General features: G+C 44.9%; 69 protein-coding genes and 2 tRNA genes. 42 read left to right on the top strand and 29 right to left on the bottom strand.

Annotated features, from left to right (window positions below; all coding sequences use genetic code 11):
* Positions 1-340: 340 nt before the first annotated feature.
* The 8 genes from MD536_RS20665 to MD536_RS20630 all read right to left on the bottom strand — a co-directional run bounded on the left by MD536_RS20665 (position 341) and on the right by MD536_RS20630 (position 7585).
* Positions 341-868: a hypothetical protein gene (locus MD536_RS20665; RefSeq protein ID WP_239603689.1), complete on the bottom strand. Its 528-nt coding sequence runs from the start codon at positions 866-868 to the stop codon at positions 341-343.
* Between the two features lie 194 nt (positions 869-1062).
* On the bottom strand, positions 1063-1782 hold the full coding sequence (locus MD536_RS20660; RefSeq protein WP_239603687.1) for a hypothetical protein: 720 nt from the start codon (positions 1780-1782) through the stop codon (positions 1063-1065).
* A 155-nt stretch (positions 1783-1937) separates the two neighbouring features.
* The gene (locus tag MD536_RS20655; protein ID WP_239603685.1) at positions 1938-2585 is read right to left on the bottom strand and encodes a hypothetical protein; all 648 of its coding nucleotides are present in this window, start codon (positions 2583-2585) and stop codon (positions 1938-1940) included.
* Positions 2586-2817: 232 nt separating this feature from the next.
* The gene (locus tag MD536_RS20650; protein ID WP_239603683.1) at positions 2818-3312 is read right to left on the bottom strand and encodes a DUF7000 family protein; all 495 of its coding nucleotides are present in this window, start codon (positions 3310-3312) and stop codon (positions 2818-2820) included.
* Between the two features lie 256 nt (positions 3313-3568).
* Positions 3569-4084, bottom strand: a complete 516-nt coding sequence (locus MD536_RS20645) for a hypothetical protein (protein ID WP_239603681.1) — start codon at positions 4082-4084, stop codon at positions 3569-3571.
* Between the two features lie 222 nt (positions 4085-4306).
* The gene (locus tag MD536_RS20640) at positions 4307-5350 is read right to left on the bottom strand and encodes a ligand-binding sensor domain-containing protein (RefSeq protein WP_239603679.1); all 1044 of its coding nucleotides are present in this window, start codon (positions 5348-5350) and stop codon (positions 4307-4309) included.
* Positions 5351-5681: 331 nt separating this feature from the next.
* Positions 5682-6962 carry a tyrosine-type recombinase/integrase gene (locus MD536_RS20635; protein WP_239603677.1) on the bottom strand — a complete coding sequence of 427 codons (1281 nt, stop codon included), beginning with the start codon at positions 6960-6962 and terminating at the stop codon, positions 5682-5684.
* A 549-nt stretch (positions 6963-7511) separates the two neighbouring features.
* Positions 7512-7585, bottom strand: a tRNA-Asn gene (locus tag MD536_RS20630).
* A gap of 137 nt (positions 7586-7722) precedes the next feature.
* Between MD536_RS20630 and MD536_RS20625 the strand changes: the two genes are divergently transcribed.
* Positions 7723-8772 carry a zinc-binding alcohol dehydrogenase family protein gene (locus MD536_RS20625; RefSeq protein WP_239603675.1) on the top strand — a complete coding sequence of 350 codons (1050 nt, stop codon included), beginning with the start codon at positions 7723-7725 and terminating at the stop codon, positions 8770-8772.
* Here MD536_RS20625 and MD536_RS20620 read toward each other — a convergent pair.
* From MD536_RS20620 to MD536_RS20595, 6 genes are all read right to left on the bottom strand, one after another.
* Entirely contained in the window at positions 8769-10457 is a 1689-nt protein-coding gene (locus MD536_RS20620; RefSeq protein ID WP_239603673.1) for an ArnT family glycosyltransferase, read from the bottom strand. The genes MD536_RS20625 and MD536_RS20620 overlap by 4 nt on opposite strands.
* A gap of 14 nt (positions 10458-10471) precedes the next feature.
* A complete protein-coding gene (locus MD536_RS20615) occupies positions 10472-11077 on the bottom strand; it encodes a phosphatase PAP2 family protein (protein WP_239603671.1) in 606 nt (201 codons plus the stop codon).
* Between the two features lie 102 nt (positions 11078-11179).
* Positions 11180-11503 (bottom strand): Rieske (2Fe-2S) protein, encoded by a 324-nt coding sequence (locus MD536_RS20610; protein ID WP_239603661.1) that lies wholly within the window; start codon positions 11501-11503, stop codon positions 11180-11182.
* Entirely contained in the window at positions 11490-12701 is a 1212-nt protein-coding gene (hflX, locus tag MD536_RS20605; RefSeq protein WP_239603659.1) for a GTPase HflX, read from the bottom strand. The genes MD536_RS20610 and hflX overlap by 14 nt, the downstream gene beginning before the upstream one ends.
* Before the next feature lie 89 nt (positions 12702-12790).
* Positions 12791-13570, bottom strand: a complete 780-nt coding sequence (locus MD536_RS20600; RefSeq protein WP_239603651.1) for an outer membrane beta-barrel protein — start codon at positions 13568-13570, stop codon at positions 12791-12793.
* A gap of 142 nt (positions 13571-13712) precedes the next feature.
* Entirely contained in the window at positions 13713-14756 is a 1044-nt protein-coding gene (locus MD536_RS20595; protein ID WP_239603648.1) for a Gfo/Idh/MocA family oxidoreductase, read from the bottom strand.
* Between the two features lie 79 nt (positions 14757-14835).
* Between MD536_RS20595 and MD536_RS20590 the strand changes: the two genes are divergently transcribed.
* A complete protein-coding gene (locus MD536_RS20590; protein ID WP_239603646.1) occupies positions 14836-16344 on the top strand; it encodes a sulfatase family protein in 1509 nt (502 codons plus the stop codon).
* On the opposite strand, the gene MD536_RS20585 is transcribed toward MD536_RS20590, so the two are convergent.
* Genes MD536_RS20585 through MD536_RS20575 form a run of 3 tightly spaced genes read right to left on the bottom strand, consistent with a single transcriptional unit; the run spans position 16301 to position 18217 of the window.
* Positions 16301-16828: a GNAT family N-acetyltransferase gene (locus MD536_RS20585; protein WP_239603644.1), complete on the bottom strand. Its 528-nt coding sequence runs from the start codon at positions 16826-16828 to the stop codon at positions 16301-16303. The two genes, MD536_RS20590 and MD536_RS20585, sit on opposite strands and share 44 nt — an antisense overlap.
* A gap of 5 nt (positions 16829-16833) precedes the next feature.
* Positions 16834-17460, bottom strand: a complete 627-nt coding sequence (locus MD536_RS20580; protein ID WP_239603642.1) for a class I SAM-dependent DNA methyltransferase — start codon at positions 17458-17460, stop codon at positions 16834-16836.
* Positions 17461-17479: 19 nt separating this feature from the next.
* On the bottom strand, positions 17480-18217 hold the full coding sequence (locus MD536_RS20575) for a YoaK family protein (RefSeq protein WP_239603641.1): 738 nt from the start codon (positions 18215-18217) through the stop codon (positions 17480-17482).
* A gap of 181 nt (positions 18218-18398) precedes the next feature.
* Between MD536_RS20575 and MD536_RS20570 the strand changes: the two genes are divergently transcribed.
* Positions 18399-20765 (top strand): family 10 glycosylhydrolase, encoded by a 2367-nt coding sequence (locus MD536_RS20570; protein ID WP_239603639.1) that lies wholly within the window; start codon positions 18399-18401, stop codon positions 20763-20765.
* A 42-nt stretch (positions 20766-20807) separates the two neighbouring features.
* Here MD536_RS20570 and MD536_RS20565 read toward each other — a convergent pair.
* A tRNA-Ile gene (locus MD536_RS20565) sits at positions 20808-20881 on the bottom strand.
* 156 nt (positions 20882-21037) lie between these two features.
* On the opposite strand from MD536_RS20565, the gene MD536_RS20560 reads away from it, so the two are divergent.
* From MD536_RS20560 to MD536_RS20485, 16 genes are all read left to right on the top strand, one after another.
* Positions 21038-21619 (top strand): RNA polymerase sigma-70 factor, encoded by a 582-nt coding sequence (locus tag MD536_RS20560; RefSeq protein WP_234868421.1) that lies wholly within the window; start codon positions 21038-21040, stop codon positions 21617-21619.
* A gap of 120 nt (positions 21620-21739) precedes the next feature.
* A complete protein-coding gene (locus tag MD536_RS20555; RefSeq protein WP_239603637.1) occupies positions 21740-22843 on the top strand; it encodes a FecR family protein in 1104 nt (367 codons plus the stop codon).
* 210 nt (positions 22844-23053) lie between these two features.
* Positions 23054-26332 carry a TonB-dependent receptor gene (locus MD536_RS20550; RefSeq protein WP_239603635.1) on the top strand — a complete coding sequence of 1093 codons (3279 nt, stop codon included), beginning with the start codon at positions 23054-23056 and terminating at the stop codon, positions 26330-26332.
* An 18-nt stretch (positions 26333-26350) separates the two neighbouring features.
* Complete coding sequence (locus tag MD536_RS20545) at positions 26351-27859, top strand: RagB/SusD family nutrient uptake outer membrane protein (RefSeq protein WP_239603633.1); 1509 nt, start codon at positions 26351-26353, stop codon at positions 27857-27859.
* A 29-nt stretch (positions 27860-27888) separates the two neighbouring features.
* Positions 27889-28758, top strand: a complete 870-nt coding sequence (locus MD536_RS20540; RefSeq protein ID WP_239603631.1) for a LamG domain-containing protein — start codon at positions 27889-27891, stop codon at positions 28756-28758.
* A gap of 80 nt (positions 28759-28838) precedes the next feature.
* Positions 28839-32129: a VCBS repeat-containing protein gene (locus tag MD536_RS20535; RefSeq protein WP_239603629.1), complete on the top strand. Its 3291-nt coding sequence runs from the start codon at positions 28839-28841 to the stop codon at positions 32127-32129.
* A gap of 5 nt (positions 32130-32134) precedes the next feature.
* On the top strand, positions 32135-33580 hold the full coding sequence (locus MD536_RS20530) for a glycoside hydrolase family 30 protein (protein ID WP_239603627.1): 1446 nt from the start codon (positions 32135-32137) through the stop codon (positions 33578-33580).
* A 12-nt stretch (positions 33581-33592) separates the two neighbouring features.
* Entirely contained in the window at positions 33593-35257 is a 1665-nt protein-coding gene (locus MD536_RS20525; RefSeq protein WP_239603625.1) for a glucoamylase family protein, read from the top strand.
* A 15-nt stretch (positions 35258-35272) separates the two neighbouring features.
* Positions 35273-36625, top strand: a complete 1353-nt coding sequence (locus MD536_RS20520) for a glucoamylase family protein (RefSeq protein WP_239603624.1) — start codon at positions 35273-35275, stop codon at positions 36623-36625.
* Between the two features lie 29 nt (positions 36626-36654).
* Positions 36655-37815, top strand: a complete 1161-nt coding sequence (locus MD536_RS20515) for a Gfo/Idh/MocA family protein (protein ID WP_239603622.1) — start codon at positions 36655-36657, stop codon at positions 37813-37815.
* Positions 37816-37860: 45 nt separating this feature from the next.
* Positions 37861-39552: a GMC oxidoreductase gene (locus tag MD536_RS20510; protein WP_239603620.1), complete on the top strand. Its 1692-nt coding sequence runs from the start codon at positions 37861-37863 to the stop codon at positions 39550-39552.
* An 11-nt stretch (positions 39553-39563) separates the two neighbouring features.
* Positions 39564-41726, top strand: a complete 2163-nt coding sequence (locus MD536_RS20505; RefSeq protein ID WP_239603618.1) for a discoidin domain-containing protein — start codon at positions 39564-39566, stop codon at positions 41724-41726.
* A gap of 11 nt (positions 41727-41737) precedes the next feature.
* Positions 41738-42478 (top strand): GDSL-type esterase/lipase family protein, encoded by a 741-nt coding sequence (locus tag MD536_RS20500; RefSeq protein ID WP_239603609.1) that lies wholly within the window; start codon positions 41738-41740, stop codon positions 42476-42478.
* 15 nt (positions 42479-42493) lie between these two features.
* On the top strand, positions 42494-44782 hold the full coding sequence (bglX, locus tag MD536_RS20495; RefSeq protein WP_239603607.1) for a beta-glucosidase BglX: 2289 nt from the start codon (positions 42494-42496) through the stop codon (positions 44780-44782).
* A 78-nt stretch (positions 44783-44860) separates the two neighbouring features.
* Entirely contained in the window at positions 44861-45655 is a 795-nt protein-coding gene (locus tag MD536_RS20490) for a 3-keto-disaccharide hydrolase (RefSeq protein WP_239603605.1), read from the top strand.
* Between the two features lie 33 nt (positions 45656-45688).
* Positions 45689-46303, top strand: coding sequence for an HAD family hydrolase (locus tag MD536_RS20485; protein ID WP_239603603.1), 615 nt, complete (start codon positions 45689-45691; stop codon positions 46301-46303).
* 206 nt (positions 46304-46509) lie between these two features.
* On the opposite strand, the gene MD536_RS20480 is transcribed toward MD536_RS20485, so the two are convergent.
* On the bottom strand, positions 46510-46776 hold the full coding sequence (locus tag MD536_RS20480) for a hypothetical protein (protein ID WP_239603602.1): 267 nt from the start codon (positions 46774-46776) through the stop codon (positions 46510-46512).
* A gap of 180 nt (positions 46777-46956) precedes the next feature.
* On the opposite strand from MD536_RS20480, the gene rimP reads away from it, so the two are divergent.
* From rimP to MD536_RS20425, 11 genes are all read left to right on the top strand, one after another.
* Complete coding sequence (rimP, locus tag MD536_RS20475) at positions 46957-47427, top strand: ribosome maturation factor RimP (protein ID WP_239603600.1); 471 nt, start codon at positions 46957-46959, stop codon at positions 47425-47427.
* Positions 47428-47438: 11 nt separating this feature from the next.
* Positions 47439-48686 carry a transcription termination factor NusA gene (gene nusA / locus MD536_RS20470; protein WP_234868456.1) on the top strand — a complete coding sequence of 416 codons (1248 nt, stop codon included), beginning with the start codon at positions 47439-47441 and terminating at the stop codon, positions 48684-48686.
* A gap of 50 nt (positions 48687-48736) precedes the next feature.
* Entirely contained in the window at positions 48737-51739 is a 3003-nt protein-coding gene (infB, locus tag MD536_RS20465; RefSeq protein WP_239603598.1) for a translation initiation factor IF-2, read from the top strand.
* 138 nt (positions 51740-51877) lie between these two features.
* Complete coding sequence (locus tag MD536_RS20460; protein ID WP_239603597.1) at positions 51878-53236, top strand: peptidylprolyl isomerase; 1359 nt, start codon at positions 51878-51880, stop codon at positions 53234-53236.
* 68 nt (positions 53237-53304) lie between these two features.
* A complete protein-coding gene (locus MD536_RS20455) occupies positions 53305-57078 on the top strand; it encodes a PAS domain S-box protein (protein ID WP_239603595.1) in 3774 nt (1257 codons plus the stop codon).
* Entirely contained in the window at positions 57075-57716 is a 642-nt protein-coding gene (locus tag MD536_RS20450) for a response regulator transcription factor (RefSeq protein ID WP_234868463.1), read from the top strand. Before MD536_RS20455 ends, MD536_RS20450 begins: the two co-directional genes overlap by 4 nt.
* A gap of 1 nt (position 57717) precedes the next feature.
* Positions 57718-58398: a uracil-DNA glycosylase family protein gene (locus MD536_RS20445; RefSeq protein WP_239603594.1), complete on the top strand. Its 681-nt coding sequence runs from the start codon at positions 57718-57720 to the stop codon at positions 58396-58398.
* Between the two features lie 154 nt (positions 58399-58552).
* On the top strand, positions 58553-59977 hold the full coding sequence (locus MD536_RS20440) for an MATE family efflux transporter (protein WP_239603592.1): 1425 nt from the start codon (positions 58553-58555) through the stop codon (positions 59975-59977).
* 14 nt (positions 59978-59991) lie between these two features.
* On the top strand, positions 59992-61035 hold the full coding sequence (locus MD536_RS20435) for an AI-2E family transporter (protein ID WP_239603591.1): 1044 nt from the start codon (positions 59992-59994) through the stop codon (positions 61033-61035).
* A gap of 101 nt (positions 61036-61136) precedes the next feature.
* Positions 61137-61919: a murein L,D-transpeptidase catalytic domain family protein gene (locus MD536_RS20430; RefSeq protein WP_239603589.1), complete on the top strand. Its 783-nt coding sequence runs from the start codon at positions 61137-61139 to the stop codon at positions 61917-61919.
* Positions 61920-62019: 100 nt separating this feature from the next.
* Positions 62020-62817: a DUF3667 domain-containing protein gene (locus MD536_RS20425; RefSeq protein ID WP_239603587.1), complete on the top strand. Its 798-nt coding sequence runs from the start codon at positions 62020-62022 to the stop codon at positions 62815-62817.
* A 13-nt stretch (positions 62818-62830) separates the two neighbouring features.
* On the opposite strand, the gene MD536_RS20420 is transcribed toward MD536_RS20425, so the two are convergent.
* From MD536_RS20420 to MD536_RS20400, 5 genes are all read right to left on the bottom strand, one after another.
* Entirely contained in the window at positions 62831-63493 is a 663-nt protein-coding gene (locus MD536_RS20420) for a hypothetical protein (protein WP_239603585.1), read from the bottom strand.
* Positions 63493-64977 carry an RNA polymerase factor sigma-54 gene (rpoN, locus tag MD536_RS20415; RefSeq protein ID WP_239603584.1) on the bottom strand — a complete coding sequence of 495 codons (1485 nt, stop codon included), beginning with the start codon at positions 64975-64977 and terminating at the stop codon, positions 63493-63495. The genes MD536_RS20420 and rpoN overlap by 1 nt, the downstream gene beginning before the upstream one ends.
* A 490-nt stretch (positions 64978-65467) precedes the next feature.
* Positions 65468-66736 (bottom strand): glycoside hydrolase family 10-like protein, encoded by a 1269-nt coding sequence (locus MD536_RS20410; protein WP_239603582.1) that lies wholly within the window; start codon positions 66734-66736, stop codon positions 65468-65470.
* Between the two features lie 14 nt (positions 66737-66750).
* Positions 66751-67206: a MarR family winged helix-turn-helix transcriptional regulator gene (locus MD536_RS20405; protein WP_239603580.1), complete on the bottom strand. Its 456-nt coding sequence runs from the start codon at positions 67204-67206 to the stop codon at positions 66751-66753.
* A 57-nt stretch (positions 67207-67263) separates the two neighbouring features.
* Positions 67264-68289, bottom strand: a complete 1026-nt coding sequence (locus MD536_RS20400; RefSeq protein ID WP_239603578.1) for an SPASM domain-containing protein — start codon at positions 68287-68289, stop codon at positions 67264-67266.
* A 76-nt stretch (positions 68290-68365) separates the two neighbouring features.
* Between MD536_RS20400 and MD536_RS20395 the strand changes: the two genes are divergently transcribed.
* Both MD536_RS20395 and MD536_RS20390 read left to right on the top strand, forming a co-directional pair.
* On the top strand, positions 68366-69133 hold the full coding sequence (locus tag MD536_RS20395) for a glycoside hydrolase family 25 protein (protein ID WP_239603575.1): 768 nt from the start codon (positions 68366-68368) through the stop codon (positions 69131-69133).
* Positions 69134-69154: 21 nt separating this feature from the next.
* Positions 69155-69394 (top strand): hypothetical protein, encoded by a 240-nt coding sequence (locus MD536_RS20390; protein ID WP_239603567.1) that lies wholly within the window; start codon positions 69155-69157, stop codon positions 69392-69394.
* 39 nt (positions 69395-69433) lie between these two features.
* On the opposite strand, the gene MD536_RS20385 is transcribed toward MD536_RS20390, so the two are convergent.
* A complete protein-coding gene (locus MD536_RS20385; protein WP_239603566.1) occupies positions 69434-70996 on the bottom strand; it encodes a hypothetical protein in 1563 nt (520 codons plus the stop codon).
* A gap of 513 nt (positions 70997-71509) precedes the next feature.
* Between MD536_RS20385 and MD536_RS20380 the strand changes: the two genes are divergently transcribed.
* Both MD536_RS20380 and MD536_RS20375 read left to right on the top strand, forming a co-directional pair.
* On the top strand, positions 71510-74149 hold the full coding sequence (locus MD536_RS20380; protein WP_239603564.1) for a zinc-dependent metalloprotease: 2640 nt from the start codon (positions 71510-71512) through the stop codon (positions 74147-74149).
* 154 nt (positions 74150-74303) lie between these two features.
* Positions 74304-74837: a hypothetical protein gene (locus MD536_RS20375; RefSeq protein WP_239603562.1), complete on the top strand. Its 534-nt coding sequence runs from the start codon at positions 74304-74306 to the stop codon at positions 74835-74837.
* Here the strand turns inward: MD536_RS20375 and MD536_RS20370 are convergent.
* The gene (locus tag MD536_RS20370; RefSeq protein ID WP_239603560.1) at positions 74832-75620 is read right to left on the bottom strand and encodes a TspO/MBR family protein; all 789 of its coding nucleotides are present in this window, start codon (positions 75618-75620) and stop codon (positions 74832-74834) included. The genes MD536_RS20375 and MD536_RS20370 overlap by 6 nt on opposite strands.
* A gap of 104 nt (positions 75621-75724) precedes the next feature.
* Here MD536_RS20370 and MD536_RS20365 point away from each other — a divergent pair, with 104 nt between their 5' ends.
* The 4 genes from MD536_RS20365 to MD536_RS20350 all read left to right on the top strand — a co-directional run bounded on the left by MD536_RS20365 (position 75725) and on the right by MD536_RS20350 (position 82322).
* The gene (locus tag MD536_RS20365; protein ID WP_239603558.1) at positions 75725-76378 is read left to right on the top strand and encodes a WYL domain-containing protein; all 654 of its coding nucleotides are present in this window, start codon (positions 75725-75727) and stop codon (positions 76376-76378) included.
* Positions 76379-76470: 92 nt separating this feature from the next.
* The gene (locus tag MD536_RS20360; protein WP_239603557.1) at positions 76471-78426 is read left to right on the top strand and encodes an alpha-L-fucosidase; all 1956 of its coding nucleotides are present in this window, start codon (positions 76471-76473) and stop codon (positions 78424-78426) included.
* A gap of 153 nt (positions 78427-78579) precedes the next feature.
* Positions 78580-79836 (top strand): vWA domain-containing protein, encoded by a 1257-nt coding sequence (locus MD536_RS20355; protein ID WP_239603555.1) that lies wholly within the window; start codon positions 78580-78582, stop codon positions 79834-79836.
* 137 nt (positions 79837-79973) lie between these two features.
* Positions 79974-82322 (top strand): ATP-dependent helicase, encoded by a 2349-nt coding sequence (locus tag MD536_RS20350; RefSeq protein ID WP_239603553.1) that lies wholly within the window; start codon positions 79974-79976, stop codon positions 82320-82322.
* On the opposite strand, the gene MD536_RS20345 is transcribed toward MD536_RS20350, so the two are convergent.
* On the bottom strand, positions 82323-82520 hold the full coding sequence (locus tag MD536_RS20345; RefSeq protein ID WP_239603552.1) for a hypothetical protein: 198 nt from the start codon (positions 82518-82520) through the stop codon (positions 82323-82325).
* 98 nt (positions 82521-82618) lie between these two features.
* On the bottom strand, positions 82619-83551 hold the full coding sequence (locus MD536_RS20340) for a hypothetical protein (RefSeq protein WP_239603550.1): 933 nt from the start codon (positions 83549-83551) through the stop codon (positions 82619-82621).
* Between the two features lie 198 nt (positions 83552-83749).
* Here MD536_RS20340 and MD536_RS20335 point away from each other — a divergent pair, with 198 nt between their 5' ends.
* The 3 genes from MD536_RS20335 (at position 83750) to MD536_RS20325 (ending at position 87237) form a co-directional block, all read left to right on the top strand.
* The gene (locus MD536_RS20335; RefSeq protein WP_239603549.1) at positions 83750-84058 is read left to right on the top strand and encodes a hypothetical protein; all 309 of its coding nucleotides are present in this window, start codon (positions 83750-83752) and stop codon (positions 84056-84058) included.
* Positions 84059-84125: 67 nt separating this feature from the next.
* Positions 84126-85031, top strand: a complete 906-nt coding sequence (locus tag MD536_RS20330; protein ID WP_239603547.1) for a phosphate/phosphite/phosphonate ABC transporter substrate-binding protein — start codon at positions 84126-84128, stop codon at positions 85029-85031.
* A 46-nt stretch (positions 85032-85077) separates the two neighbouring features.
* Complete coding sequence (locus MD536_RS20325) at positions 85078-87237, top strand: hypothetical protein (protein ID WP_239603545.1); 2160 nt, start codon at positions 85078-85080, stop codon at positions 87235-87237.
* Here MD536_RS20325 and MD536_RS20320 read toward each other — a convergent pair.
* On the bottom strand, positions 87232-87582 hold the full coding sequence (locus MD536_RS20320; protein ID WP_239603543.1) for an arsenate reductase family protein: 351 nt from the start codon (positions 87580-87582) through the stop codon (positions 87232-87234). The two genes, MD536_RS20325 and MD536_RS20320, sit on opposite strands and share 6 nt — an antisense overlap.
* 82 nt (positions 87583-87664) lie before the next feature.
* Between MD536_RS20320 and MD536_RS20315 the strand changes: the two genes are divergently transcribed.
* Entirely contained in the window at positions 87665-88087 is a 423-nt protein-coding gene (locus MD536_RS20315; protein ID WP_239603541.1) for a YybH family protein, read from the top strand.
* The last annotated feature ends 203 nt before the right edge of the window (positions 88088-88290 follow it).

The raw sequence follows: 88290 nt of genomic DNA, 5'->3' as shown, positions 1-88290 counted from the left end.
ATTTTGTCCGGCTTAGCAAGCTGAAGCAATTGTTCCGGGCCAACTTAAAAGGACCTTTTGATTTAAAAGTTAGGGCAACCACCGACACCATAACACGTGTACAGCCGGCGTTGAATTACCGCTAACGGCCAGGTATTTGCGAAGGCTGGGGAATAAACTTCCGTCGGCCCGGCTACCTTAAGCTAAATTTTTAAATGAAAGTTGATGGTTTGCACATAGCTAAATAGTTATTCGCCTGCCCGATATGAAGCCAAATTGAAAAACAAAAAGTTGAATCAAGGCTTCCGTCCGCCCAGCTTTTGCAAATACCAATGTTGTAGGCAGCCTTTTCACGCTAGAACTATTTTTCTTTACTGAAAAAAATACTTTCTCCGCTATCTGGGTCGCCAACAATAAATTCTATTCTATATCCTGAAAAATTTCTGTCAATATGAGCTGTTGTAAACCCTTTGTCACACTGAAAGGAAAGTTCATTAAACTTGAATTGCCAGTCAACAAAATATTTCCCAGTTTCACAGACATTTATATTTGGTGTTGGTGTTAAATAAAATGTCCCGTCATTTTTGAATTCAAGAGTATATGAATGATATTGGTTAGTTGAAATAAGACTATTTGCGTCAGTGATATGATAAACGCCAACAAGGTCTTTATCCGTAGGTTTTTTAGTGAACTTGTCATGCGAAAATTCGTAAAGAATAACAATAGCAACTATCCCTATTGGAATACTCATAAAAATGAGCCCTTTCGTTGTAGTTGAATTTCTTTTATCTTTTTTTAAAAGACCTACAAACAAAATGATTATCCCAACTATGAAGACAATTGCTAATAGTAAAATCAGGAAAATAAAGAGGATGCTTATTCCATTCATGGTCTGTATCTAAGGTTGCCTACAACGTTCAGGTATTGGCGAAGGCAGGGGCATTACTAACGGCCCGCTCGGCCAACCGATATTATATTTACAAATGTTCATTTATAATTCCAATAGCCTAATAGAAATCGTGACCAGCCTGGACATATGCTCATCAATGATCTACTGTTGAAGTTTCCTCGTCCCGCCCTGCTTTAGCCAATACTTTTGTTGGTAGCAGTGCTTTTTGTCCAACTGAATGTTGCGTCTCTCGTCAGGTAAGCCTTTTCAATTGCAAGGTCGTTACTAAACGTGTCAATGATGGTTTGTAAAAGTTCCTGCTTGTTGTATGTTCCTTTTGTTCGTCTAACGTCAACGTAATGTTCTCTTGCTAATTTCTCTGTCAACTCATGAACGGTTGAGATTACTAAAGTGTTGCCCAAATTTTCAGCAATCTTGATAGCCGTTATGAAAAGTACAATTCCACTCACCGCAATTTTCCATTCATAGAATAAAGCACCAAGTGACAATAAAAAAACAAGTGCAAATGTCAATGCAAGCCAGCTTGGATAGGTCAAGATTTTAATGTCTATGCCAACAGCCCTTTTGAATTTCTTTGCTTTTTGCGGACGGTCACGACTTGGAAACAGGTCTGAAAGTTTAGTGGCAAGCTGGATATTGTCACGGCTCATTTGTTGTGTCGAAGCAATAGCTTCACGAACTCGATAAAAAGCTTGCTGTTTAGTGCAGTCGTCACGATTTTCGTAGTTAGTGTGGTTTTCAAACACGTCGCACAGGTCGCCAAATGTCTTGATATGGATGAATGCGTCCCTGTTGAACTTCATGCCGAATGACTTTTCAAGTTTTACAACGACGTCAAAGATGTCTTCGTCTTCGTAGTCGTTCAGTTTTGCTATAGTATCGAGGTCTGTCATAGCATTGCTACCAACGGAACAGGCATTTCTGCAGTAGCGGAAATTAATGTTTCGTCAGCTTAAATTTATTGGTTAGTTAAATAGAATTACAATTGTTCAGCACTTATTCTTCAGCCGCTATTGCAGAAATGCCATGTTGCCTGCAGTTAAAGTCGTCATGTGGCAGCTACTTGTAAATAATCTTCAATCCTTCCGTCAACAACAGTCAACTTCTCTGGGTCTGGATAGTTAGAGTTGTTTAGTAAGTTCCATTTCTCTTGTCCTGCAATTACCCGTGTTGGCTTTATTTTCTTACCATAGCTGAATGTCTCCAATAGAAGAATTTCGTTATTCAGCCCACGCCCCTCCACAACTTCAAATTTGTCGGACGGAAATTTTCTATTTGGATAAAAGTCTTGACCGCCAAATGAGAAAACTTTGTTGTCTGGAAGCTGAAAAAGGTAATGAACGCCTTCGTCCTCATGCTCTTTCAGTTCATAATACAAGTCGGAGTTGACCTCAACGACTGTCACAAGGTTCTTGTTTTTTAAAAAGGCAATACTTTTTCTCTCTTTCTGCTGTTTCAGGTATTCCTTGCCGGTCACCCAAGCACCAATTCCAATGTAAATGACCACAGTTGCAACTAAAAGAAGCACCTTACTTGTCGAGTCCATTTTGAAGTATGCGAAAGTGCCAACAACAAAAACAAGCAGTGTCCAGAAAAACAAGAACCGCTTTTGACTTTTGAAGTTCCTGTCTAACTGGTTTAGTCGCTTGTCAAGGATTTTTAGCTCTTTGTCTTTTAATGGTCTTTGCAGTTTCAAGGTGTCTGAATTGATTGCAGGCAACGGCGGCAGCTTGGCGATGGTGGGGAACTTGAAACCCGCTCGCCCATAACTACCGCTAATTATTCATCTGTTGTTGAATTTAAATTACCTAAGGTTCATTTTATTCTTCCGCTAAAACTGATGCCTGGTTATATTCTACTGCCGGTTGCTTATCACGTCCGCCCCACTAGTGCCAAACTGCACTGTTAGGTGCAGGTTTTTATTTTATTTATGTCAATTTACTTTTTTTTATATCTTCAATTATTTCGTCTGTAATAGAAATTAATTTATTCTCTATTTGTTTTGATAGTTTATCCAAGTCGTTAAAGTTTGGCTTGTCAATTAGCACTGTTTCAAGAATTGAATATTGAGGTCTTGTTGTTCTTTCTTTATTCCACTTTGTCGATTTAAAGTATTCCCAATATTTTTCTTGAATTGGGATTGTCTGTCCTAACAGCCAAATTTCAAACTGCATTTTTCTATGGTTCAGTACAAGTCCCATTTTCAGCTTTCTCTTTTTTAAAAAGTCGTTTGTGTAATAAAAATATGTATAGTCCATATAACCTTGAAAAAGACTTCCGAATGAATATGCGTCTGCAAGGTTGTTTGATAAATTTGTTCCAAGTCTTGTTACATATTTAACAAGTCCAACATATGCTTCTTGAATGTCACCTTTTTCAAGTTGCTCTTTGTATTTGTCAACGAAATAATTTAAGTCTTTCATTTTAATTTTAAGTCATTACTTGTTTATGGTCGATTTTCGGGTGGTCGGGTTAACTTGCACCTAACGGCGGCAGCTTGGCGATGGTGGGGAATTTATGTTCGTCCGCCTGTACTACCGCTGATTATTGATTTACTATTGATTTTTACTTAAAAGAGCCTAATAGAGACTATCCGTTGAAATTGATGCCGATTTAATTTCTGCCGCTCATCCTTGACCCGTCCGCCCCACTAGCGCCAAACTGCTCTGTTAGTGGCAGTCATTCGTCCTCTTGGTGGTCACCCAACATTTCATTTTGATAGCCAACAATTTCCACATTTTCTAAGGTACTTAATACATCAATTAACTCACCTCCCTGTTCATAGTGCTTCAGCCTAAATGTGGTGTTTTTGTGAGTATTTTGCCGTATCACGACTTGCAATTTTTCTTTAGGCTCTCCAAAAGCATTTTTTAAATCATTGCAGTAAACCGTCTTGATATGTCGTTTTGGAATGTCAATGCTGATTTTCTTTCCAGTAATTAAAACGCTCTTTTCCTCAAATAGTAAAATGGCAGGTTTGTGCAGTCTTGACCGATAGTAAAGAGGCACAACAATAAGAAGTCCGATAAACGAAAAGGACGATAATACTTTAAATGAATTCGGAACTATTAAAATGTAATATGCGGTCTGCATCTCCGACGAAGACTTAGAGTTTGTCGCTGGATACATAACCACATAAAATATGAATAAAAAAACAAAAAGGAAAATCATAAGGCCGTAAAGAAAACTACTCACTATAGGTATTTTTTGACGTATGAGTATTTCAAATTCTTTGGGTGTTTCCATTGGAGGGTTTCTGATTGCCACTAACGGGCAAAGCATTGGCGAAGTAGGGGGATTCCTTGCACGTCTGCCTGGTTAAAGATACAATGATGACTAGAATTGCCAATGCTCATTTCCCCACGTCTGCCCCCTATTTTGCCAATGCTATGTTATCGGTAGCTCTTCTTTCGTCAGTCATAGTGCGAATCTATTAAATGTTTTCCCGTCAAACTTAAATGCTCCGTTTTCGTGTGTTCCAAGCCATAGGTGGCCTTTATTATCTTTGTAAATGCTGAATAAAGTTATGTTTTTGGAATTATCTTGAACAGGATAATGTATGACATTCGCTCCATCGTATTTCCAAACTCCATCAAGATAGGTTACAAACCACAAATTGTCATTGTCATCTCTCACTGTTGATAGATATTCGTCCAAATTGCTGTTCTTTATTCCATCCAAACTGCCTATGCTTTCGTGTCTTGTATAAAACTTATTGCTTTTTAATGTTATGTTGTCGTAAATACTATAACGGTTTTCGGTATTGAACCAAAAGTCACCATTTTTATCTTCCGTAATAGAACGCACACCGTTTGCTCCCTCGTTACGAAATTCGGTCACATCTTCTTCGGTTATCCAATCAAACGATTTTCCATCATATCGGCAAACACCAACAGGGTTTGTGCCAAACCAAATATTGCCTTTTATGTCTTTATAAATACTGTAGACTCCAAAAGGATTGGGCAGATTTGGTGGCTCAGGCAACTGCAATTTATGTAAAGTTTTGCCGTCATACCGATAAACGTAATTTTCTAAATCGTAGGTATGTTTAAACCATAAATCTATGGATGTAAGTTGCCAATCATTGCTGGGAATTGGAGCTAATGTTGTAAATGTGTTTCCGTCAAACTTAACAATGGTCGGCTTTGGATAAAAGCTGGCGAAGTATATATTGCCAGATTCATCTTGTTGTATTTCATCAACTCTATTGTTTGGCAAACCGTGCTTTGTTGTGTAATTAATCAATTTCGTTCCATCATATCTATAAACTCCTGTTTCCCAACTTCCAAACCAATAAATATTTTTCTTGTCTTGATAAACGACCATTATGTTACTGCCGAGTTCTTTTACCGTGTCACCTTTTAAAAATTGGTCACTGTTACCTTTTTGATAAGAGGACTGACCGTTGCACGATGTCAAAACTGTCAATATGCTTAAGAAGATTGTTATGTGAAATTTCATTGTATGTCTATATGTTAGATGTGTTGTCATAGAGTTACCGATAACGCGTTTATTTACGCAATTAGACGAAGTTCGTTAAAAATTAAATGCCTCATTATCAATCACCTTCTTCGCGTTGAGGCGGATTGTGGTTGCGCCAATACAATTTTGGGGTGGGGGCGCGTTGAGGTGAATTGTTTGCCTATTTAATTGTTTCCCGTTTGCGGTCTCCTTTTTTCCGTATCCTGTATCCCGCCTCCTGTATCCTGTTTCCCGTATCTTGTCTTTTGTTTTCCTTTCCTCCGTTTTCCTTTCCTCCTTTCCCCCTTTTCTCCATTCTTCCCTTCCCCTTTCACCATTCCACACCGCCGCGACGGATTAAATCATCAAACGGACTAATAATATTTACCAACTGCTTCTTGCTTACATGCAAGTACCGCTCCGTTGTTTTGATGTTGAAATGACCCAGCAAATCTTTGATGTAACGGATATCCACACCTTTGTCCAGCAAATGTGTCGCAAAGCTGTGGCGCAAACTGTGTACACCAACCTCCTTCATGATGCCCGCCCGCTGCTTCGCCTGGTGAAAGATCTCCTGAACCGTTCGGGTGGAGTAAGCGGTTCCCGTCTGCTCTGATTCAAATAAGTATTCTTTCGGGCGCTTGTCCAATAGCTGAATGTACTTCCGCAAAATGTCCAGCAAAACCGGACTCAAATTCACATACCGATCCTTCTTCCCTTTCGCCCGCTCCACAAATAATTGCATCCGGTTCGCATCAATATCTCCTAACTTCAATCGTACCAATTCACTTACCCGCAACCCCGCACTGTAAATCGTAAACAACATCGCCTTGTGCTTGCGATTTTCTAATGCATTGAACAAGCGGGCTAACTCATCCTCATTTAATAATTTGGGTAACTGAGAGGGTTTCTTGGGCCGCGAAATCTCAAAAAACATCCGCTCCCGCTTCAATACCTGCTCATAATAAAACTTCAATGCATTGATCCGGCTATGGATCGTATGCTCACTTAACTTCAACTCCGTAAAACAATAAGCCAGGTAATCTTTGATCCGGTCGGCAGTCATTTCATCTGCCCGATGCTTTCCTAATGTATGGTAGTAAACTCCTAGTTCATTTAAATAGGTCCGAATGGTACTGGGACTATACGCCTTTAATATCAATTCCCTTTTCGTTGCTTCCAGGGCCTGCTGATTCTCTAGCGATAACCGGCTTTTGGGTAAGTACGATCTGGTTTGTTGTGCCGGTGGCGGTAATTCGGCTATCCCTTCCGGTTTTTCATTGCTAGCCACACGAATCGCTTCCTGCAACTCCTCCGGTACTACCTTTTTTTGCAGAAATAGATCCAATGCCTGGCGGTCTAAACCCAGCCTATCGCCTACCAACTCCTCTAATCGCCGGAACCACACTGCACTCATCGGCCCATACCAACATCTGTGGGTCCTGGACCACTGAATTCCTAACGGTCGTAAGATTGTTAGTAGTACCCGATCATCCGGGAAATATAGGGCGATCCGATCAGCCCCCCGGTGATGCATACCCGAAAGGTAAATCTGACGAACCCATACCAATTCCCATTTCTCCTCATGGCCAAGCCCACTTGCATTTTTCATAACCCCACATTTTCTCTACTTGTTCAACAAGCTAGTAAATCAAGGTTATTCCTGTACGTACTTCAAAAAAATTCAGCTAAAACACGGTTTTCTTTTAGATGGGCTTTTGGGTTGTTGGCTGGCTGCCAATGCTTCGCCACCTGAGTCCCATTTCAGGGATCAAAGGATAAGTGCCTAAACATAAAATATTCCGGGCAACTTTGCAAGGGTTAAGAGATGTTTTATCAATAGTTTTTTATAAATTCAGTAACTAGAATTTTCCTCCACTGATTGTCCTGGATGAATTGATTGTATTCGCGTAAGGCCTGAATTGCTTTGCGGAAGTTTCAGAAGAAAAATAGTTGCTTGGATTGATTTCGAAACCTATCTCTGAACGATTACTGAACGATTCACTGACGGTTCACTGACGATTGCAGAACGATCAACTAACGATACCTGAACGGTACTTGTTGACTGAATGGACGGTCAACTTATGCCGAATGGACGTAGAATAGCACCCGAATGGTACTCTAATAAAAAAGCAACTACTTGTTGTAGCTGCTTTTTTCGCTCCCCCTGCTGGACTTGAACCAGCGACCCTCTGATTAACAGTCAGATGCTCTAACCAACTGAGCTAAGGAGGAAGTTGCCTTTTTAAACCAGGCCGGTTTCCCTTTTGGGGAGTGCAAAAATAGGGATTTTTGCATTGGTACAAAATTTTTAAATGAAAATTTCCTGCCCCCCACCCCCATATTCTTAGTAGTTTGCATATCAACTTTATATGATATACTCTTCCCTTATTTGCGACCAACCCGGATCCTTTCTTTACCGGCAGGATCAACTGGAGCCGACACCTCCTTCCACTAACACCCCAACCGCCCTGCTCAAGGTCAAACAGGTCGGTATCTGTGGTACCGATCTCCACGCTTTCGAGGGTACCCAACCCTTCTTCCAATACCCCCGTATCCTTGGCCACGAAATCTGCGCCGAAATTGTGGAGCTTCCCCAAATGGCAGTCAATCCCCATAATTTCCAACCCGGCGACCTGGTAACCCTGATCCCTTATTTCAGTTGCGGCTCCTGCATCGCCTGCAGATCCAATAAACCCAATTGCTGCTCCTCCATCCAGGTCTTCGGTGTCCATATCGATGGCGGCCTTCGCCAATTTATCCAGGTTCCCGTATCCGCCCTGGTCAAGGGCAATAATATGAGCCCCGATCAACTAGCCCTCGTTGAACCCCTGGCCATCGGCGCCCACGCAGTTAGAAGAGCCAGCCTCCAGGCCGGTGAATATATCCTGGTGATTGGTGCAGGTCCTATTGGGCTCGGACTTATGGAAATGGCGCGACTCACAGGTGCTTCTGTTATCGCGATGGATGTCAACGCAGCGCGACTCCAATTTTGTAAACAACAGCTCGGTATTCAGCATACCATCAACCCGAAAGAACAGGATGCTGTGGAAGCAATTAGAAATATCACAAAGGGAGATATGGCCACCGCGGTTTTTGATGCTACCGGTAATCTTAACGCTATTGAAGGCGGACTGCAATTTCTCGCCCACGGCGGACGGTTCGTACTGGTTGGTTTGCAGAAACAAGCTTTCTCTTTTTCACACCCCGAATTTCACAAACGCGAATCCACGTTGATGAGTAGCCGAAATGCAACAAGGGATGATTTCAACTGGGTGATCAGCTCGCTGCAGTCGAATCTCATTCAACCGGCTAATTATATTACGCACCGCATTGCGTTTACCGAACTGGCAGAGCAGTTTAAATCTCTCTCCAATCCTTCAAACGGAGTCATTAAAGCTATGGTTGATATGGAGGCCTAAGGCTTCGGACCTACTTCCATCAAATACCGATACTGCAAATACTTCGGTCTTTTATCCGGCATTAAAAACCCGATCTTCAATTTGGAGATATGATAATGCGGAAAGCTGTCCACCACCTGCACCGGTATGCCCATCGTTACCAATGTATCGCGCTGCTCTCTGGTACTATAATACAATACCGCACTGTCTTTTGCTGCACTGATTACCTCCGCACGATCGGTATAACGTACAGGCCCATCCGAATAAAAATCCAGTGAATAGGAGAGTGGATTGGTTTGATAAATGCGTTTGCCGGGTTGCTGCTGATTCACCTGTTTGGCTACCTGCTCGCCCGACTGATATTGCAACAAGGCCGGATAAAAATAAAGGTTCAAAAATCCATAGAGCGTAATCGCCGCCAGGCTGGTACTTAATACCATCCGCGCGGGTAAGCCAAAGCCATAAGTGGCTGTTTTTTTCCTTAACAGGTTCCAGATGATCGCCATGGATAATACATACACCAGGGGACTGAAATTCGTCAGGTACATTAATCCCCATAATCCAATACATCCTGCAAGTAACAATATAGAAATACCCACTTGTATGCCTCCCAACACCCGGATCTTTTTACTCTCCACATCCTGGCGCAGGAGCCAGTCCGCCGTCACTATCGCAAAGAAGGGAAACACGATATTCATATAATGCGGCAACTGAAACCGCGATGCCGAAAACAATAAAAAACAGATCAGCGATATCCCCGGCAACACCCATTCTCCTTTTTCTCTTCGCACCAGGCCCTTTATTTTCTCCCACATGGCGATATACAACAATATCGACCAGGGTAAAAAGGCCCATAACAAGGTATGCAGGAAAAAACTTGGGTCACCCTTGCCTTTGATCGGCCCGGTATTCATAAACCTTCCAAACTGGCTGTCCCAGAAGAAAAACCGCAAGCCCGATACCCCCGTCCTCCCAAATACTACTTTCTCCGGATGTTGATCAAACTGCCAATACAAGGTTAGCAATTCCGGCAAGATGAAAACCCCCACCAGCCCCAGCGCGATCCACCATTTCGGTTTACTCAGTTCCGCTTTCAACTGCCCGTTCAATGCCCAGTGCAAGAGAAAGGCACCCACCACCGGTATCAGGATAAAAATACCCTTGGTCATGATCGCCGCCGCCATAAACAAAGCTCCCAGCAACACTCTACCCGTCCGGTGCCACCCGTCCGGTGAACTAGGCAACCAATAATACACACAGCCCGCCAACAGTCCCGTCAGATAAGGCTCGGCCCGCACATCATTATTGGAGATCACCAAATGCAGGGCTGTCAAATAAATCAGTAACGCTACCTGCGCTACCTGCTCGGAATAAAGCTTGCGGCCGATCTGAAAAGTATACCATCCCCCCAGCGCCCAGAATACCAATGCCGGAATCTTATATGCGATCTCATTAATGCCAAAAATTGAATAACTGATGGCCGTCATCCAGAAAGGAAAATGGGGCTTGTCCAGCCAGTCGCGGTTATGGGCATACAAATTCACCCAATCCCCTTTTAATACCATCGTTTTGGCTATGCTTGCATACAAGGCGCCATCCGGCTCCAGGATGCTACTGTGTAATCCCAACAGGTTTACCAGGATACCTGCTACCACCAGGGCAATATACCAGGACCGCCAGCGGACCGGCGACAAAAAATCCGTCATGTAATAAAGATTAATCAGGGTAGGGGTACGGTATCCGGGTTGGCCATCCTTCTCTTCCGGTTATCCCAGTACTCAAAGAGTTTGGCCATCGCGGTTCCGATAAAGATACCCAATAATCCTCCTCCCAATATATCAATGGGATAATGTTTGCCTACATAAATCTGCGCATAGCCGATCAGGAAAGCCCACAGGAACAACCAATACCAGCGCTGCCCCTTAATCATATAAATGGCCCAGTACCAGAAGGTCGCCAATGCAAAATGATTGCTGGCATGGGAAGAAGGAAATCCATATTTGCCGCCACAACCTACCAGGGAGCGCACTACCCCCTCGAGATCGTCCTCATAACAGGGACGCTCACGCGCGAAAAAAGGTTTGAACAGGGACGCACTGCTGAAATCAGCCAATCCAAAACTCGCTACTGTTAACAGGATGAATACCAGCATTTTTGACTTTGCATTCTTCCAGATCCAGTACAACATGAAGGCATAAAAAGGGATCCAGAGTTTGGCTTCCCGCATGCCCAGCATGAAATGATCCATGAAATTAGATACCCCGGTGCTTTGTATAAATTTGAAAATGGTATAATCCAGTTGAATGAGAGATTCGGTCCAGCTCATGTGTGTGATTTGTTCGACGAAAATGTGTTTCGTATGTGAACAAACTACAATGTGCGTGTTACCAAAGTTTTAAAGATCGATTAGAATACAATTAGAATTTTGCTAACACCACACATACACCCCATCTTCCCTTTCCTCCACCGGCCAGTGCTTCAGGTAATACCCTTCACCTGAAACATTTCTACCGGTACCCATATTAAACCGGTACCTATGTAAGGGGCATACGACATTCCCTAATGCATCAATAAATCCTTCTGCAAACAGCCCGCTGGCATGCGGACATTTATGCGCAAACGCAAACAGCTTTTCCTTATACCGCCCGATGCAGATTGGCCTTCCTTCCAGCTCCGCTAACGCGATCTGGTTGCCACTGAAGCGCAGCTCCTCAACGGATTCGGCAATCTTTATCCAGTTATTCTCCCTCATTCGCCTGGAAGGTTCCGAAGAACTCGGTTTTATAAGGATAGCGCTCCCGGTACAACTGCCTCACTTTATTCAGAATCGTGGCTCTCAAGCCCTCCAGGTTCCGGCGCTCAATCGCAGATACAAACACACAGTTGCCCTGGGTATTGTTCTCCCAACGCTCGCGCAACTCTTCCAGGATCTGGGTCTTCACCTCGGGCTCCAGCCATTCATCAAACACATTCTTCTCATACTGATCCAGCTTGTTGAAGATCGTGATCATCGGCTTCTCAGTTACCTTCAGTTCCTGCAGAGTTTTATTCACCACATTGAACTGATCCTCATATTGCGGATGCGATAAGTCCACCACATGCAACAGAATATCTGCCTCGCGCACTTCATCCAGCGTGCTTTTGAAGCTTTCTACCAGGTGGTGGGGCAACTTCCGGATAAATCCTACAGTATCACTTAACAAAAAGGGAGTGGTGTCAAATACTACTTTTCGTGTGGTGGTATCCAGCGTTGCAAATAATTTGTTCTCCGCGAATACTTCACTCTTGCTCAGGATATTCATCAGGGTGCTTTTCCCTACGTTGGTATAGCCCACCAGGGCCACCCGGATAAACTCCCCGCGATCCTTGCGCTGGGTAAAGGATTGCTTGTCTATTTCGCTTAACCGCCTCCGTAAGAGCGCGATTTTCTCCTTCACAATCCGGCGGTCCGTTTCAATTTCAGTTTCACCCGGACCCCTGGTTCCAATTCCACCTCCCTGGCGTTCCAGGTGTTTCCACATCCCTTTGAGGCGGGGTAAGAGGTACTGGTACTGCGCCAGCTCCACCTGGGTTTTGGCCTGCGCAGTTTTCGCACGCCGCGCAAATATGTCCAGGATCAGATCCGAGCGGTCAATGGTTTTCACCCCTAATGCTTTTTCAATATTGAGGATCTGCGAGCCGGTCAGCTCATCATCAAATATGACCAGGTTGATATCCCTTCCGGTGATATAATCTTTAATCTCTTCCAGCTTTCCTTTACCTACAAAGGTTTTGCTGTCGGGATGCGCCAGTTTCTGTGTAAATCGTTTCACAGCTTCCGCACCTGCTGTTTCGGCCAGGAAAGCCAGTTCATCCAGGTACTCCGTGACCTGCTGCTCATTCTGATCTTTCTGTACCACTCCCACCAGTACGGTGCGTTCATTTTCTGCTATCTGCTTTTTTTCTATCAATTCGCTTTTATTAAGATGTTGCTCAGGTCGGCAAAATTAGCACAAAAAAAGCGGGCCAGGGGGCCCGCGTTCTTATGAATCTATTTATATCAGAGTCCGCTGATCGTTAATCCCACCGACATCGGGTGCACAGGCGGTCCCTGGTTGTCCTTGATCAGGGTATTCACCTGGTAGGAGCCAAAGATCCCGAATGGTCCATAGCTGATCCTGGCGGTAGCTGCTATCCGCAACGCATTGAAATAACGCCTGGAATTGATCTTCTCTGTGTAATTGTTGATGGCGCTTCCGGATTTGGTCTGGAAGTTCTTTCCCTTGGTGTGGGCATTCAGCATGGTTCCCACTTTCGCACCCACCGCAAATTTCCAGCTCTTGTTGGTGTTCTCCGGGTTAGCTGCAAAACGCAGTTCTACCGGTACTTCTGCCCAAACATTTACCAGTTTGTACTTTTTAAAATGGTTGGTATCTGCCAGGTTGCGGAAGGCCAGTGTCGGACTATTCCCCGCAATCTGCACATCGTGTTTGTCAAAGAAAATATTGCTGGATCCTATGCCTACACCAATTCCAACACTGAAGCGGGGATCCACCTTAAAGGGGAAATCCATCATCAGGTAAATATTCAGGTGTCTGCCTATGCCGGTCAGCCGGATCGAATCGGGCACCTGGGTCCAGGTATCATAACCAAACTGGAACATGAAATGATCATTCGCACGGTTGGCTATTTTTACCTTGCTCCAGTCTTTTTTCGGTTTGGATACTTTTTCCTTGATGGCAGGTATGGGGGCAGCTGGATTTTTTACTGTGGAATCCGTCTGAGCCTGAACTGCCAGGGTCAGCAGGAGGGCAGACAAAACGGCTGAAATTTTTCTCATACTAGTTGATAAAGCGCAAATCTATCGGTTGGACTGCCAGGGTCCTCCCTTCACGTTGTTAATGTTATTAAAAACCACAGCCGGCAATGGGTTCCAGCTGAAGCGAGCGCAAAAATAGGGCTTTTCCGGCTGACCAGCGCGTTTAGAGGCTGATCACACGTTTTTCACGATGGCTTTGCTGAGCTGCATCCAATACGGTCATGGTTTTGATGGCATCTGCCACAGGTACAGGATTTGGAGCCCCGTTTACCAGGGTCTGGTACACATCCTCAAAGAATCCCATATAATTACCCGGTGTTGACTTGGTTTCTTTCCGAACCAGTTGGCCATCAATTATGCTATGTAACAAGCCATCTGCCTTTTCCGGCGCCGGGCACCAGGGTTCCAGGGAAGGAATGGTTCCTTTGAGTAATTCTGTTTCCTGCAGATCAGATCGCTCCTGGATAAAGGTCCCGTTCATGCCCTGCAATACAAAGGCAGGTACGGTTTCACGTGCCACTACTGTTGCTTTGAGGCGCACCCGCATACGCGGATAAAACAGCAGCAACTCAAAATAATCATTGCTTTCCACGCTATCCCGCAGGGTCATGATATCTGCAAATACAGCCTGCGGCCAGCCAAACAATTGTAAAGTCTGATCCGTCAGATGCGATCCCAGATCATGCAGCACTCCTGCTCCCGGCAGGTTCTTCTCTTTATGGGCCTTGCCACTGGGTTCAGTACGATATCGGTCATACCTGAATTCAACTTCCCTTATCTCGCCCAGCCAGCCCTTATCCACTACCTCTTTAATCGCATGATAATCTCCATCGTACCGGCGATTCTGATACACGATCAAATGCAGGTTCTTCTCCTTTGCCAGTTGATCCAGTTCCGCAGCTTCTGCCGCATTGGTAGTTACCGGCTTCTCTACAATTACATGCTTACCTGCCTGCAAGGCCTGTTTGGCAAAATCAAAATGCGTTTGCGTTGGTGTGTTGACAATGATGAGCTCGATGGTATCATCCGCCAGTAAGTCTTCTACTGAACGCGCCAGCTTGCTATGCGGATACCTGGAGCGTGATTCCTGGTTATGGCGTTCAACGATCGCCGTTAGTTCATAGCCTGGATGATTGTCTACAAATGGCGCATGAAACAATTTGCCACTCATGCCGTAAGAACAGATGCCGGTATTGATGATTCTCATACCCTCTAAAATACACCCTTCAACCGAAAGAGATCGCATTTTCGGAATTAATGGCTATCTTTTTCACCAAACTTTTGACATGAAACAGTTGCTTGCAGCCTTCCTGTTCGGGACTTTTTTTACTACTTCACAGGCCCAGGAAAAGCTGAATGTGGTGTTCATCCTTACAGATGATCACCGGCACGATGCCATGGGCTTCACTGGCCGCATTCCCTGGCTCGAAACTCCCTATATGGATAAAATGGCCAAAGAAGGGGTTTGGGTGAAAAATGCAACTGTTACCACCGCGCTTTGTTCTCCTTCGCGTGCTTCTATTTTAACCGGACAATATGCACATACGCATACAGTTGTCGATAATTTTTCTCCCCTGCCTCCCAATCTTCGTTTCTTCCCGGAATACCTGCAGAAAGCAGGATACCAAACCGGCTTCTTTGGCAAATGGCATATGGGCCACCAGGGCGATCAGCCACAAAAAGGCTTTCATCATTGGGAGAGTTTCACGGGACAGGGAGTTTATTTCAATCCCCGGCTCAATATCAATGGCGAACGCATTCAATACAAGGACAGTACCTACATCACCGACCTGCTGACAGATCATGCGGTGGATTGGATTCGCAAACAGAAAAAGGGGCAACCTTTCTTCGCCTATATCTCACACAAAGGGGTACACGATGAATTCATGCCCGCTCCCCGGCACAAGGGGCGTTATGCCAATAAGCCGATTCCCTATCCTTCTACCATTAACCTCACAGCTAAACCTAACAGCAAGATCTTCGGTGATACAACCCTGTTACCGATAGCCCATCGCGCGGCTTCAGATCCTGCTTATAATGTGAAAGACATTCCGGCCTGGGTTTGGGCGCAACGCAACAGCTGGCATGGCGTGGACTTCATGTACAATGGCCGCGTTTGGTTTGATGAATTTTATCGCCGCTATTGTGAAACCCTGCTGGCAGTGGATGAAAGCATCGGTCGCATTTTGCAAACACTCAAAGAAAACGGCCAGGATAAAAATACTATCCTCGTATATATGGGGGATAATGGTTTCCTTATGGGGGAACATGGCCTGATTGACAAACGCAACATGTATGAAGAGAGCCAGAAAGTGCCCTTGCTGGTCTATGCACCGGCACATATAAAAGGCGGACAAATTCTCGATGCCGTGATCCAGAACATTGATATCGCGCCCACAGTGTTGGACATTGCGCGTGTTGAAAAGCCTTCGCAAATGCAGGGCAATTCTTTTCTTCCTTTGCTGAAAGGCGCCAAAATCGCCTGGCGCAGCAAAGCTTTTTATGAATACTATTGGGAATATTCTTTCCCGCAAACACCTACTACTTTTGGTGTGCGCGATGGAAAATATAAATTCATTTATTACCCCGGAGTCTGGGATATCAGTGAGCTGTACGACCTGGAAGCAGATCCTGAAGAAAAGCGCAATCTCTGGCGTCATCCGGAACACCAGGAAACCGCACTCAGACTCCGTAATGAACTCTGGGACTGGCTGGAAAAAACAGGCGGGATGCAGATTCCCTTGAAACGCATCACTGAGAAGCGGGGCGATTATGGGAACCATCAATTGTACTGATCATATCATAGTTGGCGCCCTCCCATTCGAAATACCCGACAATCCGGAATCCATTTTTCAGATAGAAATTCACTGCGCGGATATTGGCACACTGAACGCCACCCCATAGGATCAATCGCGTGATCCCTGCATCTTTAAGGTAGGGAAGGGCTTGCGTTAACATGAGAGTACCTGCTCCTCTGCCCTGGTATCCATCTCCCAATACAGGGGCATAGGAAGCTGTCTCCTGGTGAATCGCCATTCCATATTGCATATAGCGATCGCGCTCCCAGGGAAAAGCACCTTTGAGAAAAACCTGGTAACCCGCCAGCTCCTCTTCCACAAAGGTTAGGAGCATCAGGTGCGCAGGGTCAGCTATCTGCTGCTGCAGGCTTTCCCGATCCATCGAATGCGGAGCATACAATCGGCGGGTTGCTTCCTGCAACTGCTGATAAAAATTTACAATGATGTCAACATCAGCGGCGGTGGCGATTCGTGTATACATAATTGTTAGCTTACACGAAACAGCAGACTGAGGATGCGGGGCATGTCGCGGTTGTCTTCATCAAACCATTCTTTCAGTTCCACCAATTCAAATCCCTGTGCTTTGGCTGCGGCATAAAATTCGCCTAAATGGTGATTGAAACAGGTTACCACCTGCTGGCCTTCTGCTGTTTCGAACCTTGCCTTGGTTCCGGTATATTGTTTAAAGGGGTGTAGTTCTCCCACATATACATAGCCGTTAGGTTGCATCACGGCTTTCAATTTTGCAAAGATGCTGTCGAGGTTTTCAATATGTTCCAATACCAGGCTAAAGGTAGCGAGGTCATAAGGTCCTCTGGCAAATTGCCAATCCTGCGTGATATCAGCTTCTATGAATGCCACCTGCGGCGAGTTGATTTTTTCTCTTGCCTTGGTCAGCATGCCTTCCGACAAATCAACTGCAGTGATCTGATCCGCAATGGTCAGCAACCATTCGGTATTCTTGCCGGTACCGCAGCCAATCTCCAGGCAGTTCCTGAAATGGCGACCGGCCAGCAGAGTTCTTAAGCTGATCGCTTCCAGATCCCGCGTGCGGTTTTTATTGCTATCATAAATTTCAGCCCATTGGTTATAGGCAGATGAAACGTTCGACATAGTATTGAGTTGCTCAAAATTATTTTGATTGACGGACTGCTTTCATTTTTCGTTGCACCACCAGCACGCGTAATTTAATGGCATCGTATAATAAGCCAGCCAGCAAAAGAAATACAGCAACTAACAGGATATGCAATCCAACCCTGCTAAAGGGTAATCCACCTGCTATCCCTCCCAGGAAGAAAAACCCGATGATGGTCAGTCGGAGGCGAATAGAGGATCGCAGTCTTTCCTGCTGCTCCTCCTTCTTGTAAAAGAACAACTGCGACAGTTCAATTCCGAGGTCAGTAAACAAACCGGTCAGGTGCGTCGTGCGTACAGTTGCATTGGACAAACTGGTCACCAGGGAGTTTTGCATGCCCATACTGAAGAGCAGGATATAGGCGAGCAGGTTAGGTTGACTTTCAATAATCCTCGGCCCGGCCAGCGCAGCAATCAGCAGGAGTCCGGCTTCAATCAGCACGGGCCGCAGAAAGGCTTTTTTCTCACTGTGCCGAAGTCCCGCTTCCACCAGCAGGTTGGAAAAAAAAGAGCCTGCCAGGAAAAACAGGATGTACAGGAAATAAGCAAATCCCGCCCAGAGCTTCCATTGCAGAACCTCTTCCATGAAGAAGGCAAAATGCCCGGTTACATTGGTGGTTAATTGCTGGATGGATAAGAATCCTACCACGTTCACCATTCCCGCCACAAAAGATAACAGGGAGGCGATTGCCAGGTTATGTTGAAAAGTGCGGGTCTTGCCGCGATGTTTAAACATAGGGAATGAAGGTCCTGATTTTTTTAAGCAGAAAAATATATGGTAGATTTTTTATACGCGAAAAAATCTTGGGTATAATTTATAGAAATGCGGCTATTTGCGGTATTTATTTCAAGCTAAATGCGGTTCCTTCTCTTTCAGTTTCCGTATTTTCCTGCATAAACCAGATAAATACTGCATTATGAAAAAAACGCTACTTCTTTTTTCAGTATGTATTTGGGCGATGCTTGGCCTAAATGCACAAACACCTAAGAGAGAATTCCGGGGCGCCTGGATTGCCAGTTATTTTGGAATCGACTGGCCTAACCGGAACCAGACGCCTGCCCAACAGCAGGCTGCCCTGATTTCAATTCTCGATCACCACAAAGCAACCGGTATTACGACCATTTTCCTCCAGATCAGAAGTCAGTCCGATGCCCTCTACCCGAGTGAACTGGAACCCTGGTCCAGCGACCTGACAGGTCTGCAGGGCCGTGCACCCAATCCCCTCTGGGATCCCCTGGCTTTCGCCATTGAGGAAGCACACAAAAGAGGTATGGAATTACATGCCTGGATCAATCCCTACCGGGCGGTCGGCAATGCTGCCAACCTGCCCAACTTCGCGGAAAATCACATCGCGAAGCGCCACCCGGAATGGCTGATCAGTACCGGGGTGCTGAGAACCCTGGATCCCGGTATCCCGGGTGTTCGGGATTATATCAATTCCGTAATTGCGGATATCGTTACCCGTTATGATGTGGATGGTATTCATTTCGATGATTATTTTTATCCCAATGCCGCCTTCAATGATGATGCTACCTATGCAGCAGACCCACGTGGTATTGCTGATCGGGCCGACTGGCGTAGGGATAATGTAAACCTGCTTGTTGCCCGGATCAATCAAACCATCAAACAACTCAAGCCCTGGGTTGAATTTGGTATTTCACCTTCTGGCATTTACCGCAACAGTCCGGATCCTTCTATAGGCACTGCAACCTCCGGCTTGCAACACTACTCCCAACTTTATGCAGATAGCAAAAAATGGCTGCAGGAAGGATGGATCGATTACCTCGCACCACAGGTATACTGGTATATCGGTCAGCCTGGTGCCAACTATGGCATCGTTACTCCCTGGTGGAATAACAACAGTTTTGGAAGAAGAATGTATATCGGTTTGGCCGGTTACAAAGTAAATGATCCTGCTCAGGGCGTGAACTGGGCCAATCCTTCTCAGATCCCTAACCAGGTTAGATTAAATCGCAGTTTGGAAAATATATCCGGACAAGCCATCTACAATACAGCGAGTTTGAGAAGCACTACCAGACTGGGTTTCAGGGATTCACTGCGACTTGATTTTTACAGCAGGCCGGCCCTGCAACCTACCATGCCCTGGATTGATGCGGTGGCCCCGGATGCTGCTACAGATTTGAAAGTGATCAAATTTGGTACAACCCATAATCTGCTGAAATGGAAAAAGCCTGCTGCAACAGGGGATGAGTTGAATCGCGTGCGGCAGTTTGCCATCTACCGGTCAACCAACTCCGGCATTGATATAGAATCAGCAGACAACCTGATTGCCATCACCAACCAGGATGAAACTTCTTTTGAAGATCGTACTATAGCACCGGATCAAACCTATTATTACCTGGTTACTTCTCTGGATCGCCTGCACAATGAAAGTGCGCCTTCCAATACCGCGACCTTCCAGTTGCCGACAATTGAATGTCCGGATAACCAGCAGTCTGTGTTGGATGAAAACTGCAGTGTAGCAGTGCCCGATTTCACCGCCAGTCTGCCTGCCCAGGAAGATATCACCTACTCTCAGGAACCATTGGCTGGCACTATTATTTCGGGCGCCGGAACTACTACTGTTACCTTACGTGCTACAGATATTGGAGGCAATTTCAGCAACTGTAGTTTCGAATGGACCAGAGTAGATCAAACGGCTCCTGTAATTACCGGATTGCAAACTGATAAAACAGTATTGCGGGTGCCCAATCATAAAATGAATGAAGTGGCAGTGAATTATACAGCAACTGATAACTGCGGACCAGTTACTGTAACGCTGGAGGTTTCCAGCAATGAACCAGTGAATGGAACAGGAGATGGAAATACAGCACCCGATTGGGAAATTATCAACAATAACCTGGTTAAACTAAGGGCGGAACGTTCCGGCAATGGCACAGGTAGAATTTATACCATTACGGTGATTGCAACTGATGCAGCTGGTAATCAATCAAGCGCCACCACTGAAGTACGCGTTCCACATTCAGCAGCAAGTGTTGCTTCCTCCGAAGCAGCACTGATGGAAAACAGTCAGCCAGTTGGCAACTGGGTGAAACTGCTGCCCAACCCAACTACCACCAGCTTTACACTTCGCTTACTCGGAACCGGTAGAGAGCAGGTGAAACTTCGCATGCTGGATCTGACTGGCCGTGTAATCGAATCACGTGCAGGCATAGCCGATAATGCAACCCTGCAATTCGGTGGTAATTATCGTCCCGGTAATTATTTTGTCGAAATCCAACGAGGAAAAGAAAGATTGGTGCTGAAGCTGATCAAACAATAATAAATAAAGAGGCTGCATTTAACATGCAGCCTCTCTTTCTTGTGGGCCCTGCCGGGCTCGAACCAGCGACCCTCTGATTATGAGTCAGATGCTCTAACCGACTGAGCTAAGGGCCCTTCCTCTTTCGAGGCGCCATCCCAAAAAATGGTTTGGCAGGCCGCAAAAATATAAAAACCCCGGCGATTTGCGCCTGCCTGAAAAAAATATTCCGCAACTGATTCAATATTGTACATTTATACCTCGATTTTGCTTTTTAATTGCTGCTGATACACATGATTGCTCCTGCCAGAATACAATACCTGAAGGAACGCATTGCGCGTTTTAACGACCAACAGGCCTATCGGGAGTTGTATATGGCATTTTTCCCTCCCCTTCTTCAGTTCGCCAGTGGTTTTATTAAATCCCGGCAGTCGGCCGAAGAAATAGTGTCTGATGTATTTATTACCATCTGGGAGAAACGCAATCGCCTGGAACATGTCAGCAATCTTAAACTGTATCTGTATACCGCCACCCGCAATACAGCCATTAATTATATAACCCGTCACAATAAAGTGATGGTGACTGATCTGAGTGAGTTGCCCGTTGAGTTGCAGTCCCTGCAGTATGATCCGGAGCGCATGCTGATTACCTCCGAGATGAAAAAAATGATTGCGGAAGCGATCAACAGTCTGCCTGCCCGCTGCAAACTGATCTTCAAACTGGTAAAAGAGGATGAACTCAAATACCGGGAAGTAGCTGAATTGCTGAAAGTATCCATCAAAACAGTTGAAACCCAGATGAGCATTGCGCTCAAGCGCATCGGGGAAGCCATCCGTTTTGACCCCCGCAAAACCCTGCCCACCGGTAAACGTTAGGCCCCCCGCCTCCTTTGTCCCTTCTTCCATTCCTCCTTCTTCCTTTCCTCCATTATTTTTTCTTCCCTGCTTTCAGGGTAACCACCCATTTTCCTTGTCTTATACTTTAACAATCTACACATGCAAGACAGGATTTGGGAAATTGTTGCCAAAAAACTCGCAGGAGAAGCCAGCGTCCATGAATTGGAAGAGCTGGAAGAAGCGCTGCGGAAGAGCCCTGAATTGCATTATCCTCTTCAAACCATTTCCGATCTCTGGTTTCATTCCGTACCCGTTACAGAAGATGCCAGCCAGGCATTCGAACGGCATCTCGAAAGAATGAAAGCCCAGGGAATTGAAATGGAACCGGCTGATAATCAGGAAGTAATAGAGTTTGAGGAAAAATCGAGCCGGTTCGTATGGCTGAAATGGATGGCAGCTGCACTGGTTGTTGTTATCGCCGGATGGTATTTTTTATTAAGAGATTCCTCCTCCGCCGGCAGCGATTCGGCCCCCTCTCTTGCCCTTAATAGTGAAGTCTCTACCAAAAATGGATCCCGCTCCAAGATCATGTTGCCCGATGGAACCCAGGTTTGGCTCAATGCCGGTTCCAAACTGACCTATGGAAAAGAATTTGGAAACCGCTTGAGGGAAGTAACCCTGACCGGGGAAGCCTATTTTGATGTGGTGAAAGATTCTGCCAGGCCTTTTTTAATCCATGCCCGCAATGTTGATATCCGGGTATTAGGTACCGCCTTCAATGTGAAATCTTACCCTGGTGATAAAACTACCGAAACCAGCCTCATCCGCGGTAGCGTGGAAGTGAGCATCAAAAACAGGCCCAAGGAAAAAATCATCCTGAAGCCCAATGAAAAGCTGGTTGTTAATTCCGAGCTGGACAGTATAGTTGCCAAACCCAGTCAGCCGCAGGTAGCAAGGGCCGTAAGGACTGCACCCCAGGTTGTCCTCGACCAGGTAAACTATCATGAAAAAGAACAGGTAATTGTTGAAACTTCCTGGGTGGACAATATCCTGATCTTCGATGCCGAAACCTTTGCTGAACTGGCTCCGAAACTGGAACGCTGGTACGGTGTGAAAATAATTTTTACTTCTCAGGATATTCAAAAAATCCGGCTTACTGGTTCTTTTAAGGGCGAATCTCTTCAAACAGCGCTTAAAGGATTGAAAATAACTGCCAATTTCAATTACACCATAAAAAACGATACCGTGATTATCTCACCTTAAACATATAAAACTCGATTGCATATGACGCCAAACTCCTCCTAATAAAAACGGGAAATGCGCCAACATTTCCCGCAGGATACTTAAGATGCTATCAACGCTCGCAATGTTGATAAACCTGTTTATGTAACCCTAATTGCTCAAAGTATGAAAAAAACTTCATATGGTGGCACGCTATTGTGTCAACCATTGCTGCTAAAGTTTTTCCGAATTATGAAATTGACTGCTCTGTTTATGCTGGTATGTGCCCTCCAGGTTTCGGCTGGGGTTTATTCCCAAACCAGGGTAAGTCTTAAAATGGAAGGGGTGAATATCAAAAAAGCCCTTTCTACCATCGAACGTAAATCCAGTTACCGGTTCCTCTACAACCTTGCTTTGTTTAATGAAAATGACAAGGTGGACATCTCTTCTTCCAATGAGGAAGTGTTGAAAGTGGTGGATCGTCTGCTGGAAAATACTGACCTGACCTACGAAGTGCTCGACAATTACCTGGTAGTTATCAAATTCAAGGGAGTTGAATTCCAGCAACAACAGGTTACCGGTCGCATTACCAATGCCGCAGGTGAACCCTTACCCGGCGCCTCTATCAAAATCAAAGGAACTACCGGAGGTACTTCGGCTGATGCAAATGGTAATTTCACCATCTCCGTTCCTGCAAATGCAACCCTGATCATCTCCAGCATCGGGTTTGAAGACCAGGAAATTAAAGTTGGTGATCGCACCATCCTGAATGTGGCGCTGAAAGAATCTACCCAAATCCAGGACGAAGTGGTGGTAATTGGTTATGGTACCGCCGCCAAACGCGATCTTACAGGTAGTATCACAAAAGTGATGGGTAAGGAAGTGGCTGATAAACCCAACACCAACCCGGTGGCTTCTCTCCAGGGTAAGGTTGCCGGTCTGAGTATCGTGAACTCCGGTACACCCGGTCGTGAACCGGATATTCGGATACGCGGTACTGTTAGTATCGGTGCTGTGAAGCCTTTATATGTGGTAGATGGGATTTTCAATGACAACATCGATTACCTCAACCCCAATGATATTGAGTCGATCGAAATTTTGAAAGACCCTTCATCTCTGGCGATCTTCGGTATCCGCGGAGCTTCCGGTGTAATTGCCATCACAACCAAAAAAGCAAAAGCCGGACAACTGCTGATCAACTTCAACAGCAGCCTGGGTGCTAAAAGACTGGTTGATAAAATCGACATGGTAAATGCGCAGCAGTTTAAAGAACTGTTCAATGAAGAACAGGCAAACCTGGGCATTACCGGCAGCGATTTATTCGACTATACTCCCTGGACCGGTAATACAGATTGGGTAGATGTCATGACCCGTACAGGTATTTTCAATAACAATAACCTGAGCATTACCGGTAGTTCTGAAAAGAATAAGTTTTACATGGGCATCGGTTATATTACCGATGAGGGTGTTGTTAAAAATGAAAGACTGGAGAAAATCCTCCTGACAATTAATGATGAATACAAAGTAAATAAAAACATCAAGCTTGGGTTTAATATGAATGGTTTCCGCCAGCGCCTTCCATTCAGCCAGGCAGATGGTTTGTTGTTTGATGCCCGCCGCGTATTGCCTATCACAGATCCTTTTGATGAAGCTAGTGGAAGATATTCTCAGCTAGCTCTTCAGCAAGCCCAGATCAGCAACCCGCTGATGAACCTGGAAACAAAATGGGATAAGGAAAAGAGGATGGAATACCGGCTGGTAGGTAGCGTTTATTTTGATGTAAATTTCCTGAGAAACTTCAACTGGCGTTCTACCCTCTATGGTGATATGTCATGGGGCGACGACCGCACCTACAATCCAATCATCGAGGTTTTCAACCCGACACTCCCATCAGGCGAACAGGTTTTTGTTGATCCCAATAACAGGATTACTTCCGTTAGCCAGAATAAGCAGGAATGGAGAAAGTTCCAGCAAGATCACATCCTGACCTTTAAAAAGGATTTTGGTGATCATGGCCTGACTGCCCTTGCTGGTTTCACAACTTACTTTAATACCTACAGCGGTCTTTTTGCTACAGCACGTCAAAAAGATCCGGGTGATGCAATTCCTGATGATCCCCGGTTCTGGTATATTGATAATGGATTTGTAGATCAGACAACACGTCGTTCTTCTTCTGCTCAATGGGAGAAAGCTACAGCATCCGGATTGTTCCGCCTCTTGTATAATTACCAGGGCAAATACATGTTGAATGCTTCTTTCAGAAGAGATGGTTCATCCCAGATTTCTCCTGAAAACCGCTGGAAAAACTTCTACTCAGTAGGTGCTGCGTGGGAAGTTACCCGCGAAAATTTCATGGCCCGCCAGAACCTGTTTGATTATCTGAAAATCAAAGCTTCCTGGGGTCTTCTCGGTGTGCAGAACACCTATGGTTATGATTATCCATTCTACCCTGGCCTGCAAACAGGTAATACAGCGGTGTTTGGAAATAATATCATCCCTGCTTATTCTCAGGCATATATTCCTAACCAGAATCTGACCTGGGAAGTGGTGGATTCCAAAGAAGCTGGATTTGAAGCCTATTTGCTGAACAATCGCCTGCGTGTTGAAGCTGCTTACTATCATAAAGATACCCGCGATGTAATGACCCTGGTTCGGGTAGGTTCTGGTGCGGGCAGCCGTTTGGATAACGTGGGCCGCGTGAAAAACAATGGTATTGAAGTTGCAGCTGGCTGGACTCAGAAAATCACCAATGATTTCACCCTGACTTTTAATGGTAACATTACCACTTTCAATAACAAGGTGATTTCTCTTGGTGGTGATCGCCTTCCCCCCAGCGAAGAAAGACCAAACGTAACCGAAGCTGGTTATCCGATTGGTTATTTCTATGGTTATGTGGTGGATGGTCTGTATCAGAGTTATGCTGATAAACTGGCTTCTCCTCCTGTACAGGGTTATGAGTATGGTCCGGGTGATTTCAAATACCGCGATATCAATGGTGATGGTGTTATCAATTCTGATGACCGCACAATGATTGGTAATCCTACTCCTGATTTTGCCTATGGTTTCTCCCTGGGTGCAAACTTCAAGGGTTTTGATTTCGGTATCGACTTCAATGGTGTTTACGGAAATGAAATCTATCGCTACTGGGGTAGTTCAGAACTGCCATTTACCAAATTCAACTATCCGGCTTTCAAGTTGAATCGCTGGAATGGTCCGGGTACTTCTAACTGGGATCCGATCCTGGGTGACAACCGTGCCATCAACCGCCTGCCTTCTACTTATGGTATTGAAGATGGTAGTTATATCCGCATTCGGAACGTACAAATCGGTTACAACTTCAGCTCTAAACTGATTCAAAGAGCTGCAATGAAGAGCGCAAGAATTTTTGCCAATGTGCAGAACCTGAAAACTTTCAAGCGTAATTCCGGTTATACACCTGAGTTCGGTGGTATTGCTACTTCCTTTGGTATTGACAATGGTAATGGTCCATTGCCTATGGTTATCACAGGTGGTATTAATGTTACTTTCTAATCAAAAAATCTTACAGCTATGACATATAAAAAGAATGCAATGAGGGCTGTACTGGTTGGTTTACCAATCCTGCTAATACTGGCTGGCTGTTCAAAATTCCTGGACAGAAAACCACTTACAGCCACCCTCGATGACCTTACACAAGGTGGTATAGAAGGCCAGATCTATGGCCTGTATGGTGCCATTCGAAATGGAGATGTAGCCGGACAAGGATTCGGTGGCATTCCCTGGCTGGGTATGAATAACTTCAGGTCAGATGATTCTGAAAAAGGAAGTAGCCCTTCCGATGGTGCCGACTGGGGTGTGATTTATGACCAATTCCAATATGCAAAAGACCACTGGTCTTCCACAACCTATTGGGATCAGCACTATGTACTGATTGGTCAGGCGAATACAGCCCTTCAATTGGCTGATTCACTCAATGCGAATGATCCTGCATCATTGGTAAATATTGCAGAAGCCAGGATGTTCCGCGCCTATGCTTACTTTGATCTGGTTCGTGCTTTTGGTGAAGTTCCCAAGATCGATTTCCGTGTGTATAATCCGGAAGATTCGAAAGTTCCTAAATCTTCAGTTGCTGAAATTTATGCATTGATTGATTCAGACCTGGAATTTGCACGAGCGAATCTTCCTGTTGAATGGCCTGCACAATTTGTCGGACGTTTGACACAGGGTGCAGCGCAGGCACTGACTGCAAAAACACTGTTGTACCGGAAAGACTGGGCAGGTGCTTTAAGCTATGCAGAACAGGTGATTAATTCCGGCAGATACGAACTCTTCCCCAATTACCAGCAATTATTTACAACCAGAGGAGAAAACAGTAAGGAATCCATCTGGGAAATTCAATCCTCCATTGGTGCGAATAATACAGATAATTATTTCTCCTGGTACGGTATTGCCCAGGGTGTTCGTGGCGCTGCTGAATGGGATCTCGGATGGGGTTGGAATACACCTACTGAAAACCTGGTAAATGCATATGAAGCAGGAGATCCACGTAAGAACGCTACCATCCTGTTTTCCGGTCAGGATGATGGATTGTATGGAAAAACTGTTCCGGCATTTCCTTCTATTCCACGTTTGTATTGGAATAAAAAAGTATATCCGGAACCAGATGTACAATTGGCAACCAGTAACAGACAAAATGGTTGGCTTAACCAGCCCATCCTTCGTTACGCGGATGTACTGCTGATGGCTGCAGAAGCTGCCAATGAAATTGGTGGCGCAGCGAATGAAGCAAAAGCGGTGCAGTATGTAAACCAGATCAGGGCCAGGGCAAGAGGTAATAATGCGGCAGTGCTGCCCAATATTGCTTTCACCAGCAAAAACCAGATGCGTACAGCGATCCAGCAGGAAAGAAGGGTTGAGCTGGCCATGGAAGGAGAACGCTTCTACGACCTGGTTCGCTGGGGATTGGCAGAACAGGTGCTTGGCCCGCAAGGTTATCAGCCAAGACATCAATACTACCCGATTCCTCAATCTGCGATCGATTTTTCTGGTGGCATCCTGATCCAGAACCCGAATTATTGATTTGTTTTCACCGATTTAAAACCTGAAGTATGACTACAATACTTTTAAATAAATGGTTTCGTCGCAGCCTGGCTATTGCCGGGTCTGCGGTGATCCTGGCATCCTGCCAGAAAAGTACCGAACCCGCATGGCGTGAATACCCCGAGGATTCCAACCCTCCGGGTGGCCCGCTTAAGTTTTATGCAGCTTTTGATGGCACAACCGATAATCCCCTGATGAATGCAGTGGATAGCATTCGTGCCAACTTTGCGGCAGATAATCCCCTTACTGCAGTGGATGGCGTTAGTGGTAAAGGTGTTAAGGGGGAGGCGATGAAATTTATCAAATACGCCAAGCCCAACGACTTTGCTCAAACCGCTAAAAGTTTCACCATCTCTTTCTGGTATAAACGCGATGGACAAACGAAAAACAACAAAGGTGGTAACGGTCCTGAATACCCGATTAGTTTCCGGGCAGATGTAGCTAACGCACACTGGTCTGTTGCGAGCATGTTTGTTATCATCGAAGGCAACAATGCCGGTTGTGCTGTTAAAGTGATGACTGCCGACAAAAACAAGGCAGACAATTGGTTCACCTGGGAAAATGCGGATGTTATTCCCGGTATGCTGGATAACCAATGGCATCATATTGCTTTGGTATATGACCAGGCTACCAGTGGCATGACCCTCTACCTGGATGGAGTTGCGAATCCAAAAGTTCGCACCTGGAATAACCATGGTGCCATCAATTTTGCAAATGACCATATCACAGAAATGAGAATTGGTAATGGTCCGGGTAATAACCTGGATTCCGATGACTGGCTCTCTTCTTCCTGGAAAGGTGAACTTGACCAGGTAAGGCTGTATGGTGATGCTATTTCAGCAGCAGAAGTGCAGGCCCTTTTCAATTCTAAAAAATAATACAGTAGTTAAGGCTTTGTATTCGCATATAAGAGGGGCTGATCAAGGAATTGTTTCAGCCCCTCTTTATCATAAAGCTCATGAATTCCGCTCGCCATATTATTTCTTCCCGATGTTTTTCTGCTTTGCTTGCTGGCCTGTTTTCTCTCAGCTTGCTGTCCGGATGTAAGCAGGAATCAACCCAGTTCTCCATCCTGTCCGCCGCTGACTCCAATATTGATTTTGCTAACAACCTGGAAAAAAGAGAACGGCTTAATATTCTCTATTATCTCTATTACTACAATGGTGGTGGGGTGGCAATTGGTGACATCAACAACGATGACCTGCCCGATATTTATTTCACTGCCAATAAAAAGGGGGGCAATCGCCTTTACCTGAACAAGGGTAACCTGCAGTTTGAAGATATTACCGAAAGCGCTGGTGTGGCTGGTACCGGCGACTGGCACTCAGGTGTTACTATGGCAGATGTCAATGGCGATGGTTTTCTCGATATCTATGTTTGTGCAGTTGCCGGATCTTTTCAGCTTACCGGTAAAAATCAGCTTTACATCAATAAAGGAAACAATCAGTTCCAGGAATCCGCAGCTGCCTATGGCCTGGATTTTTCCGGCCTCTCCACACAGGCCGCCTTTTTTGATTATGACCGCGATGGCGATCTCGATTGTTATCTCCTGAATCATTCCAAACAACCTCATAGTAATATAATCGATACCTCCAACAGAAGAAAACCTGATCCCCTTGCCGGCGACCGCCTTTATCGTAATGAGCTCAGCGAAGGCAAACATTCCTTCACAGATGTTTCTGCAAGCGTAGGCATCTATCAAAGCAAACTCGGTTATGGATTGGGGTTAGCTATCTCCGATTTTAATAATGATGGCTGGCCGGATATTTATGTTGGAAACGATTTTCATGAAAACGATTACTACTACCTCAACAACCAGCAGGGTGGTTTTACAGAAGCAGGTGCTGAACATTTTCGACACTACAGCCGCTTCAGTATGGGCAATGATGCTGCAGATCTGAACAATGACGGCCAGGTAGATCTGGTTACGGTTGATATGCTGCCTCCCGATGAAAAAACGCTCAAAACCTATGGCAGTGATGAAAATCCGGATATCTATAAACTGAAGCTCGAACGCAATGGCTACCAGCACCAATTCTCCAGAAATGTTTTACAAATTAATAATGGAGCTGGAAAAAGTTTCAGCGATCAGGCACTACAGGCCGGCGTGTTTGCTACTGACTGGAGCTGGAGCCCCTTGCTGGCCGACTTCAATGGGGATGGCAATAAAGATCTTTTTATCAGCAGCGGCATCCTGAAACGCCCGGTTGATCTTGACTATGTACGTTTTGTTAGTGCCATGGAGCGCAACCAAAATCTCAGTGGTACAGATGCCTACGATGATGAAGTCATCAAAGCGATGCCCGATGGTGCTACCCATCCTTTCTTCTTCCGCAATTCCGGCTCCGGTTTATTTGAAGAGGTTTCAAAAACCTGGGGCACATCGAATCTGAAAGGATATTATACCGGAGCAGCTTATGCAGATCTGGATAATGATGGTGATCTGGATATCCTTATCAATGCCATAAATGAAAAGGCAGTCCTGCTCAAAAACAATCAGCAACCTAAACAATACCTGCGATTCAAAACAAGAGGAGAGGGACTGAATTCCAAAGGTATTGGTGCCCGCTTGTATGCATTCCATTCCGGCAAGCTCCAGTTGCAGGAAATTATACCTACCCGTGGCTTTCAATCCTCCTCCGATACCCGCTGGGTTGTTGGTCTTGACTCCATTGGAAAAATCGATAGCTTACTGGTGATATGGCCAGATCAGCAATTCCAGGTACTAACGGCGTTCACTGCTAACCAAACCATCGAGCTGGATCAGTTAAATGCTTCCGGAAAATTTGACTATACAACTTACTTTAATCCTGCAGTTGATCCGTTTCAGCCAGCCACTTCAAGCATTCCTTTCCAGCACAGGGAGAACGCATTTGTAGATCATAATGTACAATACCTGATACCACATGGGCTCTCCACACGCGGACCTAAAATGGCAATTGCAGATCTGAATGGCGATGGCCTGGATGATGCATATATAACCGGAGCAGCCGGACAGCCAGGTGCCCTTCTCATGCAAACAGCAACTGGTGGATTTGAATCAAGACAGGCAGATCTCTTTCAGCCCTTTGCTGCCCAGGAAGAAGTGGATGCGATTTTTTTTGATGCTAACACCGACGGACAACCGGATCTCTATATCGCAATTGGTGGTAATGAACTGGAAGACAATAACCCGGGTTTGCAGGATCGCTTGTATATCAACCAGGGCAAAGGTGTTTTCAAACTGGATACTACTGCACTTCCTCCCGTACGATTTAATAAAGGCGCTGTTACTGCTGCTGATATTGATAAAGATGGCGACCAGGATATTTTTGTTGGTGTACTGGCCAATGCCCGCCAGTACGGAGTTCCACATCATTCCTATCTGTTATTGAATGATGGTAAGGGAAAATTTTCCATCGCCAATAAATCCATTTTTGATGGTGAGAACATCGGCATGGTTACCTCTGCTTCCTTTGCTGATCTGAATAAAGATGGCTACCCGGAATTGATTGTAGCTGGTGAGTGGATGCCGGTGATTATCGCGAAAAATAATTCCGGCAAACTTACCCGCGAACCTATTCCAGGGTCTACGGGTTTATGGCAATCCATTTTCCTTACTGATACTAACGGAGACGGTCAAACGGATATTCTCGCTGGTAACTGGGGACATAATTCCAAGTTGTATGCTGGGAAAAATGGTCCTCTAAAGCTTTACATAAAAGACTTTGATAAAAATGGAAGCATTGAACAGGTGATGGCCTATACCATGGATGGAAAAGAATATCCTTTTCTCGCCAAAGATGAATTGGAGCGGGCTTTACCAGTCCTTAAGAAAGCCTATCTGACCTATGGCGAAGTGGCGGGTAAAACAGTAGACTTCATACTCTACGACCTGTTCACTGATTATATAGAACAGAAGGCGGAGGTGCTTGGCAACTCTGTTTTTATCTCAAATGGCAAAGGTGCGTTTACCCGATCTGATTTGCCCGCTTCTCTTCAACTGGCACCAATTTTTGCATTTGCACAAATGGAGGGGTCGGGAAAAAATTTTATCGCTGCCGGAAATTTTTACAATGTCACACCCTATGAAGGTCGATATGATGCGCTTAACCCCATCATTTTTGCAATGGATGGTACTTCGCTCCCGATTACACATTTTCCTGGTGAAGTGCGCGATCTTCAATGGCTTCGATCACCCGGAAATAAAAAAAGACTGGTTGTGGTAAGAAATAACCAGTCCCCATTAATTTTTGACTTTTCAAATTAAATGCGATGGTAAAAAAGAATTTCACTGTTCTGGCACTATTAGTTTCTTTAATGAGCTGTTCCCTGTCAAACTGCTCCGGAGAAAAAGCACCGGAAGAGCAACCTAAACCTGCAGATGGCGCCACAGTTTCGTATTGGGTTACGCGCGGAGATCAATTGTCTCTGCTAGCAAAATTCCCCACTTCGGTAAAGTTTAGTTCTGCAACCAATAATAACCTTACTACCATAGAAGTGGACAGTACGGTTCAGTTTCAAACCATGGATGGTTTCGGTTATTCATTAACCGGTGGCAGTGCTTATCTGCTGATGCAATTGCCACAGGCGCAGCGCACATCCCTTTTACAGGAACTGTTTGGCAAAAATGAAAACAGTATTTCTGTCAGCTACCTGAGAATTAGTATCGGTGCATCTGACCTGGATGCGGAGGTTTTCAGTTACAGCGATCTCCCTGCAGGAGAAACAGATGAAGACCTTTCTTCTTTCTCTACCGCCAGGGATGAACAAAACCTGATTCCGGTTCTCAAAGAAATTCTGGCAATCAATCCGGCTATTAAAATCATGGGTTCTCCCTGGAGTCCTCCAACCTGGATGAAAGACAATAACAATTCCAAAGGAGGCAGCCTGCTTACCAAATACCACCAGGTTTATGCGCAGTATTTTGTGAAGTATATCCAGGCTATGAAAGCACATGGTATCACCATCGATGCCATCACGCCACAAAATGAACCGCTTCATCCGGGTAATAATCCCAGCCTCTTTATGTCGGCAGAACAACAACGTGATTTCATCCGGGATGCTCTTGGTCCTGCTTTCAAAGCTGCGAATATTTCAACTAAAATTGTGATATACGACCATAACCTGGATCGCCCGGATTATCCGATTACTATTCTGAATGATGCCGGGGCCAAACAGTATGTAGATGGTTCTGCCTTTCATCTCTACGCCGGGGAGGTTTCTGCAATGAAAACCGTACGTGATGCACATCCGGATAAGAACCTCTATTTTACTGAACAATGGACCGGTGCAAAAGGAGAGTTCCAGGGCGATCTTTTCTGGCATATTAAAAATGTGATCATTGGTACCACCCGCAATTACAGTAAAGTGGCACTCGAATGGAACCTGGCAAACGATGCCAGTTTCGGTCCTCATACTCCCGGTGGCTGTACAGAATGTAAAGGCGCACTTACTATTCAGAATGGAGCAGTTCAGAAAAATGTTTCCTATTATATTATAGGTCATGCTGCCAAATTTGTTCCTGCAGGATCCGTGCGAATTCATAGTAATGTTCCACCCGGACTGGACAATGTTGCTTTCCTTACACCCGAAGGGAAAAAAGTATTGATCCTCCTGAGAGAAGCTCCCGGCAATTCAACCTTCGCGATCAAATACAAAGGACAATTGGCAACCGTGAATTTACAGGGCGGATCTGTTACAACTTTTGTGTGGGATTAATCTGGAAAACGAATGAGATTTTTTGTTTTATATGCTGTTTGCCTCGGTGTTCTTTTTACAGCCTGCTCCAAGTCTGAAGAAGAAAAGCCGGAACCGGTTGTGCCCAAACAACTAAAGGTAAACCGGCTGCTGCTGGACGGCGAGGAATGGAATTCGGTCCGGTATAACCTGGGCCGTAATCCGGTGATCCGGATTGTTTTTTCAGAACCTGTACTGCCTTCCAGTGTAACCAACGCGGTTAGTCTGACCAATAAAGCAGGTCAGACAATCGCTGCAAATGTGGTGCTTGAACAAAAAGATTCAGTCCTGAAAATCCAGCCAACCGGCAATTTGGATTTCCTGACTTTCCACCGCCTTCAACTGGCAACTACTTTGAAATCAGCATCCGGGGGAAACTTTATTTCATCAGTGGATCAGCAGTTTGTAACGAAGCTGGATTCCTCCTCCAAATTCCCAGCTCTTACGGATGATGCACTGCTTACCAAAGTTCAGGAACAAACCTTCCGGTATTTCTGGGATTTTGGTCACCCCGTTAGTGGGATGGCCCGGGAAAGAAACAGTTCCGGAGACCTGGTAACCAGCGGTGGTACAGGCTTTGGCATTATGGCCCTGCTGGTTGGGATAGAACGCGGATTTATTACACGCCAACAAGGGCTGGAAAGAATTCAAACCATTACTGAATTTTTACGCACCAAAGCCACCCGCTATCATGGAGCTTTCGCACATTGGATGAATGGTGCAACCGGGGTAACTATCCCCTTTAGTCAGAAAGACAATGGTGCCGACCTGGTTGAAACTTCTTTTCTTATCATGGGCCTGCTCACCGCGCGTGAATACTTTGATGATAACGCCCCGGCTGCAATTGAGTTACGGTCGCGTATAACCGAAATCTATGAAGCAGTTGAGTGGGACTGGTTCCTGCGCAATAATGGAAATGTTCTCTTCTGGCACTGGAGTCCTGATTTTGGCTGGGATATGAACCTGCCCATCAGAGGTTGGAACGAATGCCTGGTTACCTATGTGATGGCTGCCGGTTCTCCAACTCATCCGGTCTCAAAAGAGGTATATGATAAGGGATGGGCCAGGGAAGGTGCCATGAAGAATGGTGCATCCTATTATGGTATTAATTTGCCGCTGGGTGAGCCTTATGGTGGTCCGCTGTTTTTATCTCATTATTCCTTTTTGGGGATCAATCCGATAGGCCTTAAAGATGCCTACGCTGATTATGAGGTGCAGAACCGTCAGCATGCAAAAATTAATTACCAGCACAGTATACAAAACCCGAACCGGTTTTTTGGATACAGCGGCAGTGTATGGGGACTAACAGCCAGCGATATCCCAAATGGATATACGGCCAGTTCTCCACAGAACGACCGGGGTGTAATTGCTCCAACAGCAGCACTCGCATCCTTTCCCTATACGCCGGATGAATCAATGGCTGCTCTGAAGTTTTACTATTATGTCCTTGGCGATAAACTTTTTAAAGAGTACGGTTTTATTGATGCATTCTCCCTTCACAATGCCTGGTTTGCTGATAGTTTCCTGGCCATTGACCAGGCCCCGATAATTGTGATGATTGAAAACCATCGGACCGGTTTGTGCTGGGACCTTTTTTCAGCTGCACCTGAAGTAAAAGCCGCACTGCGTAAACTGGGATTTACTGCACCCTATCTATAACCTAAAACAACAGCGATGAAAATCCGCCATTTTGTTTTTTTCTGCTGCCTGATTGGCGCCTTCAACAGTGTTGCCTATGCGCAAAAGAAAAAGCAACCGAAACCGCTAGCTTTTTCTGCAACAGATCGACCCCGGAATCTTTCCGATTCTGCTTTACTCGATCTGGTTCAGCAACAAACCTTTCGCTATTTCTGGGATTTTGCGCATCCGGTTTCCGGACTATCACGGGAACGCAGCAACGAATCGTTTAATTATGGTGGTGAAGTAGTTACAACCGGTGGTACGGGCTTCGGAATTATGGCAGTGATTGTGGCAACTGAAAGAAAATGGATTCAACGTGATACGGCTGCTAAATTCCTCCTTAAGATGGTTCGCTTTCTTTCTAAAGCAGATTCCTATCACGGTGTTTTCCCTCACTGGCTGAATGGTGAAACAGGGAAAACCATTCCCTTTAGTCGCAAAGATGATGGTGCCGACCTGGTAGAGTCTTCTTTTCTGTTCCAGGGTCTGTTGACAGCACGACAATACTTCAATGCAGATAATCCGGTTGAAGGGGAACTCCGAAACCGGATCAATTGGCTCTGGAATGATATCGAATGGAACTGGTTTACCAATAACCAGGAGGTACTCTACTGGCACTGGAGCCCTAATAACGGATGGGCAATGAATTTTCCGGTTCGTGGTTTTAATGAATGCCTGATCATGTATGTGCTGGCTGCCTCAGCAGATCGCTATCCGGTTTCTCCCGCGGTTTATCACAATGGATGGGCTCAGAGCAATTTCTTTAAAAATGGCAAAGAGTTTTATGGGATAGAACTGCCCCTGGGGTTTGACTTTGGCGGACCACTTTTCTTTTCTCATTATTCCTTCCTGGGTTTAGATCCACGTGGATTGAAGGATCGCTATGCAGACTACTGGATTCAAAATCGCAATCATACCCTGATCAACCGGGAACATTGTGTGCGTAATCCCAATCAGTTCAAAGGATATGGCCCACAATCCTGGGGTCTCACCGCCAGTGATACATACAATGGATATGATGCCCATTCACCAACCAATGATAAGGGTACGATCACTCCTACCGCAGCACTTTCTGCATTTCCCTATACATCCGAATATTCTATGCAGGCGCTTCGCCATTTTTATGAACAATTGGGTGATAAGATCTGGTCAGAATACGGTTTTGTAGATGCCTTCAATGAAACACAAAACTGGTACGCTTCCAGCCACCTTGCCATTGACCAGGGACCGATCATAGTTATGATCGAAAATCACCGGACTGGCTTGCTTTGGAAACTGTTCATGTCCTGCCCTGAAGTGCAAAAAGGCCTTAAAAAACTGGGCTTTCAAAGCCCTCACCTTAAATAATAGTTACAGCAATTGCTAAAACCTTGCATATGAAAAATCAATCCCGCAAAGAATTTCTCCAGCAGTCTGCTATGGCAGGTGCTGCCCTGCTGCTTTCCTCATTGGAAGCGGTAGCTTTTACGGAAAATAAAAAAATCAAAATCGGAATTGTTGGTTGTGGTAGTGTATCCGGACAGTACCTGCCACATCTTTCCAAATCGGCGCATGTGGAGCTGGTGAGTGTTTGCGATATCGTGCTGGAAAGAGCAAAGAACCGGGCAAAAGAATTTAATGTTCCGCATGTGTATGAACATATCTACCAGCAGCTTGCTGGTGCACCCTTTGATCTGCTTGTGAATCTGACTGATATGCAGGAGCATGGCCGGCTCAATAAAATGGCCCTTGCTTCCGGCAAACATGTATGGAGTGAAAAACCGATGGCAAATACCTATAAGGAAGGCAAAGCATTGTTGGATATGGCCCGAGAAAAAAAGCTCCGTATCTGGGGAGCACCTGCAGTGGTAAACAGTCCGCAATTTGCCTTTATGAGCAAAGCCATTCAGGAAGGTAAATTGGGTAAGGTTTCTGCGGCACATGCTCATTATGGCCATGAAGGACCGCACTGGTCGGCTTTCTTCTATGAAAAAGGCGGTGGCAGTCTTCCTGATCTGGGTGTTTATAATCTTGCTACCTTAACAGGGCTGTTGGGTCCTGCGAAATCTGTGATCGCCATGACAACCATTGTTACGCCTGAACGTACTGTCGATAACAAGGGCAAAATAAAAGTGGAGGCCGAAGACAATGCGATGATCATCATGGAACATGAAGGTGGCGTATTGTCTCATGTGCAGAGCGGGTTTAATTATTTTGATCCGTATGGTCATGGTGGTAAGGGACAGGACAGGCACACGATTTCCATCTGGGGTACAAAGGGCAATATGGGATTGGTAGGATATGACTGGGCTCCTTTTGGTGTAGATCTTGCAACCATGGATTCTCCAACTCCTGTGCGCCACATTCCGGATCCTGGAACCTATGTCTGGCAGGAAGGAGCTACCGTGATTTCAAAATCCCTGCTCGACAAAAACGAACCGCTGATTTCTCCCGAGCATGCCTTGCACGTGCTGGATATTATTGAGTCCGCCCGCGCCTCTTCGCAAACCGGCCAGAAAATCAGCCTTCAATCCAGCTTCCGCTGGCCTATTGTCTAACTTCACTCCACCCGTCCGGTGGCACCGGACGGGTAAAAGTAAAATATGAGTGATCAACATACATACGACGCAATTGTAATAGGCAGTGGAATCAGCGGAGGCTGGGCTGCCAAAGAACTCTGCGAGCAGGGCTTGAAAACCCTGGTGCTGGAGCGCGGCCGGATGGTGGAACATCTGAAGGATTACCCCGGTATGAACAAACATCCATGGGAATTCAAACACCGGGGCTATATCACCCAACAGCAACGTCAGAACAATCCGCTCATTTCCAAAGCAGCCGGTTATTCAGAAGATACACAGCATTTTTTCATTGAAGATGCTGATCATCCCTATGTACAGGAAAAGCCCTTCGACTGGATTCGCGGTTACCAGGTTGGAGGAAAATCCCTTACCTGGGGCAGAAGCTGCCAACGTTGGAGTGATTTTGAATTCAATGCTCCTAAACAATATGGCTTTGCTACCGATTGGCCAATCCGGTACAAGGATATCGCACCCTGGTACAGTCATGTTGAAAAATTTATTGGTGTTTGTGGCAGTAAGGAAAATATTCCGGCAATGCCCGATGGTGAATTCCTCCCTGCCTATGAACTCAATTGTGTGGAAGCAGACATCAGAGAAACCTTGTGGCGAAAATTTCAACGGCACTATATCTCGGGTCGCTGGGCACATCTTACCCAACCGGAACCCATTCACCTGGAGCAGGGCAGAGGCACCTGCCAGAATCGTAACCTCTGCATGCGTGGTTGCCCATTTGGCGGCTATTTCAGTTCCAACAGCAGTACTCTTCCCTGGGCTGAAAAAACAGGGAACCTGACCATTCGGCCCTATTCGGTAGTGCATTCCATTCTCTATGATGATGCCAAACAAAAAGCAACAGGGGTGCGCGTGATAGACAGCCAAACAAAAGCTGTCACCGATTATTTTGCCCGCATCATTTTTGTAAATGCTTCGGCGCTTAATACCAACCTGATCTTACTCAATAGCAAATCAGAACGTTTCCCCAATGGCCTGGGTAATGACCATGATCTGCTTGGTCGTTATATCTGTTTCCACAACTATCGTGGTTATATGAATGGGGAAATCAAAGGCCATGAAGATGGCTATTACAAAGGCCGGCGTCCAGCGGAATGCGTGATTCCGAATTTCCGTAACCTCGGCAAACAGGAAATGGATTTTATTGGGGGCTACACTATTTTTTCAGGTGCCTATCGCGAATGGATAAACGCAGATCGCCATCCGGATAAAATGGGTTCAGAGTTGAAGGAAGCGCTGACCGAACCTGGCCCCTGGAGGATCTACATGTATATGCAGGGTGAAACCATTCCAAAGGCAAGCAATCGTGTTTATCTGCACCCAACTGAAAAAGATCAATGGGGAATACCCTTGCTGGTAACAGCTGTCGATTATGATGAAAACGATGAAAAAATGCTGCAGGATTTTCTTTCAGAAGGCGAAAAAATGCTGGAGGCCTGTGGTGCTTTTAATATTGTCGTAAACGATTCGAAACAACCACCCGGACTCGATATTCATGAAATGGGTGGTGTACGCATGGGTACGGATCCTTCCAATTCCCTGCTCAACGAATGGAATCAACTGCATCTCTGTAAAAATGTTTTTGTAACGGATGGCGCCTGCATGACCAGTACCGGTAATCAGAGTCCCTCTATTTTGTATATGGCTTTCGCTGCCAGGGCCGCGCAATTTGCTGCCGCTGAAATGAAAAATGGAAATCTCTAAAATCAGACAACATGGCCTCTTTCAACGCTACACAAAAAACAATCTGGCTGGAACCCGGTTGGGCCCTAGTAAGAATCATTACAGGATTGTTGATGACCTATCACGGTTGGGAAGTGTTTGATGGGGCAAAAATTAAAGAATATGCCGGCTGGATGCCATACTTCTCTGTAGAGACAGCTACCACGATGGCATATCTTGGAAAAGCTTCGGAGTTAATTTCCGGTATCCTGCTAACGATTGGGCTCTTTACCCGGCTAGCAGTATGGCCCATGATCGCAACGATGTTATTTATCACTTTTATTCTTGGAAATGGTAAGATCTGGTATGGAGATCAACACCCCTTTATGTTTGTTTTAATCGGATTGCTGTTTTTCTTTAGGGGTGCCGGCAAATACAGCCTGGACCAACATTTTTTCTCCCCTAAACTTTCCATTTTAGTATTAGTTTTCGCTTCGAATGTGTGCTTTGCACAATCAGGTAAATCAGTAGCAACAGCTCAAACAACTTATTGCAATCCCATCAACCTCGATTACGGTTATACCCCGATTCCTAATTTTAGTGAATGGGGCCGGCACCGCGCAACTGCTGACCCGGTGATTGTAACCTATAAAGGAGATTATTATCTTTTCTCCACTAACCAATGGGGATACTGGTGGAGTTCCGATATGCTGAACTGGAATTTTATTTCCCGGAAATTTCTCAAGCCTTATCACAAAGTGTATGATGAATTATGTGCACCGGCAGCTGTTGTTATTGGTGATACCATGTTGGTTTTTGGTTCTACCTATTCCAGCAATTTTCCACTTTGGATGAGTACCAATCCTAAGGAGAATGATTGGAAGGAAGCATTGGATTCACTCGAGATCGGTGGTTGGGATCCTGCATTTTTCCTCGACGACGACGGCCGCTTTTATATGTACAATGGCAGTAGCAATCGTTATCCTTTATACGGAATAGAATTAAACCGCAAAACCTTTCAGCCAATTGGAACCAGGAAAGAAATGTATTTCCTGGAAGACTGGCGCTATGGCTGGCATCGCTTTGGTGAATACATGGATAATACTTTTTTGGATGGATTTATTGAAGGTGCATGGATGACCAAACACAAGGGAAAATATTATCTGCAGTGGGGAGGTCCTGGTACTGAAATGAGTGGCTATGCAGATGGCGTTGTAGTGGGCGATTCACCTCTGGGCCCTTTTACTGCACAATCCGATCCGGTCAGCTTCAAACCCGGAGGTTTTGCAAGAGGAGCAGGACATGGTGCCACTTACCAGGATCCATGGAATAATTACTGGCATGTTTCAACCATGGGTGTCAATGTAAAAAACACCTTTGAACGTCGCAATGGCATTTGGCCCGCAGGTTTTGATGAAGATGGAATTATGTATGCCAATACCGCATTTGGTGACTATCCACATTACCTGCCCAATGGCCCGGCTGATCATCGTAAAAGCCGCTTTACCGGCTGGATGTTACTCAACTTTAAAAAACCGGTTCAGGTTTCGTCCACCCTTGGCAGTTATACCGCTAACAACGCAGTAGATGAGTCTATTAAAACCTATTGGAGTGCGGCATCAGGCAATAAAGGCGAATGGATTCAGACCGACCTGGGTGAAATCTCAACAGTACATGCCATTCAACTCAACTATGCAGATCAGGATGCGGAATTTCTTGGTAAACAAACTGATATCTATCATCAGTATAAAATTTTTCATTCGCAGGATGGGAAAAAATGGAACCTGCTCATAGATAAAAGTCAGAACAAAAAAGATGTTCCGCATGATTACATTGAATTAAAAAATCCCATTAAAACCCGTTACCTTAAAATGGAGAATATTCATATGCCAACCGGAAAATTTGCCTTGTCTGGTTTCAGGGTATTCGGAATGGGAAATGGATCCAGGCCCCCTGCTGTGAAGACTTTTCTGGTACTTAGAACAGAGAAGGATAAACGCAGTGCCTATATCAAATGGTCGCCGGTTGATCAGGCTTATGCATACAATATTTATTATGGAACAGCTCCTGATAAGTTGTACAATTGCATCATGGTGCATGATGTAAACGAGTATTATTTTAAAGGAATGGACAAAGAGAAGGTTTACTATTACACCATCGAAGCGGTGAATGAAAACGGCGTTTCAGATAAAACTCCCGTACAACAGGTAAACTAAATAAACTGGACATGCAAATTCCGTCAAAAAAAATCTTGATAAGTACGCTTTTGATCGCTCTTTTTTCAACGGCAATGTTGCCCGTATTGGCTCAACAACAGGTGCCATCAGTAGATGATGCGAAAGCTCCCTCCCTGGCGTTTTATCAGGGTAAACCCTTTTATGAGGCGATTCGAAAATTTCAACAGGAAGACAGTATACGAATGCCGGCTTCCAAATCAATTTTGCTGATCGGCAGTTCTTCCTTCACCTATTGGAAAGATGTGGCTACTTATTTTCCTGGTTACCGGATTGTTAATCGCGGCTTTGGAGGCTCTTCACTTCCCGACCTCATTAGGTACCAGGATTATATCATCTATCCCTATGATCCAAAACAGATCCTGATCTATTGCGGAGAGAACGATTTTGCTGCAGCAGATACGGTAACTGTTACAACAGTGGTAAATCGGTTTAAACAATTATTCTGGGATATACGTGTCCGTTTACCTCGTGTTCCTATCAGTTATATTTCAATGAAACCAAGTCCGAGTCGCGCTGCACTACTTCCAAAATTCAAGGAGGCTAATCAGCAAATCAAAGCCTTCCTCGCCACACAGAAAGGAACTACCTACATTGATGTTTACCAGGCAATGCTACAATCGGATGGTCGCCCAATTGGGGAGATCTTTACCAGTGACAGTCTTCATATGAATCCTAAAGGGTACCTGATCTGGCAAAAACAGATCAGGTACCATCTGAAAAAAACAAATTGATCAAAATTGACTACCATGAAATACAATGCACCCCTTTTTCGCATCTTGATTGTCCTGGCATTCTTGCTGCCTGGTTCGGTTCATTCCCAAACTGCTCAAACTAAAATGAATCAGTTTGTATCCGGGCTAATGGCTAAAATGACAGTCCAGGAAAAAATCGGACAACTGAATCTGGTTGTTGGAGGTGAAGCAACAACCGGCTCGGTTGTTAGTACGGGTGTGGAAGAAAAAATCAAACAGGGTAAAGTGGGTGGCATCTTTAGTGTTTCCTCTCCACAGCGCATTCGCAGCATCCAGGAATTGGCTGTTCAGCAAAGCCGGTTGAAAATTCCCATCATTTTTGGAATGGATGTTATTCATGGGTACCGCACCATTTTTCCTATTCCATTGGGATTGGCAGCTTCCTGGGATATGCAACGAATTGAGCAATCAGCCCGGATCGCCGCACAGGAAGCTACGGCAGACGGACTGAACTGGACCTTTTCCCCCATGGTTGATATATCACGTGATCCGCGCTGGGGAAGGATTTCGGAAGGTTCAGGAGAAGATCCCTTTCTCGGTTCAGCCATCGCGGCAGCTATGGTAAAGGGTTACCAGGGCAAGGATTTAGCTGCAGATAATACCCTGCTTGCCTGCGTGAAACATTTTGCCCTTTATGGTGCAGCTGAAGCGGGCCGCGATTATCACTCTGTTGATATGAGCCGCATTAAAATGTTCAACGATTATTTACCGCCTTATAAAGCCGCCATTGATGCTGGTGTTGGTACGGTTATGAGTTCTTTTAATGATGTTGATGGTATTCCCGCCAGTGCGAACAAATGGTTGCTGACTGACCTGTTGCGTAAACAATGGGGTTTCAAAGGAATGGTTGTTTCGGATTACACATCGATTAATGAAATGATCGACCATGGGCTGGGTGATCTTAAGCAGGTATCTGCTCTGGCTGTTAAAGCCGGACTCGATATGGATATGGTGGGGGAAGGGTTTTTAACTACGCTCGAAGCTTCCTTGAAAGAAGGTAAAATTACAATGACGGATATTGATCGCGCTTGCAGGATGGTACTGGAAGCCAAGTACAAACTAGGACTCTTTGAAGATCCATTTCGGTATTGCAATGAGCAGAGAGCCGCTTCGGAAATATTTTCAGCAACTCATAGAAAAGTTGCGCGAGAAACAGCTGCTCGTTCTTTCGTCCTGCTGAAGAACCAGGGTGTATTGCCGCTTGCAAAAAAGGGGTCCATTGCATTGGTTGGCCCACTTGCAGATGCGAAAGAAAACATGGTGGGAACCTGGTCGGTTTCAGCAGATGTTTCCAAAGCTACCTCGCTGCTGGCCGGACTAAAAGAAGTTGCAGGCTCAGGTGTGAATGTTCGGTATGCGAAAGGTGCGAATGTTACGGAGGATTCTGCTTTGGAGGCACGTACCAGCGTATTTGGAAAACCCTGGCAACGGGATTCAAGACATCCGGATACACTGATTGCTGAAGCAGTGCGTTTGGCCCTGCAGTCTGACGTAGTGGTAGCTGCAATGGGAGAGTTGGCCGAATTCACGGGTGAAGCTTCCAGCAGAACCGATCTCAACCTGCCAAACAGCCAGAAAAAACTACTGGATGCGTTGATGGCAACCGGCAAACCTGTTGTAATGGTGCTCTTTACTGGCCGCCCGCTCACGATTGTAGAAGAAGATAAAAAGCTTCCCGCCATTTTGAATGTATGGTTTGGTGGTTCGGAAGCAGGATATGCAATCAGTGATGTATTATTTGGCGATGTGAATCCATCTGGCAAACTACCGGTTACCTTTCCACGAAATGTGGGACAAATTCCGATTTACTACAGTTACAAGAATACCGGACGTCCCTTGGTGGGCGATGAGTTCCAGAAGTTCCGTTCAAATTACCTGGATGTTTCCAATACGCCACTGTATCCATTTGGTTACGGACTTAGTTATACGAAGTTTGATTACAGTCCGGTTGCACTAAGTAAGTCATCCCTGAAAGGTGCAGAAAAATTAATTGCCCGGGTAACCGTAACCAATAGTGGAAAATTCGCTGGGGAAGAAGTGGTTCAACTCTATATCCGTGATATCGTAGCCAGCAATACCCGTCCGCTCAAGGAATTAAAAGGATTTAAGAAGATCCTGTTGCAGCCGGGTGAATCAAAAGAGATCAGCTTTGAAATAACAAATGATCTTCTGAAGTTCTACGATCATAACCTTCGCTATGATTGGGAGCCGGGGGAGTTTACTGTATTCATTGGTGCCAATTCCCGCGATACCCAGTCTGCCAACTTCCGCTGGTCCCGCTGATCCCTCCACTCCGCCTCGGCGGATGCCACTTGTCCGGTGCCATCTGCCAAAGCGGAGTAAAATAGTTAGCTTTGACGCATGAACCGTTACAGGCTTTTTTCGGTAGCACCGATTGCGTTGCTGGTCTTCGTCTGCTCCTTTTCACAGCATGGCTCTGATGAAAAGAAGTGGATAGAACTCTTCAATGGCAAGCATATCCGCAACTGGATCGTAAAGGTGAATCATCACGATGTGGGAGTGAATTTTGGAAATACTTTCCGGGTGGAGGATGGTCTTATTAAGGTTCGGTATGATCAGTATGGTGCTTATAATGACCAGTTTGCGCATTTGTATTTCAAACGTCCTTTTTCGCACTATCACTTGCTGGTTGAATATAGATTTACTGGAAAATTCAAGGAAGATGCACCGGGTTATACCTATCGTAACAGTGGGGTAATGCTGCATTCCCAGGACCCCCGCACCATGTTGAAAGACCAGGATTGGCCCATCTCCATCGAAATGCAATTCCTGGGCGGGTTGGGTGATGGTAAGCCCCGTACTACCGGTAACCTCTGTACGCCCGGCACCAATGTGGAATACGAAGGCAAGCTGGATACCCGGCATTGTATTGACTCCAGGTCGAAAACCTTTGATGGAGATCAATGGGTAACTGCGGAAGCTATTGTTTTGGGAGATAGCCTTATTAAACACATCATTAATGGTGATACCGTTCTGCAGTATTCTAAACCGCAAATCGGTGGGGGTGTGGTAAATAATTTCAACCCCGCCATCAAAATTGATGGAACTCCCCTGAAAAAAGGATTTATCGCACTTCAGTCGGAAGGCCAGGAGATTGATTTTCGTCGCGTTGCGATCCGAATCCTTCGGCGCTAACAGTACCTAACTCATATGTTGTACCTTTAGGCTATGGAAAAGATAGAAACCATTATCCTGGATTTGGGTGGCGTGTTATTGAATATCAGTTTTGAAGCCACAGAAAAAGCATTCGAATCCATCGGGCTCACTAATTTTCATCAATATTTTTCACAGTATAAGGCTTCTCCTCTGTTTGAGCAATTGGAAACGGGAGTCGTTTCGGAGCAGGAATTTTTCACCTATTTCCGTAAAGAAACCGGTCTGGATGTGGATGATGAAACGATTACAACTGCCTGGAATGCCATGTTGCTGGATTTCCCACCCGAGAGAATTGAGTGGCTCCGTAGCCTGGAAAACCGGTACCGTGTATTTTTGTTCAGTAATACGAATAGCATCCACCACGAAGCTTTCCAATTAAAATTCAGTGCCGAATTTCCCGGCAAACCCTTCGATCTGCATTTTGAAAAAGCCTATTATTCTCATCTGCTGGGTAAACGAAAACCTTATGTAGATGCTTTTGAGGCACTGATCAGAGATGCCAATATCAATCCGGCAACTGCCATCTTTATCGATGATACCAAAACCAACATCGAAGGCGCTCAACAGGTGGGTATGAAAGGAATTTTCCTGACAAACGGGGAAACAGTGCTGGATCTGGGGATATGAGGAAGTGAAAGGTGAAAAGTGAAATGTCAGACGTCAGACGTGAGACGTCTGACCCTGCGAAGGAATTCCCAACCCTTCCATACACTCTTGTATCGTCACATATTGGCCTTTTTACGGTAGTTGGGAGAGTGAGTCTCCAGTTTCCCTTGTCCCCTCTTCCATTCCTCCCGTCTCCTTTGTCACCAGTTTCCGTTGTCTCCTTTTCCCTACTTCACCTCCTCAAACTCAATATAGTCACCTTTGGAAGCGGGTTTCCCGGCATCCGTGCGTGGATTGGCAGAAGTTGCGCCCTGCGGATTTGCACCATAAGGACCAAAGCCCTGCTGCTCCTGCATGCGGGCAGCCATTTCTTCCTGGGCGGCCTTGAATTGGCGACGCACATTCCGGGTAGCCCGGGTAACAGGAATTACAAATCCGAAAATAAACTTATACGCGATGTACGCCAATAACAGTAATAATACAGTTTTTAACATAGCCTGTCAAAGGTACGATCTCAGGCCGTTTTTATTTGTTAATCTTCCCCGGTCAACAGCCTGAACCACACATTTGGATTGTATAGGCCTTTTACCGTACATTTGCATCGGAAAAAGAAACAAAGGAAGGGAACGGAAGCGTTCCCTTCTTCTATTTTCGAAATTCACAAACCAGGCAGCGTGGCAAATGAAACATATATACAGGCGGTTGGGCAATTCATGAATGAATTGCTGGAAGGAGACTCCGACTGTTTTTTGGTGGAGGTTCGAATCAAGCCCACCAACAATTTCAAGGTTTTCCTGGATGCAGATTCAGGAATGTCCATCGCCCGCTGTGTGAATTTTAACCGCGCACTGTATAAGAAAATTGAAGAAGCAGGATGGTTTCCGGAAGGCGATTTCTCCCTGGAGGTTTCCTCCCCCGGATTGGATGAGCCGCTGAAACTCTGGCGCCAGTACAGGAAAAATATCGGCCGGATGGTAGATATTACTTTTCAGGATGGCAGCCAGTTGAATGGTAAACTGCTGGATGTAACCGAAGATGGTTGCGTGGTGGAAGAAAAAAAAGGGAAAAACAAAAAAAAGGAAGTGATCACTCACTCCCTCTTATTTGACAATATAAAACAAACCAAAATTCAGGTAGTATTCTAAATAACACTACTATGGCAAGTATCAATTTGATTGAAGCATTCCAGGATTTTAAAGAGGCGGAGAATATCGATCGTCCTACGATGATGAAAGTGGTGGAAGATGTGTTTAAAACCCTTTTGCGAAAAAAATACGGAAGTGATGACAACTTCGATGTAATCGTAAACGCAGAAAAGGGTGATCTTGAAATTTTTCGGAGAAGGACGATCGTAGAAGATGGCGCAGTGGAAGATCCACTGGCTGAAATCGCCTACAGCGATGCCGTAAAGATTGAACCAGATTATGAAGTTGGGGAAGAGCTGTATGAAACAGTCGAAATCCTGGACTTCGGCCGCCGGGCTATCCTGGCCGCCAAACAAACACTTGCCAGCCGGATCAGCGATCTCAAAAAGAACGTCCTGGTTAAAAAATACGGCGACCGTGTTGGAGAGATCATCAATGCGGAAGTTTACCAGGTTTGGAAAAAGGAAATCCTGCTCCTGGATGAGGAAGGAAACGAACTGATCCTGCCTAAAAGCGAGCAAATCCCTCAGGATTATTTCAAAAAAGGGGAGACTATCCGGGCCGTGGTTAAGAAGGTGGAATTAAAAAATAATTCACCCGTAATCATTTTATCACGTACCAGTCCGTCTTTCTTAGCTAAATTGCTTGAAATTGAAGTGCCGGAGATCTTTGATGGTTTGATCGTTATTAAGAAAATCGTCCGTGAACCGGGCGAAAGAGCCAAAGTGGCGGTTGAGTCTTACGATGATCGCATTGACCCGGTGGGTGCCTGCGTAGGTATGAAGGGCAGCCGGATTCACGGAATCGTTCGCGAACTCAAGAATGAGAACATCGATGTGATCAACTACACTACCAACATGCAACTCCTGATCCAGCGGGCATTGACGCCGGCAAAGATCACCAGTATGGAGCTGGACAACGAAAAGCACCATGTGAATGTTTTCCTGAAACCCGACCAGGTATCCCTGGCTATCGGACGTAAGGGTGTTAATATTAAACTGGCTCAGGAACTGACCAGCCTAACCATCGATGTGTTCCGGGATAATGAAGGAGAACCTGAAGAATACGATATTGACCTGGATGAATTCAGCGATGAAATTGAAACTTGGGTTATTGATGAATTAAAACGCATTGGCTGTGATACCGCACGCAGCGTTTTGGACCTGACTGTTGACGAATTAGAGAGAAGAACCGACCTTGAGCGTGAAACGATCGAAGATGTGAAGAAAGTCCTCGAGGCTGAGTTCGAAAAAGAATAAGTTTCGAACAAGAAAAATAAGGTCTGCAGGGGCAGACGCAAAAAGAACGAATGGCAGAAACAACAACACCTAGATTGATGGCCGCCGCCAAGGAATTCAACATCGGCAAGGACACCCTTGTGGATTTCCTGGTGAGCAAAGGATTTGATCGTGATGAACTGAAGCCCACTTCCAAACTCACGGAAGACATGTACAATGCCCTCCAGCGTGAGTTCCAGAGCGATAAAGTGGCAAAGATCAAAAGCGACCAGATCGACCTGCCCAAAGGCAATGTGCAGGAAAAAAAGAAAAAAGAAGAGGAAGAACTCGTTTTTCGTAAGGATTCCAAGAAAACAGAACCTGCAGCAGAAAAGCCTGTTGTAGCTGAACCTGAGCCTGCACCTGAAGTGGCTGCTCCTGCGAAGGAAAAGGTAAAAGAAGAAACTGCTCCGGAACCAGTAGCTGCTCAACCTGAGCCGGTTAGTCCCAAAGAGGAACCTCAGCCTGAAAAGCCTGAGGTTGTGGAAGAAGAGCCTGCAAAGGCAAGCGGTCCGGCTATCGAAGGGCCAAAAATTGTTGACAAGATTGATCTGTCTGCCATTGATTCTTCAACTCGCCCGAAAAAAACAATTAAAAAGCAGGTAGAGAAAGCCCCGGTAGCGGAAAAACCTGCTCCTGAACCGGTTAAAGAACCAGTTAAACCCGAAGCGGTGAAAACAGAGGAACCGGCTGAGGTTAAAAACCCTGAAATTGCTCCAGCAACCCAGGAAGAGGAAAATGAACTGCCACCAGCTATTGAAAATATTCAGGCTGAGCGCCTGACCGGACCGAAGATCCTGGGTAAGATTCAGCTACCCGTGGACAGCGATACCCGTCCAAAAGCAGCTGGTCCTGCTGCTGGTGCAGGTGCGGGTCATGATGAAAAGCGCAAGCGCAAACGCATCCCGATCGATAAAAAAGGAGAAAATATCACCCGTCAGCAGGCCAGTGGTCAGCAGCAGGGTGGTGGTTTCCGTGGCGGCCAGGGTGGTCAACAGGGCGGTAATCGCTTCCAGCGACCCGGCCAGGGCGGCCAGCAGGGTGGCAGAGGTGGACAGCAAGGTGGCCGTGGAGGTCAGCAACGCAACCAGCCACGTGAGGTAAAAGAAATCGATCAGAAAGAAATACAGGAAAAAATCCGCCAGACCCAGGCCAAAATGGCTGGGAGCGGTGGTTCCCAGAAAGGTGGTCGCGGTATGAAAACTCGCCGCCTCCGTGAAAAACGCGCCGGCATGGCGGAAATGGAAGGTGCAGATGCACAAGACATGACCCTGCAGGTGACTGAGTTTATCAGCGTAAGTGAGCTTGCTTCGCTGATGGATGTAAGTTATGCGGAAGTGATCGGTAAATGTATGGGACTGGGTATGATGGTGTCCATCAACCAGCGCCTGGATGCGGAAGTGATTGAACTCGTGGCAAGCGAATTCGGTTTCAACGTGGAATTCATTGGTGTGGATGATGCGGACTCAATGGACGAAGAAGAAATTGTAGACGATCCGGAAGATATGAAACCTCGTCCGCCGATTGTTACCATCATGGGGCACGTTGACCATGGTAAAACCTCCCTGCTCGACTATATCCGTAGTGCCAACGTAGTAGGTGGTGAAGCCGGTGGAATCACCCAGCACATCGGTGCGTACACAGTAGACCTTCCAAATGATAAAAAAATCGCTTTCCTGGATACGCCTGGTCACGAAGCCTTTACTGCTATGCGTGCCCGCGGTGCCAAGGTAACAGATATCGCAATTATTGTGATTGCGGCAGATGATGCGGTGATGCCCCAAACCAGGGAAGCTATCTCCCACGCGCAAGCTGCAGGGGTGCCAATGATCTTTGCGATCAACAAAATAGATAAAGACGGAGCCAATCCGCAGAAAATATACGAACAGCTGGCAGGTATGAACATCCTGGTAGAAGAATGGGGTGGTAAATTCCAGAGCCAGGAACTGAGTGCGAAAAGTGGCTTGAATGTGGATCTCCTGCTGGAAAAAGTACTGCTGGAAGCGGAATTGCTGGATCTGAAAGCAAACCCCGACCGGGAAGCGAATGGTAGTGTGATCGAAGCCTCCCTGGATAAGGGAAGAGGCTTTGTGGCTACCGTACTCGTGCAGAACGGTACCCTGAAACAGGGTGATCTGGTGGTGTCCGGTCAATTCTATGGCCGAATCAAAGCCATGTTCAATGAGCGGAACAAAAAACTCGAGGTTGCACCTCCTTCCACGCCGGTTCTCATACTCGGCTTGAACGGAGCGCCTCAGGCCGGTGAAACCTTCCGCGTATTTGAAGATGAATCAGAAGCCAAGGAAGTGGCCAACCGCAGGGCGCAAATCCTGCGCGAACAGGGCATCCGTACGAAGAAACATATTACCCTGGATGAAATCGGTCGCCGTCTGGCACTGGGCAACTTTAAGCAGCTCAACCTGATTATCAAAGGTGATGTGGATGGTTCCGTAGAAGCCCTTTCCGACTCCCTGATCAAACTGAGTACGGAAGAAATTGCCGTGAACGTGGTACACAAAGCAGTTGGTGCGATTACCGAAAGTGATGTATTGCTGGCAACTGCTTCGGATGCGATCCTGATTGGATTTAACGTTCGGGCATCTTCACAGGCAGCTCGCTTGGCAGAAAACGAAGGGGTTGAAATCAAGACCTACTCGATCATCTACAACGCGATTGAAGAAATCAAGAGCGCGATGGAGGGTATGTTGGAACCCAAGGTGCAGGAGAAAGAAGTGGCTACCGTGGAAGTGCGCGAAGTGTACAAGTTCGACAAGGCTACCGTTGCGGGATGTTTTGTTACTGAAGGAAAGATCAAACGCGACAGCAAAGTGCGTCTCTACCGAGATGGGGTACTTATTTACCCAAGAACGGAAGGAGCCTTTGGAGAACTGGGCAGCCTGAAACGCTTTAAAGACGACGTAAAAGAAGTAAACAATAACTACGAGTGCGGTTTAACACTTAAAAACTTCAGCGATGTTCAGGTGGGTGATACCATCGTGGCCATTGAGGAAGAGGAAGTAAAACGTACGCTCTAAAGAAAGTGAGATGTGAGACGTGAGATGTGAAAAGAAAAACACTTCTCACTTCTCACGTTTCACTTTTTTTGTTAAAAAACGAATCACCTAACACAGGAGCTGGTCTCCTGTGTTATCTTTAATATGATTAATTAAATTATGAGGATTTTCTGTTCAATGCTGGTGGCTTTTCTGTTTTTTCAGAACAGCCAGGCGCAAACCCGAAAAGTGGTGGCGGATAAAATAATCGGGGTTGTAGGTGATAAGATCATATTGCAATCGGATATCAAAAATTCCATCCTGGACGCCCAACGCCAGGGACAGCAGGTTCCGGAGAATGCGGAATGCTTTGTAATGGAACAGGCGCTGGCACAGAAGGCCCTGGTATTACAGGCCGAAAAAGACTCCCTGGTGGTAAGCGAAGAAGAAATTGATGGAATGCTGGATAACCAGGTTCGTCAGTTCATCGCCATGTATGGTTCCAAGGAAGCCCTGGAACAAATTGCCGGCAGAACCGTTTACCAGATCAAGGAAGATTTTCGCCAGAATTTCCGGGAACGTCGGCTCGCAGAATTAATGAGGAATAAGATCGTTGCCAATATTAAGATTACCCCTACCGAAGTGAAGGAATATTTTGATAAGATCCCGACCGATAGCCTTATGTTCTATGAAAGCGAACTTGAGATTGGCGAGATTGTTATGTATCCAAAAGCCAGCCGTGATCTTGAACTATATGCCATTGAAGAGCTGAATGATTATAAACAACAGGTGGAATCTGGCAAAGCCAAATTTGAAACCCTTGCAAGTTTATATACAGATGATCCGGGTAGTAAAAATACCGGAGGGATGTACCAGATCAACCGTGTTGAAAAACAGATGGATCCTGCCTTCATCAGCAATGCGTTTCGCCTGCGGGAAGGACAGATTTCGCCAGTTTTCAAATCAAAATTCGGTTATCATATCATTCAGATGGTAAACCGCGCCGGTGATGATGCCACTGTTCGGCATATCCTTCGGATCCCCGCCATTACGGATACAGAGGTTAATGCATCAGTAGAAAAATTGGATTCTGTTCGCAGTGACCTGCTGGCTAATAAATACGATTTTGGAGCAGCCGTTTCCAAATTCAGTGAATCAGAAGAATCAAAATTCACGGGGGGAATGAAGCAATGTGGTCCAGGTTCTTATTGTACTATTGATCAGTTGGACAAAGACCTTGTTGTTGCACTTAAAGGATTGAACCCCGGCGACATTAGTAAACCACTGGTTTATACGGATGAAAGAGGCAAAAAGGGTGTTCGGCTGATATTCTTGAAAACACGTACGGAACCACATAGAGAAAACCTGAAAGACGATTATAATAAAGTGGCGGATCGCGCTTTGGAAATTAAGAAAATGGAAACAGTAGACAAATGGTTCAAAAGCAAGATCCCGACCTTTCACCTGGTTATAGATCCACAATTTGCAAGTTGTAACCAACTTGGAATCTGGATGCAAAGCATCACGAAGAACCAGTAATACAATATTCTAATGAAATCAGCGGATGGTCTGCCCTCGGGCAGACCTTTTTTGTGTAATTTTAAAATATGCACACCCTCGCTGCCATTCATCCCGTTGTACAGAATCAGCTGACATACCAGTTGTATTCCGATGAAGAGTCCAGGGTCCTGAATATTTCCGATTCATTAGTGCCGCATCTTTCCTTTGCAATGGAATCCGGTAGAAACCGGCTCGATGAATTGTTGCATCTTGATGCCAATTCAAGTGCTTTACTCCGGCATGCAACTCAGACCAGGCAACCGGTTCATTTCAGAGCTTCCATCCGAAAAGAAGCAGGCGTCTTATTGCCGGCTTACTGGACCATAATACCACAATCTTTAAATGATGGCTACAGATGGTATGGCTTTCCACCCCATGAAAAAAATGAATCTGAAAACCGCTTGCATGAAATTGAAAGGACCTTATCCTCCTTGCATGATATCGTATTTGAAATAGATGAAAACGGAATATTTGCCAATTTTTGGGTTGACGATATCAATAAACTTTTTCTGCCACCTGCAGTATTTCTCGGAAAAGATTTGGAAGAAGTTATAAATGGTTTCCCTTCACCGGTTTCTGAAAAACTATTACACGCATATAAAACTGCCAGAATCAGTCAGGAGAAATTCTCAGTGGAATATCCTTCCTGGCACGATGATTCCTGGTATATGTGTCGCTTCATGCCAGTTCGGTATGCAGACAATTCTTACGGCGGAATGATCATTGTGATTACAGATATCACACAGCCGAAAAAACTTGAAAACAATCTCCGGGAAAGTGAACTACAATATCGGGATCTGTTTGAAAACGCTCATGATATTATCTATACCATCGATTTTGATGGAATGGTGCAATCGTTTAACCGACAGGCAGAAAACCTGCTGGAATATGATAAGCAGGAAATTCATGGACAGCGGTCACATATTTTCTTTTCCCCCGAAAGATTGGAACAGGCGGTTGAACAGGGTAAGCTGAAAAGAGAGGGGGTTACAACCGATACATTTTATGAATCTGAATTCATATCCAAATCCGGGAAACGAATTCCGGTAGAGATAAATTCAAGAGTAATAATCCGGAATGGCCGACCAATCGGGATTCATGTAACGGCTAAGGATATCCGACTTCAGAAACAGGCAGCACTAGAGCTGGCTAAAAGTGAAGCCAAATATAGGTTCCTGGCCGAACATTCCCGCGATCTGATTTGCCTGCACCGCCCCAATGGCGACTATATCTATATTTCTCCTTCCATACAATCTATTCTGGGATACGACCGGGAAGAACTAATTGGAAAATCTCCCTATGATTTTATTCATCCCGAAGAAACTGAAACAGTTGTTCAGGATGCGCATAATAATAATGCAAAAGGTATTGAATCTCCATCGGTACAATTCCGGTTACGAAAAAAGAATGGCGACTATGTTTGGCTGGAGTCGGTTTCCAAACCAATTATGGAGGACGGAGAACTTATTTTTATTCAGACCAATAGCCGGGATATTACCGAACGCAGGCATTCTGAAGAAAAACTGCGCTTAAGTGAGGAACGTTTTAAAGCGCTTTTTCAAAACTCACTCGATGTTGTATTGATTATCTCTGAATACGGGATGCTTGAAAATGCCACACCCAGTTTCGAAAAGCAATTGGGTTACACTGTGTCGGATTGGATTGGTAAGCCAGTAAAGGAACTCGTGCATCCGGAACAGGTTGCTGTATTTAATAAAGCGATTGAAACCATACTCCATCGGAAAGATTCTGATCTCGTACTTCGTATTCAATTTAAAAATAAGGATCAGCAGTGGATATGGATGGAATTAAAGGCTGCCTCCGCAATAGCCACTCCAACCATCCAGGGAATCATTGTGAGTCTGCGTAATATTTCTGAATACATTGAAATCGAAAAAACCCTGCAGCATTATTCAGACCGCATTACTGGTATGCTGCACAGTATTACAGATGGTTTTATTGCAGTAGACCGGAACTTTAATATAACCATGTTCAATGCGGTTGCCCAGGAAGCACTGCTGCATAACAACAACCTGGTGGTTGGAGCCAATTTGTGGAGCCTTTTCCCAGAAGCGCTGGATTCACTTAGTTTTCAGTCGTTGCAGATTGCCATGAATGAAAACTCCACCATTCGGTATGAGCAACACATTGACTCCTTGCAAAAATGGTTTGATGTAAGTGCATTCCCTTATGATGAAGGATTATTTATCTACTTTAAAGATGTAACCAATCGTAAAAAACAGGAGAAGCTGGTACAGTTGGAAAAAGAAGTGCTTGAGATGCATACCGGATCACTGGCCAGTTTGCAGAAAATAGCCGATCACCTACTCCGGGGTGTGGAGACAATCAGCAACCGGTTTTACTGTGCCGTATGTATCGTTAAAAACAACCTGAGAGATGCTGAACTGCTTGCCGCACCAAGCCTTCCGAAATTATTCTGGGATTTTACCAACAATACACCCCTGGAACCAGAACTGACTACCTGTGGTAGAGCCATACTTAATAGGAAACCTGTATCCATTCCTGATGTTGCTGCATCCGATCTTGCAGATACAACCAGGCAGGGCGCGGAATCCCTGGGCATTCGGGCTACACTGTCCATTCCAATGATCAGTACTAGAAACGAAATTCTGGGAACCTTCGCCGTTTATTTCCTGGATGCCCGCAGCGCATCAACGGAAGAAACAGAGGTACTGAGAAGACTTACGCATCTGCTGACCATGATTATTGAAAATAAACAGGCAGCAGAAAAATTATGGATCAGTAATGAACGTTATCTGCTTGCCACCAAAGCCAGCAATGAAGCCATCTGGGACTGGGATGCAGTAGAGCAGGTTTCTTTTTGGGGAGAAGGCTTTAATACCCTGTTTGGTTATCCATCAATGTTTTACACCGGAGCTTCGCTGAACTGGGAGAATAAAATACATCCGGAAGATCGCGAGCGTGTTTTAAAGCTGATTCAAAAATACCTGGACGGTGAAAAAAAGGGTCTGTACAAGACAGAATATCGATTTTTGAAAGCAGATGGAACCTATGCGCTTGTGATCGATAAAGGTTATTGCCTCTATGATGAGAAGGGGAAGGTCATCCGTATGATTGGATCAACCGAAGACATTACTGAACGCAAGCTCCTTGAAGAGAAACTACTTCAACAGGAAATTCACAAACAGCAACAGATTGCACAAGCAGTGGTAGATGTTCAGGAAAATGAACGGGCAGAAATCGGAAAGGAATTGCATGATAACGTGAATCAGCTGTTAACCACGGCAAAACTTTTTCTTGAGCTTGCCCGAAACGATGCGTCCATGCAGGAAAGCATGCTGAAAAGAAGTTCGGATACCATTATGAATGCAATTAATGAGATCCGGAAAATCAGCCGTTCCCTGATGCCGGCAAGCCTGAGCGATCTCGGACTTATCTCCTCAATTAACGATCTGATCGAAAATATAACCCTGTCGCGACAATTACATGCCGAGTTCAAATACGATAAGAACATAGAAAAACGTTTGAGGGCCAAAGAAAAGTTGATGTTCTTTCGGATCATACAGGAACAAGCTAATAATGTACTCAAACACGCGGATGCCAGCCACCTGCTGATCAGTATTACCAATCACCGGCAATTAACCCGTTTGGAGATCAAAGACAATGGGAAAGGCTTTGATCCGGAGGTGGCCCGGAAAAAAGAAGGAATCGGTATGTTGAATATTATGAGCCGCGCTGCTATCTTTAATGCCAAAGTAGAAATTATAACGGCACCCGGAAAAGGATGTCATTTAGTTATAGATTTGCCTTATTCCTCTAAAAAAACAATACCAGAATGAAAAAAGTCTCAATCCTGATTGTTGACGACCACAAACTTATCCGTGAAACCTGGAGCTTTATCCTTGGAAGTGATGACCGTTTTGAAGTTATTGCCGATTGTGGTGACCCGGATGAAGCCATCAAAGTGGCCGCCGAAAAGAAACCCAATGTGGTGTTGATGGATATCAACATGATTCCCATGAGCGGCTTCGATGCTACAGAACAAATTAAGAAAGTGAGTCCTGAAACTCGTATCATAGGTGTTTCCATGCATTCTCAACCAGCCTATGCACGAAAAATGCTTCAGGTTGGAGCGCATGGTTATGTAACCAAAAACAGCAGTCGCGAGGAAATGGTAAAAGCCATCCTGGAAGTAGATAAGGGAAATAAATACATCTGCGACGAAATCCGCAATATTATCTCAGAGCAATTAACCGAAACAGAACCACAGGGGCCGGATATCCAGAGTTTGACCGACCGCGAAATCCAGATTATCGGGTTTATCAAAAAAGGACATTCTTCCCGGGAGATTGCTGCCGAACTCGATATTTCACTTAAAACAGTGGAAGTTCATCGCCATAATATTCTGAAAAAACTAAAGTTAAAGAATACGGCAGCCCTGGTTAATTTCATCAATAGTAACCCAAGCTTATACTGATTTGACCTTCGCTGATAAAGCGATAGCATACTTTGCCAGGTTCAAACCTCCGGGTAGATTACCACCCGGTGTACAGCCCCTTTATCCGCATAAAGACCCGGCTGTTCAGGCTGTAATCAGGGATTTTTTTAGCAGGTATTATGCCGATGAGCACCAGCGAACTATGCTGATCGGGATAAATCCAGGACGGATGGGGGCTGGTATAACCGGTGTAAATTTTACAGCTCCCCGCCAACTTACCCAGATGCTTGGTATACCTCATCCCTGGGCAGATTCATCCGAACTTTCCGCTGAATTTATTTATGAGGTAGTGTCCGCATATGGTGGCCCTACTGCATTTTTCAGCCAATTTTACCTGGGCTCCGTCAGCCCGATTGGATTTATCCGCGATGGGAAAAACCTGAACTATTATGATGATCTGCTGCTGCAGGTAAGGATTAGGCCCTATGCGCTTAAACAGTTAAAAGCCCAGCTTGATTTTGGTATCCGCAGGACGGTAGCCATCTGCATTGGGGGCGATAAAAACCTTAAATTCCTACAGACTCTGAACGATGAGCATAACCTGTTTAATGAGCTTAGAGTGGTGCCTCATCCACGATTTATCCAGCAATATCGCCGTTCAGCAAAACAATCATACGTTCAACAATATTTGGATGAACTCTTGTATTGCATTAAAAAATAATACTAGCTTCGCATTCTTATTGATTGTTTTATGATTTTCTAATTAGCCGGCACTTCCGGCACTGATCCTTTCGGATCACAACTGTACAGAACCCTCAGGTTCTTTTCTCAAACTGGCCTTCCCGGGCTATTTGTTATTCTATAGTACATATACAATGCGAAATAATAATTCTGCTACCTTAAAATTGGGTAGCATCTGGACCATTATCAAAACTGCTCTTCGGGGCGAAGAACAGGACTACACCAACGGCAGCATTCGCCGGGCGGTATTCTTATTGGCCATTCCCATGGTTATCGAAATGGGCATGGAGAGTGTTTTTGCCATCGTTGATCTTTATTTTGTCGGCCAACTGCCCGACAGTCAGCACAATATCCAAACAGTTGGTTTAACCGAATCGGTATTATCACTGGTTTATGCCATGGCAATTGGTGTAAGTATGGCAGCAACTGCTATGGTAGCCAGAAGAGTAGGTGAAAAAGATAAAAAAGGGGCGGCTCACGCAGCGATGCAATCTCTCCTCGTTGGAATTGGTATTGCAGTAGCAGTTAGTTTAATCGGACTTGTACTGGCCCCTGATATCCTGCGCTGGATGGGTGCTGAACCGGAAACAGTTCGGATCGGCACGCCTTATACCAGGTTGATGATGGGCACCAGCCTGGTGATTACTTTGCTCTTTCTTATCAATGGAATTTTCCGGGGTGCCGGAGATGCGTCCATGGCAATGAAAAGCCTGATGATTGCCAATATTGCGAATATCCTTCTCTGCCCAATCCTTATCCTCGGATGGGGGCCAATACCAGGAATGGGGTTGATTGGGGCTGCTCTGGCTACCACAATTGGCCGGGGAATTGGCGTTTGCTACCAGTTGTATTATCTGTTCCGGGGAAATACGATGGTAAATCTAAGGCTGGCAAGCTGGCTTCCCGATTGGAAAGTAATCCGTTCTCTTTTCAAAGTTGCAGCTCCGGGTACGGCGCAATTCATTATCGGATCCTGTTCCTGGATATTCCTGGCTAAGCTGGTTGCTGAAACCGGCCATTCTGCTGCTTCCGCAGGATACCAGACCGCCATTCGGATTATGGTGTTTTTTATTCTGCCTGCCTGGGGAATGTCCAATGCAGCCGCCACACTGGTGGGACAAAACCTCGGTGCCAGAAAACCGGATCGTGCGATTCAGTCGGTTTATGCTACCGCCCGCTACAATGCCATTTTTATGGGAGTAGTTATGCTGGTGTTTTTTGCCGCTGCAGAATGGGTTGTTGGCTTTTTTACCCATGAACCTGAAGTGAAAAGAATTGGAACCCAGGCGTTGCAAATCATGAGTGCCGGATTTATTTTTTACGGTATCGGAATGGTAATGGCCAATGCGTTCAATGGTGCAGGAGACACCAAAACTCCAACGCGTATCAACCTGGTCGGTTTCTGGTTTTTCCAGATTCCCCTGGCTTACATCCTTTCCAAACCACTAGGACTTGGCCCACTTGGCGTTTTTATCGCCATACCCGTGGCTGAAACCTCTATTACCATCGCCGCCTGGTTACTTTTTTTGAAAGGGCGATGGAAAGATGTTGTCATATAATGGTAAATTAGAACATGAGTTATTTAAACGCTGACAAACTCCGCCAGGTTATTTTTTTATTGATGCTGCTCTTGCTGGGCGGCATCCTTTATTTGGAGCTTAGAGCCTTTTTGCCTGCAGTTCTGGGAGCTTTTACTTTATTTATTCTGATGAACCGCTGGATGCGCATACTCGTCATCAGAGGCTGGAAACCTTCGCTGGCAGCAGCTTCTTTGATGCTGCTTTCATTTATGATTATTGTGCTTCCCATAGCAGGAGTTATAAGTATGCTGGTTAACCGCCTGAAAGGGTCAGGTATCCAATTGCAGCAAGCTGTGGAGGCTATTGGAAAATTCATTGAAAACCTCGAACAAAAAGTTGGCTTCCAGTTAATCAGTGAACAATCCATGTCCAAACTGGGAGGACTTGCTGCACAGGAACTTCCAATCCTGCTGGGAGCCACTTTCAATACGCTGACAACCCTGGTGGTTATGTATTTCATATTGTACTTCATGCTGATGGGGGGGCGTAATGCAGAGTACAATATTTTTCAATGGCTACCTATGTCGCGTAAAAATCAGCATCAATTGCAGCAACAGATTAACTCTCTTGTGTTTTCCAATGCAATTGGGATTCCGCTGATTGCTATCATCCAGGGGATAATCGGATTAGGAGGTTATTTGCTGATGGGAGTCAAAGAGCCTTTTTTATGGTTTGCGATTACCTGCATCGGCTCGATGATCCCGATCATTGGAGCAGCCATCGCTTATATCCCACTGGCAATTATATTTTTTGTAGATGGTAATACATGGATGGGGGTAGCAATGTTGATATTTGGCTTTGGTGTGATCGGCACTTCGGATAATATCTTCCGATTCTGGTTACAAAAGAAAATCGGGGATGTACATCCGTTAATCACCGTATTCGGAGTAATCCTGGGTATTAATTTATTTGGCTTTATCGGGCTGGTTTTTGGTCCGCTGCTGATTTCTGTTTTTATTCTGCTCATTCGGATTTATCAGTTAGAGTTTACTGAAACTGAGCAGATTCCAGAGTTCACGGAGAATGAATCAATTTAATAAGCAGCGCTTCAACTGAGTTTTTTGATTTCTTTTGGATTTTGCGTAAAAACACGCACACTATTTGCAGAATAGCGCCCGTTATTACAATCCAATTGTCCATGAATTACACAATATCCAAACGTACCCTAAGGGCAACAGTGTTTTTTGTCCTGTTGTCAATTCATCTGATGGTTCCTAGCAATGTGACCACCAGTATGGCCGCTAATTATAGGCCTCTTCCGATTGAAGACACACTAAAACCTTCTATCCCCAAACTTGAATTGCCTGCAAAAGATACAGTGCTGCTTGCAGCGGATTCAATTTATACCAACCTGGGACTGGCACGCAAGGGACTATCGCGACAAGCTTTTCAATTTGCCTGGAAAGGATATAAGAACCTACTTTCCAAAGGAAAAATCCGGCGGGATGACGTGTTGTCCATTTGTGATTTCAGTCAGTCTTCTAAACGCAGGAGATTGTATATCATTGATGTGGAAACGCAAAAACTACTGATGCATACGTTTGTAGCACATGGACGTAACTCAGGTTCTGAGTTTGCCCGTAGTTTTTCCAATCGCCCGGAATCTCACCAAAGCAGCCTTGGATTTTATGTAACCCGTTCAACTTATTACGGTGAGCATGGATTGTCATTAAAAATTGACGGACTGGAAAGAGGAATTAACGATAAGGCCCTGGCACGTCATATCGTTGTACATGGATCAGATTATGTTGGCAAGGATTTTCTCAAGTCGAACAAAATGACCGGAAGAAGTTATGGATGTCCGGCAGTTCCCCGGGAACATGCACCAAAAATTATAGAAACGATTAAGCAGGGTTCCTGTTTGTTTATCTATCACCCATCAAAGAAATACCTGAATTCATCAAAGATTTTGAACGTTTAGCTTGGACATAGACAAAGGCTGGTTTGGACACCCCTAGGCAAGAGCTCAATCCGTAGATTGGGCTTTTCTTTTTATATTCAATATAACAATCTAGTAACTAGTGTCTAGCCAATCTACCTGCCTGAACTGTAATCGGGATTCTATAGAAGGTGCAGCTTACTGCATTTACTGCGGGCAGGCGCTGCACACGCATCGATTCAACTTCGGTCATATCTTTCATGAATTTTTTCACGCCTTTACACATACTGACAAAACGGTTTTTGGGCTGATTTCCGGCTTAGCTGTTCGGCCGGGTGTACTGGTTCGGGAATACCTTGGTGGAAAACGGAAAAAATATTTTAATCCCTTTACTTTTTTATTACTGGTAGCTGCCTTTTCCATATTGGTTTTAAGTTGGGCTGGGAAACTGCATTCGTCTCCTTCTCCATCCGAATCGGTTCGTCCCTCTGAATCCCGGGTAGCGTTAGATCCGCAAACAATGGAAATCAGGAAGCGGGCGAAACAGGTAGGTGAATTCATGAATAAACGACAGAACCTGGTAATGCTTATCGCTGTACCTTTCATTGCCCTGGTGTATTTCCTGGCATACAAAAAAATGGGTTTGTATTATGCCGAGCACCTGGTTGCCAATGTTTTTTTTAATGCCTTCGTGATCTTATTCAGCTCTGTTATTTTTTATCCGTTACTGGCATTTTTCCGTCAGCCCCCTGCTGTATACTGGGTATTGATTCCAATGTTGTTCAGTCATGTTCTATACTATACCCTTGCCTATGGACAACTTCTCCAGGCAAAGGGATGGGTGGCCTGGGCCCGCGTTTTTCTGGTAAGTGTGCTGGCTGTTTTGCTTTGGTCTTCCCTCACACGCTTACTGATCGGATTGTATATTCGTGGATTTTAGAAAGCCATCAAAATCAGATAACTATCAAAGCTATCGCAAGTGAAACAAGACCGGTTAGGTATCCGGCAATTAACTCCTTGTAATCATGTTCACCCAATATAAGTCTCGCAGTACCAACCATACCGGAGATGAGAATGGCTACCATCAGCGGTAAGCCCATCGGAATAAAACTTATCCAGGCCTGGTAAAGAAAAAAGCCGGACAGGACGCCCATCGCAATTCCATGCAGACTGATTTTTATAAAATTATTGGCAGTGAGTGCTATGATGCTGGATACAAAAACCGCACATAACACCTGTACCAATTCTGTCGGATTATCGCCCTGGTTTTTAGCCACATAGAAAATCCAGAAATAAAACACCATGGACGCGATGATCGGGATAATTCGCTCCTTCTGTGTTTTCAGCCGGATACTGGTGGCAAAACCTAGTTGCTTGAGGAGGAAAACCGTAAACGCAGGAAAGAATGCTGTACTTACAAAAACCGAAGCCAGTTTGATTTTTTTATATAGGTCTGAGTCGCCTGCAAATGCAAATGGATGTAAAAAAAGCAGGAATGCCGCTATATAACTGGGAATAAAAAGGGGATGAAAAACAATCGATACCACATGAGCAAAGGCACGCGCGAGCCAACCCTGCCTGCTGCCTGATCCCAGATCCATATTGGCTTGATTCATTATAATTCCTTTCTTAATCGGGCAACAGGAATGTTTAGTTGTTCCCGGTATTTCGCCACTGTTCTGCGTGCAATGTTATAACCTTTTTCCTGTAAAAGTTCGGTTAAACGTTCATCACTCAGTGGTTTTCTTTTGTGTTCCCCTGCCACCAGGTCACTCAGGATCTTTTTAACTTCTCGGGTACTTACTTCTTCGCCACTATCTGTACTGAGACTTTCACTGAAAAAGAATTTTAACCGGTAAGTTCCAAATTCGGTTTGAACAAACTTACTGTTGGCAACCCGGCTTACCGTAGAGATGTCAAGCCCGGTTCTTTCCGCAATATCCTTGAGAATCATCGGGCGGAGGGTGGTTTCATCGCCCGTTAGAAAAAATTCATACTGGTAATCCAGTATAGTTTGCATGGTCATCATGAGGGTTTGCTGCCGTTGTTTGATGGCATCAATAAACCACTTGGCGGCATCAATTTTTTGCTTGATGAACATGACTGCTTCCTTTTGCCGCTTGTCTTTCTTGGTACCGCGATCATATTCTTTCAACATATCCCGGTAACCTTCGCTTACACGCAGGTCTGGGGCATTCTTGCTGTTTAATGTTATCTCCAGCTTGCCTCCTGTATTATAAATAAAGAAATCAGGAACCACATAACTTTCCGCCTTGTTTACCTCTCCAACATTGCCACCGGGTTTGGGACTCAGCCGAATGATTTGCTGTATAATCTGCTTTAGTTCTTCATCGTCAATATTCAATCCGCGTTGAATCTTATCGTAATGCTTTTTGGTAAACTCGTCAAAGTAGTTCGTTAGAATTTCGATGGCTCCCTGAACTGCACTGCCTTCATGTTTTTTACGTTCCAGTTGAAGCAGCAGACATTCCTGCAGGTTTCGGGCGGCAACCCCGGCAGGATCAAACTGTTGTATAAGTGAGATTAATTCTTCAATTTCTTCTTCAGAAGCTTCAATGTTCTGACGAAAAGCAAGGTCGTCCTGGATCGATGTGGTTTCCCTGCGCAGGTAACCATCATCATCAATACTACCTACAATCTGTTCGGCAATTTTACGCCGGCGATCGTCCAATGTTAGCATGCCCAATTGATCAGCGAGCATGTCATGGAGGGTGGATTCAATTTTAAAGGGTGTTACCTGCTTGTCATCCATTTCCGGATAATTATCATCCCTTAACCGGTAATCTGCGATATCATCATCTCCTTCAGCAACATATTCGCTGATGTCAATATTGTCATACTCTTCTTCTGACCCCTCGGTTTCAAATTCATCTTCTGAAGATTCGAATTCATCCCTTGTTTCATCAAAACTATCATCACTTGTCTCATCTGATTGTTCCAGGGCCGGGTTCTCTTCCAGCTCTTCCTTGATCCGCTCTTCCAGGTTGGCTGTAGGCACCTGCAAAAGCTTCATCAACTGAATCTGCTGGGGAGACAGTTTTTGTAGTAATTTCTGCTGTAAACTTTGACCTAATGCCATTCGTTATGTTCAGGGTTTATGCGTTTCTTTTTTGAAAAGGCGCGCTATCCACAAAAATCAGGCCGTAAATTACACAATAAGTTGGAGTAGGGGTGAAATCTTTCCTTAAAATAATGATAATGCTCGGCGCCTGTTGGTCGTCAATCTGTGCAAACGCTCAATCAACGGGCGTTTCGAAGGATTTTTCCGAATATAGTTCGATTCGGATTTCGTTCCGGAATTTGCAAAGCAAACCTACAAAAACCCCTAATTTTAGGGATTTGGCTTTTAAAATTAACATGCAGCCGGAGTCAGTTGGCCACCCTTCTGTTCTGCTCAGATCAGGTCTGCCCCAGCCTTGGGAAATAAAATCAATTGCATCCGATTTTATCCTTTCGCAATGGGGAATTATCTGTGTTGGAGAATATCGGTTGCAACAAAAAACCGGGCTTCCGCTCCGGTTTCGATTGGGTTCTTTAGAATATGTAAATGCACTTGAAGGCAAATAAGCTCAATAAGTAAGGGATCTTGGGTTGGGGGCCATCCATTCCATAGAAGGGATGGAGGCGGGATCCCGATAATAATTATTCCGCAGGCTGTCGTTCCACCCATTTGGATTTTTTTCAAAACTCTTACTGCTGAAATAGATTACTCCATGCATATTGGGGGTGTTTCGCACAGCCTGGATCATTCGTGGCAGTTGGTTGGGGTCCTTCCAGGCACTGTTGGAGCCAGCCCGATAAATCCCTAACCCGATATAACAATGTTTGCCATAGGTGTTCTTGCTCCACCAGTCGAGCAATACTTCAAATGCCGCAGCTTTGTGTCCGAATTCCCAATAGAGCTGTGGTGCTACATAATCGATCCATCCTTCTTTCAGCCAAAGTAAAATGTCGGCATATAGGTCGTCATAGTTGGTTTGTCCGGCCGTAGTGGCACTTCCCCGGGGATCCTTATCGTTATTGCGCCACACACCGAATGGAGATATCCCGAATTTTACCCAGGGTTTTTCTGCTTTTATGGCAACTGCCAGGTGACGGATTATGGAATCCACATTGCTCCTTCTCCATTCGTCCACGCTCATACCAACGCCGAATACCTTATAGGATTTCTGGTCGGGAAACTCTTTACCGGCGATGCGGTAAGGATAAAAATAATCGTCAAAATGAATGCCATCAACCGGGTATCTTTTTACCAGGTCACGCACAATATTTACTACAAACTGTTGGGCATTCTTATTACCCGGATCGAAGTATTTTTTGTCGCCATAATTCAGAAACCACTCAGGAAACGTCCTTGTGATATGATTTGGGTCTGGTACGCTGGTTTTTATATTGAATACAGCCCGATAAGGATTCAACCAGGCATGAAATTCCATACCTCTTTGATGCGCCTCGTTAATCATGAATTGAAGCGGATCATAGTAGGGCACAGGTGGTTTTCCCTGTTTGCCGGTTAACCACTCACTCCAGGGCTCATAGGGGGAGGGGTAGAATGCGTCGGCAGCCGGACGAACCTGGGCTATTACTGCATTAAGTCCGTTTTTCTTATGCATGTCCAACATCCGGATGTACTCCTCTCTTTGTTTGGCCGGATCGGTAGTGCCTTTGGTAGGCCAGTCGATATTGGTTACGGTTGCAATCCAGGCTGCTCTGAATTCATTGGTGGCAGAGCCGACTTCCATAGGCGGAGGTACAGGTGCTGCGGGTTGTTGAGCGATTGGCAGGGCAGGGAGAAATAGGATACTGATTGCTGATAGCAATGATTGTTTTACTGACATGATTCTGTTTTCGGTTAATCCTGACTGTTACGAAGTTTATCGAGCAGGTTGTTTAATTCGGTGGCCTCTTTTTGATTGAGGTTTTTTAGCAGGCTTTCCCATTCATCTTCATGTTGATCCATTTCAGCCAGTAACTGTTGTCCTTTGTCTGATATGGTAACATCTACGAGGCGACGGTCGGTGCTGCAAACTACTTTGCTCACCAGCCCTTTTTTTACCAGGCGATCTACGATTCGGGAGGTATCACTCATTTTGTCAAGCATACGCTGCCTGATCTGTAAGGTGCTGAGTGGTTCACCAGCCCCACGCAAAATTCGGAGGATATTAAACTGCTGGTTGGTCAGATCGTACTGGTCCAGGTGTTTACGGGTATTTTCCATCAGCCAGTTATAGGAAAATATCAGGTTGATCATGGCTTTCTGATGCTCATTCCTGAATTTCCGCTGGTTGATGTCTTTGTTAATACTCATAACAGGTATGTTCAGGTTTAAAATTACTGAAAATGAAATTAAACGGATTGGAGCTACTCATCCCCAAACGCGTGTTCCTTCTGAGCAGTTGGCGCAAATATCGATATTAGCGCGACTTTTAAGCAGTCCGGATCGGAATTTTTGGTAGGCCGGGTCCTCCCATATTTCTCGAAAGCTTGCTTTTTTTAGATCGCCGAGGCGATGTTGTGCATCTTTGTCAAAGCAACAGGGTACTACCAACCCGTCCCAGGTTATAACTGTTGCATGCCAGGCCCTCCAGCAATGATTCAGCAACTTGTTTTTAAATGCATACTGGCCATTCTTGTTTTTCTTATACCTGCTGTATTTCTCATTCGTTGGAATCAGTTGATTGGGATCGTTTTCATAATCATATACCTGGGCAGTCTTCAGCCAGATATCATCCACGCCTACTGAATTTGCCAATGCTTTTGCGTCTTCAATCTGGTGTTCATTTGGTTTTACCACTAGGAATTGAAATATTACAAATGGTTTTTGTGAGCCCATTTCTTTTTTTGCCTGTACTATGTTTCTAGCGCCCTGTAATACTTTTTCCAACTTGCCGCCTATCCTGTATTGTTGATATACTTCCTGGGTGGTTCCATCTATTGAAATGATTAAGCGATCCAGCCCGCTCTCCACTGTTTTCCTTGCATTGGCTTCGGTAAGGTAATGTGCATTGGTGGATGTGGCTGTATAGATTCCCTTTTCGGATGCATACTGCACCATGTCAAGGAATTCCGGATTCAGGTAGGGTTCACCCTGGAAATAAAACACCAGGTAAAACAGGTCCTTGTATAACTGATCAATAGTATTACGGAAAAAATTAGACTGCAACATACCGGTGGGGCGAGTAAATGCTCTCAGTCCGCTTGGGCATTCCGGGCAACGAAGATTACAGGAAGTGGTAGGTTCCACACTAATGGAAATCGGAACACCCCACTGTACAGCTTTCCCGCTGTATTTACTGATATAATAACTGCTGAGCACTTTCGCAGCATTCCATGCCCTTCGGACACTCATCTTGCGCAGCATATTCATCGAGTCTCTAAAATGAAACGGCATTGGCCAAAGATACAATCCATTTTTCACCCGTCCGGTGCCACCGGACGGGTGAAGGAATTGCCTATTTTTGCGCGCGATGGCAAAAAAGAAAAAAGGTCAGGAATCCGGACCGAAATATTTACTGGCGGTACTTGTCCTGGTACTGGTCGGCTTCCTGGCCTGGTGGTGGTTCGCCACATCGGCACCTGATTTTGAACACTACGAAGATTTTGGAATTGAAATACCAACTAATTTTCAAATTCATGGAATTGATGTTTCAAAATACCAACAGCGCATCAATTGGGAAGCGGTAAAGGCAATGCGGGCAGAAGATGTGAAAATTGGATTTGTCTTCATAAAAGCTACTGAAGGTCTGGGTAACATGGACCAGCAATTCCGGCGTAACTGGAAGTATGCCAGAGAAGCCGGCTTGCCGAGAGGAGCGTATCATTTTTTTATCGCGCCTAAAAGCGGTGCAGAACAGGCTGAAAATTTTATTCGTCGGGTGGAATTGGAAAAAGGTGATTTACCTCCTGTTCTGGATGTTGAACAAACCTATGGGGTAAGCAATTCCAGGCTGAGGTCAGAGGTTAAAGCCTTTCTCGATCGGCTGGAAGCACATTATGGCGTTAAGCCCATTATTTATACCAATGTTGATTTTTATAACCGGTACTTAAAAGATGAATTTGACAGCTATCCGCTCTGGGTGGCACATTATCTTAGAAAAGACCGGCCCCGAATCGCGCGGAACTGGGCCTTTTGGCAATACAGCGAAACCGGAAGGGTTAGCGGTATCCGTGGGAAAGTGGATTTCAACGTCTTTAACGGCGATTCAACAGATTTTCGCGACCTGCTAATAGAGTAGTAGCTTTGAAAAAAATCGATTATGAGTGGAATGGAACAGGACGCACGGGATCTGCTGTATAAAACACTGATGACAGTTTCAATTGGTGCACTCTGGATGCTGCTCAATATGACTATTGGGTTATATGCCGGATGGTTTTTCTTTGATCAAACCCCCAAAGCGGGTAACTATATCTGTTATGTTTTCGCGGTCGGGTCCTTTATCTGGATGATCCGTTACTTTTATAAAATGTGGTCAACCAAACCCGCCCCCAAATCCTAACCCCCCTCTTCCATTCCTCCATTCCTCCATTCTTCCTTCTCACATATATTTCCGCTTCCTGCTCTTCCGATACTTCTCATTTATAATTTCCGCCATTGGTTTTTCATACACTTTACTTTCAACCCAGGAAATGATATCCAGGTAAGCAAAGGCCCTGGTTTCAAAACGGTCTTTTTCCAGGTGTTTGATTTTGTGCAGGAATTTTTCCAGCTCAGGTTTCATTTTTCTTGGAGACACACCAAATGAATGGCGGATAAACCGGAACATCTCTTCTTCCACCACCGTCAGATTTTTCATTTTCGCCATAAAGCGATAAACGGATTTGATCAATGATTCGATAATCTCATCATTCCCCAACTCATAATGAGCCAGCATGTGCATCAGCCGGGCATAACTTTGCAGATCTATTCGTAAATCTGCTGATGTGTCATTGATGATCTTTTGCAGGAAATCAATACTGGTATTGTAATCCCCACTACCGAAATACAATGTGGCCAGTTTGTAATTGAAAACCACAATCCGGTGCGGATCAACATAAAGCGCATACTCATCCAGGTTAGTTAATACCCTGTCTACCATTTTGAGTCCTTCTTTGAAGGTGCCTGTCATTAAATGCCAGTTTAACCTGGCACTATTGATGTAGATGCTGGTATGGATCCTGAAATTATCGTGCTGGAGTGCAATCGGTGTATGCGAAAAAGCCTCAAACTCTTCCAGTACTTTTTCAAACAACTGATAATTCCGAAGATCAAAATGGGCATTCAAAAGATTGTGCATTCCCTTGATGTAGTGTCCTAATTCCACCTTTTTCATTACCTCATTTTCATCAAAGAGATCTACCCATTTCTGAGCATAGCGATAATACATCAGGAAGTCCTGCCGGATAAACGCATACCAGGTATAACTCTGGTACAGATAGAGTCGTTCGTAAAAATCAGTCAGCTGAAACGAATCTTCCGGTAATTGCTCTTTAAAAAACTTCCGGATGCCGGTTTCATCTTTTTCATTGCGGGCATGACCATGTTTCGTGTACCAGCCATATAGTCTCAATGCCAGGTTGGAAAGCCTTGTTACACGATCTATATGCCCACTTATCTCCAATGCTTCCTGGGTTAACTTTTCAGTCTTTTCCTGGATGCTTCGGGTAATATGCAGGGTTTCAATTTTTTTCTCAAGTGATATCACCTGTGCCAGGTAGTTAAATTTTCCATTGGCTTTAGCGATCTCCCTGGCTCTTTCCAGAATTTTTAGTGATTGGTGTTTCAGCCCCTTATTATAAAGTATCCTGGCATTATCAAGTTGTTCAGACAATTGAAGTTCGAGGGTGTCTGTGCTTTTGAGATCCCGTAAGCTGGCCAGAACCTGCTTGTATAAATGTGTTTTGATATTGTTTAACTGTGGTTTCTGGATGGACGGCAGTTTTTTCAACAAAATCCGCTCATCGTACTCTGCGAGTTTATCCAGTGCGTCAAATAATTCAACAATTTTCAGGTCCTCTTTCGCTGAACTCCGCTTGATGTATAGCTTAAAATGCCTTTTTTCTGCCTTGTGAAGTGATTTTATGAGTTGAAAAAGAGAGTCGGTAGATCGGTTGGACATCATTAACTTATTTTCTGCAAATCCTTGCTGGATAAGGGTTTAACTGCAAAAATATCCTTTTTGGAGTAATAAACCGGTTCAAATTTTGATTTTCGGGAAGAAAATTCCCGGGCTACTTTTACATCATCAAACGGGAAAACAGAAAACGACCCGGCCTCGCATCGGAAAGCAATTTAGAAGCAAAGGGTGAAAAAATATGGCAGGCAATCGTTAGAAGCAAAGCATCGTAGAGGTCGTTATCCCGAATCCTGAAAAGGAAAAAAGCAAGACTCGAAGATTTTTTTATATGGCAAGCAATCGTTAGAGGTCGACTGTGTCTACAGTGGACCTTCTTTTTTTATTGGCGACGTGAAAATAGGGGTCTCCAATCACATAACAAAGAAATTGGTTAAAATTTTTTAACAATTAGGTAATTTATCCTTCCCTGTTGCCATTTATCCTTTCTACTTCTGATTTATGTAAAATTCTTTTCCCAACCGGTTTTATTGAGGCATATTGAGATTCTAAATAGAATTCATGAGAAAAATTGCCTTTTTGATCCCTGCCGCACTTTTGCTGGCTTCCGGATCATTTGCACAAAAAAAAGGGAAAAAGGATGCTCCTCCTCCCGCAGCTGATACCGCCAAAAAAGCGCCTCCTGCACCACCGGCAAAACCTACTGTAAAGGACAAAACCAAATCAAGCAAAAAGCATGAGGGGTTGTTTACACTTTACCAGGATACGGCTACAGGTTCTGTGCAACTGTATATCCGCAAAGATCAAATAGGTAAAGAGTATCTCTATCAGAGTTTTTCAATGGGCGGACCAACTGCTTTATTCCTGCATCAGAATATGATTCGTTCTACCTTCCCTTTTAAGGTGGAAAAGTCGTTTGATAAGCTGGAATTCAAACAAATGAATACCAACTTTCATTATGATAAAAACAACGCGGTTAGTCGAGCTGAAAATGTTGATGTTAGTGACGCCGTAATGCTTGCTGAAAAAGTTGTGGTAGAAGACAGCCTGGGCTATCTGATCGCAGCAGACGGACTCCTGCTGGGCGATAAACTCGACCCTGTAAAACCCATGATGCCTCCCGGATTGCCTCCAGGAGCAGTTTTCAACCTGGGAAACCTGAATCCTTCCAAATCAAAATACGGTCTGGTTCGTTCTTTCCCGAATAATACCGACGTCCTGGTGGAACTGGCTTACGATAATCCAATGCCATTTAATGGTGGTGGGAAAGATATTACCGATGCCCGTTATGTGCGTGTGAAAATGCAACACTCCTTCCTGGAACTTCCAAAGAATGATTTTCGTGCACGCCGCGATGATCCCAGAGTTGGTTATTTCGGATCTGAGGTGGATGACCTGACGTCTCTTTCACCAACCCCTTATAAAGACATCATCAATCGCTGGCACCTGGTGAAAAAAGATCCGAATGCCGCCCTCAGTGAGCCGGTGGAACCAATCGTATGGTGGATCGAAAACACAACCCCGGTTGAGCTTCGCCCGATTATCAAAGAAGCAGGTGAAAAATGGAATGAGGCATTCGAGGCGGCCGGATTCAAAAACGCGGTTGTTATGAAGATCATGCCGGATGATGCGGATTGGGACCCTGCAGATATCCGTTATAATGTTATTCGTTGGGTTAGCTCTGCCAACCCTCCGTATGGTGCCATCGGACCCAGCTTTACAAACCCCCGTACCGGTCAGATCCTGGGAGCTGACATCACGGTAGAATGGAAATCAGGTGCCGGTGCAGTAATCCAGGATGATTTGTTTAATGGTGGAATGAGTACCGCAGTATCGCTACCGTGGGAAAATCCTAAAGCTGCTATGAATACTTCCCATACGCATGGAAGTTTCCAGGTAAATGGCATGAAACAACACCTGAACTGTTCTATCGCACAGGAGCTTAGCCTGCAGTTCCAAACAGGAATTGCTGCCATTGCAACCCTGGATGAAGAAGATCGTCAGACTGCAGAAGTAAAAGAATTGCACAAGCAATTCCTGTACTACCTCATTCTTCATGAAATGGGGCACACCCTTGGATTGAATCACAATATGAAAGCCAGCCAGATGCTGAGCCCAACAGAAGTGCACGATCAGTCTATAACTCGAAAAATCGGTTTACAAGGTTCAGTGATGGATTATCCATCATTGAACGTCAACAGCAATCGTGCGAAACAGGGTGATTATTATACCACAAAAGTTGGCCCATATGATGTTTGGGCTATCCAGTATGGTTATACGCCATTCAGCGCAAATGAAGAAGAAAGAGAACTGAATAAAATTCTTTCCAGAAGCACCGATCCTCAATTGACATTCGGAAACGATGCGGATGATATGAGAGCACCTGGTAAAGCCATTGATCCCCGTGTTATGGTGAACGATATGAGTAACGATATGGTTGCTTATGCGGAAGATCGCCTCAAACTGGTTAACTCCATGATGCCGAAACTGCAAGCCCGTTTTGCAAAGCCTGATCAAAGCTATGCAGAGCTTCGCTCCCGTTACTATCAGTTAATGGGGCAGCGCGCGCAGATGGTAAATGCAGTTAGCCGTTATATTGGTGGCGTTTATGTAGATCGCAGTTTTGCCGGACAAAAGTCAAACACTAAACCATTTACCCCGGTTTCTGAAGCCTATCAGAAAAAAGCGATGGCATTGCTGAATACATATTTATTTGCTCCTAATGCTTTTGCTGCAGATGCCAGCCTCTTCCCTTACCTGCAAATGCAGCGTCGCGGATTCGGTTTCTTCAATGGTACGGAAGATGTAAAACCCTCCAATACCATTGCTAGCATCCAATTGAGCACACTGGCGCATATACTCCATCCGGTAACACTCACCCGCATTAACAACAGTGGGCTTTATGGCAATTCTTATAGTGTTGCAGAAGTGATGGGCGATTTGTCCAAAGCAATCTTCCAGGCAGATCTGGGTGGCAGCGTGAACCTGTATCGTCAGAACCTACAGACTGAATTCGTAAAAGGTGCTGCCGCTATTGTGGAAGCAAAAACCGGATATGACAATGCCTCCAAGGCAGCTGCATTGCACACGTTGAAAAAAGTAAAAGCGATGCTGGCAGGTGCTGCAAGTCCGGATGAACAAACCCGTGCACACCGAACCAACCTGGTATTCCTGATCGACAATGCAATTACTGTTAAGTAAGTAGAAACTTTAGATAAAACAAACAACCCCGCCAAAAACGGGGTTGTTTGCTTTTGGAAACGGTTCATTCATCGAAAAGTAGGGAGACAGCCTTCATTTCAGGATACTAAAGGAGTGGCAGCCCCCGTTATGATCTTTAGTAAAATCCCTGCCCATGAAACGCATCATTGCAGTGCTGTCCCTGGCCGCATTCGGTTTAGGCGCCTGTGAAAAGGTTGATAAGCTGACCCAGTTTACAGTAACTGATCGTACCGAATTAAAAATTGAAGCAGGTGCCGCCACACTGCTTCCATATGATTTGTATACTCCTCCTGTATATTCTGAAGCTAGTCGCGAACTCACATTCAATAATACCAAAGCAGAAATGCTGGAGTCGGTTAAACTCCAGGAATTCAGAATGGTGATTACTCAGCCTTTTGGAAGAAGCTGGGATTTTTTGAAAGACATTGAAGTGTTTATAGATGCAGACCAACTGCCGGAAACCAAAATCGCATTCGAAACGGACATTACCGATCAGATCAATGCAACCCTGCTACTGAAAACAGCAGATGTTCAATTAACTGATTACCTCAAAAAAGGAACTTATATTATCAAGACAAGGCTGACTACGGACAAACTACTTACAGATGATCTGGATGTCAGCATTACCACAAAATTTGCAGTCGACGCAAAAGTCCTGGGTTTATAACCCGGGACTTTTTTTGATCCTTCTCCATGCCTGATAAAATATCACAATCAATAAAATCCCAATTCCTGTAGCGGCTGTTCTCGCTAGTAAGGGCTCCTCATTTTGTTTAAAATATATTCCGTACAAGGCCCAGCAGATTACCAATGCATAGGCTGAATCTTTCCATTTAAGCAAGAAAAGAAGTCCCAGTACTACTGCCACAACCATCATTATAGCTGCCCAGCTTACAGGTGACAAAAATCCTCCTTCCCAACCGCTATGCACAAGAAGGGCCGTTGTGTTGGCAATGGTAGCAACGCTGATCCATCCAAGGTAAACACTGAAAGGTACCTGCAGAAAAAAATAACTGGCGCCGGAAAAACCAGATCGATGCTCAAGCAGCAAGCGATAAATCAAAACAAGCGTAACCAGAAATGCCAGCATCACGACCAGGGATAATTGAATCTGCAGGTAATGCCACAAAAAAATCCAGCTGCAGTTGATGATGCAGGTTACAATAAAATAAACCAACAATTTGGATAGCATGGATTCCAGCGATCGGTTTTCGGTTTTTCTAAATGCATACCAGATACTATAACCGCAAAAGCAAAGCAGCAACAGGTAAATAATTGACCAGATGCTGAAAGTGAATCCTGCAGGAACAAAATAATTTGGGTAAAGATCCGAAATGGCGCCGGTACTCATCTGGTTGATGGGTAACAGAACTGCAAGTGAATTTACTACCAATACGGTTACCATCGAGATAGCTGCAACTACTGAATTTGTTCTTAGTGAATTGCTCATATTGTCTGATTAGTTCTTTGTATTGAATTGCAACAACCAGGCCTTTGCTTGGTTGAGCGGGAATTTCCAAAATTTTGGCTAGATTTCAGAATAAACCCAAACCCATGTCGCCCCGGGACTATATTCTGCCGTATTATACCCTGGTTCATCACCTTCAGCAAACTGTAGGTGCCAATCGGGAAGAATTAATGAACGCCCTTCAACAAGCGGGTTGTGATTTGAGTTTGAGGACATTTCAACGTTTACTGGAATCGCTTCGGTCTGAACTGGGAATCCGGATTTCATATGATGCAAGTACCAATCAGTATCATTTGGAGGAAATGCCGGAAGGGCAATTGGGGAATTTCTTCCGCTATTGTAAGTACATGCAGGAAGCGGGCTTTATCCTGGATTTGCTGAAAACCCGGGCCGGGGACGACAAATCGGTATATATTCCTCCGGTACATGGTACCGCGGGTGCGGAATGGCTTTCGCAGCTTACGGAAGCAATCAATGAGAAAAAGATCCTTCGCCTAACGCTCAGCCAGAATAAGGGAGAAGACAATAAAACATATTCGATTTTGCCGGTAGCATTAAAACAAGAAGACGAAGCCTGGGTTCTGCTGGCCTGGCAACCCAAGAAGGAAAAGTGGAGGCAGATAAAGGCTGAACGAATAGTGGATCTTCAGGCAAAAGCTCCAGGAACTGATATTGACCCCCCACAGCAAAAGGAGGCTGTTCGGCAATTTAAAATCACAGAAAAACAGTCAAAGAAGTAGTCCGGTCAGGGTGAATTTAATTGCAGCATCGGTTGATATGCAGGTGCCGCTAAAAAACAGAATGATTGAATTTCGTTGGGTAAACCAGTCGTATGACTCTGTATCGGAATATCTCAACCATATGTGTTGCGGCAGTTTTTGCTGCCTGTTCAAGCTCTCCTCAATTATCTGCTCCTGCTCCCTATGGTGTACTTCCCGAAGAACGCCAACTACGCTGGCAGGAACTGGAGACATATGTACTCGTACACTTTACGCCTACTACTTTTGAAAATAAGGAATGGGGTTATGGCGATGCGGATCCTGCCAGTTTTAATCCTTCTTCATTTGATGCCAACCAGATTGTAAAAGCTGCCGCCGACGGAGGATTTAAAGGATTGATCCTGGTTGCCAAACACCATGATGGGTTTGCTTTATGGCCAACCAAAACCACACCGTATAATATCAGCAAAAGCCCCTGGAAAAATGGTCAGGGAGATATGGTTAAGGAATTTGAAAATGCAGCCCGAAAACTGGGACTGCAATTTGGCGTTTATTGTTCACCGTGGGATCGCAATTTTCCAACTTATGGATCACATGAATATGTAACAGCTTTTCGCGAACAACTACGTGAGCTCTACACCAATTACGGAAATCTTTTTATCACCTGGTTCGACGGGGCTAATGGCGGAGACGGCTATTATGGCGGTGCCCGGGAAAAAAGGAATATTGACCGTACCACTTATTACGGATGGGATACAACCTGGCAACTGGTCAGGGATCTTCAGCCTGGTGCAGTTATCTTCAATGATATGGGGGATGTGCGCTGGGTGGGTAATGAGGAAGGTCATGCTGCCGAAACTTCCTGGGCTACCTTTACCCCGGAACCGGTCGATGGAAAAGCCGTAGCCGCACCGGGCGAACTGAAATATTGGTTATCACCGGAAGGAACCAGAAATGGCAAATACTGGAAGCCTGCTGAATGTGATGTACCGTTGCGGCCAGGCTGGTTTTATCATCCCGATCAGGACCACCGCGTTAAAACCCCGGCGCAATTATTTGATCTTTATTTTAAAAGCGTCGGCAGAGGTGGAGCACTGGATTTGGGACTTGCTCCGGATACACGCGGTTTACTTCATGATAATGATGTGGAGTCCCTGGCCAAATTTGGAAAGCTGCTGACTGAAACCTTTTCCAATAATCTTGCAACTACTGCCAAACTAACAGCCAGCAATACACGCGGTAACGCAAACAAACAATTTGGCGTGAAGTTTCTAACCGATGAGGATCGCTATTCTTATTGGGCAACAGATGATAGTGTTACTTCAGCGGAACTTTTGCTGGATTGGAAAGAACCGGTAACATTTAATATTATCCGGATACGCGAGAATATCCAGCTTGGTCAACGGATTGAGCGCATAGCCATTGACGTGAAAGAAAATGATAATTGGAAAGAAGTGGCGCAGGCTACAAGTATTGGCGCCAACCGGCTAGTCCGCTTACCCTCTTTTCTGACCACCCACCAGCTGCGGCTTCGGATCCTTCAATCTCCGGTGAGTATTGCACTGAGTGATATTGGCATTTTTAAAGAACCCGATGAGCTTCCAAGCGTTTCCTATGGAAATGTTGTGGCTACCGGAGCAATGGATAAAAGAGGTTGGAAAGTGGTGTCTGCCTCTTCAGAAAGCAAAGATCCGAAAGGTGCGGCCCTTCATGCTATTGACAACGATCCTTCCACTCTTTGGTACACCTGGAACAATGAACGGGAAATGAGTCCACCTCCCCAGGAAATAGTGGTAGACATGGGCAAAGCGCAGACCATTAAGGCATTTACCTACCTGCCACGCACAGGCGGATCATGGGGGGTGGTTGGGCAATACGAATGGCAGGTAAGCCCCGACGGAAAGACCTGGACAAGCGTAGCTTCCGGGGAATTTGCCAATATTAAAGCCAATCCAATTGAGCAGGTGATACAACTTACAAAACCTGTCAACTGCAGGTATTTCCGATTTATCGGGAAGTCTTCCGTGGAGGATAATTACATTTCTGCAGCGGAACTCGGGGCGTTCTGATGGCACCGGACGGGTGGCACCGGACGGGTAAGATGCTCCAGGGCTGCAAGGCATCATTGAACGTTATATCAAAGGGTGTTAAACATTCTGTAAAGGGAGTGCTGACTGTGTGAAAATTTTCCGATTGCGTCATCTCAACGGAAAACCATTACCATGCCAACACGCTTAATCAAAAGCAGCCTCCTGGCAGGAGGATTACTGCTTTGTACCGGAATTATTTATTCATCCGTAGGTAATTCAACAAAATCGCGGAAGAAAACAGCGTCCGCTGCCAGTGAATCAACCCGCATTAAATCCAACGGAACACCAATTCCTGCAAACCCGGTAAATGACAATCCGAAACGAATATCAGCGCCTCCATCTGCCCGAAAAATTCAGGTGGCCATCCTGCTGGATGTGAGTAATAGCATGGACGGCCTAATCTCTCAGGCAAAGGCCCAGCTTTGGAACATGGTGAGCCTGCTTGGAAAGTCCAACTGTGATGGGTATACGCCTAAAATCGAGATTGCATTGTATGAATACGGCCGTTCCTCCAATAAGCCCTCAGCAGGATATGTCCAACAGATTACGCCTTTCACAACAGACCTGGATGAAGTTTCTAAACAACTGTTCCGGTTGACTACCATGGGTGGCGATGAATATTGCGGGCAGGTTATGTACAACTCACTGAATGATTTGAAATGGGAGGACGGCCCCGATCATTACAAAGTGATTTTCATTGCAGGGAATGAAGATTTTTTACAGGGCAATCTCCCTTTCACAAAAGCCTGTGCTATTGCAAAACAAAAACAGGTAGTGGTAAACACCATTTATTGCGGTGATCGCTTGCAGGGGTTAAATGAGCATTGGAACCTTGGCGCTGAGTGCGGTAACGGAAGTTTTACACATATCAACTCCAACGCGGCTATTGACCTGGTAGCTACTCCATACGATGATCGCTTATTTGAACTAAACAAAGTCCTGAATGCAACCTACATTGGGTATGGACAACTGGGCCGCGAAAGCAAGGTCAAACAGGAAGAAGCAGATGCGCAGAATTACGCTATGAGTAAGTCGGCCGCAGCAGAAAGGGTAGTTGTGAAAGGGAAAAAATCACTCTATTCCAACACCCAGTGGGACCTGGTAGATGCACAGGAAGCAGACCCCCAGTTCTATAACAAGGTAGCGCCATCCGCCCTCCCCGAATCAATAATATCCAAATCAAGGGCTGAAATCAAAGCCTATATTGAGTCGCTCGCCGCCAAAAGAAAAGAAATACAGAAAGAACTGGAACTGATTCAGGCTCAGCGTGAAAAATTCATCCTTGCCGAAAAAGCCAAAAAAACGGGCTCAGTTGAACAGACGCTGGCCACTGAAATGGAAAAGATCCTCCGGGAACAAGCCCGCCGCACTGGAATCCAGATCCCCTAGCTCCTCACCCGTCCGGTGCCACCGGACGGGTGAGGGAAGCTGGGGAAAACACGCTTTCCGCATGGGGCCATTTCTATGTAAATTGCAGGCTTGTCGCTGGATCTTTCGATCGTCTAAACAAGCGCCGCCCGAATTTGATGAAGCAAGATTACCTGAACGGATTAAATGAACAACAGCGAGCAGCTGTTTTACATAAAGATGGCCCCCTTATGATTGTAGCAGGTGCGGGTAGTGGAAAAACCAAGGTGTTAACCACCAGGATCGCACACCTGATGTCTTTCCATCGGGTTGATGCCTTCAATATTCTGGCCCTCACGTTTACCAATAAAGCAGCAAAGGAGATGAAAGAAAGGATTGAAAAAATCCTTGGAAATTCGGATGCGAGAAATCTCTACGTCGGCACCTTCCACTCCGTGTTCGCCCGCATCTTAAGAAGCGAAGCACATCATCTGGGATATCCCAACTCCTTTACCATTTATGATACCGATGATGCTAAATCTGTGGTGAAAACAGTAATTAACGAACTAAACCTGGATGACAAACTCTACAAGCCGAATATTGTATTCAATCGAATCAGTTCCGCCAAAAACGCACTGGTTGGTCCGGCTGAATATGCCCAGGATTACTATATACAGCAGGAAGACAGTCGCTCTAACCGGCCTGCCATCGCACAGATCTATGCTGCCTACGCCAAGAGATGTTTTAAAAACGGGGCAATGGATTTTGATGACCTGCTGATCAAAATGTATGAGCTACTGAAACATTTTCCGGAATCGCTTCATAAATACCAGCATAAATTCAGGTATATCCTGATTGATGAGTACCAGGATACCAACCCTGCACAATATGAGATCATCAAACTGCTGGGAGCGGCCCACGAAAATGTTTGCGTAGTGGGAGACGATGCGCAATCAATTTATTCCTTCCGGGGTGCCACTATTCAGAATATTCTGCAGTTTCAGAAAGATTACGATGATGTAAAAGTGATCAAATTGGAACAGAATTACCGCAGTACAAAAAGCATCCTGAATGTTGCGAATGAAGTAATCAATAACAACAAAGGTCAGATTCCTAAAGAACTATGGACGGAAAATGGGGAGGGAGAAAAGATCCGGCTGGTTCGTACCATGACAGATAACGACGAGGGGAAATTTGTTGCAGATACTATCCAGGAACAAAAGTTGCGTAATCATTTCAGCAACCGGGATTTCGCTATTTTATACCGTACCAATGCACAAAGCCGGGCTTTTGAAGAAAGTTTGCGCAGGATGGGGATTCCTTATACAATGTACGGAGGAGTAAGCTTTTATGCACGAAAAGAAATTAAAGATTTTGTCGCCTACCTGAGGTTAATTGTAAACACCCGGGATGAAGAAGCGCTCAAAAGAATTATTAATTATCCGGTTCGGGGGATTGGCAAAACCACTATCGATAAAATCTTGCTGATGGCCAATACCCATAATATTACGATGTGGGAAGTACTGGAAAATGCCTCGCTGGCCGGATTCAAAGCGGGTACCCTTGAGGCTATCGAACAGTTTGTAACCATGATCAAAGGTTGCCAAAGTATGCTGGCTTTTAAAAATGCCTATGATGTTGCCTTTCATGTGGGTAAACAGGCCAATATCGTAAAGGAATTGTTCAATGATAAAACCGTTGAGGGATTACAGCGCTATGAAAACGTCCAGGAATTACTTAACTCTATCAAGGAATTCACGGAGACTCCCAGCAATGATGAAGGGGAAGTGGGCGACAAGGGATTAGCTGCCTATTTACAGCAAATCACCCTCCTGACCGATGCGGATGAAAAAGATCCGAATGCAGATACTGTTAAATTGATGACCATCCATGCAGCAAAGGGACTGGAATTTCCGGTTGTGTTTGCAGCCGGACTGGAGGAAATGTTATTTCCCAATGCAATGAGTATCAACACAAGAGAAGAATTGGAAGAGGAGCGCCGGCTTTTTTATGTAGTTATCACCCGCGCCAAACAGAAACTCTGGATCACTTACGCAAATACCCGGTATAAATTCGGGCAACTGCAACAGAACGAACCCAGTCGGTTTATTGATGAAATTCCTAACCAGTACCTGGATCGGACTTTTGCCGGGGGAGGTTCCAGAAACCAGGGGGCAAGTTATACACAAGGCTCAGCATTTGACCGCATGAGGGGATTTGGCGCCACCGAACAGGCAGAAAAATTATACGGACCACCACCGGCAAAAAGAAAAGATACGGTGCCATCTTATATTCCACCAAAAGCTGCTCCCAAAGTTGTGGAACATACGCCATCTGCAAATTTTATTCCAAGTGATACATCCAATTTGCAAGCCGGACAAAAAGTAGAACACCAGAAATTTGGCTTCGGGAAAGTATTAAAAATGGAAGGAAGCGCACACAACCCTATCGCAACTGTTCAGTTTGAAATGAACGGGGAAAAAAAGATCATGTTGAATTACGCGAAACTCAGGATTGTGGAAGAATAATCAACTGCATTTACCGCAGCAATGGCTTTCCATTTTGGATTTAACCCAGGAAAGTTTTGCTGCCTGTACTTTGTTCTCTTTAAGCGGAATTACTGTAGTTGTTGCTCCTCCCGGAGGCTCTATTGGCTGAAGAATAGCTTTTGCAGCCAAACCTGATAACAAAATCAGGCAAACTGCGAGTGAATAGAATAATTTCATAAAATCAGGTTTGATACTGCAAAGCTATTACTGGATAAGAATACCTGCAAGGTATTTGTTAATGAACTGTTGTTTTTGGGGGATGAATGGTAGAAAGCTTAATATTCGTAATCATACCGTATCGAGGGCTTATGCTGGCCATTCATCTCAATGTGTTGTATCCGGGCAGTTGGGAATCCATTAGCATCATATTCATAACTCATATGAATAATCTGATGAACAGTTCCATTGGGTAATAATTCTTTGAATCGTATAGGATTATTACGATGGAGGATTAATCCAGGTAAAAATTGACCCCAAATTTCAGCTGGAATCGTATGATATTTAGTATCATACTGCTCAACCAGTAAAGTGGATGTTAACTGGAATTGGTTGGCTCCTTTCATTTTTTGTTGATTCACACGTTTTGTCAGGTTTCCCTTTGAATCATAGAACAATTGAGTTCGAACCTGGCTTACTTCAATGGGCTCAACAATCGTTTCAATAATTTCCGTCAACTGCTGGATGTTGTTATACATATACTGATGGTCAGCATATTTTTCGCCATTGGGAAAATAGAATTCTGATCGGTCCAGCTGATTGTTTTTATAAAAAAACAACTGTTTCCCACCACTTTGAGTTACTGCTTCCTTGACTTTACCATCCTGGTATTGATAAGAAACCTCGTAGGTACGGATTATTGGGCCTTCAGGTGAAAAAACCCATTTGGATGTGTAGCTGCCTAGCTTTTTTTGGTCTGAATACGTGTAACTATAATAGTCATTCGGCCCGGCTACCACTTTTTTAACCCATTTCATGTTTTCAGGTAAAGGTGTTGGAGAAGAGGGGCCGTCATCATTTTTACGGCAACTACTGAAAACAACACAGCCGGCTATTAAAACCATCAGGAACTGACTCATTTTTTTCATAAACAAGGTGATTTTATATCCTGACAGATCGCGGTAGTAAAAACGAATGTCTTTGGGATGAGTGGTGTTTAATCCGGTATCATCGGCGACAATTGTGAAAACTGAAAATTTCGTCGAAATCATGCAACGAAATGAACCATAGTGTTGCTCATCTCGTAGATCCATTAACCATTTTACCTATCCATCATGAACCTTTTACCATTTGTGCTTGCATGCGCATTAATGATGTCGTGCAATAAATCAGTCAGCCCACCTCCACTGCCATCCAACCCAAAACCAGTGGCCGGACTCGTACAGTTTAAAATTTTTTCTGACCCGCGCATGAGGCAGGAACAACCGCTGTCAAAGGATGCCGGCATACGGCTATCTATTCATCAGACCAAATTAGAAAATGCAATGCCTGTAAGGATTTGGGATACGCTGGTGCCCATCCGTCAATTGACCAGCTACCCAGGACCTGAAGATCCGCTCATTATTGAAAAGCCTATTGAAATGGTGCAGGGCAAAAAAATATTTTATCAGTTGACTGCACAAAAAATCTATCGTGTTAATCAGCAAATCCAGGTAGAAGAATTATCCAGGGGTATTGGTTCAAATCAACTGGAGGCAATCCTTAGTATAGGCCTTTAAAATTATAATAGAACCAGAGAACCGTTTTCTTTCACTACAATTTAAGTTGCTATTAGATATTTGTTCCATGATACGGACCAGTCTCTTTTTATTCCTGTTATTTCTGATTACAGAAGGAAATGCTCAAGCGTTTAGATTGGCTACTTACCGGTATGACACGAACAATCGGATTGCGAATCTTGAACCATTGGCAAATCATATTGAGAAAACAATAGGAATCCCGGTAGAGATTCACTCTTATCAGTCCGTACCCGAGTTTATCACAGCGCTTCAAATGGGGGAAGTTGACCTTGGCTTTATCAATACGTTTGGCTATCTGTTACTTTCTGCTTCTGAAAAGAAACATCCTATGTGGGCTCCGGTTACCTGGGTTGTTCCAAAAGGTACCAGGGATGTCTACAAGACTTCCTTCATAGCAAGAACCAATTCAACTATCGACTGGACTAAGCTAAAAGACAAAAGTGCTGAAATCAGGCTTGCACTTGTAGCACCTGGGTCTACCTCGGGCAACCTGGTGCCCCGATTGCTTTTGAATAATAGAACGCTTTCAAATCCCGAGCAGGAATTCAAATCACTCCAATATGCCGGAACGCACAAAGCAGCGGTGGAAGCAGTTGTTAATGCAAGCGCTGATCTGGCTGCAATGGGCCAGGATGCATTTCAAGTTTTTCTTCAGGAAAATCCCGGTTTTAAAAGTGAACTCCGGGAGATTGTCGTATCACCTGAGATACCGCTTGGCCCGGCACTGGTAAATACCCGCCTTCCTGTTGCACTACAGGAAAAACTGGTGGCTTGTTTGTTAATCGTACACCAGAATAATCCTCAAGTAATTGAACAACTGCGAGCTGGCTGGACAGAAGCCAGAAAAGCCACACATTTTGAAAAAATCAACCCCAATCATTACCAGCAATTACTGGAAGCATTCGGACCGTCCGAAGCGGTATCCGGAATTCTGCTCCAGTTTGCCCAGTAGCAGGCGGTATGCATTTTTCAGCGTAACTTGAGGCTGAAATCTAAACATGAGCCGTAGCGAGAGAATTTTACTATTTATATGCTGTTTTTTTTCCTTTACCCTGTTCACAAGTGCTCAGGCTAACCTGTCAGAGGCAAATGCACTGTTGGATGCTGAACAGATACAGTACAGGCAATTTCTCAATCAGTTCAGAGGAGAAGAGGGAATCAGAATCCGGATTAGAGAATTCGCCTACTTTACCATCGATAGTTTACAGGCTGCTTTCTCAGAAAGGGAAGAAAGTAAACCCAAAGAACGGATCAACAGCATTACCAGTCTCCGGTATTTTTTACAAACACTTCGGGCGAGCCTTCAGCAACAGCAATACGATGTGTACGATATCCCATATGCGCTCGAAAAATTTCCTCAAATAGCAAATGCAGTGGTAAATGACCTTCCTCTGCAGGGAATTATGGCAGGTTTTGGCGCTAAAAGAACTCAATTGATGGCAGATGCGTTTCGGTTGTATCCTGTGGGAAAACGACTTCAACAACTGGCTGATGTTAGGAGGGTGGCAGTTGGAGTAGAAAATCTTTTTCCTTTTCTTGAGAGAAGACCCGATTTTCCTTACAAAGACACAGCACTTGTATTTATTGCCGAACGAATTCCCCTAAAACTGATTCAATACATCAATCAACAACAAACACCACTCGCTACCTATATCAGAAACTCCTCCCACCCGCTGATTCGGGAATTGGTAAATATGGCTGGTAATCGTAATGTGGGGGAACTGGCTCATTTTGCATCCGGACTTGTTGAAAAAAAATACACAGCAGATAGCCTGCTAATGCTTAGGAGCTCTAACGTTAATGGGTATTACCAAACATTGGTGGATGCCATTCAGGAAATACGAAGATCGAAACCTGCGGGCCCTTCTGTCGGAATGCAGCCCGCTCTCCGCGCTGCTCTACACGATAAGGCCATGGCTTTTTATATCAAGCCAATCAATGATCTGCATGAGAATGGTCAGGCTACAAGATTTGCGAGTATTCAGCCCTTACGCACTATTGATTTGTATTACTTGATTACCACCGGAGAAGACGAATTGTATACTTCCAGTTTTCTGGGAATCTACAAACGTATGATGCAACAGGTTCCGGCTGGCCGGTCAGATAGCCTGATGGAAATGGTGGCCTATGACCAGTTTAGAAAATTTATCAGGATCTGCTCTCATTATAACGTACTCGGAGATTATCTGGCAAACATGCCGGAAGCAGAGCGGAAACTACTCTTATCGCGATTTGTCTCGGGTATTGAGTCAGATCGAGAAAGCGGATTGGAGGAAGCGATGGATGTGGCTGATGCGTTTATCAGTTTATCATCCGATTCACTTGCTAATACGATCGTGGGTGAATTGCTGGAGGAAAACCTGCGGCGATGCAGGAATACCGATAATTTTTATGGCATTCGTCTTTACAAAATACTGGATCAGATTTACCAGGTAGCAAATAATCCTTCTTCCAGGCAGGAACTTTTTGCCCGGTTGGGTAACTATGAACTGCTTTCGCTGAAATCGATCATGGGTTCAGACCAGGTGATTCATCAGCTCGTTTTATTTTATGGAGATGAAGACGGCAAGGCTAGTTTTTCTAATTTTTTGCAGCTGTTCCGGGATACATCCATTTGGGAAATTGCGAGACTCCCTAAGTGGATAGAAATCTGCTCTAAAAAATCCATGCAGCCGGTTAATATATATGCTAATCTTCCCCTTGATCATACTTTTCGGGAGGATGAGAAGGCCCAACAACAATTGCTCGAATACCTGACCCGTCAAAATATTAAACCGGGGATCATCATTCACCGGGGCCACAGTTATCACCTGCCTACTACATTGGGATACCTTCAGCCCTATATGAAACTCGCTATTTTAGGATCCTGTGGCGGGTATAAAAACCTTTTGACTGTGGCAGGTAAAAGTCCGGAGGCCCAGATTGTTGCTACCAAACAAATCGGTTCCAAACTGATTAACGACCCTATGATCCAGGAGTTGAATGCACTTTTATTACAGGAACAGGATGTTTACTGGCCGGATTTCTGGACCAAACTTAACGATCAGTTCAGCAAATCAGAAGCAACCCGCAACTTGTTTGCCGAATATGTTCCGCCATACAGAAATCTAAGTCTGTTTGTGATTCGACTCTTCAATGACGATGCTGCGGTACTATAATGCGTTCTTTAAATTTTCTACTACTGCCTTGGTATTGCCAATGAAAATTTGTTTTCCAACAATGGCAACCGGACGTTTTAGAAAAGTGTATTCTTCCAGGATGAGTCGGCGATAATCTTTTTCAGTCAGCGTTTGTTCATGAAGCCCCATGCTTCGATATTTAATTGCTCGCCTGCTAAAGAGCGCCTCGTAACTCCCGGCCAATTCTTTCATCTGGTCCAGTTGGTGTTCGGTGATTGGTTCCGTTTTGATTTCTTGCAGCTGGACTTTCTTTTTTTCTGCACCTACTTCCTTCAGTATTTTCTGGCAGGTGTCACAATTTCCAAGGTGATAAATCTTTTTCATATGCTTCTAAACTGCAAAATAACAGCAGTTGAACCATTTTGTTGATTCGGGATCGATCTCTACCTTTCCAAAAATAATTTCCATGAGATTTCTGCTTTGTATACTGTTGATTGGGTTTTCAACTAACAGTTTTGCTCAACATACTGATGAGTTGGCAATCCGTAAAGTATTATCTGCTCAGGAAGCCGCCTGGAACAAAGGTGATATTGATGCTTTCATGGATGGTTACTGGAACTCCGATTCCCTGCTTTTTATCGGAGCAAGCGGGGTTACCTATGGCCATGCCAATACCCTTCGCCGATATAAAACCAATTATAATTCCCAGGCAAAAATGGGCAGTTTGAAATTTGATCTACTTCATTTTCTGCCATTAGCTCCCAACTATTGGATGATAGTTGGCAAATGGCAGCTCACCCGCGAGGCCGGTGATGTGGGTGGACATTTCACGCTGCTGTTTAAAAAAATAAATGGGAAATGGGTGATTGTTTCAGATCATACCAGTTGATCATCCGCCAGCCCGAACACGATTCTGTTCTTCGCTCGCACCACTGTTTTTTCTCCTGGATTCACCCAGTTGCTTACCAAGCCCTTATGCTATATAAAGTAGGCGTTTAGAGCGGTAGTAGTCTATTCTGCAAGCAGGATAGCTACAGTAACTTTGATAGTTAACCAAACATCTAAACGCCATGTCTAAAATTACAGCCAATT

The organism is Flavihumibacter cheonanensis (genome assembly GCF_022352215.1).
Lineage (GTDB): Bacteria > Bacteroidota > Bacteroidia > Chitinophagales > Chitinophagaceae > Flavihumibacter > Flavihumibacter cheonanensis.
The sequence above is the reverse complement of the archived record's forward strand: the minus strand, read 5'-3'. Positions and strand labels throughout refer to the sequence as shown.

Excerpts from the sequence above, each read along its gene's own strand:
- MD536_RS20665 (WP_239603689.1), bottom strand. The coding sequence starts at position 868 with ATGAATGGAATAAGCATCCTCTTTATTTTCCTGATTTTACTATTAGCA.
- MD536_RS20660 (WP_239603687.1), bottom strand. The coding sequence starts at position 1,782 with ATGACAGACCTCGATACTATAGCAAAACTGAACGACTACGAAGACGAA.
- MD536_RS20650 (WP_239603683.1), bottom strand. The coding sequence starts at position 3,312 with ATGAAAGACTTAAATTATTTCGTTGACAAATACAAAGAGCAACTTGAA.
- MD536_RS20640 (WP_239603679.1), bottom strand. The coding sequence starts at position 5,350 with ATGAAATTTCACATAACAATCTTCTTAAGCATATTGACAGTTTTGACA.
- MD536_RS20635 (WP_239603677.1), bottom strand. The coding sequence starts at position 6,962 with ATGAAAAATGCAAGTGGGCTTGGCCATGAGGAGAAATGGGAATTGGTA.
- MD536_RS20625 (WP_239603675.1), top strand. The coding sequence starts at position 7,723 with ATGATATACTCTTCCCTTATTTGCGACCAACCCGGATCCTTTCTTTAC.
- MD536_RS20620 (WP_239603673.1), bottom strand. The coding sequence starts at position 10,457 with ATGACGGATTTTTTGTCGCCGGTCCGCTGGCGGTCCTGGTATATTGCC.
- MD536_RS20615 (WP_239603671.1), bottom strand. The coding sequence starts at position 11,077 with ATGAGCTGGACCGAATCTCTCATTCAACTGGATTATACCATTTTCAAA.
- MD536_RS20610 (WP_239603661.1), bottom strand. The coding sequence starts at position 11,503 with ATGAGGGAGAATAACTGGATAAAGATTGCCGAATCCGTTGAGGAGCTG.
- MD536_RS20600 (WP_239603651.1), bottom strand. The coding sequence starts at position 13,570 with ATGAGAAAAATTTCAGCCGTTTTGTCTGCCCTCCTGCTGACCCTGGCA.
- MD536_RS20595 (WP_239603648.1), bottom strand. The coding sequence starts at position 14,756 with ATGAGAATCATCAATACCGGCATCTGTTCTTACGGCATGAGTGGCAAA.
- MD536_RS20590 (WP_239603646.1), top strand. The coding sequence starts at position 14,836 with ATGAAACAGTTGCTTGCAGCCTTCCTGTTCGGGACTTTTTTTACTACT.
- MD536_RS20585 (WP_239603644.1), bottom strand. The coding sequence starts at position 16,828 with ATGTATACACGAATCGCCACCGCCGCTGATGTTGACATCATTGTAAAT.
- MD536_RS20580 (WP_239603642.1), bottom strand. The coding sequence starts at position 17,460 with ATGTCGAACGTTTCATCTGCCTATAACCAATGGGCTGAAATTTATGAT.
- MD536_RS20575 (WP_239603641.1), bottom strand. The coding sequence starts at position 18,217 with ATGTTTAAACATCGCGGCAAGACCCGCACTTTTCAACATAACCTGGCA.
- MD536_RS20570 (WP_239603639.1), top strand. The coding sequence starts at position 18,399 with ATGAAAAAAACGCTACTTCTTTTTTCAGTATGTATTTGGGCGATGCTT.
- MD536_RS20560 (WP_234868421.1), top strand. The coding sequence starts at position 21,038 with ATGATTGCTCCTGCCAGAATACAATACCTGAAGGAACGCATTGCGCGT.
- MD536_RS20555 (WP_239603637.1), top strand. The coding sequence starts at position 21,740 with ATGCAAGACAGGATTTGGGAAATTGTTGCCAAAAAACTCGCAGGAGAA.
- MD536_RS20550 (WP_239603635.1), top strand. The coding sequence starts at position 23,054 with ATGAAATTGACTGCTCTGTTTATGCTGGTATGTGCCCTCCAGGTTTCG.
- MD536_RS20545 (WP_239603633.1), top strand. The coding sequence starts at position 26,351 with ATGACATATAAAAAGAATGCAATGAGGGCTGTACTGGTTGGTTTACCA.
- MD536_RS20540 (WP_239603631.1), top strand. The coding sequence starts at position 27,889 with ATGACTACAATACTTTTAAATAAATGGTTTCGTCGCAGCCTGGCTATT.
- MD536_RS20535 (WP_239603629.1), top strand. The coding sequence starts at position 28,839 with ATGAATTCCGCTCGCCATATTATTTCTTCCCGATGTTTTTCTGCTTTG.
- MD536_RS20530 (WP_239603627.1), top strand. The coding sequence starts at position 32,135 with ATGGTAAAAAAGAATTTCACTGTTCTGGCACTATTAGTTTCTTTAATG.
- MD536_RS20525 (WP_239603625.1), top strand. The coding sequence starts at position 33,593 with ATGAGATTTTTTGTTTTATATGCTGTTTGCCTCGGTGTTCTTTTTACA.
- MD536_RS20520 (WP_239603624.1), top strand. The coding sequence starts at position 35,273 with ATGAAAATCCGCCATTTTGTTTTTTTCTGCTGCCTGATTGGCGCCTTC.
- MD536_RS20515 (WP_239603622.1), top strand. The coding sequence starts at position 36,655 with ATGAAAAATCAATCCCGCAAAGAATTTCTCCAGCAGTCTGCTATGGCA.
- MD536_RS20510 (WP_239603620.1), top strand. The coding sequence starts at position 37,861 with ATGAGTGATCAACATACATACGACGCAATTGTAATAGGCAGTGGAATC.
- MD536_RS20505 (WP_239603618.1), top strand. The coding sequence starts at position 39,564 with ATGGCCTCTTTCAACGCTACACAAAAAACAATCTGGCTGGAACCCGGT.
- MD536_RS20500 (WP_239603609.1), top strand. The coding sequence starts at position 41,738 with ATGCAAATTCCGTCAAAAAAAATCTTGATAAGTACGCTTTTGATCGCT.
- bglX (WP_239603607.1), top strand. The coding sequence starts at position 42,494 with ATGAAATACAATGCACCCCTTTTTCGCATCTTGATTGTCCTGGCATTC.
- MD536_RS20490 (WP_239603605.1), top strand. The coding sequence starts at position 44,861 with ATGAACCGTTACAGGCTTTTTTCGGTAGCACCGATTGCGTTGCTGGTC.
- MD536_RS20485 (WP_239603603.1), top strand. The coding sequence starts at position 45,689 with ATGGAAAAGATAGAAACCATTATCCTGGATTTGGGTGGCGTGTTATTG.
- MD536_RS20480 (WP_239603602.1), bottom strand. The coding sequence starts at position 46,776 with ATGTTAAAAACTGTATTATTACTGTTATTGGCGTACATCGCGTATAAG.
- nusA (WP_234868456.1), top strand. The coding sequence starts at position 47,439 with ATGGCAAGTATCAATTTGATTGAAGCATTCCAGGATTTTAAAGAGGCG.
- infB (WP_239603598.1), top strand. The coding sequence starts at position 48,737 with ATGGCAGAAACAACAACACCTAGATTGATGGCCGCCGCCAAGGAATTC.
- MD536_RS20460 (WP_239603597.1), top strand. The coding sequence starts at position 51,878 with ATGAGGATTTTCTGTTCAATGCTGGTGGCTTTTCTGTTTTTTCAGAAC.
- MD536_RS20455 (WP_239603595.1), top strand. The coding sequence starts at position 53,305 with ATGCACACCCTCGCTGCCATTCATCCCGTTGTACAGAATCAGCTGACA.
- MD536_RS20450 (WP_234868463.1), top strand. The coding sequence starts at position 57,075 with ATGAAAAAAGTCTCAATCCTGATTGTTGACGACCACAAACTTATCCGT.
- MD536_RS20440 (WP_239603592.1), top strand. The coding sequence starts at position 58,553 with ATGCGAAATAATAATTCTGCTACCTTAAAATTGGGTAGCATCTGGACC.
- MD536_RS20435 (WP_239603591.1), top strand. The coding sequence starts at position 59,992 with ATGAGTTATTTAAACGCTGACAAACTCCGCCAGGTTATTTTTTTATTG.
- MD536_RS20430 (WP_239603589.1), top strand. The coding sequence starts at position 61,137 with ATGAATTACACAATATCCAAACGTACCCTAAGGGCAACAGTGTTTTTT.
- MD536_RS20420 (WP_239603585.1), bottom strand. The coding sequence starts at position 63,493 with ATGAATCAAGCCAATATGGATCTGGGATCAGGCAGCAGGCAGGGTTGG.
- rpoN (WP_239603584.1), bottom strand. The coding sequence starts at position 64,977 with ATGGCATTAGGTCAAAGTTTACAGCAGAAATTACTACAAAAACTGTCT.
- MD536_RS20410 (WP_239603582.1), bottom strand. The coding sequence starts at position 66,736 with ATGTCAGTAAAACAATCATTGCTATCAGCAATCAGTATCCTATTTCTC.
- MD536_RS20405 (WP_239603580.1), bottom strand. The coding sequence starts at position 67,206 with ATGAGTATTAACAAAGACATCAACCAGCGGAAATTCAGGAATGAGCAT.
- MD536_RS20400 (WP_239603578.1), bottom strand. The coding sequence starts at position 68,289 with ATGCCGTTTCATTTTAGAGACTCGATGAATATGCTGCGCAAGATGAGT.
- MD536_RS20395 (WP_239603575.1), top strand. The coding sequence starts at position 68,366 with ATGGCAAAAAAGAAAAAAGGTCAGGAATCCGGACCGAAATATTTACTG.
- MD536_RS20390 (WP_239603567.1), top strand. The coding sequence starts at position 69,155 with ATGAGTGGAATGGAACAGGACGCACGGGATCTGCTGTATAAAACACTG.
- MD536_RS20385 (WP_239603566.1), bottom strand. The coding sequence starts at position 70,996 with ATGATGTCCAACCGATCTACCGACTCTCTTTTTCAACTCATAAAATCA.
- MD536_RS20380 (WP_239603564.1), top strand. The coding sequence starts at position 71,510 with ATGAGAAAAATTGCCTTTTTGATCCCTGCCGCACTTTTGCTGGCTTCC.
- MD536_RS20375 (WP_239603562.1), top strand. The coding sequence starts at position 74,304 with ATGAAACGCATCATTGCAGTGCTGTCCCTGGCCGCATTCGGTTTAGGC.
- MD536_RS20370 (WP_239603560.1), bottom strand. The coding sequence starts at position 75,620 with ATGAGCAATTCACTAAGAACAAATTCAGTAGTTGCAGCTATCTCGATG.
- MD536_RS20365 (WP_239603558.1), top strand. The coding sequence starts at position 75,725 with ATGTCGCCCCGGGACTATATTCTGCCGTATTATACCCTGGTTCATCAC.
- MD536_RS20360 (WP_239603557.1), top strand. The coding sequence starts at position 76,471 with ATGACTCTGTATCGGAATATCTCAACCATATGTGTTGCGGCAGTTTTT.
- MD536_RS20355 (WP_239603555.1), top strand. The coding sequence starts at position 78,580 with ATGCCAACACGCTTAATCAAAAGCAGCCTCCTGGCAGGAGGATTACTG.
- MD536_RS20350 (WP_239603553.1), top strand. The coding sequence starts at position 79,974 with ATGAAGCAAGATTACCTGAACGGATTAAATGAACAACAGCGAGCAGCT.
- MD536_RS20345 (WP_239603552.1), bottom strand. The coding sequence starts at position 82,520 with ATGAAATTATTCTATTCACTCGCAGTTTGCCTGATTTTGTTATCAGGT.
- MD536_RS20340 (WP_239603550.1), bottom strand. The coding sequence starts at position 83,551 with ATGATTTCGACGAAATTTTCAGTTTTCACAATTGTCGCCGATGATACC.
- MD536_RS20335 (WP_239603549.1), top strand. The coding sequence starts at position 83,750 with ATGAGGCAGGAACAACCGCTGTCAAAGGATGCCGGCATACGGCTATCT.
- MD536_RS20330 (WP_239603547.1), top strand. The coding sequence starts at position 84,126 with ATGATACGGACCAGTCTCTTTTTATTCCTGTTATTTCTGATTACAGAA.
- MD536_RS20325 (WP_239603545.1), top strand. The coding sequence starts at position 85,078 with ATGAGCCGTAGCGAGAGAATTTTACTATTTATATGCTGTTTTTTTTCC.
- MD536_RS20320 (WP_239603543.1), bottom strand. The coding sequence starts at position 87,582 with ATGAAAAAGATTTATCACCTTGGAAATTGTGACACCTGCCAGAAAATA.
- MD536_RS20315 (WP_239603541.1), top strand. The coding sequence starts at position 87,665 with ATGAGATTTCTGCTTTGTATACTGTTGATTGGGTTTTCAACTAACAGT.